Annotated in this window: 92 protein-coding genes, 1 other RNA gene and 2 pseudogenes (1 of these 95 only partly in view); 40 read left to right on the forward strand and 55 right to left on the reverse strand. The window is 41.8% G+C overall.

Annotated features, from left to right (window positions below; all coding sequences use genetic code 11):
* Positions 1-205: 205 nt before the first annotated feature.
* The 4 genes from SFRI_RS16160 to SFRI_RS16175 all read left to right on the forward strand — a co-directional run bounded on the left by SFRI_RS16160 (position 206) and on the right by SFRI_RS16175 (position 3,505).
* Entirely contained in the window at positions 206-640 is a 435-nt protein-coding gene (locus tag SFRI_RS16160; protein WP_011638574.1) for a DUF6795 domain-containing protein, read from the forward strand.
* A 16-nt stretch (positions 641-656) separates the two neighbouring features.
* A complete protein-coding gene (locus SFRI_RS16165) occupies positions 657-1,808 on the forward strand; it encodes a lipase family protein (RefSeq protein ID WP_011638575.1) in 1,152 nt (383 codons plus the stop codon).
* A gap of 334 nt (positions 1,809-2,142) precedes the next feature.
* A complete protein-coding gene (locus SFRI_RS21075) occupies positions 2,143-2,580 on the forward strand; it encodes a DUF6795 domain-containing protein (protein WP_011638576.1) in 438 nt (145 codons plus the stop codon).
* A 418-nt stretch (positions 2,581-2,998) separates the two neighbouring features.
* Positions 2,999-3,505, forward strand: a complete 507-nt coding sequence (locus SFRI_RS16175; RefSeq protein WP_150099390.1) for a hypothetical protein — start codon at positions 2,999-3,001, stop codon at positions 3,503-3,505.
* Positions 3,506-3,580: 75 nt separating this feature from the next.
* Here SFRI_RS16175 and SFRI_RS16180 read toward each other — a convergent pair whose 3' ends face one another.
* The 4 genes from SFRI_RS16180 to SFRI_RS16195 form a co-directional block, all read right to left on the reverse strand.
* Positions 3,581-4,006 carry a CBS domain-containing protein gene (locus tag SFRI_RS16180; RefSeq protein ID WP_011638578.1) on the reverse strand — a complete coding sequence of 142 codons (426 nt, stop codon included), beginning with the start codon at positions 4,004-4,006 and terminating at the stop codon, positions 3,581-3,583.
* 89 nt (positions 4,007-4,095) lie between these two features.
* On the reverse strand, positions 4,096-4,821 hold the full coding sequence (locus tag SFRI_RS16185) for a CBM9 family sugar-binding protein (RefSeq protein WP_041413190.1): 726 nt from the start codon (positions 4,819-4,821) through the stop codon (positions 4,096-4,098).
* Positions 4,822-5,097: 276 nt separating this feature from the next.
* Positions 5,098-7,293 carry a malate synthase G gene (locus tag SFRI_RS16190; RefSeq protein WP_011638580.1) on the reverse strand — a complete coding sequence of 732 codons (2,196 nt, stop codon included), beginning with the start codon at positions 7,291-7,293 and terminating at the stop codon, positions 5,098-5,100.
* Positions 7,294-7,564: 271 nt separating this feature from the next.
* The gene (locus tag SFRI_RS16195) at positions 7,565-8,515 is read right to left on the reverse strand and encodes a LysR family transcriptional regulator (RefSeq protein ID WP_011638581.1); all 951 of its coding nucleotides are present in this window, start codon (positions 8,513-8,515) and stop codon (positions 7,565-7,567) included.
* A gap of 109 nt (positions 8,516-8,624) precedes the next feature.
* Between SFRI_RS16195 and SFRI_RS16200 the strand changes: the two genes are divergently transcribed.
* The 7 genes from SFRI_RS16200 (at position 8,625) to SFRI_RS16235 (ending at position 16,249) form a co-directional block, all read left to right on the forward strand.
* Entirely contained in the window at positions 8,625-10,205 is a 1,581-nt protein-coding gene (locus tag SFRI_RS16200) for an isocitrate lyase (protein ID WP_011638582.1), read from the forward strand.
* A gap of 516 nt (positions 10,206-10,721) precedes the next feature.
* On the forward strand, positions 10,722-11,624 hold the full coding sequence (locus SFRI_RS16205; protein ID WP_011638583.1) for a nuclease-related domain-containing protein: 903 nt from the start codon (positions 10,722-10,724) through the stop codon (positions 11,622-11,624).
* 114 nt (positions 11,625-11,738) lie between these two features.
* Positions 11,739-12,437, forward strand: coding sequence for a hypothetical protein (locus SFRI_RS16210; RefSeq protein WP_011638584.1), 699 nt, complete (start codon positions 11,739-11,741; stop codon positions 12,435-12,437).
* The gene (locus SFRI_RS16215; protein ID WP_011638585.1) at positions 12,415-13,401 is read left to right on the forward strand and encodes a beta-ribofuranosylaminobenzene 5'-phosphate synthase family protein; all 987 of its coding nucleotides are present in this window, start codon (positions 12,415-12,417) and stop codon (positions 13,399-13,401) included. The genes SFRI_RS16210 and SFRI_RS16215 overlap by 23 nt, the downstream gene beginning before the upstream one ends.
* Entirely contained in the window at positions 13,394-14,545 is a 1,152-nt protein-coding gene (locus SFRI_RS16220) for a non-canonical purine NTP pyrophosphatase (RefSeq protein WP_011638586.1), read from the forward strand. The genes SFRI_RS16215 and SFRI_RS16220 overlap by 8 nt, the downstream gene beginning before the upstream one ends.
* 44 nt (positions 14,546-14,589) lie before the next feature.
* Positions 14,590-15,767, forward strand: a protein-coding gene (locus SFRI_RS16230; protein ID WP_086019740.1) for an IS3-like element ISShfr6 family transposase whose coding sequence is annotated in 2 segments (ribosomal slippage) — positions 14,590-14,848 and positions 14,848-15,767 — 1,179 coding nt in all. Because the reading frame shifts where the segments join, the coding sequence is not laid out codon by codon here.
* Positions 15,764-16,249, forward strand: a complete 486-nt coding sequence (locus SFRI_RS16235) for a hypothetical protein (RefSeq protein WP_167526099.1) — start codon at positions 15,764-15,766, stop codon at positions 16,247-16,249. The genes SFRI_RS16230 and SFRI_RS16235 overlap by 4 nt, the downstream gene beginning before the upstream one ends.
* Positions 16,250-16,320: 71 nt before the next feature.
* Here the strand turns inward: SFRI_RS16235 and SFRI_RS21575 are convergent.
* Positions 16,321-16,560, reverse strand: a pseudogene (locus SFRI_RS21575) (IS4 family transposase); the annotation flags it as partial.
* Between the two features lie 549 nt (positions 16,561-17,109).
* Between SFRI_RS21575 and SFRI_RS16240 the strand changes: the two are divergent.
* The gene (locus SFRI_RS16240; protein ID WP_011637310.1) at positions 17,110-18,303 is read left to right on the forward strand and encodes an IS4-like element ISShfr1 family transposase; all 1,194 of its coding nucleotides are present in this window, start codon (positions 17,110-17,112) and stop codon (positions 18,301-18,303) included.
* Between the two features lie 147 nt (positions 18,304-18,450).
* Positions 18,451-18,603: pseudogene (locus SFRI_RS21580) on the forward strand (IS4 family transposase); the annotation flags it as partial.
* A 638-nt stretch (positions 18,604-19,241) separates the two neighbouring features.
* Here SFRI_RS21580 and gcvP read toward each other — a convergent pair.
* From gcvP to SFRI_RS16270, 6 genes are all read right to left on the reverse strand, one after another.
* Positions 19,242-22,130: an aminomethyl-transferring glycine dehydrogenase gene (gene gcvP / locus SFRI_RS16245; protein ID WP_011638588.1), complete on the reverse strand. Its 2,889-nt coding sequence runs from the start codon at positions 22,128-22,130 to the stop codon at positions 19,242-19,244.
* A 239-nt stretch (positions 22,131-22,369) separates the two neighbouring features.
* Positions 22,370-22,759, reverse strand: coding sequence for a glycine cleavage system protein GcvH (gene gcvH, locus SFRI_RS16250; protein ID WP_011638589.1), 390 nt, complete (start codon positions 22,757-22,759; stop codon positions 22,370-22,372).
* Positions 22,760-22,841: 82 nt separating this feature from the next.
* Positions 22,842-23,936: a glycine cleavage system aminomethyltransferase GcvT gene (gene gcvT / locus SFRI_RS16255; RefSeq protein ID WP_011638590.1), complete on the reverse strand. Its 1,095-nt coding sequence runs from the start codon at positions 23,934-23,936 to the stop codon at positions 22,842-22,844.
* 219 nt (positions 23,937-24,155) lie between these two features.
* On the reverse strand, positions 24,156-25,379 hold the full coding sequence (locus tag SFRI_RS16260; protein ID WP_011638591.1) for an FAD-dependent oxidoreductase: 1,224 nt from the start codon (positions 25,377-25,379) through the stop codon (positions 24,156-24,158).
* A 24-nt stretch (positions 25,380-25,403) separates the two neighbouring features.
* A complete protein-coding gene (gene ubiH / locus SFRI_RS16265) occupies positions 25,404-26,678 on the reverse strand; it encodes a 2-octaprenyl-6-methoxyphenyl hydroxylase (RefSeq protein ID WP_011638592.1) in 1,275 nt (424 codons plus the stop codon).
* A 28-nt stretch (positions 26,679-26,706) separates the two neighbouring features.
* Complete coding sequence (locus tag SFRI_RS16270) at positions 26,707-27,282, reverse strand: UPF0149 family protein (protein ID WP_011638593.1); 576 nt, start codon at positions 27,280-27,282, stop codon at positions 26,707-26,709.
* A gap of 212 nt (positions 27,283-27,494) precedes the next feature.
* On the opposite strand from SFRI_RS16270, the gene SFRI_RS16275 reads away from it, so the two are divergent.
* From SFRI_RS16275 to SFRI_RS16295, 6 genes are all read left to right on the forward strand, one after another.
* Positions 27,495-27,794 carry a cell division protein ZapA gene (locus tag SFRI_RS16275; protein ID WP_011638594.1) on the forward strand — a complete coding sequence of 100 codons (300 nt, stop codon included), beginning with the start codon at positions 27,495-27,497 and terminating at the stop codon, positions 27,792-27,794.
* 52 nt (positions 27,795-27,846) lie between these two features.
* Positions 27,847-28,028: non-coding RNA, 6S RNA (gene ssrS, locus SFRI_RS21320), on the forward strand.
* 331 nt (positions 28,029-28,359) lie between these two features.
* On the forward strand, positions 28,360-29,817 hold the full coding sequence (locus SFRI_RS16280) for a glycerophosphodiester phosphodiesterase family protein (RefSeq protein ID WP_011638595.1): 1,458 nt from the start codon (positions 28,360-28,362) through the stop codon (positions 29,815-29,817).
* A gap of 50 nt (positions 29,818-29,867) precedes the next feature.
* Positions 29,868-32,330 (forward strand): peptidase associated/transthyretin-like domain-containing protein, encoded by a 2,463-nt coding sequence (locus SFRI_RS16285; RefSeq protein WP_011638596.1) that lies wholly within the window; start codon positions 29,868-29,870, stop codon positions 32,328-32,330.
* Positions 32,331-32,433: 103 nt separating this feature from the next.
* Complete coding sequence (locus SFRI_RS16290) at positions 32,434-34,326, forward strand: hypothetical protein (protein ID WP_011638597.1); 1,893 nt, start codon at positions 32,434-32,436, stop codon at positions 34,324-34,326.
* Positions 34,327-34,495: 169 nt separating this feature from the next.
* Entirely contained in the window at positions 34,496-35,191 is a 696-nt protein-coding gene (locus tag SFRI_RS16295) for a 5-formyltetrahydrofolate cyclo-ligase (RefSeq protein WP_011638598.1), read from the forward strand.
* Positions 35,192-35,558: 367 nt separating this feature from the next.
* Here the strand turns inward: SFRI_RS16295 and SFRI_RS16305 are convergent, their stop codons facing one another.
* The 4 genes from SFRI_RS16305 to folX all read right to left on the reverse strand — a co-directional run bounded on the left by SFRI_RS16305 (position 35,559) and on the right by folX (position 39,039).
* Complete coding sequence (locus SFRI_RS16305; protein ID WP_041413695.1) at positions 35,559-36,851, reverse strand: O-acetylhomoserine aminocarboxypropyltransferase/cysteine synthase family protein; 1,293 nt, start codon at positions 36,849-36,851, stop codon at positions 35,559-35,561.
* A 144-nt stretch (positions 36,852-36,995) separates the two neighbouring features.
* A complete protein-coding gene (folM, locus tag SFRI_RS16310; protein WP_041413195.1) occupies positions 36,996-37,724 on the reverse strand; it encodes a dihydromonapterin reductase in 729 nt (242 codons plus the stop codon).
* A 257-nt stretch (positions 37,725-37,981) separates the two neighbouring features.
* A complete protein-coding gene (gene folE / locus SFRI_RS16315) occupies positions 37,982-38,650 on the reverse strand; it encodes a GTP cyclohydrolase I FolE (protein WP_011638601.1) in 669 nt (222 codons plus the stop codon).
* A gap of 26 nt (positions 38,651-38,676) precedes the next feature.
* Positions 38,677-39,039, reverse strand: a complete 363-nt coding sequence (gene folX, locus SFRI_RS16320; protein WP_011638602.1) for a dihydroneopterin triphosphate 2'-epimerase — start codon at positions 39,037-39,039, stop codon at positions 38,677-38,679.
* A 189-nt stretch (positions 39,040-39,228) separates the two neighbouring features.
* On the opposite strand from folX, the gene SFRI_RS16325 reads away from it, so the two are divergent.
* From SFRI_RS16325 to SFRI_RS16335, 3 genes are all read left to right on the forward strand, one after another.
* Positions 39,229-39,618, forward strand: a complete 390-nt coding sequence (locus SFRI_RS16325; protein WP_011638603.1) for a thiol-disulfide oxidoreductase DCC family protein — start codon at positions 39,229-39,231, stop codon at positions 39,616-39,618.
* Between the two features lie 11 nt (positions 39,619-39,629).
* The gene (locus tag SFRI_RS16330; protein ID WP_011638604.1) at positions 39,630-40,514 is read left to right on the forward strand and encodes an SDR family NAD(P)-dependent oxidoreductase; all 885 of its coding nucleotides are present in this window, start codon (positions 39,630-39,632) and stop codon (positions 40,512-40,514) included.
* Between the two features lie 307 nt (positions 40,515-40,821).
* Positions 40,822-41,622: a 3-hydroxybutyrate dehydrogenase gene (locus SFRI_RS16335; protein ID WP_011638605.1), complete on the forward strand. Its 801-nt coding sequence runs from the start codon at positions 40,822-40,824 to the stop codon at positions 41,620-41,622.
* 114 nt (positions 41,623-41,736) lie between these two features.
* Here the strand turns inward: SFRI_RS16335 and SFRI_RS16340 are convergent, their stop codons facing one another.
* Positions 41,737-42,669 carry an alpha/beta hydrolase gene (locus SFRI_RS16340; RefSeq protein ID WP_011638606.1) on the reverse strand — a complete coding sequence of 311 codons (933 nt, stop codon included), beginning with the start codon at positions 42,667-42,669 and terminating at the stop codon, positions 41,737-41,739.
* On the reverse strand, positions 42,669-43,841 hold the full coding sequence (locus tag SFRI_RS16345) for an MFS transporter (RefSeq protein ID WP_011638607.1): 1,173 nt from the start codon (positions 43,839-43,841) through the stop codon (positions 42,669-42,671). The genes SFRI_RS16340 and SFRI_RS16345 overlap by 1 nt, the downstream gene beginning before the upstream one ends.
* A 168-nt stretch (positions 43,842-44,009) precedes the next feature.
* On the opposite strand from SFRI_RS16345, the gene SFRI_RS16350 reads away from it, so the two are divergent.
* Positions 44,010-47,516 (forward strand): hybrid sensor histidine kinase/response regulator, encoded by a 3,507-nt coding sequence (locus tag SFRI_RS16350; protein ID WP_011638608.1) that lies wholly within the window; start codon positions 44,010-44,012, stop codon positions 47,514-47,516.
* Between the two features lie 127 nt (positions 47,517-47,643).
* Here SFRI_RS16350 and SFRI_RS16355 read toward each other — a convergent pair whose 3' ends face one another.
* The 4 genes from SFRI_RS16355 to mdh form a co-directional block, all read right to left on the reverse strand.
* Positions 47,644-48,324, reverse strand: coding sequence for a response regulator transcription factor (locus SFRI_RS16355; protein ID WP_041413196.1), 681 nt, complete (start codon positions 48,322-48,324; stop codon positions 47,644-47,646).
* Positions 48,325-48,440: 116 nt separating this feature from the next.
* On the reverse strand, positions 48,441-50,720 hold the full coding sequence (locus SFRI_RS16360; protein ID WP_011638610.1) for a TonB-dependent receptor: 2,280 nt from the start codon (positions 50,718-50,720) through the stop codon (positions 48,441-48,443).
* Between the two features lie 217 nt (positions 50,721-50,937).
* On the reverse strand, positions 50,938-51,900 hold the full coding sequence (locus SFRI_RS16365) for an extracellular catalytic domain type 1 short-chain-length polyhydroxyalkanoate depolymerase (RefSeq protein WP_244262835.1): 963 nt from the start codon (positions 51,898-51,900) through the stop codon (positions 50,938-50,940).
* 304 nt (positions 51,901-52,204) lie between these two features.
* Positions 52,205-53,140 (reverse strand): malate dehydrogenase, encoded by a 936-nt coding sequence (gene mdh, locus SFRI_RS16370; RefSeq protein ID WP_011638612.1) that lies wholly within the window; start codon positions 53,138-53,140, stop codon positions 52,205-52,207.
* 530 nt (positions 53,141-53,670) lie between these two features.
* Here mdh and SFRI_RS16375 point away from each other — a divergent pair.
* Positions 53,671-54,120 (forward strand): GNAT family N-acetyltransferase, encoded by a 450-nt coding sequence (locus SFRI_RS16375; protein WP_011638613.1) that lies wholly within the window; start codon positions 53,671-53,673, stop codon positions 54,118-54,120.
* 117 nt (positions 54,121-54,237) lie between these two features.
* On the opposite strand, the gene SFRI_RS16380 is transcribed toward SFRI_RS16375, so the two are convergent.
* Together SFRI_RS16380 and SFRI_RS16385 are read right to left on the reverse strand one after the other, a co-directional pair.
* Positions 54,238-55,026 (reverse strand): ribonuclease H family protein, encoded by a 789-nt coding sequence (locus tag SFRI_RS16380; protein WP_011638614.1) that lies wholly within the window; start codon positions 55,024-55,026, stop codon positions 54,238-54,240.
* A 174-nt stretch (positions 55,027-55,200) separates the two neighbouring features.
* Positions 55,201-56,004, reverse strand: a complete 804-nt coding sequence (locus tag SFRI_RS16385; protein WP_011638615.1) for a DUF4097 family beta strand repeat-containing protein — start codon at positions 56,002-56,004, stop codon at positions 55,201-55,203.
* 277 nt (positions 56,005-56,281) lie between these two features.
* On the opposite strand from SFRI_RS16385, the gene yjjX reads away from it, so the two are divergent.
* On the forward strand, positions 56,282-56,854 hold the full coding sequence (gene yjjX / locus SFRI_RS16395) for an inosine/xanthosine triphosphatase (protein WP_011638616.1): 573 nt from the start codon (positions 56,282-56,284) through the stop codon (positions 56,852-56,854).
* A complete protein-coding gene (locus SFRI_RS16400; RefSeq protein ID WP_011638617.1) occupies positions 56,847-57,368 on the forward strand; it encodes a GNAT family N-acetyltransferase in 522 nt (173 codons plus the stop codon). The genes yjjX and SFRI_RS16400 overlap by 8 nt, the downstream gene beginning before the upstream one ends.
* A gap of 71 nt (positions 57,369-57,439) precedes the next feature.
* Here SFRI_RS16400 and SFRI_RS16405 read toward each other — a convergent pair whose 3' ends face one another.
* Positions 57,440-59,395: an ankyrin repeat domain-containing protein gene (locus SFRI_RS16405; protein ID WP_011638618.1), complete on the reverse strand. Its 1,956-nt coding sequence runs from the start codon at positions 59,393-59,395 to the stop codon at positions 57,440-57,442.
* A 180-nt stretch (positions 59,396-59,575) separates the two neighbouring features.
* On the opposite strand from SFRI_RS16405, the gene SFRI_RS16415 reads away from it, so the two are divergent.
* The 4 genes from SFRI_RS16415 (at position 59,576) to SFRI_RS16430 (ending at position 63,733) form a co-directional block, all read left to right on the forward strand.
* Positions 59,576-60,616, forward strand: a complete 1,041-nt coding sequence (locus tag SFRI_RS16415) for an NADP(H)-dependent aldo-keto reductase (RefSeq protein ID WP_011638619.1) — start codon at positions 59,576-59,578, stop codon at positions 60,614-60,616.
* A gap of 112 nt (positions 60,617-60,728) precedes the next feature.
* Positions 60,729-62,018: an aminotransferase class V-fold PLP-dependent enzyme gene (locus SFRI_RS16420; RefSeq protein ID WP_011638620.1), complete on the forward strand. Its 1,290-nt coding sequence runs from the start codon at positions 60,729-60,731 to the stop codon at positions 62,016-62,018.
* A 65-nt stretch (positions 62,019-62,083) separates the two neighbouring features.
* Positions 62,084-62,539, forward strand: coding sequence for a SufE family protein (locus SFRI_RS16425; protein WP_011638621.1), 456 nt, complete (start codon positions 62,084-62,086; stop codon positions 62,537-62,539).
* A 27-nt stretch (positions 62,540-62,566) separates the two neighbouring features.
* A complete protein-coding gene (locus tag SFRI_RS16430; RefSeq protein ID WP_011638622.1) occupies positions 62,567-63,733 on the forward strand; it encodes a membrane dipeptidase in 1,167 nt (388 codons plus the stop codon).
* Between the two features lie 149 nt (positions 63,734-63,882).
* Here the strand turns inward: SFRI_RS16430 and cysC are convergent, their stop codons facing one another.
* From cysC to cobA, 5 genes are read right to left on the reverse strand one after another with little or no spacing between them, the layout of a single operon-like run.
* Positions 63,883-64,506 (reverse strand): adenylyl-sulfate kinase, encoded by a 624-nt coding sequence (gene cysC, locus SFRI_RS16435; RefSeq protein WP_011638623.1) that lies wholly within the window; start codon positions 64,504-64,506, stop codon positions 63,883-63,885.
* 45 nt (positions 64,507-64,551) lie between these two features.
* Entirely contained in the window at positions 64,552-66,276 is a 1,725-nt protein-coding gene (locus tag SFRI_RS16440) for an SLC13 family permease (protein ID WP_011638624.1), read from the reverse strand.
* A 3-nt stretch (positions 66,277-66,279) separates the two neighbouring features.
* Positions 66,280-67,722, reverse strand: coding sequence for a sulfate adenylyltransferase subunit CysN (gene cysN, locus SFRI_RS16445; RefSeq protein ID WP_011638625.1), 1,443 nt, complete (start codon positions 67,720-67,722; stop codon positions 66,280-66,282).
* A 60-nt stretch (positions 67,723-67,782) separates the two neighbouring features.
* Positions 67,783-68,691: a sulfate adenylyltransferase subunit CysD gene (gene cysD, locus SFRI_RS16450; RefSeq protein WP_011638626.1), complete on the reverse strand. Its 909-nt coding sequence runs from the start codon at positions 68,689-68,691 to the stop codon at positions 67,783-67,785.
* A 53-nt stretch (positions 68,692-68,744) separates the two neighbouring features.
* Positions 68,745-69,563 (reverse strand): uroporphyrinogen-III C-methyltransferase, encoded by an 819-nt coding sequence (gene cobA, locus SFRI_RS16455; RefSeq protein ID WP_011638627.1) that lies wholly within the window; start codon positions 69,561-69,563, stop codon positions 68,745-68,747.
* 284 nt (positions 69,564-69,847) lie between these two features.
* Here cobA and SFRI_RS16460 point away from each other — a divergent pair, with 284 nt between their 5' ends.
* On the forward strand, positions 69,848-70,738 hold the full coding sequence (locus tag SFRI_RS16460; protein WP_041413199.1) for a phospholipase A: 891 nt from the start codon (positions 69,848-69,850) through the stop codon (positions 70,736-70,738).
* Between the two features lie 163 nt (positions 70,739-70,901).
* Here SFRI_RS16460 and SFRI_RS16465 read toward each other — a convergent pair whose 3' ends face one another.
* From SFRI_RS16465 to SFRI_RS16480, 4 genes are all read right to left on the reverse strand, one after another.
* A complete protein-coding gene (locus SFRI_RS16465) occupies positions 70,902-72,626 on the reverse strand; it encodes a hypothetical protein (protein ID WP_011638629.1) in 1,725 nt (574 codons plus the stop codon).
* An 880-nt stretch (positions 72,627-73,506) separates the two neighbouring features.
* A complete protein-coding gene (locus SFRI_RS16470) occupies positions 73,507-74,298 on the reverse strand; it encodes a phosphoadenylyl-sulfate reductase (RefSeq protein WP_011638630.1) in 792 nt (263 codons plus the stop codon).
* The gene (cysI, locus tag SFRI_RS16475; protein WP_011638631.1) at positions 74,291-75,982 is read right to left on the reverse strand and encodes an assimilatory sulfite reductase (NADPH) hemoprotein subunit; all 1,692 of its coding nucleotides are present in this window, start codon (positions 75,980-75,982) and stop codon (positions 74,291-74,293) included. The genes SFRI_RS16470 and cysI overlap by 8 nt, the downstream gene beginning before the upstream one ends.
* A 78-nt stretch (positions 75,983-76,060) precedes the next feature.
* Positions 76,061-77,851, reverse strand: coding sequence for an assimilatory sulfite reductase (NADPH) flavoprotein subunit (locus SFRI_RS16480; protein ID WP_011638632.1), 1,791 nt, complete (start codon positions 77,849-77,851; stop codon positions 76,061-76,063).
* Between the two features lie 466 nt (positions 77,852-78,317).
* On the opposite strand from SFRI_RS16480, the gene SFRI_RS16485 reads away from it, so the two are divergent.
* The 4 genes from SFRI_RS16485 (at position 78,318) to SFRI_RS16500 (ending at position 83,916) form a co-directional block, all read left to right on the forward strand.
* Entirely contained in the window at positions 78,318-79,847 is a 1,530-nt protein-coding gene (locus tag SFRI_RS16485) for a Re/Si-specific NAD(P)(+) transhydrogenase subunit alpha (protein WP_011638633.1), read from the forward strand.
* Between the two features lie 11 nt (positions 79,848-79,858).
* Positions 79,859-81,343, forward strand: a complete 1,485-nt coding sequence (gene pntB / locus SFRI_RS16490; protein ID WP_011638634.1) for a Re/Si-specific NAD(P)(+) transhydrogenase subunit beta — start codon at positions 79,859-79,861, stop codon at positions 81,341-81,343.
* Positions 81,344-81,446: 103 nt separating this feature from the next.
* Entirely contained in the window at positions 81,447-82,463 is a 1,017-nt protein-coding gene (locus SFRI_RS16495; protein WP_011638635.1) for a sensor domain-containing diguanylate cyclase, read from the forward strand.
* A 754-nt stretch (positions 82,464-83,217) separates the two neighbouring features.
* Positions 83,218-83,916, forward strand: a complete 699-nt coding sequence (locus SFRI_RS16500; RefSeq protein ID WP_011638636.1) for a DUF3581 domain-containing protein — start codon at positions 83,218-83,220, stop codon at positions 83,914-83,916.
* A gap of 223 nt (positions 83,917-84,139) precedes the next feature.
* On the opposite strand, the gene SFRI_RS16505 is transcribed toward SFRI_RS16500, so the two are convergent.
* From SFRI_RS16505 to hldE, 3 genes are all read right to left on the reverse strand, one after another.
* Positions 84,140-84,616: a TetR/AcrR family transcriptional regulator gene (locus tag SFRI_RS16505; protein ID WP_011638637.1), complete on the reverse strand. Its 477-nt coding sequence runs from the start codon at positions 84,614-84,616 to the stop codon at positions 84,140-84,142.
* A 234-nt stretch (positions 84,617-84,850) separates the two neighbouring features.
* Positions 84,851-85,831 carry a hypothetical protein gene (locus tag SFRI_RS16510; protein WP_049763555.1) on the reverse strand — a complete coding sequence of 327 codons (981 nt, stop codon included), beginning with the start codon at positions 85,829-85,831 and terminating at the stop codon, positions 84,851-84,853.
* A gap of 3 nt (positions 85,832-85,834) precedes the next feature.
* Positions 85,835-87,265 carry a bifunctional D-glycero-beta-D-manno-heptose-7-phosphate kinase/D-glycero-beta-D-manno-heptose 1-phosphate adenylyltransferase HldE gene (gene hldE / locus SFRI_RS16515; RefSeq protein ID WP_011638639.1) on the reverse strand — a complete coding sequence of 477 codons (1,431 nt, stop codon included), beginning with the start codon at positions 87,263-87,265 and terminating at the stop codon, positions 85,835-85,837.
* 105 nt (positions 87,266-87,370) lie between these two features.
* Between hldE and SFRI_RS16520 the strand changes: the two genes are divergently transcribed.
* Complete coding sequence (locus SFRI_RS16520) at positions 87,371-88,297, forward strand: LpxL/LpxP family Kdo(2)-lipid IV(A) lauroyl/palmitoleoyl acyltransferase (RefSeq protein WP_041413200.1); 927 nt, start codon at positions 87,371-87,373, stop codon at positions 88,295-88,297.
* 165 nt (positions 88,298-88,462) lie between these two features.
* Here the strand turns inward: SFRI_RS16520 and SFRI_RS16525 are convergent, their stop codons facing one another.
* Positions 88,463-88,843, reverse strand: coding sequence for a hypothetical protein (locus SFRI_RS16525; protein WP_011638641.1), 381 nt, complete (start codon positions 88,841-88,843; stop codon positions 88,463-88,465).
* Between the two features lie 131 nt (positions 88,844-88,974).
* The gene (locus SFRI_RS16530; RefSeq protein WP_011638642.1) at positions 88,975-89,646 is read right to left on the reverse strand and encodes a nitroreductase family protein; all 672 of its coding nucleotides are present in this window, start codon (positions 89,644-89,646) and stop codon (positions 88,975-88,977) included.
* 191 nt (positions 89,647-89,837) lie between these two features.
* Here SFRI_RS16530 and SFRI_RS16535 point away from each other — a divergent pair, with 191 nt between their 5' ends.
* Both SFRI_RS16535 and SFRI_RS16540 read left to right on the forward strand, forming a co-directional pair.
* Entirely contained in the window at positions 89,838-90,518 is a 681-nt protein-coding gene (locus tag SFRI_RS16535; RefSeq protein WP_011638643.1) for a Rossmann-fold NAD(P)-binding domain-containing protein, read from the forward strand.
* 111 nt (positions 90,519-90,629) lie between these two features.
* Entirely contained in the window at positions 90,630-90,803 is a 174-nt protein-coding gene (locus tag SFRI_RS16540) for a helix-turn-helix domain-containing protein (protein WP_011638644.1), read from the forward strand.
* Positions 90,804-90,979: 176 nt separating this feature from the next.
* Here the strand turns inward: SFRI_RS16540 and nqrF are convergent, their stop codons facing one another.
* The 9 genes from nqrF to SFRI_RS16585 all read right to left on the reverse strand — a co-directional run bounded on the left by nqrF (position 90,980) and on the right by SFRI_RS16585 (position 102,072).
* The gene (gene nqrF, locus SFRI_RS16545) at positions 90,980-92,197 is read right to left on the reverse strand and encodes an NADH:ubiquinone reductase (Na(+)-transporting) subunit F (RefSeq protein ID WP_011638645.1); all 1,218 of its coding nucleotides are present in this window, start codon (positions 92,195-92,197) and stop codon (positions 90,980-90,982) included.
* Positions 92,198-92,221: 24 nt separating this feature from the next.
* Complete coding sequence (gene nqrE / locus SFRI_RS16550) at positions 92,222-92,830, reverse strand: NADH:ubiquinone reductase (Na(+)-transporting) subunit E (RefSeq protein ID WP_011638646.1); 609 nt, start codon at positions 92,828-92,830, stop codon at positions 92,222-92,224.
* Between the two features lie 9 nt (positions 92,831-92,839).
* A complete protein-coding gene (locus SFRI_RS16555) occupies positions 92,840-93,460 on the reverse strand; it encodes an NADH:ubiquinone reductase (Na(+)-transporting) subunit D (RefSeq protein ID WP_011638647.1) in 621 nt (206 codons plus the stop codon).
* Positions 93,461-94,228, reverse strand: coding sequence for a Na(+)-translocating NADH-quinone reductase subunit C (locus tag SFRI_RS16560; protein WP_011638648.1), 768 nt, complete (start codon positions 94,226-94,228; stop codon positions 93,461-93,463). It abuts the gene before it with no gap.
* Positions 94,218-95,432: an NADH:ubiquinone reductase (Na(+)-transporting) subunit B gene (locus SFRI_RS16565; protein WP_011638649.1), complete on the reverse strand. Its 1,215-nt coding sequence runs from the start codon at positions 95,430-95,432 to the stop codon at positions 94,218-94,220. The genes SFRI_RS16560 and SFRI_RS16565 overlap by 11 nt, the downstream gene beginning before the upstream one ends.
* The gene (locus SFRI_RS16570) at positions 95,432-96,811 is read right to left on the reverse strand and encodes a Na(+)-translocating NADH-quinone reductase subunit A (RefSeq protein ID WP_011638650.1); all 1,380 of its coding nucleotides are present in this window, start codon (positions 96,809-96,811) and stop codon (positions 95,432-95,434) included. Before SFRI_RS16570 ends, SFRI_RS16565 begins: the two co-directional genes overlap by 1 nt.
* A 345-nt stretch (positions 96,812-97,156) precedes the next feature.
* On the reverse strand, positions 97,157-98,866 hold the full coding sequence (gene cydC, locus SFRI_RS16575) for a heme ABC transporter ATP-binding protein/permease CydC (RefSeq protein WP_049763604.1): 1,710 nt from the start codon (positions 98,864-98,866) through the stop codon (positions 97,157-97,159).
* Between the two features lie 35 nt (positions 98,867-98,901).
* Positions 98,902-100,692, reverse strand: a complete 1,791-nt coding sequence (gene cydD, locus SFRI_RS16580) for a heme ABC transporter permease/ATP-binding protein CydD (protein ID WP_011638652.1) — start codon at positions 100,690-100,692, stop codon at positions 98,902-98,904.
* A gap of 321 nt (positions 100,693-101,013) precedes the next feature.
* On the reverse strand, positions 101,014-102,072 hold the full coding sequence (locus SFRI_RS16585) for a DUF3626 domain-containing protein (protein ID WP_011638653.1): 1,059 nt from the start codon (positions 102,070-102,072) through the stop codon (positions 101,014-101,016).
* 336 nt (positions 102,073-102,408) lie between these two features.
* Here SFRI_RS16585 and SFRI_RS16590 point away from each other — a divergent pair, with 336 nt between their 5' ends.
* Complete coding sequence (locus SFRI_RS16590) at positions 102,409-103,842, forward strand: DEAD/DEAH box helicase (RefSeq protein WP_011638654.1); 1,434 nt, start codon at positions 102,409-102,411, stop codon at positions 103,840-103,842.
* A 114-nt stretch (positions 103,843-103,956) separates the two neighbouring features.
* Here the strand turns inward: SFRI_RS16590 and dbpA are convergent, their stop codons facing one another.
* Both dbpA and SFRI_RS16600 read right to left on the reverse strand, forming a co-directional pair.
* The gene (gene dbpA, locus SFRI_RS16595) at positions 103,957-105,360 is read right to left on the reverse strand and encodes an ATP-dependent RNA helicase DbpA (protein ID WP_011638655.1); all 1,404 of its coding nucleotides are present in this window, start codon (positions 105,358-105,360) and stop codon (positions 103,957-103,959) included.
* 325 nt (positions 105,361-105,685) lie between these two features.
* Positions 105,686-106,552 (reverse strand): pirin family protein, encoded by an 867-nt coding sequence (locus tag SFRI_RS16600; RefSeq protein WP_011638656.1) that lies wholly within the window; start codon positions 106,550-106,552, stop codon positions 105,686-105,688.
* Positions 106,553-106,773: 221 nt separating this feature from the next.
* Between SFRI_RS16600 and SFRI_RS16605 the strand changes: the two genes are divergently transcribed.
* Positions 106,774-107,670, forward strand: coding sequence for a hypothetical protein (locus tag SFRI_RS16605; RefSeq protein ID WP_011638657.1), 897 nt, complete (start codon positions 106,774-106,776; stop codon positions 107,668-107,670).
* A 185-nt stretch (positions 107,671-107,855) separates the two neighbouring features.
* Here the strand turns inward: SFRI_RS16605 and SFRI_RS16610 are convergent, their stop codons facing one another.
* The 6 genes from SFRI_RS16610 to SFRI_RS16640 form a co-directional block, all read right to left on the reverse strand.
* Complete coding sequence (locus SFRI_RS16610; RefSeq protein WP_011638658.1) at positions 107,856-109,406, reverse strand: methyl-accepting chemotaxis protein; 1,551 nt, start codon at positions 109,404-109,406, stop codon at positions 107,856-107,858.
* 460 nt (positions 109,407-109,866) lie between these two features.
* On the reverse strand, positions 109,867-110,349 hold the full coding sequence (locus tag SFRI_RS16615) for a hypothetical protein (RefSeq protein ID WP_011638659.1): 483 nt from the start codon (positions 110,347-110,349) through the stop codon (positions 109,867-109,869).
* Between the two features lie 24 nt (positions 110,350-110,373).
* Positions 110,374-110,622 (reverse strand): hypothetical protein, encoded by a 249-nt coding sequence (locus SFRI_RS16620; RefSeq protein WP_011638660.1) that lies wholly within the window; start codon positions 110,620-110,622, stop codon positions 110,374-110,376.
* A gap of 407 nt (positions 110,623-111,029) precedes the next feature.
* Entirely contained in the window at positions 111,030-112,619 is a 1,590-nt protein-coding gene (locus SFRI_RS16625) for a PepSY-associated TM helix domain-containing protein (protein ID WP_011638661.1), read from the reverse strand.
* Positions 112,616-112,915, reverse strand: a complete 300-nt coding sequence (locus SFRI_RS16630; RefSeq protein WP_041413202.1) for a hypothetical protein — start codon at positions 112,913-112,915, stop codon at positions 112,616-112,618. The genes SFRI_RS16625 and SFRI_RS16630 overlap by 4 nt, the downstream gene beginning before the upstream one ends.
* A gap of 459 nt (positions 112,916-113,374) precedes the next feature.
* On the reverse strand, positions 113,375-115,343 hold the 3' portion of the coding sequence (locus SFRI_RS16640; RefSeq protein ID WP_244262836.1) for a TonB-dependent siderophore receptor. Its footprint extends 167 nt past the window's final position; only the last 1,969 of its 2,136 coding nucleotides appear in the window; its start codon lies beyond the right edge, outside the window — the gene reads right to left on this strand; its stop codon occupies positions 113,375-113,377.

The raw sequence follows: 115,343 nt of genomic DNA on the forward strand, positions 1-115,343 counted from the left end.
GAAACGTCTGCTCAACCTCTACTAACTTCAGCAATCATCTGGCATGCATAACACGCCAGAATTAACTATTTAGAAGCCAAAAAACATCATTAAGGGTATATAAAGAAAGGAGTTTTAAATCTATTGTTTATTCTTTACCCGCAAATAGTTTACTTATTAAATACGGGGATTATAATCATTACCCTTATTTGCAAGGAGCAGAAATATGCTAGGAATGCTTAAGAAACATACTGTTGAATTATGCCCAGAAGTTAGCGGGAAAATAACACACAACAATGTACCACTGCAAAACCAAACAGTTATCCGAAGTCTCACATATAATGACGATGAAACCGTTGAAAAATGTGTAACTAACTCGGAAGGTATGTTTATGTTTCCAGAAAAATCAATTAAGTCTAGGCTTCCTGGAAACATATTGCATGAAACTGCTATAAGGCAAATTATATTTGTTGAGTTTCAGGATCAAGAGCTTCTTATATGGTTCGCAAATCAAAGAGAAATTATTTCTCCAGAATCATTCTCACGATTAATGAGCAATCTAAAAGCAGAGCTAACTAACGCTGAACAAGTTTATGAATTTGAAAACTCAGAATTTCCTGCTTCACCTTTTAGAGTAAGATCTCTATGTGTATTAAAATAATTTCAAGGATGATTTTATGAATAAATTAACGCCAAGTATGGTCGCAGAACTATCTTCGATTGCTTACGATGTACAAAAGCAGTCAGTCTTAAAAAGAAATATTATTAATGTCAGCATTAATCTAGAAAAACACTTCAATTTTAATGTATCACCGAAACCTGTAATGGGAACTTCTGGGGGTTATGTTGCAAAAGCAAGAAACCAACAGACCGGGTTTGCCTTAATAGGACAAGGGCAAAGCGAACAATATAAGGATGATATTGTCATTGCAGTACGCGGGACTAATTTTGCCAGTTTAAATGATTTATCAACCGATGCTCGCGCTTCCACAAGTTCTACCGAACTTGGTGCGTTAGTACATTCAGGTTTTAATTCCGTTTTTGAGTCAATGAAAAAAGAGCTATTGCCTTATATAAATATGCTTCCAGCAAATGCAACACTCCATTGCGTTGGACACAGTTTAGGCGGAGCTATAGCGACTTTGATTGCCGACTGGGCAAAGCAAAAACTTCTTAATGTTAAACTATATAGTATCGGTGCTCCTAAAGTTGGGTTTGCCGATTTTGCACTTAAGCACACAAATTCTCTGGGGCAGGAAAATATATTCCGCTGCACCAAAGGTTGCGATCCTGTCCCGATGGTTCCAGTCTGGCCTTTCGTTCATGCGCCATATAATGGTTATGAATATAGAGTTGATAACTCAGGCTTTGTAAACCCAATAAAACACAAAGTTAAATATTATATAGAGGATATGAAAAGCAGCGACTGGAATTCATATCAACGAAAAATCAGTTTTAATAGTCACAAAAGAGTAACGTTAGATGCTCGTTTAAGCCATCAAGTCAGTCGTGATTTATTTTGGATGAATCGCTTAAGCGAAGCATTATTAACACTATTACGTCAACTAGGTCATGGCATTGCTTCACGCTTACAAAGCGGTATCGCCAATGGTTTAAACTTTTATGACCAAATCGCCATGGTGTTATCTGATGTCACTTTGCATAATGCAACGTTTACTGGGCAATTAAATGGTCTATTAGCTCACATGTTAGTGTTTGCAGGTCATGCTACCCGTAAAGTAGAAACTCTAAGCTATGAGTTTATTAGTTGGGTGTTTAAAAAAACGATTCAAGTTGTTAATCGATTAGCGCGCGAAGCACTGAACTAATCTGTAATAAGTAGCAAATGTCGAAACTGGTGTTTAGCTTTACTTAATTATCTATCAGCTAACAAAAAAGCGACTCTCGAGTCGCTTTTTTGTTTTATATTGATTTAAATTTTATAGGCCGTCAGTGGGAGAAACGTCTGCTCAACCTCTACTAACTTCAGCCATCACCTGACATGCATAACACGCCAGAATTAACTATTTAGAAGCCAAAAAACATCATTAAGGGTATATAAAGAAAGGAGTTTTAATCTATTGTTTATTCTTTACTCGCAAAGATTTTACTTATTAAATACGAGGATTATAATCATTTCCCTTATTTGCAAGGAGCAGAAATATGCCAGGAATGCTTAAGAAACATACTGTTGAATTATGCCCAGAAGTTTCAGGAAAAATAACAAACAATGGCATCCCCATTAAAGAGCTACTCATAGAACGTAGCCTCACCTATGCAGATGAAGAATATTCAGATAACTGTATGACTAACGCTGTAGGTGAATTTAGTTTTACAGCAAAAGCGATCAAATCACGCTTACCAGGTAATATTTTACATGAACCTGTTGTTAGACAAGTTTTAGAGTTTACGTTGGATGGCAATGATAGCGAAACTTATATCTGGGCCACAAATCAACATAACATTACCTGTCCTGATGTTTGCAAGTCACACTTAAGTAATCTAAATCCTGATATATGCAATGACGAAGAGGTGTTTGAATTAGTCAATGTGGAGGCTCCTGAATACCCCCTAATTGTTAGATCTATTTGTTCACTTTAAATTTTAAGGATGAAATTATGCTAGGAATGCTTAATAAGTCTACTGTAGAACTCAGCCCCATAATTCATGGAAAACTATCAAATAACAAAAACCTATCACCAGCTAAAATATCATACATTGTCTAATATTCGGTGACGAAGAGTATGTTGATGAAACAATCACGGATTCAGAAGGCAACTTTAGTTTTACCGAAAAAAATCACGGCTGCCAGGTAATATTTTTTCATGAATCTAAAGTGCTGCTTTCATCACTGCCGACATTAATGATACAACTTATTTATTTTGGTTTTCAAACCAAGATGGAATTAGTCTAAATTCAATCCATTTGTAGATAGTAACCTGAATCTTAAAACTACAAAATATTGGCTAATAGAAATAATTAATTAAACTTACAGTATTGTAAATATGAGGTAACCCTTTTGAAATACAGTCATTACTTTAAAGCTGAATATGGATATTACTCATTAATATTCATGGCAGCCTGCCTTCTGCTTTTTGGTTTTAGTATTTGGCTTGATAACAAACGTTCAAAGCAACATCTTGCCAGAAGAGCTAAAGAAATGAAGCTGACAGGTCTTACACTAAATGAACAGATTAAGCTTGAAGTAGAAAGATATGAAAGCCAACCTTTACGACATTGGGTTGCTAGTACTTCTAATTTAGTGCTAGGTCTATGCTCCTTTTTTATTCCCGGCCTTGTAGCTATATACTGTGTATTAAACATATTTACGATAGATTATTATGTCCTCCATTTCATCGGTTATTCCGTAACGTTTTACGGAATCATACATTTTGCATCACTTAAAGCAAATGAAGGGATTTTAGGTTATCTTCCTATATTTATTTTAGTATTTTCTACATTTATTATTGGTTTAGTCACCATTTTATTCCGGCTAGCTGTAGAGCTATATTTCACTTATACATAAATGTAAAACTGAGAGTCAACTCAGGCTGCACATGTCAATGTTCTGCTTAGCTCGAGCAGAAAAAGACCAATATCGTTACTTTTGCGTTAGCAGTAGGCGCTGGCAGAGTTTGACAAAATCTGACGATGTCACAATTCCTAGTACCTTATTGTGTTCATCAACCACAGGTAAACAACCCAGTTTATTGTCGATAAAATATTGCACTACAACCGTCAGCGGCTCGTCCAAACCGAGCTTCTGCACTTGGGTATCCATAACCTCGGCAATAGGCGTAAAGCGCTCCTTTCTATCTAACGCCCCTTGGCCATATTTATTGAGCATGGTTAATACAACAGCAATCATCTTTTTATGGGTTAGCATCCCAATGAATTGCCCTGTCGTTTCCGAAATCACCGGCAAATGGCGCACATTGCGAGTTTGCATCAATTGATGAGCATCTTTAAGGCTAGCTTCATTGCTAATACAAAAAGGATTCGGGGTCATGATATCGCGCACTTCCATGGTATTACTCCTTTTACCGATTTATGCTTAAAGACTAGCCAAATCAAAAATAAATAGCCAGCAATCATGTTAATCGCCGTAGAGGCAAACTAACGTTTAAGGGTCATACGCCCAAAGACACTGGCGTCGATAAAGCCTCTGTTTTTATCACCATTAACCGGGGGGATCTCATGAGAACCCATAAAATGCTCTCTTACTGGGCTGCCATCATTATCGCAATAGGCGAGCATAAAACCGATCACTTTATTCGGTGTTAATAATAAAGGCTTATCTTGTTGGTCTTCTTTAAAATCATTAGGATACAGCTTAATCGCCACCTCCCAAATCACGTTGTAAGGCGCCTCGCTACTGCGCTGCCAACGACTTTTTAAATGCGACGTATACAAGTGAGCTTGTTTATCTGGGCCATAATCGGCGGCTTGATTGTCTAGGCCAATATGGTACGCAAATGCACTGTGATTAAACTGATGATCGCCGCCTGAGGCATCGCTATCAATAAAAATCTCTAAGGTGTCATCATCCCAATAATTCACCGCTGGGTCGGCATGGGTATCAAGCAACACATCGTCGGTAATTTCAGCTTGCAGATACAAATAGTGCTCATCCCACAGTAATTTATATTTACCGCTAAAATCACTCGCAGAATCAGGCAATGCTCCATCCATTAAATACGGCATAGTCTGCCATTTAGCTTGCTGCCATGCTGCGTCGGCAACCCCATCAATCTTGATAGGCGTTGCAGTATATTCAACATCCATAGCAAACAGTGTCTGGCTACTAAACAGTAACCCCAAAGCGAATAACGAATATTTCATAAAGCTCATTTCTAGTCGGTTTTATATAGACTCGCTTAATCTGACAGCGAAAACAATCATAAATGTGACCAGCGATTAAACGCTCTGCATCTGAAATAAATCGACCCAACAATCTGGTCAAAACCCCGCAGGCTAGCGGGTACGTTAAAAGCTTACTCTAACACCACTCTTACACCAATTAAAAAGTGGCCACAAAAAAAAGCCCTAATCTTTGCAAGATCAGGGCTTATTTATTGAGTGACTACATAAACTCAGAGCCGGTATTAACGCTAAAAATTAACCTGCTTTAGCTTTAGCTTTAACTTGAATTCGATAAGCATGTAGCAAAGGCTCTGTGTAACCAGAAGGCTGAGATTTTCCTTTAAAAATCAGATCGCATGCCGCTTTAAAGGCGATGCCGTCAAAGTTAGGCGCCATATTAGTGTATAGCGGATCACCTGCATTTTGAGTATCGACCACAGCGGCCATTTTTTTCAACGCGGCCATCACTTGTGCTTCACTGCATATGCCATGTTCAAGCCAATTAGCTAAATATTGCGATGAAATTCGTAAGGTTGCTCTGTCTTCCATCAAGCCGACATTATTAATATCAGGCACTTTTGAACAACCCACACCTTGATCAATCCAGCGCACAACATAGCCCAAAATACCCTGGGCATTATTTTCTAGTTCAAAAGTAATTTGCTCATTGGTGAGTGTTACCCCTTCAGCAAGTAAAGGAATGGTCAACAAACTGTCAATGCTAGCACGTGGGCGTTGTTTAATTTTTTGCTGAACGTCTGCCACATTAATTTGGTGATAATGAGTAGAATGCAACACGGCACCATTTGGCGACGGCACCCACGCTGTATTTGCGCCCGCTTTAGGATGAGCCGATTTTTGTTCAAGCATTGCTGCCATTTCATCAGGCATTGGCCACATGCCTTTACCGATTTGAGCGCGACCTTGTAAGCCACATTCAAGCCCAATATCGACATTCCAATCTTCGTAAGCACTAATCCATTTTTGCTGTTTCATCACCGATTTAGGCACAAACGGGCCCGCGAGCATTGAGGTATGCAGCTCATCACCTGTGCGATCAAGAAAGCCAGTATTAATAAACACCACGCGCTCTTTCGCAGCCCTAATGCACTCTTTTAAATTCAGTGTCGTTCTGCGTTCTTCATCCATAATGCCGACCTTAATCGTATTACGCGGCAGCTTGAGCGCATCTTCTATCTTAGTAAACAGGTCACAGGTAAATTGCACTTCTTCAGGGCCATGCATTTTAGGTTTTACAATATTCACCGAACCTTTGCGGCTATTACTACGACCATTATTGTTACCTTTAAGGTCGTGCATCGCAGCAAGCACAGTGATCATGCCATCAAGTATCCCTTCTGGTATTTCGTTGCCATTTTTATCCAGCACGGCATCAATGGTCATCAAGTGACCCACATTACGCACAAATAACAAACTTCTGCCGGGTAAAGTAACTGTTTTGGCACTCTGGTTAGCATTAGCTGCGGTATAGACGCGATCGTCATTGAGATCTCTAACGATCTCTTTGCCATTTTTAGTCAGCGAGGCAGATAAATTACCTTGCATCAAACCTAACCAATTGCGATAAACTTCAACCTTGTCTTCAGCATCCACTGCGGCGACAGAGTCTTCACAGTCCATAATGGTGGTCACAGCGGCTTCAACCAGTAAGTCTTTAACGCCAGCGCGATCGCTGCCACCAATAACACTGCTTGGATCTATTTGAATTTCGATATGCAGACCATTATTAACTAATAAAATAGCACTGGGTGCATCGGCACTACCTTGGTAACCCACACATTTATCGGTTTGGGCTAAGGTTGTGGTAGAGCCGTCAGTTAATTGCACCCGTAACACACCCGCGTCGAGGTAATAACGGGTCACATCGGCATGGCTGCCTTGTGCTAAGGGCGCAGCTGTATCTAAGTGTTGTTTGGCAAAAGCGATAACTTTATTGCCGCGTACCGGGTTGTATTGTTTAGTGAGCTCCGCGCCACCGTCTTCAGATATCGCGTCAGTGCCATATAGCGCATCATACAAGCTGCCCCAACGAGCATTGGCAGCGTTAAGCGCAAAGCGAGCATTTTTAACCGGCACTACAAGTTGTGGTCCCGCTTGCGCGGCAATTTCATGGTCGACATTTTCAGTGCTAATTTGAAAAGCCTCCCCCTCAGGCACCAAGTAACCTATTTCAAATAGAAAAGCTTTATATGTTGCAGGGTCAAAATCTTTGGTGGGATGGTCAATATGCCATTGATCAATTTGCTGTTGTAGTTGTTGTCTTTTTTCTAACAGCTTCACATTAACGGGAGAAAATTCGCTAATAATGTCCTCAAATTTTGCCCAAAAGGTTGCTGAGTCAATGCCAGTACCTGGGCAAATGTCACTGTCGACCAGTTGCCACAATGCTTGCGCTATGTGTAATCCACCTACTTGAATACGTGCTGTCATTTTATATCCCTACCTTAATTTCTGTGCGTTGACCGTAAACTTAGCCTTAAATCATTGGCCCTAAATCATTAGCCATAAATAACTCGCGCAAACTCATTCCACTGTTAACAGCTTACTGTTCATACGCAGTAATACTTTACTCTATATCAAAGTTATCTTATTTATCCAATTTATGCTTATTATCACCACTATTCACCAAAGATATGGCAAAATGGTGTTTTTTGGTTAATTTGCAACATATACGTAACTAAAAATCACAATAACAATAAGGTTAAACATCCCCTCTATTTATCTCTTCTGCGGTTTTAGTGATCAGTTGTCGCATCCATTGATGCGCGGGATTATGCTGAAGCAAAGGGCTCCAGGCCATAGTCAAGGCGATGGGTTGAATAATAAAAGGCGGCGGAACAATGCTCACCCGTTCATTATTGATGTGATGACGAGCCATCTTACTTGGTATGGTTGCGATCAAATCTTGTTGCTCAGCCAACAAACAGGCGGCTTGATAATGGCGTGTAAAAACGGTGATCTGGCGTTTCACACCCATTCGAGTTAATGCTTCATCTACCCAGCCCAAACGCTGAACATCATCAGGGTTCATCCCTACCCCAACACCCATCCCTGTTTTACTCACCCACACATGCTTAGCTTTTAAATAACTGTCTAAAGAAAACTTCTTTAAAACAGGATTACCCTTACTAATCAAGCAGCTAAAATCATCACTCCACAATATTTTTTGATGGAATGATTGCGGAATACTGTCGAAACGGTTGATCACCATATCGACTCTTCCTTGTTCTACATCAGGGAAACTGACATCACTTGGGGTCATGATATCTAAAATAATGTTGGGTGCTTGAGTACGAAGCTTAGCAATGAGCGGTGGAATTAACGTCGCTTCAGCATAATCACTTGCCATAACACGGAAGACTTTATCACTTTCCAGTGGATCAAAATTGGCACGCGGTTGTACGGCTTTTTCCAGCCCAATAATCAGTTCACTGATAATGGGTTGTAATTCATTTGCACGTTCGGTGGGTGTCATGCCCTGACTCGTGCGAATAAGTAAGGGATCGTCAAACAAGTTTCGTAAGCGTTTTAGGCCGTTACTCATTGCAGGCTGGCTGATCCCAAGCTGGTCTGCAGCTTTAGTCACGTTTCTTTCACGCAGTAAAACATCTAAATAAACAAGGAGGTTCAAGTCGATACGAGATACATTCATATGGTGAATACCGAAGATAGTAAGTATAAATTAGGTTTATTTAACCAAATCTAGCTATTATTTTCAACGTAATCAATTGCCGCTAATCTATTTGTTAAGGAATAAACACATGACTCACTACAAAAATAATATCGATGAAGCTGCCACCTTGATTAATTCAGAAGGTAGTGCATGGAATGCCATCAACCCAGAGTCAGTCGCTCGTATGCGTCTACAAAATCGCTTTAAAACTGGGTTAGATATCGCAAAATACACTGCCAAGATCATGCGTGAAGACATGGACAACTACGACAAGGACACATCGCAGTACACTCAGTCTTTAGGTTGCTGGCATGGTTTTATCGCCCAACAAAAAATGATTTCGATTAAAAAACACCTTTTAACCACCAAGCGTCGTTACTTATATCTTTCAGGTTGGATGGTAGCTGCACTACGTAGTGAGTTTGGTCCATTACCAGACCAATCTATGCATGAAAAAACCTCTGTTGCTGCGTTGATTAAAGAGCTATACACCTTCCTACGTCAAGCTGATGCTCGTGAACTAGGTGGTCTATTCCGCGAATTAGATAGTGCCAAAGAGTCAGATAAAGCCGCAATTCAACACAAAATTGAAAACTTCGAAACCCACGTTGTACCTATTATTGCCGACATTGATGCCGGTTTTGGTAACGAAGAAGCCACTTACTTAATGGCAAAACAGATGATTGAAGCCGGTGCTTGTTGTATTCAATTAGAAAACCAAGTATCAGATGTAAAACAGTGTGGCCACCAAGACGGTAAAGTCACCGTGCCACATGTTGAATTTTTAGCAAAAATTAATGCGGTTCGTTATGCATTTTTAGAACTCGGTATCGATGACGGTGTGATTGTTGCGCGTACCGATTCATTAGGTGCAGGCTTAACTCAAAAAATTGCTGTCACTAAAGAAGCTGGCGATCTAGGCGATTTATACAATAGCTTCCTTGAAGTTGAAGCCGTTGATGCAGCAAAACTTGAAAATGGTGATGTGGTATTCAAGCAAGGTGGCAAACTGGTGAAACCGGCTCGTCTACCAAATGGCTTATTTAAGTTCCGTGCTGGTACGGGTGAAGAACGTTGTGTACTTGATTGTATTACTTCATTGCAAAATGGCGCTGATTTATTGTGGATTGAAACTGAAAAGCCTCATGTATCTCAAATCGGTGGCATGGTTAACGAAATCCGTAAAGTTGTTCCTAATGCCAAGCTTGTGTATAACAACTCGCCATCGTTTAACTGGACGCTTAACTTCCGTCAGCAAGTATTTGATGCGATGCAAAAAGCAGGACAAGACGTTTCAGCTTACGACCGCGCGCAATTAATGAGTGTTGATTACGATGGCACTGAGCTTGCTATCCAAGCTGATGAAAAAATTCGTACATTCCAATCTGACTCGGCCCGTGAAGCAGGTATTTTCCATCACCTTATTACACTACCGACTTACCATACTGCAGCATTATCTACCGATAACTTGGCTAAAGAATACTTCGGTGACCAAGGCATGTTGGGTTATGTTGCCAATGTTCAACGTAAGGAAATCCGTCAAGGTATCGCCTGTGTTAAACATCAAAACATGGCTGGTTCAGATATCGGTGATGCACATAAAGAGTACTTCTCTGGTGACCAAGCGCTTAAAGCGTCTGGTAAAGACAACACAATGAACCAGTTCTAAGACCGCTTTTACAGTCTGATTTTATAACTGCTTTTATAAACAGATTTATAGACTGATTTTGTAAACGGCTTGTGTAGAAAGTGACTTACCCAAATAGTGACTAGCTTAAGCGATGTTTTTGAAGTGAACATAACTAACAGCGAAAACTAAACCCAAAAGGCCTGCTTAAAATAAGCAGGCCTTTTTATGTGTCACACTCAGGTAAAATGGTCACAGTGACGATAACGCTAACCCTTATCGCAACAGACTAGCGCTACTCACTAACGAAGCTGGCTAACACAACTGATTCTGCGCTTCCTTTACCGCACCCCATTAAGATACACACTGATACAAACCATTATTCTGCAATGATATTTTTGACTACAGCAACAGCCCATTTCGCTCAATTGCGACGCTTAACGATTGATGAAAATTTCCACTTACAATATTGCCAAACTCGGAGTATATTAATCCAGCAGATTCATGGATTTAGAATTGCGACCGATTGTTTAGGTCACATCACGATCAAGGACGACAATGACAAGCTTCATCTCCAGTTTATTATCAGTAGGCATTCTTCTTTCTAGTATGTTTGTCACCCTTGGGGTGATGTTTGTCTTACTGAAACACCGCGACAGAACAGTTAAATTACCCGTCGATCGCGAACAACTTCAACGAATTCCCGCTTTTGGCTTACAGCAAGAGATACAAGACCTCCAAATCAATTTAATCGCCAGTATGCTAATGGGCGTATTGGTTGTGTGTCTGCCATTTGCCATTAACAGCATTCAAGCACACATTACCGTCGGCAAATTCCCTTGGATGTTTGCCATAACCTCAATGATCGGATTATCTTATTGTGGTTATAAAACGTGGAAAAACTTTTCCAAACTCACCAAATTACGCCTAGGCCACACCGCAGAAATCGCCACTGCCAATGAGCTAATCGGCTTACAAGCTTTGGGCTACCAAGTGTTTCACGACATCCAAGCCGACGGCTTTAACATCAACCATTTAGCCATAGGTAAAAATGGCGTATTCGCCATCGAAACCAAAGGCCGCCACAAGCGCAAACGCGACAGTAAATCGACTAGCGCAACCCAAGGTAAAGAATACCAACTATTTTATAAAGACGGCCGCTTATGCTTCCCATCGTGGACTGAAACCAAGCCAATAGAACAAGCAACCCGACAAGCAACGTGGGTCAGCCAGTGGCTCACCAAAGCTACCGGCCAGCCAGTGTTTTCCAGCCCAGTACTGGTATTCCCCGGCTGGTACGTCACCAGCCAAACTCGACCACCGTTCCCCATTTTAAATCATAAGCAGTTGGTCAAAACCATACCAGCCGTCCGCACTCAAACACTCAGCCAACAACAAGTCGACGCGATCGTCTATCAAGTCGCACAGCGGTGTTTGAGTAAGAGTGAAGTGGGGAAATGATGGAGATCAAAAATTTGACTCTAAATCTATTTATTACATACTTAACAGAAATTTCATACATTAATTCTATTTGAGTTAAGTGACCACCATATTTTCCTAGGAAATAAATTAATTATGGATATTCTAAAAAAAAGAATAACAATACCTACATCGATCATCGTACTTTCAGTTTTTGTTGTTATATCAATATTTCTAATATACTTTTATGCAAATTCTGATATCAATAACAAATGGGCACCGCTTATTGGCGGTGCATTAGTAGCATCAATATCTTCATTGATACACTATTCACTGACAATATTCGACCTTAGGAAAAATGAGAAACTAAATGATAGTGGAGTCATTAAATTTTTAGAAAGCCGAGATGATAGAGATTATTATGGAAAGCTAATAAAAAATACTAAAAACGAGCTAAATTTACTTTTTTATACATCAAAACGATTTTGTGAAGACTTCTGCACCAATGGCGGGAAAGATAACCTACTAATATCAACAATGGAAAATAATCCGAATTTAATAGTCAAACTTTTGATTTTGGATAAATCACACATCAATGGAGGAGATCAACATAACTTTGAAATTGCAGATGTTAAATTAAAAGTTATGCAGGATAAATTTGGAGACAGATTCCAAGTAAAATATTATGACCACATACCTACCCATAATATATTTCTATCTGAAAAAGATGCAATTGTTGGACCTTATTTTTATAATGCCAATGGTAAATTCAGTCACTCAATTCATTTCAGGGCTTCAGCAAAATTCATAAAGGAATATAAGGAGTACTTTGATGCAGAATGGGCTAAATACTAAAGTAAAGATAAAAATCCCATTTAGACTACACTTTAATCTCATAGCAATGCATGAGTGCAATTTTAGAAAGAATGGTGGAGTTGGACTTAGTGTTGATACTGAGTGTCAAGCTGAATTCATACCTAACAATGAGTTAGAAATAGTAATTCATGATTTTTGTAACAAACAGGGTAAAATAGAAAAAATAAAAAATAAACTTTTAGATTTTATGAAAAGCACTCCTAAAATAAAAATATACCCTACAATAAATATTAGCGGAAATATATTTTTCAACTCGGGATTAGGGGCTGGAACGTCTATATTACTGACATGTATAGAAGGAATTCTATTAATAAATAACATTCCATATACTGAAACGGACATACAATCGATTTCAGGTAGAGGGGGCACCTCAGGTGTAGGGATAAACTCTTATTTTAGAGGTGGTTTTATTTTTGATTCTGGTACAGTGAATGATAACAAAAAGCATAAACCCTCGGGCGACAACACTCCTAAATCATTGCCACTCCTCATTAACTCCAATAAATTTCCTAGTTGGAATTTAGGGCTAATTATTCCAAAACTTAATCATAATAATTATGGTAAGTTTGAGGAAAATTTTTTTGATGTTAACTGTCCTATAGCTAAAAATGATGCATATGAAGCATGCTATATTTCTGTATTCGGCATTTTATCAAGCGTTATTTCAGAAAACTACAAGAGCTTTTGTATGAGCATTAATAATACTCAAAATACTAAATGGAAAAAATTAGAAATTGAATTCGCAGGTGAGCCTGTAATTAAACTAATAGAAAACCTAAAAAAATCAGGAGCGGATGCTGTAGGAATGAGTAGTTTAGGACCAGGAGTCTACTTTTTTTCAAAAGAACCTGAATTAGTATTCGACAAAATCAAGAGTCTTGGTGATTATCTCTATATAAATATACACCCATGTAATTCTGGGAGAGAAATATATTGTGTTTGAACTTATATTTTTCACATCTAATCGAGTTAAAACTCAGCATGCAAAATATTTATGCCGAGATTTCAATATAAAAGTAATTAACTTTAGTGAAAAAACAAAAAGAGCTAATTACGATGAACCTAGAATAGATAATCGAGAGCAGTTGCTTAAAATAAGTATTGAAAATGCTATAAAACAAGCTAATCTATCCGGCCTAGGAAAAAACAAACCTTTCATTATTGAAGATACGTCTGTTGATATTCACGCTTTATCTAGAAAATATAAAAAAGAATACCCTGGTGTAGATATTAAATATTGGATGCAACAGATTAAGTTTATAGATCTAGATCTAGAACTTGAACTGCTTGGAAATAACCGTTCTGTAACGATTAGATCAGATTTGGTTTTATACTTCCCCGAACTCTCTGACCTTCCATTATATTTTACAGGCACAACTGATGGAAAAATCACTGCTACTGATAATCAGTTTGACACTAATGTAATTTACCCTTGGTTAGATAATAAAACTTTTAACAGATGGTTTATTCCTAAAAATGAAACAGTAGTAATAAGTAAATTACCTATAGAAAAAGCAGACTTACACGACTTTAGAGGTCTAGCATTTAAGAAGCTTTTAGATTTTTTAGAGTCTAAAAATGTTATTAAAAAAAAGTCGCCTGAGACCCCGTCAATAGATAGCAATGAGTTATTTGATGGTGAATTTCAATGCCATATTATTGTCGGTCTAACCTGTGCGGGAAAGACTACGATAGCTCAGTTTCTAGTAAATGAAAGTAATTATCTTCACATTGAAGCTTCAGATTTTATGCATGAAATTTATAGAGAAAATCATGGTGTCGGTAGTGATGTTCCCATAGGTTTATTTGCAAAAGAACTATTAAAAAAACAACCACAAGCGGTCGCAGAAAGAGTTATTAATTACCTAAGCAAATTTAAACCACAAAACATTGTAATTACAGGGTTTAGACTTGAGGAGGAAGTAGCCTACATTGAGAGTAAACTAAGCTCACTAACATCAAAACATAGGATCGTTGTTAATGCAGAAAGAAAAGAAAGAGAGCGGCGAAAAGCTGATCGAAATAGAGTCGGTGATTCTCATTCAATAGAGTCCCTCTGTAGTGGCATAGTTATTTTGGCCACCTAAATAGAGGTGATATTATTACCTCGTACATGACTTTAGGTGAACACATGAGATCGATAACCAGAAAAACATTTAGTGCTGAATTCAAACTTGAAGCAGCCCAATTAGTCCTCGATAAAAACCATAGCATCATCGAAGCAGCAAAGGCGATGAACGTGGGTAAATCAACCATGGATAAATGGGTGAGACAGTTAAAACTAGAACGCCAGGGTGGCACGCCAAAAGCCTCTCCCATTACCCCTGAACAAATTGAAATCCGTGAACTGAAGAAACAGGTAGCCCGTCTTGAGGAGCATAATCTTATTCTAAAAAAGGCTACCGCTCTCTTGATGTCAGACTCGATGAACAATTTACGCTGATCAGCGCACTCAAGCAGAGCCACTCTATTCTCACAATTTGTAATGCATTCAAAGTGCATCGAAGTAGCTATAAATATTGGCTAAAAAGAAAAGAACATATCGATGCTGACTTTACTATTTTATGCAGTGAAGTGAAGGCCGCGCATCGTATTAGTAATGGCTCTGCCGGTGCTAGAACGATAGCGCAATTAGTGACTAACAAAGGGATTAATCTCAGTCGTTATCGAGCCCGTAATCTAATGAGAAAGCTTGGATTATTAAGCTGTCAGCAGCCTAAGCATTCTTATAGGAAAGCTGCACAAGAGCATGTAGCGATCCCAAACACGCTTAATCGACAGTTTGCAGTAACTCAACCAGATCAAGTGTGGTGTGGCGATGTGACGTATGTTTGGGTCGGTAATCGTTGGGCATATTTAGCCGTTGTTTTAGACTTATTTTCCCGCAAACCTGTTGGGTGGGCTTTGTCATTATCGCCTGACAGCGAGCTGACCTCTAAAGCCTTGAAAATGGCATTTGAGTTAAGGGGGAAACCTGAGAATGTGATATATCACAGCGACCAAGGTTCACATTACACAAGCTTGAAATTCAGACAGTTATTATGGCGTCTTCAGATTGAGCAAAGCATGAGTCGTCGCGGGAATTGTTGGGATAACGCACCAATGGAGCGTTTCTTTAGAAGTTTGAAATCTGAATGGGTACCCGCAAGTGGCTATGGGAATTTTACAGAAGCAGACAAAGCGATCACAAATTACATCACTGGATATTACAGTGAAACTAGACCCCATCAATATAATGGTGGGTTAACTCCAAATGAGTCAGAACGTTTATATTGGAATGACTCTAAAACCGTGGCCAATATTACTTGACCACTACACTCGTTGATAGAGATACGAGAGAGCTTGACATGGGTGTAGCCAAATTGTTGGAGTGTAAGCAAAACATAGTAATTAATAACAACTCGGATTTCGACAGTTTATTTTCAAATTATATCAAGGTCTTAAAAGTAACTGAAATATCCATGATAACAAAAATAAAGAATAAAAATCCTAATATGTTAAGCCTTAGAAAACTAATTGTTCTATCTTTATATGCAGCTAGACATAATGGAGAAAAAAGTAATTTTTATTCAACCACAGATATTTGTAGGATGATTAATACATTTGATTTATCCAAATCTAAATATGTAAACAATGTAGGCAGGTTTTTTAGTAAAAGCGTGGATGCCTTATTTGAAGTGGAACAGTACAAAAGAGGGAAAAAATATCGACTATCAAATACTGGTGCAGGTTACGCCAAATTTTTATTAAGAGATTTTCAGTACTCTGACCGAGAGGAAACCCCAGAATAGCATAAAGAATAAATGGGGCCATAAATGGGGTCAACAATAAATAGGTCTGAATCTGAGGGGGCCCTATGAATTTAATAGGATGCTTGTGGTTCCCTTACTAAATTTTGAAGCATCTTAATTGCTGACATCCAATGCCATTTCAACAGCTTCAAATTCTTATCCTTGTAGGCTCTCAAGCCAATAAATTGGTTTGAGAGCACTATTGAGTTAGCTTGATATTGCCTGTGCTTATCAGTTGCTTTGACAGCCAAACCAAGCAGGTAAAGTATAAATAGTGATAAAAAAGCTATGAATAGAAGTACGCTTAATTTACTTGGCTTGAGCTTAAACTACATTAGATAAAAAAAATCCCCTACGCGGAGGGGATTGATGCCATTAGCCAGTAACAAAACTAAATTTTAGTTATTTAAATGAATTTAAAACTTATCAAAAAATTCCATCAAAATTAAAATAAGCCTTAAAGTTAATATTACATTTGTTAGAAAATTACAATATTTTACACTCTTTAATTTAACCCAAATCTTATGTATAAATACTTTATCTTGGTGCATAAATCCTCCAATTTGCTCGGAGTTATCCAGCTAATGAATTGATTTATTTTTCTTAAATTGATTATTTAAGCACCAAGAGGGGCGGTAAAGATTTAGAATAATTGAAAATCTTATACGTTTATAAAAACACATCCGAATTTTTTATTCAAACACTAATTTGATCATATGCTGAAATAATTGGGGTCAGAGTCTGACGAATCCCCACAAAAGAATGAATAAAAATAATGAGATAGGTTAAAAACTGAGGAACATTCATGGCATTTGGTGATCAAATTTATCGCCAAACAAAAATTACCACGAGTAAATGCCATGAATGCAAAACAAGTTTTATCAAAATGCCTCTCACTTGTCACCCCGTTAATGCACAAAACTCGCCGACAAAGTCTGTTCTCTGCAATTGAAAGCTCAATGAATGGTGGAGCATTATCAATCACAGGGCTTGGCCGTGATATTGAAAGTAAAGCCAAGGAAAAACATAAGATTAAGCGGGTTGATAGGCTTTGTAGTAATCCTTATCTTCATCGTGATATTGAGTTCATTTATACCCGTATGACCTGCTTGCTCGTCGGGAAAATGAAGCAACCCATTATTCATATCGATTGGTCAGATCTTGATGACCGTAAGCAGCATTTTCTCATTCGAGCATCTTTGGCGGCTCAAGGGCGCTCATTGACACTTTATGAAGAAATACATCCGCTAAACAAAAAAGAGAAGCCTAAAACTCATCTATCCTTTTTGACCAAACTTAAGGCGATGCTACCTAATGACTGCAAGCCTATCATCGTGACTGATGCTGGATTTCGAATACCATGGTTTAAACAAATACTGTCACTTGATTGGGATTATGTGGGGCGATTCAGAAACAGAACACATTGTAGAAAAACGATTGTTCATCATTGGTATCCAGTCAAAAGGCTATACATACAAGCAAGTGCAAGAGCTAAGAATCTTGGGGTATATTTTTTAGGTGAGCAGGCGTCTTTCTGTTCACGCTTAGTGATCTTCAAACGTACAGATAAAGGAAGAAAAGATAGAACTGCAACGGGTGATAGAACCAGACGGAGCAAACAATCTCGGTCAAGTGCAGAGCGTGAAAAAGAGCCTTGGTTACTTGCTACATCACTTTGTCATTCAAGTGCTACAGCCAAACGAGTCGTAAAAATTTATGCGACTAGAATGCAGATAGAAGAAAGCTTTAGAGATGTTAAAACGGGTCTAAAAATGAATGATAGTGGCAGTAGAATTAAGGATAAATTAAGCGTTCTACTGCTCATTGCCTGTCTATCTCAATTTATGTTGAACCTGCTAGGTTTGGCAGTTAAAGCAGCGGATAAGCATAGACAATACCAAGCGAATTCAATCAAACATCGTAATGTTTTATCAAGCCAATTTATAGGATTAAGAGCCTACAGAGATAAGTATTTGAGGTTGTTGAAGTCTCACTGGCTAGCAGGAATAAAGACGTTACAAAGTTTAATCAAGGACCCACAAGCATGCTATTAAATTCGTGGGGATCCCTCAGGGTCAGAGTTTGACGAATCCCCACAAAAGAATGAATAAAAATAATGAGATAGGTAAAAAACTGAGGAACATTCATGGCATTTGGTGATCAAATTTATCGCCAAACAAAAATTACCACGAGTCAATGCCATGAATGCGAAGCACGTTTTGTCAAAATGCCTATCGCTTGTCCCCTCCCCTCCGTTAACGCAAAAAGCGCACAAAACACTCCGCTTTAGTTTGTTTGCTGCAATTGAAAGCTCAATGAATGGTGGCTCGCTTTCTATAACAGGACTTGGCCGATGCAGACCACAAACGACGTTAGTGGCCGCAGGTCGTAAATAAGTACACAGCAAAAAGAAAACACCTGGATTCCGGCTCAAAAGCATTACCGGAATGACGTAAATATAAACATAATCGGAATGACGAATATTTACACATGACTGGAATGACGGAAACAAAAAGCGAACCAACCTGTTCGCTTTTTTAATGCTTTAGATATTATATCTGCAGGCTCCATTTTACTTGAGGCCGTTGAAGAAAATAGCGTGAGCCTGACAGGACGTCAGGCTAGCTTTCGCGGTACAGGATGTACCATCGGAAGCGTTAGCATTTTCGAGTAAGGCCGAAGCAGGATTCAAATGTTGGCCAAAGCTGGATCAATCCCCATGGCGACCTTTTCGCTGTTTGAAAATGTTGCGGGGCGGCTGGGAGTTCCAAGAGGGAACAGCCGTTGGTTTCCTCTTGGTCTGGTGTGGGCGACGCGCCACGACGTTAGTGGCCGCAGGCCATAGCTAAGATTAAAACAAAAGAAACAAGCTGGATTCCGGCTCAAAAGCATTACCGGAATGACGTAAAAATGGGAACGACAGGCATAAAAAAGCGACCTTTCAGTCGCTTTCAAATTAAAGTTCCTATTCAGGAACCACTATCAATAATGATTACTCATAATCACTTAAAGGAACACACGAACACATAAGATTTCGATCCCCATATACATCATCAATACGGTTTACCGTTGGCCAAAACTTATTCGCCTTAACCGCAGCCGTTGGGAACACGGCCACTTCACGACTGTACGGACGTGAATCAAATTCTGGGTCCATAATATCCGCTAGGGTGTGAGGTGCGTTATGCAGTGGATTATTGTCCACTGGCCACTCGCCTGCTTCTACCTTGGTAATTTCACCGCGAATAGAAATCATCGCTTCGATGAAACGGTCCAGCTCAACCTTAGACTCAGATTCTGTTGGCTCAATCATCAAGGTTCCCGCTACTGGGAAGCTCATGGTTGGTGAGTGGAAACCATAGTCGTTTAGACGCTTAGCGATATCCATTTCGGTCACGCCTGAGGTTTCTTTTAATGGACGCAAATCGATAATACATTCATGAGCAACACGGTCGTTACGGCCGGTGAACAACACAGGATAATGTGCTGACAGCTTTTTCATGATGTAGTTAGCGTTTAATAGCGCAGTTTGGGTTGATTGCTTAACCCCTTTAGTGCCCAACAACTTAATGTACATCCAGCTGATTGGCAAAATGCTGGCGCTACCATAAGGTGCAGCAGATACCGCGCCGTTATGGTCGCTTTCGCGGCCTGGCTTAATCACTGTGTGGCCTGCTACAAATGGCGCAAGGTGTGATTTAACACCGATTGGGCCCATACCAGGACCACCGCCACCGTGCGGGATAGCAAAGGTTTTGTGTAAGTTAAGGTGCGATACGTCTGCGCCGATAAAGCCTGGTGATGTTAAACCAACCTGTGCGTTCATATTTGCGCCGTCTAGGTACACTTGACCGCCATATTGATGGACGATTTCGCATACTTCGCGGATTGATTCTTCGTAAACACCGTGAGTCGATGGGTACGTGATCATGATGCACGATAGGCTGTCTGCAAGCTCCGCTGCTTTAGTGCGTAAGTCTTCTAAATCAACGTTACCTTGCTTGTCGCAAGCTGTAACCACTACCTTCATACCAGCAAGTTGTGCCGATGCAGGGTTGGTACCGTGAGCTGATTGTGGGATTAAGCAAATGTTACGGTGCGCGTCGCCGCGAGACTCGTGGTATTTCTTAATCGCTAATAAGCCAGCGTACTCGCCTTGCGCACCTGAGTTTGGCTGAATACACACAGAGTCGTAACCGGTGATTTTAACTAAAAACTCAGACAGTTCGTTAATTAACTGGGTGTAACCTTGTGCCTGATCTAGCGGGCAGAATGGGTGCATGTTAGCAAATTCTGGCCAGCTTACTGGTAGCATTTCCACTGCTGCGTTGAGTTTCATGGTGCATGAACCTAACGAGATCATTGAGTGGTTTAAGGCTAAATCTTTGTTTTCGAGACGCTTGATATAACGCATCATCTCGGTTTCGCTTTGGTAGCGATTAAACGTTGGATGAGTTAATACCGCATCTTGACGTACTAGCGCGTCTGGAATTGACTGGCTGCCATTAGCAACGATGTCGGCATCAAACGTGGCAACATCTAAACCGTGGCCTGCGCCTAGGATAACGTCAAATAAGTCTGCGATATCTGTACGGATAGTGGTTTCATCTAAGCTGATACCAAACACGCCGTCTGCATCTATACGTAAGTTAACTTGCGCTGCTATGGCGCGGGCATTAATGGCGGCAACGTCGGCACCTTTAACACTGATGGTGTCGAACCAAGTGGTGTTAGCTAAGGTTAAGCCTTTTGCTGTTAAGCCTGCCGCTAATATGTCGGCTAAACGGTTAATGCGTGATGCTATGGTTTTTAAGCCTTGTGGGCCGTGGAATACCGCATAAAACGACGCCATGTTGGCTAATAAAATTTGCGCGGTACAAATGTTTGAGTTGGCTTTTTCGCGGCGAATATGTTGCTCGCGCGTTTGCATGGCCATACGTAATGCGCTGTTGCCGCGGGTGTCTTTTGACACACCAATAATACGGCCTGGCATTGAACGTTTATGTTCGTCACGGGCAACGAAGAATGCTGCGTGTGGTCCGCCGTATCCCATTGGTACGCCAAAACGTTGCGCGCTACCAAATACTACATCTGCACCCATCGCGCCCGGTGATTTAAGTAACATTAACGACATGATGTCGGCTGCTACTGTAACAATAACTTTGTTGTCACGAAGCGTAGCAAATAGCTCAGTGTAATCGGTAATTTGGCCAATACGGTTGGTGTACTGGAACAAGGCACCAAATAATTCGTAATTTACCGCTTCACTCGCTGGGCCAACGACCACTTCAAAACCAAAACATTCTGCGCGGGTTTTCACTACGTCTAATGTTTGTGGGAATACGTCATCGGCAACAAAGAAGATGTTGGCTTTTTTAGCTTTAGACACGCGCTTGGCAAGGGCCATGGCTTCTGCCGCTGCGGTTGCTTCGTCCAGCAATGAGGCTGACGCAAGGTCAAGGCCGGTTAGGTCCATTGACACTTGTTGGAAGTTTAAGATTGCTTCTAAACGGCCTTGAGCGATTTCTGGCTGATATGGAGTATAAGCAGTGTACCAACCTGGATTTTCGAACACGTTACGCAAAATAACATTTGGCACTTGCACGCCGTAGTAACCCATACCGATATAGCTTTTAAAGACTTTGTTTTTGTCAGCTATGTTGCGGATATAGGCAATACCTTCGGCTTCGCCACACGAGTCACCGATGGTGAGGTCTTGTGGTAAACGAATTTTGCCAGGAACGGTTTGCGCGGTTAAGTCTTCTAACGACTCTGCACCAATGAAGTTGAGCATTTCTTGTTGCTGCTCAGCATTGGGGCCAATGTGGCGGGTTAGAAATAACTCGTGTTGTTCTAGTTGTGTCAGGGTTTGCTTGGTCATGTTAAACCTTGTTCCAAATCGACCAGTTATGGCGGTAGGGCACAGAACTGGATTAGGGTGAAAACGTGTAATACGTGACTAACCCGTAAAGGGTTTATTAATGCAACGCGCTTACGTCGTGAGTGGCTTTATGTGTGCCACTTCCTTTATGAAGCTGAAACGACAATACTGCAGGGCGCAACACTTTTATCGTTAGATAACAAAGAAGCTCCCGAGGGAGCTTCCTGCGTCATTGGCGCTTATTCTTCGTCAATCACTTCTTGGTAACCGTCTGCATCTAATAATGCATCCACTTCTGATTCGTCAGAAGGCATAACACGGAAGAACCAACCGTCACCAAATGCGTCGCTGTTAACAAGCTCTGGCGAATCTTCTAAAGATTCGTTTACGGCAATCACTTCACCAGAAATAGGTGCATAGATGTCTGATGCCGCTTTAACTGATTCAGCTACTGCGCAGTCTTCACCGGCAGTTACTGTGTCGCCAACTTCTGGTAATTCTACAAATACCATGTCGCCTAATAGCTCTTGAGCATGCTCAGTGATACCTACTGTGTAGCTACCGTCTGATTCTTTACGGATCCATTCGTGCGAAGATGCATATTTCAAGTCTGCTGGAATAGTGCTCATTATCGTTGTTCCTTAATCTGATGTTCTAATACTTAACAAATAAATTCTTTTTGGGTAAAGCGCAACTCATTTTATTGAGCTGTTAGAAAGCTTGCTTACCGTTACGTACAAAACTTGGAGCGATGACTTTTACGTTAACACGCTTTTTACGCATTTCAACTTCAGCGATGGCACCAATACCACTAGGCACACGGGCCATGGCAATAGAATAGCCTAATGTTGGCGAAAACGAACCGCTGGTGATCACACCTTGGTGCTCAACACCGTCTGCGTCGGTAAAAAATACTGCCATATCGTGGCGTAAGACGCCCTTTTCTTCCATGACTAAGCCGACTAATTTGTCTGTGCCAGCCGCTTTAATAGCGGTAAGTGCATCACGGCCAATAAAGTCACGCTCGCTTGGCTCCCACGCTACAGTCCAGCCCATGTTAGCGGCTAATGGATTAATTGACTCGTCCATGTCTTGACCGTATAGGTTCATGCCCGCTTCTAAGCGTAATGTGTCACGTGCACCTAAACCACATGGCTTAACGCCTGCATCTAGTAGTGCTTGCCATAAGGCTTCTGCTTCGGTTTCTGGAACAATGATTTCGTAGCCCGCTTCGCCGGTGTAACCGGTTGTGGCAATAAATAAGCTGGCTGATTGCACACCAAAGAATGGCTTCATGCCTTCAACGGCAGCGTTTTGCTCAGCAGAAAATACAGTAGCGGCTTTGGCTTTAGCATTAGGGCCTTGCACGGCAATCATCGCAAGCTCTGGACGTTCAGTCACAACAACATCAAATGCTGCGGCTTGTTTGTTGATCCAGGCGAGGTCTTTGTCGCGAGTAGCGGAGTTAACCACTACGCGGTAATGGGTGTCGGTTAAGTAGTAGGTAATAAGGTCGTCGATGATGCCAGCGTTTTCGTCTAGCATTCCGCCGTAAAGGGCTTTACCAGGTACGGTAAGCTTGGCGACATCGTTAGCAAGTAACTTACGTAAGAAGGCACAAGCATCGCTGCCAGTAACGTCAACTACGGTCATGTGCGACACGTCGAACATGCCTGCGTCTTGACGTACTGCGTGATGTTCTTCGATTTGAGAGCCGTAGTTAATCGGCATTTCCCAACCGTGGAAATCAACCATCTTGGCTTTAGATTCTAAATGCTTGTTAAAAAGTACTGTTTTGCTAGCCATTATTATCCCTTTTTTTGAGGCCTTTCTTATGTAGGTTTTTGATAAAATGCGGCCAAAATTATACTCCGCAGACCCACTTTGTATACAAAAAATTTTTCTAATCCGAGTCCGGTCGCATTAGTTTAGCTAATCTATTGTTGTAATTTTTTTACATAATTTTTTACAATAAAAACGCCGATTTAACTGTATAGACTGATATTAAACAAGTTTCTATATTGGCTATGATGAAATTGGCTCGCGACAAAGTTTAGGTAATGTCATTTTGTTACCCATAGCCTGTTTGATGAACACTGTTTTCAGCCCAGCGACATTATCAACTAGGGTTAGGCCTATGTCGCGCATGGCTTTTTTAAGCGGATTGCTGCCGGCAAACAGTCTTTTAAAGCCTTCCATGGTGGCAATCATCTCCATCGCCTCTGCTTTACGCCAACGTTCAAGGGCGCGTAAATGGCTGTATTCGCCTAAATCTTTGCCTTGCTGGTGCAGTTCGGTAAAGGTGTCGATGATGCTAGCTGCGTCTAAAAAGCCTAGGTTAACCCCCTGGCCAGCTAACGGATGAATGGTGTGAGCAGCGTCGCCAGCCAGTACTAATCGATGGCGGGCAAAGTGGCGCGCATAACGCATACGAAGCGAGAATGATTGACGCTCGCTAACCACCTGGCACATGCCTAAACGGCCATCGAGCGCGGCAGTTAATGCTTTGCCAAATTCGATATCGTCTAATGCCAACAATTGCTCGGCTTGGTCGGGCGATACTGACCAGACGATGGAGCATAAATTGTCGTCGTACAGTGGCAACATAGCTAATGGACCGCCAGGTAAAAAGGCTTGTCTGGCGGTGGCGTCGTGGGCAAGTTCGGTGCGCACTGTCGCGACAATGGCATGGTGGCCGTAGTCCCAGAAGGTTAGCGGAATACTGCATTGCTGACGCACCCAAGAATTAGCTCCGTCGGCGGCAACCACCACGGCGGCACTGACGTTATCACCATTGGCTAGGGTTAGCCAAGCTTCGCGCTCGCCAAAGGCTACACGCTCAAGGCGTTGGTTTTCAATATGGGTAATGTTGCTTATTTCGCTGGCGCGTTTGGCAAGGGCGTAACTGATGGCGTCGTTTTCAATGATCGAACCTAAATAGGCTTCGCTGATACTGTGGGCGTCGAACTCAATTTTACCTAGGCCGTCTTTGTCCCATACCGACATTTTTTGGTAAGGGCTAACACGGTTGTCGTCGAGGTATTGCCAAGCACCGAGGTTTTCCAGCAGTTGTTGGCTGGCTTTGTTAATAGCACTGACGCGCAATTTAGGCTCACCGCTGACAGCTTGGGTTGTGCCAGCATCGATAACCACCACATTAAGGTCGGCATTGGCTAAACCGATTGCGGTTGCAAGCCCGACCATACCACCGCCGACGATGGCAACATCATAAGTTTTAGTTGAAAACATGGTCAATCCTTACCTTAAAATGAGTTAACGCCAGCCCATGGCGGTTTGCGCTACGGGGCGCTTTAACGGCGGTAGCCAAGACAATAAACGCAAACCGATATTGCGTCCGGCAACTAACGGCCAATATTGATTGGAAAAGCCACGCACTAAAAATTCGATGTTGTTGAGTGTGCTGTCGCGATCGGCTTGGCGAGCGGCTAAATATTGATGCACGATAGCGCTGCTGCCGAGGTCGATTTCGGTTGCCGTGTTACTGCTAAAGGCATGTTCAAGCACCTTGAGTAGCCCGACTACATCACGTAAACCCAGGTTAAAACCTTGTCCGGCAATAGGGTGTAGCGTTTGCGCGGCGTTACCGACAAATATACAACGATGGTAAATCGGCCGAGGCATGTACGATAACGTGAGTGGATAACTGACCCGCTGACCCACATCGATAAAGCGGCCGACACGATGGCCAAATGCTTGTTGCAATGCCGCTAAAAACTCAGCTTTATCCGCATTTTTTAATTCATCAGCTTTGGCTGGCGGTAATGCCCATACCAATGAGTATCGCGCTTGAGTGGAAGGTGTTGATGGCACTGACGTCATCGGTAACAGTGCTAATGGACCTGTTTGGGTGAAGCGCTCATAAGCCCAGTGTTGATGCGGTTGGTCGGTAATGACATTGGCAACGACCGCCGTTTGATCAAAATTGACTTGCTCAGTAGGCTGCTGTAAATGTTGACGCACAACCGAGTTAGCGCCATCTGCGGCCACCAGCAACTGACAATGCAGCTGAGTGCCATTATCTAATGTTAATAAGTGACCGTCTGTTTGGGCTTGTAAATCAGTGACTTTGGCAGGACAAAACACGCTGACAGATGACTTTTGTAATTCGTCGAATAACACATTACCCACACGAGCCAATTCAACCACCTGCCCTAACGCGTCTAAGCCTAATGGTTTAGCGTTGAGTTCGGTCATGCCAAAGTGGCCGCGATCAGACACATGAATATTTTCGATCGCGGTGCCAAGATGCTGCAACTTAGGCCAAATGCCTAAACGAGTCAGTTCGAAAATAGAACCATGCGCAATGGCGATAGAACGGGCATCAAAACCGGGATGATTGTTGTTGGCAACATGAGCTTCGATGAGTGCAATACGCAGCGGACGCGCTAAAGTGGCAGATGATAAAGTAGCAGATAATGTGGCAGATAACTTAGCTAACCCTAGAGCTAACGTGGCACCTGCCATGGCGCCACCCACTATGGCAATATCAACGACGAGTGGCTCGGTAGATGTGTGTGCTGTGGTCATACGCTGCGCTGCTACCTATACCAAAATGTTAGTGAAAAGTAGAATGCTCATCGGTGTCATTCAAAGGCATGTCTAAGCCAAATTCTGAATAACATAAAATAGCAGACATTCTGACAAACTCTTGCAGCTCTTCGTAGGCAACTTCTGATTCTTCGTCATCACCAACATCAAATTCTACCTGGGCAATATCGGCAAGGTCTTTAATCACTTCTCGCACATCGGCTGACGCTTTATTTAGCTCAGGTTGAATGATGGCAATACCCGTTAAAAAACTTTGGGTCCACAAGGCTAACGCTTCAACGCGATCGCTCAGTGACGCTTCTTCTTCTGGTAATAAAAGAGTAAAGCCAAATTCGAAATCGACTAAGCGTGCCACAGTGTCTTGATACAAATCGCTGATCAGCTGTTGTAAGTTTGGCTCTAACGGTTGGCCGTCGTTCATTAATTCAACTAACGGCTTGAGCCAAGCTAAATTTTCTTGCTTTACACCACCACAAATAATCCCAACAAGCGCCCCATGCACTTCTACTGGATGCTGGCCGACTTCAGCGTAATCTAAGGCCTGTTTTAGTTTTTCAATACATAATGAAGGTGGGATTGCCATGGTAAATTCCTAATAACGCAATATCTGCTTCAATGCTAGCAGAGTTAGTATGATGCTCCAAATGCTAGTGTGTATTGTGCCCAAATTATGCCTAGACTGAAGCGGATTTGTTCACACAAACAGCAAATAGTTAAAAAGGGATGCTGTTGCCTTGCGCTTTTAAATTCAGCCCTATATAGTTCGCGAACTGACAAAGGATCTGAGGCAACATAATGAGTAACAGTGCAGTTGATATTACCCTATTAGGGCGCACCTACTCTATCGCATGTCCAAAAGGACGCGAAGATGCCTTGCGCACTGTTGCCAGAGAAGTTGAAAACCAACTGACAACCTTGAAGTCGCGTACTAATAATTTAAGCCGTGAAGAGTTAGCCATTATGGCAGCACTGAACATTGGCAATGAATTGTTTGAAGAAAAACAAAAAAATAAACAATATATGGCGCAAATGGATGAGCGTATTTCGTTATTACAGTCAACGTTGGAAACATCGTTGGTTGAACGAAGCCGCTAGGAAGGCTAAACTAAGATTTCAGAACTAAGCATTGCTTAATTCTACCCTGTTTTGCTCCCTGGGATATTTGCTCGTTGGTTAAGTCCCTGTGCCGATAATTACAAACCCAGGGTGAATGCTTTCGTTAACATTGTGCATGCTCGGATTATACCGAGAAGCCTTAGGAGATGAACATTTACCCGCCTTGAACCTACGGTTCAAGGGCTGCGCCGGCAGCGGTATTTTGGGGAGCATTCTAATTTTATGATGAACACTCTTTAAGAAGTGTTCATCATACCTCTGCAATATTCCATTATTTGTTACCTTGATTTAGCCATAAACATTTATGTCTGCCCATATATCAGTCACATTGATATAAAAGATAACAACCATTTGCTGCATTAATGTGCCTTGAATTGAAAAATCTGAATGGTGCTGGACCGGATCTGAAATTAATCAGGTTTTGATAAGTCATCCTCGTTCACATTTTGATGTTTGAAACAGGTTTACTTTAATCCATAAGGTTGTTTTACCGGGTTCATTAATGTATAAAACATTAAATATTAATAACTTGTAAATATGGATTATGACAAGTCGTGTCGTCGCCCGCTATTTTTACAGCATCATTATGGCTGTACTACTGCTTACTTTAGCAGGCTGTAAATCCACCCCAACGCCTTCACCTAAGCCTGTTAATATTGTTCCCACTGAGTTATCTCATTTACCAACTGATGCTGCTACCCAAGGCTTGAATATTATTGATACTCAGCTGAGCTTGGGCGACCGTAATTTATATCTGGCCAATAATGGCAATATCAAAATGCTGTCAACTGCCGAGTGTCGATTAGACATATCTGCTCATCGGGGCGATTTTCGACAACCAGAAAGTAGCGCGAATGCCATCGCGTCGGCGTTAAATGATAACTTTAATAGTGTTGAAATTGACGTAATGCTGCTTAAAGATGGCACTTGGGTTAATCATCACGACAGTCAAACGGGTCGCGCGACAGTGTATTACACCGGTGAGCGCTTCAAACTAAACCGTATGAATTTTCAAGAGTTTGCTAATCTCAAACTACGCGATAAACACACTAACAATTTACTCGATCAACGCCCTATTGCCGCAGTTGAAGCCTTTAAAACCTTTGCTGCATTGCGCAATAACAATCAACAACTCAATGTAGAAATTAAGTCTGACACCAACGGCCAAAAACTCGTTGAGCTTGATAATATGCTCATAAAATATATCGGTTTAGGTGGTTTTTATTATTCAGCCGCAGACCAAGACACACTCTATAAACTGCGAGGTATTAACTCTTCAGTTTATTTAGGCTTTATTCAAGGTGGACACCCAACAAGCATTGAAAAATTAACGGCTGATTTGCGTAAAGGTGCCAAAAATGATGCTTATTACTTAGATAATCAAAGCAAGCTTGAACTCGTAGGGCGATACGGCACTAAGCGTTATCGTTCACGCTATAAAGATTACACAGCAAAATCGTCTCTGTCTAAGTTACAAAAAAAACTGGGTAGGCACTCTGGACTCCACTTGGATATACGCAGCTTTATGCAGCATCCAAGCGTTAAATATTACGCTCACCAACTGGGCATGAAGGTCTACACCTACTCACTTAATGGCAGCGAGTATCATCAGTCACAATTAATTAAATTACCAACCGCACAATTACCTGATGGCGCCATTGTTGATGCAACGCCTTATAAAATTTGCCAACGTTTATTTAATGCGGCAGTTCCTACTAAGCGCTATGAACCATCAAGCCATCTTGGCCGTTATATAGCGTCTTTACCGCAAGATGCTGACTTTGATCGTTTTAACGAAATGCGTGGATATCAAACTGAAGGTTACTATTTGTCATTAGGTTCTGGTCTTGCACCGATTAACCGTACACCAGTAAAAGTGGTGCCTAATAATATTCCTACTCCATTGTTAGAACATGGTTTTCCAACGATCACTGATGAAAAAATTGATAATGATACCGGTGAGACAATTATTTTAAGGTTACCCCAGCGCCAAGCTAAATAGCAGTAAACCACTACATAAATATAAAAAGACGATGGTTGATAAAGATTAATATGACTGAAGATAACAAAAGTCCATTTGCAACAAATCTGCTAAACAGCGCCCCGACACAAAAGAAAATGGAATTCGCAGTAAAACAGCTGGAAAAAGTACAAAAAAGTCAGCAATCAACCGCTAAAAAAGTAGAAAAGCAACAAGCCGTTGAAGCCCAAATAAGTAAAACGGGCCAACCCTTCTGGTGGATGTTGCTGATGTTTATTTGTTCGTTAGTGTATTTGTTCCCGGAAGCGGTATTTAATGCGGCATTAACCGATGTAGCTGGAGGACGAAACTCCAGTATGGAAGACTTACGCTTGGTTGAAATCTTTGGCCGATCCATCAGCGGTATTGGTGTAACGTTACTGCTAGCAGATTTATTATTAAAGGGTAAAAGAGTTGCTAAAGTCTCACGCGCTTTAGGTTACTTTGCACTCATTGCGGTACTTGTATGGCCCACTGTGTTTTTTGGACAAAAATGGTTAGTTGATCATTTTATTATTGACGCTTCAACGCCTGAAGAACGCCAACAAGCTTATTTGTCGCAATTACTCCGTAGTGCGTTAATTGAAAACTCAATCACATTCGAAGGTATTGAGTACGATCCCAATAAAGAACACAGCGCTATCGAAAAAACCTTTTTATCCGTATTTGGTGGGCTTGTTTACGCTGACGATAAATTAGTCGACGATTTAAAGGACAAAAAGCGTTTGATAATGGAAAAGTTTGTTCGCGATCGAGCGATGTCTCGGTTTGATGAACACTATGGCCATTATGATAATTTCCGCCAAACACTGCGCAATAAATACACTGAGTATGCCTCGGGTTCAAATCAATATAACCAAGCCTTAGCCAGCGTACAAACGCGGTCAGATTCGTACTGGTTAGACACCCAAAATCAAATTAAACAAGGCTGGGAGCAATACCAAAAAGGTACCAAAGCTTATGAAGCTCGGGTGGAGTCGCGAGCTCAAAAAATGGCTCCAAAACTGTATGACTATTTTGAGCGTCGTAATAAATGCTCAGAAAAGAAAAGTGGTAGCAGTAAGGATAGATGTTTCGAGCGATTACAAAAAGGCTACGACAAAGAAATAGCCAAATACAGTATTTCTTATATTCCTCCTAATGATTGGCTCATCCGCGAAGAGATTTCAACTTCAGAAAACGTCGGCAATTCTATTATTTCAGGCATTATGAGCTTAGGCTTATTCACGGCGATGCAGGCTGCAGATGCTATAACTGGTGGCGATGCTGGCTTTAAAGATCATCGCATGGTGTATACCAACGATGTGAATCATTACAAACGCGTGTTGATGGTAAAAATGGCGCCTGATTTTGCTAAGGAGTCAGGGGGTTACCCATTAGGGATTAACTCAATCCATGAGTTTAGAGTACATGAGCTGACCAGCATCAAAGTCAATAAGAAGCTAAAGCAAAAAGGCTTAACCTTATCCCCTTCTTGGTCAATAACCGACCGTAATAGTTTTGATATCGCTGTCGCTAAAAAAGTGCGTCAACAGGCTGATGCCGAGTGGCGCTCAAAAATGAAAGCTAAGGGTAGCGATATGCCACCGAATTTGAGCTGGCAAACCTTTCAGCAGCAAGGCGTTATTCAACAACGTATTAAACGAGAAATGAAAGAGTTATACGTTAACCCTACGCTGGCCGATTGGAATAATCGCGAGTTCAAACAACACATCATTGAACCTAATATTAAACGTAAAACCACAGAGTATCTGAATGTACTCGAAGCGCAGCAAGCAGAGTTTGCCGATGGCGGTTCGTTTGAATCAACGGGTAAATCGGCATTACGTTCAACGATTATTCCGCCAATTTCTATGGCGATTAGCTTAGCATTAGTGTTACTTACCGTATTAAAGCTACCGATGAAAGCGGTCGAACTAGTACAAGCTAAACGTGCGTCCTCTGCGCCAAGAGTTAAGCCTAATCGCTTGATAAAACCGGTGATATCAACGGTGTTATTAGCGTCAATATTTGTGGTTCCGTTATCGATGGGCGGCAACCAATACACTATGCCAGGCTCATCACTGCATTACTTTTTTGATCAAATGGAAAAGAACGATTCCGCCACGGTGTCATATACACTTAAATGGTTATTAGTGACCCTGCCTATGGTGCAACCTGTCGGTTCATCTATTGATCAACGCTTGTTTATTACTGAAGGATTTAATGCCATCAGCGACCCGATTAATCGCTTTGATTTAGCGGTGATGCCAACACACGATTCAACGAAAACCGTTACCTCATCACCTAAAAGCTCAGCCTTATTGCCACTCACTATTAACAGCAATATCGCCAGAGCCAAGGTTTCAGTGATGAACATAAAACCCAAGTATCAAGCAGGCATGATGCTTCCTGCAGGCAGTTATGACATAAAAATCTCTGCGCCAGGACAAGAGCCGATAAGACAGTGGGTTTATTTGAAGGCCGATGAAACGAGTTTTGAAATCAATTTTTAATACGCTGCGGTCAGCTATTTAACTCAATAGCAAAATAACGACAAATAGCAAAATAACGACAAATAGCAAAAATGTATCACACATTGTTTATAGGAAGTATTACGTGAGTAAATTAGAACAATTCCAACGATTTATCCGTAATAACGGTAAAGACCTCACCGGTGTCGATGTCCCTGTAATATTGAGTAACGAACAAACAAAGCAACCTCAGCTTAAGTTTACTTTTGGGTGGACAATTGAAGTTGGGGTGAGTCAGCACGAACATGGATCTTATTGTCCTAATGGCATCCAATCTGGTAGTGCATCAAATGCGAGGGATTACGCCCACGACAAAGCAAAAGAGTATGCTAGCGGACAAAACTCGTTATTTAATGACCGCTTTTTAAATATTCTTGGGCCTGATATTGCTAGCAATTTTTTGATACGAAATAGAGACTTAAAATCTGCACCAGAAACCTATGTAGGCAGCAAAGTGTGTTACAACTGCAGTGGCTCTGGGTCACAAAGCTGTTCTAATTGCCATGGCTCTGGCAAGAATTCTTGTACCGGTTGTAGTGGCAGCGGCCGCATTAGTGTGTCACGTTTCGACAGCCATAATAATCGCACTGTTTATACTACAGAATCATGCTCATCTTGCTGGGGAAGTGGTAAAAAAACCTGTTATACCTGCAACGGCTCAGGTTCAGTAACCTGCAATACTTGTAATGGTGGTGGATATCTCTATTACAGTTACACCATTGATGGTGATGCCAAACGCAGCACTAAATGGGCTTATAACAGTAACGACTATCACGAGTGGACCTCTGAGTTCGTTAAAAATAATGGTTTAGACTTAGTTTATCATTTGACCGAGATAGCTGAAGTTGACGTTGAAGGCACCCTTGATGGTTGTACTTTTATTTATGCTTTTACCGCTAAACTGCCGACGTTACAATTTACCGCTACCATAGATAAAGTCGATACAACAATGTGTTTTGCAGGTAAGAATGACACCACACATAATGCCGGTGGAGTTTACGATCCTGCGGTATGGTTTGTAGCGCAAGAAATGACCGGTAATGACCAAGAAACCGACAAAGATATATTAGCAACACCTGCCATAAAAGACATTATTGAAGCGCACACCACCAATACTCAAATTGCGTTATTAACAGAAAATTGGGTTTCAAAAGAGATTAACGATGCTGTTATCTCTAACTATCAACACTTAGTCACTACGTTAAAAAAGCAGAGTGTTAAGGGCATTGCCCCAAACATGTTTTTAAGCTTAATAAAGTACACTTATTTGTTCTTCACGTTAGGGATGTTAATCGCGCTGTTATTTCCTTCATTTGCCGCAGAAACAAGTCATCGCATGAGCGTGTCACAAGTGCCTGAATGGATAATGGCGTTACTGATGATGAAATTTGGTTTATTTGGGCTCCCCGCTTATGTGAACTATGTGTTTGTCTTTGGACTACTGTGGTTAAGCTATAAGAGTGTGAAGAAGTGGTACTGGAAAAATATCGGTAAAACTAAAATATGGCTGTTAGCGATAAGCATCACACTATTATTACCACATATCGGCTTTTCATCTTATTACAATACGTTAGAACTACTTAGACATTCACCCACCATAGCAAGCTCCTTAGTGAGTGGATCGTTATTAGTCGGTGTTTACTTACTTATTTTTGGGGTGAAAAAACCTAAAAGATGGTATGGGAAATTGTTTGGTTTATTGGCTGGGCTGGGTATTTACTGCGCCATTCAATATGGGCTTTACGTGATAAATCCAACGTATGGTTTTGTGGTAGATCATACTCATTATGCCCGTGAGGTGACAAAACTATTAACATCGGCCTTGGATTTTATGAAGCACAATGTCTTTGAGTGGGGCTTGTTATCGATTAGCTTTACTTATTTTTTAACCCGTAGACGTTTTTGGTTAAAAGCAAAAACAATGGTGGCGGATTACGATAGCCCAGTGCTACTAAAATCAATGAATATGGATAAATAGTGTTACGTATTTAGGTTCGATATGCAGAGCAGAGGCTAAATTTTGTAGCAACATTAGCAGAAGATTAACCTGTGCTTTCATATCGACTCAGAAAGCGATAACCTACTTTCATATTGTGTTATTAGCTGTTTTTTAATTTCATTTGTTAGTGATGGAGTACTCCAAACACATGAGTATCACTCGTTTTATGACGAACTCAAGCAATCGTCCGCTTACGTCAACCTCTTCGGCACGCATCAGCTACTTTGCCACGCCTTCTGAGTTTCAAGAACCACTGTTTGATAGCACAGACATGAGCCGCGAGAACATTCGTCGCCATGTACGCCAAGAGCGTAATAGCCTTAGCCCTGAAGAACAATCCCAATTAGCCTTGATTGCCAGCCGCCATATGCTTGCTGAAATTCAAGCACAGTCGGCTAAGCATGTTGCCTTGTATGTCACTCACGATGGTGAACTTGCTACTCAAAAACTGATTGAAGCATTGTGGGAATTGGATATCACGCTCTATTTGCCGCGTATTCATCCGTTTAGTAAGGGGAATTTGTTGTTTGTGCGTTACGATCGCGATTCTGTGATGGTTAACAACCAATATGGAATTAGCGAGCCACAACTCAATGTGCAGCATGTCATTACCGTCGATAAGCTTGATATGATCATTACTCCGCTAGTCGCCTTTGATGAACACGGCAATCGCATGGGCATGGGCGGCGGATATTACGACCGCACCTTGGCACAAGTGGTTGATAACAAGCCGTTAGCCGTAGGCTTTGCCCACGACTGCCAGCAAGTCAGCCAGGTTCCAACTGACTTTTGGGATATCCCTTTGCCCGTGATTATTACGCCAACGAGACGATTAGCTATTTAAAATAGCTACCGATTCGTAATAAAAAGCCTCATCAATAAACGCTATTGATGAGGCTTTTTAGTTAGCTGATTTATTGCCGCTATTAATGACCGATATGTGAAAAAACCTGCAGACTTAACTATTCTCCGTCCAAAGTGTCCGAAATAGCATGATAAAAATGCCGAAGTGACATCAAGGATGATGGCACAGGCTCTGGGGTACAGGGATGTACCATCTGAGCCGTTAGGCGATTTTTATTATGCTATGAGGATCAACACTTTGCCGGAGCTGCCGGGGAGATCCAAGAGGGGAAAGCAGTTTTTCCCTTCTTGGTCGGGTGTGGACGAAGTGCCACGATTTTTGTTATATGCAACAAAAGCAATTGTGACTACACAATTGCTTTCTCTAATGCTTGGCTAACATCAGCAATGATGTCGTCGATGTGCTCAATACCCACCGATATGCGCACTAGATCTTCTGATACTCCGGCTTTAGCTAATTCGACACTGTCTAACTGGCGATGGGTGGTACTGGCTGGATGACAAGCTAACGATTTAGCATCACCGATATTGACCAAACGTAGCACCATTTGCAGTGCATCAATAAACTTACCACCAGCAATTTTACCGGCTTCTGCGTTATCGGCTTTAATGCCAAAACTAATAATACCTGAAGCTTTACCACCAGTGATTTTTTTGCAGGTTGCATGGTGCGGGCTGTCTGGAAGTGCTGCGTAATTTACCCAACTAATGCTTGGGTGCTGCTGTAGATATTCTGCTAGCGTAAGCGCATTACTGCAATGACGTTCCATACGTAAACTTAAAGTTTCTAAGCCTTGAAGTAACAAAAATGAACTGTGTGGTGACAAGGCTGCGCCAGTATTACGCAGTGGCACTACGCGGCATCGGCCAATATAAGCGGCGGGTCCAAATGCGTCGGTATACACCACACCGTGATAAGACGGATCAGGTTCGTTAAGTATCGCAAAACGTTTTTTGTTGGCAACCCAGTCAAATTTACCCGAGTCAATAATCACCCCGCCAATGGTTGTGCCGTGGCCGCCAATGTATTTAGTGAGCGAATGAATAACAATGTCGGCACCATGATCAAATGCGCGGCACAACACTGGCGTCGCTACAGTGTTATCTACAATTAATGGCACTCCGTGTTTATGGGCAATATCGGCCAAACGTTGTAAGTCGACAATATTACCTGCTGGGTTACCAATCGATTCGCAAAATAGCGCTTTAGTGTTGTCATCAATTAATGCGTCGAGACCATCAAAGTCATCAAACGCCGCCATACGGACTTCAACGCCCTGGCGTGGCAGCGTATGGGCAAATAAGTTATATGTGCCGCCGTACAACTGGCTGGTACTGACAATATTGTCGCCCACTTGGGTTAATGCTTGAATCGCGTAAGTAATCGCAGCCATGCCAGATGCCACTGCAAGCGCACCGATGCCACCTTCAATGGCGGCTAAGCGTTGCTCTAACACACTAGTAGTAGGATTCATGATGCGGGTATAGATGTTGCCTGCCACTTTTAAATCAAACAGGTCGGCACCGTGCTGGGTATCATCGAAGGTATATGAGGTGGTTTGGTATATCGGCACCGCAGCGGCTTTAGTTGTAGCTTCAGACTCGTAGCCATAATGTAGCGCCAATGATTCCAGCTTCATGTTTTCTGCAGACATAGTGACTTCCTTTCGATAATAGCGAGTGTGGATACTGATTAATATCCACACTACCAATTAGCCATCTAGAAGTCTATAGCAAATTAACGTCAACATTGCCCCGCACATTAGCGCTTGGCGTTGTATGGATTATTTTAAATGCCTGCCGCCATCAACGGCGTAGCTGCGGCCGGTAACATAATGGCTGGTGTGCAAGTAGTCGACTAAAACAATAATCTCCGCATTACCAGCTTCTTTGGGCAATATGGCTTTAGCCAATGCCTTGGCTTTGTATGTCTCGCCGTCATCTTCATTAAATAAAATCATCGCAGGAGCAATGGAGTTCACTTTGACATGTGGGGCTAATAAACTGGCAAATGACAGTGTCATATTATGCAATGCTGCTTTACTGGCGGCGTAGGCGATGTGCTTTTTACTGCCCTTTTCGGCAACGTAATCGGTAATGTGAATAATGTTACTGGCACCAATACTGTCGTCATTGCTTTTAGCGGCGCTAATCAGTAATGGCGCTAAGGCGAGATTGATTTGATACGGTGCTGATACGTGAATTTGCATCATCCGCATCATCGTATCGGCAGGGCTTAAGCCGCTGTTATCGGGTAACCAGTCTGACGCATTATGAATAATGGTATCGACGCGAGCATGATGCTCATTGATGTGAATAATTAATCCATCAATAGATGCTGGATCGGTTAAGTCGCATGAATGTAAACTCGCGCCCAACTTACCGAGCTGTTCAATGCTGTCATAATGAGTGCGATAAGTGCCAATGACATGATGACCTTGAGCCAAATAATATTTGGCCAGTGCATAACCTATGCGTTTACCTACGCCAGTGATCAGTATTGTACGTTCCATAATGCTCTCTTTATTTAAGCTCAGATACATTGAGCTTTTATCATAATTAAATTAGATGGTTATCTCAAAGCAAACCATTCGAATCTGACTAAAAGCCATCCTAGCGCGTAATAATGACATTCGATAGTGTTTATAAAAAATGACCTCACGATGTGAAGTCATTATTAAAAATCATGCTGTGGCGCTAGCGATCCCGAGTTTAGGCGAGCTATGCCTAAACATTATGCTAAACGTTATGCTAAAAGTTATGCTAAAAGTTATGCTAAAAACTCGGCTCGGCTAGCAGGATTGGCCTTAAAGCAGCCGCCAAGTGCAGTGGTTTGTGTGCTTGACGAGGTGTCCATAATGCCACGAGATTTTACGCAGTAATGGATGGCGTTAATGCTCACTGCAACATCATCGGTCGCCAACAACGTTTGCAGCGCGACTAAAATCTGCTGAGTTAAGCGCTCTTGCACTTGTGGACGCTGAGCAAAAAATCGCACGATGCGGTTAATTTTCGATAAGCCGATAATGTTATCTTTGGGAATATATGCCACTTTGGCGAAACCATCGATAGTAATAAAATGATGCTCGCAAGTGCTCACAACACTGATATTGCTAATTTTTACCATCTCTTCAACACCCATCTTATTATCGATTTGAGTGATTTTTGGAAAATTAGCATAATCGAGACCCGAGAAAATTTCGTTAACGTACATTTTGGCAATGCGGTGCGGAGTTTCGGCTAAGCTGTCATCGGTTAAATCTAGCCCTAGCGTCGACACAACTTCGGTCATTAAGCCTTTAATGCGCTGGTATTTTTGCTCGCTGGTCATGTCACTTGGCACTAACGGTGTTTCAAGGCCATGGGCGACTAACGCTTGTTGTACTTTTAATGCTTCTGCAGACAACTCTGCGCGAGTTATGTCATTAATGGTCGTCATAATAACATCCTTAAATAATAGGTTGGCTAGCTTTGGTATTCTAAAGATAACGACACTGAATCAGCGAAACGCAATGCATGAGGCTTATCAATGGTGACTCTGGCCAGGGTAACGGTTGGGTGCTCACGACAAATATCTAATACGTCGGCAACCAATTTTTCCAGTAATAAAAAACGGCCTTCTTCGACATGCTGAATCACTTTTTTGGTGATTACTTTGTAGTTTAGCGCATCGGCAACATCGTCGGTTTGAAACGATCGATCGGCTGGATAATGGATCTCGATATTGATCACCACGTCTTGCTGCTTTTCGCGTTCGTCTTGGTTAAACCCAATAAACGTACGTAAGCGTAAATTGGTGACCTTAATAATGGCTTGGCTTAATGGCATTATTGAGCCCTTGTGAATTGTTTTGAAGATATACGCCAGGGTGAAATAAAAAGATCATAAACCTAAACGATTTGACTAAAATTTTGATCGTATAACTAAAGTAAACTGGCTTGGTGTTTGGGGCGTACAATAGTCAATATAAGCATTCAAAATGTGTGTTTAGTAAGCATTGGCATAAAGAGGTAAATGATGGAACTGACTGTTTTTTACGATGGCACTTGCCCGCTGTGCCTCAATGAAATGAAGCAATTAAAGCGTTATGACAATTTAAACCGCATCGGCCTTGAAGACATTAACGCTGCAGATATTAATCTGCGTTTTCCTGATTTAGATGTAGTGCACGCCAATACGGTACTACATGGCTTACAAGCTGATGGTAGTTGGCTGTATGGTTTAGATGTTACAGCCAAAGCTTGGGGATTAACCGGTAAACATGGTTGGATAAAGTTATTACGTTTACCGCTGATTAAACCTGTTGCTGACCTCGCGTATTTGGCCTTTGCCCGTAATCGTTACCGTATATCTTATTTGCTGACAGGTCAAAAACGCTGTGACAATGGCAACTGTAAAATAAAGTAAGGGCAAATAGTATGAGCGATTCTACGACACCAGAAACCATTATTGTGATTGGCGCTTCATCGCTTATGGCACAAGCTTTTATTGCCAAAACCTTTACTCAACAAGCCTATACTGATCAAACCGTTATTCAGCAAGCATCAAGCCAGCAGTCAAAAAGGCATGATACTTCGCCGCTACAAATCATTACGGTTAGCCGCCAAAATAAATTGATACTACATGATCTTACGGACAATATTAGCCATCATCATTTTAGCTGTGATTATCAGCAAGCCTCAATAGAACAATGTGTTACTAATATAGCGGCCATTGCAGGCAAAGTGACACGAATAGTGATGTGTAATGGTATTTTGCACAGTAAAAACCCGCAAAGCGCTGATTCAATTTTAGGGCCTCATTCGGCTAATGATTCAACATTAATGCCAGAGAAACGCATTGAGGATATTGATGCACTATCGTTAGAACAGTTGTTTTATGCCAACAGTATTGTGCCTATGTTATGGCTAAGCGCCCTCACCTCATTATTGTCACTACCGCGTCATAAAGTCGCTGGAGAACAGAAATGTGTCATCAGTATTTTGAGCGCCCGAGTTGGTAGTATTTCAGACAACCGACTTGGCGGCTGGTATGGCTATCGCGCGTCAAAAGCTGCGTTAAATATGCTGATCAAAACCACTGCAGTGGAATATGCCAGACGACTTAAACGAGTCAAACTCATTGCGTTTCATCCTGGCACTACTGACACACCATTATCAAAACCCTTTCAGGCTAACGTCCCCGCAGGCAAGCTTTTTACCCCAGAATTTGTCGCCAGCCAGCTGTATAACATCATGGCCGATATTGAGCCCAACGGCGAAGCCAGTTACTTAGATTGGCAAGGCAAAGAGATTAGTTGGTAATGTTCCCGCCTATTCACTAAGCATTTTTTGACCAAGAACTCAATAATCAAAAAATGTAGATCCTGTCGATTACCCTGTCGATGTTGTTTAATAAACCATCGACTCCCCTTCAATGTATCGGCAACTATTTCCCTGTTCTTATGGTACTAAGGTGCCAATTAAATAGTGCTGTAATTGCTTTATTCTGAAAGTACTAAATCAGATGTTAGTGAGAATATGCACTAGACATGATCTCGCAATGAAACATGACACATAGGTTGATGGCATACCTTGTCATTGCCGCTATTGAATTAAGGGAACCGATACTATGTCGACGTTACAAACTGGACTAAAAGGGAAAGTGGCACTTATTACCGGCTCCACTAGCGGTATAGGCTTAGCGACAGCGCATGTACTTGCCGAACAAGGTTGTCATATCGTATTGCATGGCTTAATGGCGCAAGATGAAGGGCAGACTTTAGCGGCTGAGTTTGCAACCCAATACCAAATAAAGACCTTTTTCAGCAATGCAGACTTGAGAGACGCTAACTGCATACATGCGTTTATGGACTGTGCGATGAGTGCATTAGGCAGTATTGATATTTTGGTTAACAATGCTGGGATTCAGCACACCCAAGATGTGGCAAACTTTCCGGTCGAAAAGTGGAATGACATCATTGCGATTAACTTGTCTTCCGCTTTCCATACGATTCAACAAGTCGTACCTGCAATGACTGAAAAAAAGTGGGGACGAATTATCAATATTGCCTCAGTACATGGCTTAGTCGCCTCGGCCAATAAGGTAGCCTATTGTGCAGCAAAACATGGAATTATTGGCTTAACCAAGGTGGTCGCGATTGAATGCGCTGAACAAGGAATTACCGTCAACGCGATTTGCCCTGGATGGGTGGATACCCCGCTTATCGGCAAACAAATTGACAGCATAGCAAGCGATAAAAATTTGAGTTATGAAGACGCTAAATATCAACTCGTGACAGCCAAGCAGCCGTTACCAGAAATGCTGGCACCGAGACAAATCGGTGAGTTTGTTTTATTTCTTTGTGGTGGTGCCGCAAGAGGCATTACCGGTGCAGCTTTACCAATGGATGGTGCGTGGACAGCGCAATAAGCTTGGAGTTATTGTTCTATAAAATGGTAGCGTTATATTCAATGTTAGCCCTTATTCACATCGATAAGGGCTTTTTAATGCCTAACAGGCAAGGCTTCAATTAATGATGACAAACTAGGCCATGAATTTAGCAATGTGTTGATAGGTTGCCATGCATTCATCTTTCACTAAATCGTGCAGCAACATATAGGCGTGGATCATGCCGTCGAACGAATGATGTTCAACATCAACACCAGCAGCAGTTAAGGCCTTCGCATAGGCTATGCCCTCATCCCGAAGCGGATCGCAACCTGCCGTAAAAATAAGGGTTTTAGGCAATTTAACAGACATAGCCCCAAACAAAGGTGAAGCCTGTTTAATGACATCTAAATCGGTAGATTGAAAGTACTGCTCGAAATACCACTTTATACGAGTGGTTTCGAGTAAGAATCCAGTGCCATTACTGTCTAATGATGGGCTGTTTAAGGTGTAATCGACACTCGGGTAAATAAGAATTTGTTGGTCAATGTTAATCCGCTTATCGGTCAAACTTTTCATGCTTAAACTGGTGCAAATGGCGCCACCAGCACTGTCACCAATAATAGTGACATTGTGTTGATGGTTAACATCACCCAGTAACTCAGCGTAACGTATTAATACCTGTTCGCAGTCATCAATCCCTGCAGGATATGGATATTCAGGCGCGAGCCGGTATTCGACAGATATCACTACACACTGCGCTACGCTAGCAAGGTGACGACAAATAGGATCGTAAAGCACCACACTGCCACACATGTGCCCACCACCATGAAAATGCAATAACACTGGCAAAGGTTTATCTGGCGCAGGGCTATAAATCCTAACGGGAATAGTACGGTCGGGTAACGTTAGCATTTTATCTGCAATGTAGCTCATCGCTGGCGAATCACTCATTAGTGCGCCGAGTTTATCTAGATTTTGGCGCAAAATTGTCGGTGTAAATTGGACATTATTCTGTTTAGCCAAGGCGATATTGCTGTTGGCTAAAGCCAGAAAATCAGTGAATTTTGGGGAAACGGTTCCTCGCATTAGGTTAACTCCTTTGGTTTTCCTGTTTCAGGTAGAAAATAGCTGCCAACAAACACTGTGCCGCTGAGTATCGTGATCATCACAAATGAACTGACATAACTGCCATCGTTTAAATCAACCAATTTACCAAACACCCACAACACAATAGTCGAAACCAGATAGCTGATTGACCAAAACAGGCTAAACACCACGGTGATTTTTTGCCCCGTCATGTCAGGGAGTTCGTGAGGAATAGACACTAATGCAGTCACAGGGAAAAAGATAAAAAAGCCCAATATGATAGCGCATGTTATTTGCAGCCAAGGCTCGGTACTAAAAGATAAGCCTAAAACGGTAATAAAAATAATCAAACCACTTAAGCGAAGAATAGGAAGACGTAACGGATTTTTGCGGCTATACAACATTCCCGCAATTGTGCCGACAATACCAAAACCAATCACCCATTTACTTTGGCTTATGCCCGCTTGAGGATAGAAAGTAAATAGGCAAATATAAAACGAAAGCAGTCCAGAATAAGTAAAAGCATAAGCCCAATTAAATGTATCTTTTAAGCCCTCAAGATAACCGTAAATGGCAGGCTCTACCCCAGAGGCATTATTTGCAGATTGTGGAGCATCAAACTTAACCAGTAACCACACAATGGCCAGTATCAAGCTCGCGCCTGAAAACAACACTAAGCTATTTTGCCAGCTGCCTGTAAGTGAATTAATACTGGTCATGCCCCATAAAATAATCGCTGTGCCTACGTTAAATGCTACCGCATTCAAACCATTAACTACCGGACGGTCTTCAGGTGCAAACCACAGCATCACAATAGGGTTAAAGTACACAATCATAAAGGCTCCGCCCAAGCCCATTAAAAATCGGCTCACCAGCAGTAACTCATAACTCGTCGCTAAAGGCGTTACTATCCCGACAACAATTAATAACGCAGCTAACAAAAAGGCGTACTTTATTCCAAACTTTACCGCCACATATGCAGCACTAAAAGTTCCGACTATTTTAGCTAGCGTGACTGCACCACTGATAAAACTTGCCGACGCTAAACTCTCAATGTGCATCGATGCCATGATGTTGTTCATGCTGGCGGTGCCGCCAACCCATGCCATGGCAAAAAGCACATAACTCGTAAAGACTAAACCTTCGACCAAATATCTATGGGTTATTTTCATAGGCGTTATCGGTACCTTAAATGACACTAATGGAGTTAATTCATGTTATCTGATGGATATGGATAAATAAGTACTACCTTAGTGCACCGCATCATTAAAAATCTTTATCAAACAGGGCGTCTAGTGTAGTTTCGCAAGGATAAACAATAAAAATAATTGGGGAATAACTTGCAGGCTTGGTTATCTATCGATACTTGGTTGATCAGTTCAATTTCGATTACTTATCTTGCAATGCTGTTTGTGGTTGCACAGTGGGGGCAAAATCGTTCCATAAAAAAATTAACCCAAAAGCCGTGGGTCTATAGCCTGTCGTTAGGGGTATGCTGCACATCATGGGCGTTTTATGGCACCGTTGGACAAGCTGCAACAACCGGAGCCTGGCTGGCCCCCATTTATATTGGTTCGATCATTTGCTTAGTACTAGCATGGCCGATGCTAATGCGCACGTTGCAAATAATCAAAAGCCAAAACCTCACGTCTATTGCCGACTTTATTGCGTGCCGTTTTGACCGTTCGCCTAAAATTGCCGCCAGCGTTGCCATAGTGTCACTACTGGGAACCATTCCTTATATTGCCTTGCAGTTAAGGGCCATCAGTACCAGCTTTGATTTACTAACAGGCACGTTTCAGTCCGGTATTAGCACCGCATTTGTGGTGACCATTGTATTAATTATCTTTAGTATTTTGTTCGGCACCCGCCAACTGTCTGCCAGTAAACACAATCAAGGCTTAGTACTGGCTATTGCGTTTAGCTCTATAGTGAAGTTATTTGCCCTGACTGCCGTCGGTATTTTTGCCACTTTCTTTATATTCGATGGCTTTGGTGATTTACTGACTCAAGGCCAACATATTAAACAAACCAGCCAATCAGACTCGACTTACCTTGTGATTTCTCAAGTTATTTTGGGTGCTATTACTATCTATGCGTTACCGCAACAATTTCATATGATGATGATTGAAAACAATCATGACGAAGAGCTCAAATCAGCACGTTGGATGGTGCCGTTATACCTGTTATTGATTAATATTTTTGTATTGCCGATTGCATTAGCCGGACAGCTTAGCTTCCCAGGTGGCAGTGTCGGCGCAGATACCTATGTGCTGACATTACCGCTTTTTTATCAACAAGCATGGCTAGGGATATTGGTTTATGTCGGTGGACTCGCGGCGGCAACGGCAATGGTTATTGTGGCGGCGATTGTATTGAGCACGATGATTTCGACAGAAATTTTAACGCCATTACTATTACGACTACCAAAATTTAGCTCTCAACAAACCCCGCAGTTATCAGGTATTTTATTAAATTTACGCCGTATCTCTATCGCGGTCATTTTATTATCCGCTTTTGCATTTGAACGCTTTATCGATCAACAAAATCATTTAGCCAGTATTGGCTTGTTGTCATTTGTGTTGTTATCTCAATTTGCGCCCGCTGCGGTAGGCGCCTTATATTGGCGAAATGCCACCACCCAAGGTGCCTTTGTGGGGCTCATAATGGGCAGTATTGTTTGGCTTTATACTCTACTATTGCCGGCTACTTTCCCCGATGCCCATTGGGTTAAATTTGGATTATTTGATATTGCGTGGTTAACGCCGACAGCCTTATTTGGCTTAAGCGGTTTGGATAATATTAGCCACGGCGTATTTTACAGTTTAGTGGCTAACATTGGCTGCTTTGTGGTGATTTCACTGCTTAAAGAACAAAGCGTTGGCGAGGTTTTACAAGCTGACTTATTTGTAAACAGAAAACAGATTCAACTAGAACGGCACTTATCCGTAGAGGATTTAGCCAGTTTATTAAATCGTTTTATTAACAAAGACGAAGCCGATGCGCTTATTGCAGAATCTAAAAAACTCGCAGGCAAAGATCAGCAGCAACAGCTCGTTGATTACACTCGCTTAAAACTGTCTGGCGTACTCGGTTCAGCGTCTACCAGAATGGTGATGAGCGCCGCATCGCGCAGCCAGCAAATGCCATTAGAAGATGTAGTGAGCATTGTTGATGAAGCTAGCCAGATATTTGAATTTAACCGTGAACTCTTGCAATCTGGCGTAGAGAATATTGAGCAAGGGATCAGTGTTGTCGACGCCGATATGCGCTTAGTGGCTTGGAATCAACGTTATATTGAACTGTTAGGTTACCCTAAAGATTACGTCAGAGCGGGTCTGCACATTGAGCAGCTCATTAGATTTAATATCGACAGAGGCATTATTGTCGGTAACGAGGCACATGAGCTAGTGGAAAAACGCTTAGCTCATATGCGCAGTGGTAGCCCTCATCATTTTCAGCGCACTATGCTAGATGGAAAAGTGCTGGAAATTCGCGGGCAAGCCATGCCAGGCGGAGGCTTTGTCAGTACGTTTGCTGATATTACTGCACATATTGAAGCAGAAAAAGCCTTACAACTGGCCAATGAAACCCTTGAAAAACGGGTTGAAAGCCGCACCCAAGAACTGGAAAAAGCCAAAGCTGAAGCGGAAGCTGCTAATAGCAGTAAAACCCGCTTTTTGGCCGCGGCCAGCCATGACTTAATGCAACCTTTTAATGCCTTAACCTTATTTACTGAGATGCTAAAGCAAAGGGTTAAATCAACTGAACTGCATGACCTCGCAACCAATATTGAAGACTCATTAAACGTGGTGGAGAGTTTACTATCCGATCTGGTTGAGATATCTCGCTTAGACAGTAACTCGTTAAAAACTGAAAAAAGCCAATTTGCGATTGATGATTTATTGTCAACGTTAGTCAATGAATTTAATGCATTATCGGTTCAACAAGGTATTGATTTTAACTACCAAATCTCTTCTTGTTTTGTAGAAAGCGACCAAAGACTGCTGCGCCGTATTATTCAGAACTTTTTATCTAATGCGTTTCATTACTCCCCTTCGGGCAAACGCAATCAGCAAATAACATCCCAAACCTCTTCGCCTGACAATAAAGTAAATGGGCAGACTAGCAATACCGAGTTTGTCCCAAAAGTGTTATTAGGCGTTAGGCGGCTTGAGCACGCTTTATTAATACAAGTTTGGGACAATGGCCCAGGTATTCCGCTTGATAAACAGCAAGCCATTTTTTGTGAATTTGAACGCTTAGAGCTCACTCGTGAAATTCCGGGATTAGGACTAGGCTTGGCGATATGCGATCGAATTGCCAAGTTGTTGGATATCAACATATCGCTGCATTCTGAAGTGGGTAAAGGCACGTGTTTTAGTGTTGAAATACCCCGTGTATTACAGCAGAAAAAGCCAGTTAAAGTGACTGAAACGGCCGAAGATGACATAAGCAGTGACAGCACTAATATTACCGTGATGGTGATCGACAATGACGACCTGATGCTAAAAGCGATCTCCACATTGCTCAGCGATTGGGGATGTAATGTCATTACCGCAAAAGACCAACCCAGTGCCATACTGCAATTGGCCAATAACCCACAACCCAAACTGATTATTGCTGACTATCACTTAGAAGATGATAAAAATGGTGTGGATTTAGTACAGTATTTATTAGCCCATCACCTGACGATAAACCGTACCCCACCCACCTGTGTTATCTGCTCTGCCGACCCTTCTGAAGCAGTTAGACAACACACCAGCAGTGCGCAATTTAGCTTTGTGCGTAAACCGCTTAAGGCAATAGCCTTAAAACGGTTCATTAAACAACTGACGCCTGAATAACTAATATTTTCAATAATTTATTGATCACAAAAAATGCCTCACATGGAGGCATTTTGGGGTTGACTCTTTAGTCGCTATATCAATATTTAACCAAAATCAGTGGTCATAACGATTCGTTGATACAACATCATGAGGCTGCTACATCCACCTGCAGGTTTTCAGTTGAAGTAATCATTAATTGTTGAAACACCAGCCCAGCTTGAGTGCGATTGTTGATTTCAAGTTTAAGTAAAATCGCTGAGACATGTTTTTTTACTGTGGTTTCTTTAATGTTTAAGTCATAAGCGATTTGTTTGTTTAACCGACCATTGGCAATATTGGCTAGCACGGTGTACTGCTGCGGCGTAAGTTGAGCTAATTGCTTTGCTAAACGTTGATGTTCGGCAGCGGTGTGTTGATCGGCACTAATATTGGTGTGCTCTGGTAGCCAAATACCCCCTTCAAGCACAATATCAATCGCCGTTGATATTTGGGTTAAATTGGCTGATTTTGGAATAAAAGCACTGGCGCCAAAATTGATCGCCTTGCGGATAATCTCCGGCTGATCGTCAGATGACACCATGATAACCACAATGTCGGGGAAATGATTTTGCAATAACGTCAGCCCAGTAAAGCCATCGTTTCCCGGCATATGCAAATCAATAAAGATAAGCTCAATATCTGGGTGCTGCTCCACTATCGCAATTAACTCTTGAAAGTTTTCCGCCTCTAGCACTTGTGCATTATTGACACTTTTTTGCACGGCTTGGGTTAACGCGGCACGAAATAGTGGATGGTCATCTGCAATGGCCACTTTAATTTGAGACATCATTGGCTCCCTAACATTGCGTTGATATTGTTATGGTTCACTCTTTATAAGCAATAAAAAGAATAACCGGTTCTGATGAGACCGGCTATTTTTATCTACATCAATTAAACAAGGTTTTAGAAGACATAGCCAACCGTTAATGAAATGGTCTCTGGGTCGCCATAATATCCAATTAGGGTGTTATCGCCGCCTAGCCCTGGTGTAAAGTCACCATTGCCTGTTGGCGTGACAAAGGCATAGTTACCCACTAAATACTCTTCATCGGTGACGTTTTTCCAATGTAATCCAGCATTCCAATGGCCATCATTGCTATACCAATTCACGCCAAAGTTGAGCAAGCCATAGCCATCTTGGCTCAATAGGTTGTCTACTACAGCGAGGTCATAATCGCTACGGTAATAGTAATTACCATTAATGATAAAGCTGCCAACGTCGGCTTCAATACTGTAACTAAACCCTAGGTTTGCCGTGGTGTCTGGAGTATTAGTAATGGTGTATGTATCACTAATATCGATTTTAGTCCCGAGGTCGTCATATGAAATCACTTCGTCAAAAGTGGCGTCAATTAAGCCGACATTAGCAAATAAGTTGAGTGAGTCTGTCGCAGCGTATTCAACTTCAAGCTCTAGGCCTGTCGCGGTAGATTTACCGATGTTTCCTAAACGCTGATTAAGGTCTGAACTGTCCTCGCCGGGTAGCACTGTGACAAACTGTCGGTCTTTATGATCAAGGTAAAATAGCGTGGCATTAACACGAAGATTATCGTTCCATTCGCTCTTCATGCCAATTTCATATGAGTTAACCGTTTCAGGATCAACCGCGGGTTCAGCACCTGTCGCCCTTGGGTTAAACGTACCCGACTTGAACCCCTGTGAGTAGCTGGTAAACACCATCATGTCTTCATTTACTTGGTATTCTAAACCGATCCGCGGATTGAATTTAGACCATGTTTCTTCATCATCGAGCACTTTAGGTATTTGAGATTCAATTAATGCGTCATCGCGTACAAACCCAGGATACCAGTCAGTTTCTGGATAAATGCTATCGAATATCACGCCATTATAAACCGTGGCTTCTTTAGATTCGCGGGTGTAACGGCCACCTAATGTCATCGATAGCTTTTCAGTGAAATCGTATGAACCTTGCACATAAGCGGCATAGCTTTCGCTATTATTACAGCCACTCACCTCACGGGTTAGCCCACCATATGCTTTAAAGGCTTCTTCTAAAATAGCATCGAAAACACCACAAGAATCACCGTCAAAATAGTAAATCCCCGACACTAAGTTGAGATTATCACCCACATAGTTCACTTGAAACTCTTGGCTAAATTGCTCATCTTCGTAGATAGCTGGCACATCGAAAATACGTAAGCTGGTATTATCAAAGTCGATGTTAGTCAGTGACTCGCCTTCACGCTTGGCAGTGACCGACTTTACGCTCCAGTTTTCATTGAGGTTGTATTCGACCGTCGCGCTCCACCCTTCTGTTTCGACTTTGTTCCATGTAGGCATACTGGTGTAGGAGTCATATTTGCTATCGGGTACTGGTGCATCAGTTAATAAGCTAGGAAGTAGGCGATAGCCGCCTTTTGAGTTGGAGTCATCTTGGGTTTTATCATACGTAAAACGCATAAACAGATCGTCAGTCGGTGTATATTCAACACTTAAACGGCCCGCCATCACATCTTTGTTATAGTTTTCGGTATCTTGACCATCTAATGCCGAGGTTTTAAATTCACCAAAACCGTCACGGTTTAAACTCGCAAAGGCAAAACCGACATAGAGCTTGTCATCAACAATGGGTAACTGCCCTGCAATTTTGGCATCCTTTTGGCCATAACTGCCGACGGTACCTTTAAGGCTTAATTCTCCATCACCAGACATTTTTTTGGTTACATACTTAATTGCGCCACCAATAGTGTTTTTGCCGTATAACGTGCCTTGTGGTCCACGAAGTACTTCAATACGTTGTACATCAAGAATGTCTAACACCGCACCTTGCGGACGGGCAATATAGACATCATCAATGTAAATACCGACACCAGGCTCGTAGCCCCAAAGGGGATCTTCTTGACCCACGCCACGAATAAAAGCGGTAAGCGTAGAGTTTGTGCCTCGGCTAGATTGCAATGTGGTATTGGGCGAAAACTGCTGAATTTCAGTCATCACGCTGATGCCGTTTTCTGCCAACTCTGTAGCACTAACTGATGTCACTGCCACAGGCACATTTTGCAAGCTTTCGACTGTTTTACGAGCAGTCACTTCAATGCGCTCTAATACAGGTTGTTTGTCGCCGCTGTTATTTTGTTCTTCTGCGGCAACGGCATACTGCGCGCTTAACACTGACGAAATGGCTAAAGCAATACAGCTCATTTTAATAGTATTCTGTTTCATACAGATCCCCGTTGTAATATTTATTATTAATGGTTTTGCTTACTACTAATTCTGGTTTACGACTGATTTTGATTTATAACTATTTGTTTACATATTGACTGTATCGCATTTTCAACAGCATTGAATCGGTACTATAGTAGTATGTGTTTTGGTCTAGGTATTAAAAAAAAAACAATTAATATATAACAAAAACAGAATGTTATATATTTTACTTTGATTAAAGCCCCCAAAGCTTAATCACTTCTATCACACTGCTTATTGGTGCCCTAAGCAGATAATCACTTTCTTCACCTCCATGTTTTATGTCTGGATTGACGGCAATGCCGTGACCAAAATCTTTAATAGTAACGAGTTCAATTGACTGCTTATTCTGAGGATCTTTCCAGCGTGAAATACTGTATCCAGATTCATTTGTTACCGTTGGCTTAGCGTTAGATTGAGTTAACACTTGCCATTGAGATGCGAGCATTTGCGCATTGTTAGCATTGACGACATTGTCACTGTCACCTGTCCAGATACTTAATGAAGGCCAACGTGTTTGTTGAGGGTGTATTGCTTTAGCAAATTGGGCTAATTCTTCAACCGACTGCGCTGGCCCTTGCTTCATACAAGAGATGGCTTTGATCAAATTGTCGGCACAGGGATATGGCAACCCAGCGATGACTGCTCCGCTTTGAAATAGATTTGGATAATTGACGATTGCAGCGCTCGCCATGGCGCCACCCGCTGATAACCCGATGACATAAACATGCTTGGCAGCTAGTTTTTCTTGAGTGGTGACTATCATGTTTTTTATCGATAACATTTCACCACTGTCTATCTTCGTATCTTGACTTGCAAACCAGTTGAAACAACCCTTTACGTTATTGTCATAGCTTTGTTGTGGCACTAAAACCGCAAAATGATTATCTAACGCCAATGACGTTAGGCCACTTTTATCCGCCAATTCGACACCGTCTTGAATACAACCATGCAGTAACACGACTAAAGATAAATCCCCAGCATGAGAAGCATTTGAGGCTTGCGTCACAGGAAGATAAAAGCTTGTCAGCGCACCAGGATTATCACCAAAATCGGTGAGTGGGATATAAGGGGTTTCTGTTGCTTGAGCCGGTAGCATCGAAAAAATCCAACCCAGTAAAACAAGCGGCATGGTTAAGCTGTATTTTTTATTTCTCATTTCAGCGGTTTCCAAATTTAACATATTCATAACTTGCTGATTTTTGCTCCAAACTGCAATGGCACTTTAGATCCACATGGAAAACTTATACCTGTATGGCGAAGAAAGATTAAAGGGTAAGCCTGTAGCAATGCTGGATTGTGGGGGTAGACGATGTGAATAATGAAAGAGGAATAAATCGAGATGTTAGATGCAAGATGCAAGATGCAAGATGCAAGATGCAAGATGCAAGATGCAAGGCATTTTAAAACCAAAAAAAACGCGAAGCCTTGGCTTCGCGTTTTTTAGTGCATCGACTTGTTAATTACTTAACAAATTCAACGCCTAATTTGATGTCACCTTTAAGGGTGTCTAACATTGCATCGCGAGCGTTAGCTTCGAATGCGCTGATTTCACCGTAAGGTAATACTTTTTCTACGCCGTTTTTGCCAAGTAGAATTGGCTGTGCGAAGAATGTAGCGTGCTCACTGCCGCCGTCAACATAGGCACACTCAACAACGTTAGCTTCGCCTTGTAGACCACGTACCAATGATAAACCAAAGCGACATGCAGCTTGGCCCATTGATAATGTTGCGCTACCGCCACCGGCTTTAGCTTCAACAACTTCAGTACCCGCGTTTTGAATGCGAGTTGTCATTGCTGCAACTTCTTCATCAGTGAAAGTAACACCTTCAACTTGAGAAAGTAGTGGAAGAATAGTCACACCGCTGTGTCCGCCGATGACGTTAACTTTAACGTCAGCAACGTTTAAGCCTTTAAGCTCAGCGATGAAGGTTTCGCTACGGATAACGTCAAGTGTTGTGATACCGAATAAACGGTTTTTGTCATAAACACCGGCATTTTTTAATACTTCAGCAGCAATCGCTACAGTCGTGTTAACTGGGTTAGTAATAATACCCACTAGTGCTTTAGGGCAAGTTACAGCCACTTTTTCCATTAGGTTACGCACGATACCAGCGTTGATGTTGAATAGATCTGAACGATCCATACCAGGCTTACGCGCAACACCAGCAGACATTAACACTACGTCTGCGCCAACTAATGCATCAGTAGGATCTTGACCAGCAAAACCTTTTACTTCTACATCTGTTGGGATGTGACTTAAGTCAACCGCTACACCAGGAGTAACAGGAGCGATGTCATATAGAGACAACTTTGAGCCCGCAGGCAGTTGAGTTTTTAACAGTAAAGCTAGAGCCTGGCCAATACCACCAGCGGCACCCAATACAGCAACTTTCATAATTATCTCCATCAATTTATGCAGTTTGTGACATAGATCTAAATTGTCGTGGCGTCACATTACTGCATCGTCACAATAATTTCAATTATACGTTAGTGGAGGACCGTAAATAAGTAAGCCCTGATCCACGCACAGACTGGCGTAACGCCAAGTGTTAGCAGTGTTAATCCGTATAAAAACACGGCAAACAACATCGACAATATGATTATTTTTCGCCTTTTTTATACTGAAAAAACCAACATTTGAGAGTTTTTATATTGAACAAATATAACTCAGCTGTTTTATTGTGGAGTTGTAATCACCCTATCAAGCGGGTTAAGCAATATTGATATGTTTGTTTTTGGCATTAAAATGTTGATTTTGTATTGATGAGTTTGACCGTTATAGAACTTGATCTTTCATCTCGTTTAAAGCCATAAATATTGGAGCATTAACTCATTTCGTACACATTTTCTGACGCAACAAGCCAATACTTTTATTGAGTGTCGCGTTATGATAACTGCAGATCATCCTATAAAAACGAGAAAACCATGACAATAAGAATTGGCCAACATGCCGACCTACAAGCCCTAGTTCAGTTTAACCAAGCTATGGCAATGGAAACTGAAAATCTATCATTAGACACTGAGCAATTGACTCGCGGTGTTGAAGGACTACTTACTCATCCTGAACGTGGGGTATATTTAGTCGCCGAAGTTGATGGAGAAATTACCGGTTCGTTAATGGTCACCTATGAGTGGAGTGACTGGCGCGCGAGTAATTATTATTGGATCCAGAGTGTGTATATCCGTCCACAGAATCGTCGTCAGGGTATTTATGGCAAGCTTTATCAAGCGGTAAAAGACTTAGCAGCAGAAAACGGTGGCACCGCTAGTTTCCGTTTATATGTTGAGCATGACAATAAAGTTGCCCAAAAAACCTATGAGTCTTTAGGGATGGAGCAAAGCCATTATTTAATGTACGAAGAAAATACTAAGTAATTAATCGTAAGTGACGTAAGTGGTCGTAAATCACGCACAAAAAAGCCGGAAAAATCCGGCTTTTTTGTGTTTATTGACCAAGGAATCTAACGCGTTCAGGGAGGATTTGGCCAATAACTAGCCTGTTCGCAACGCGAGAATTTTACTGATATCCAGTGGCGCAGTAAATTGACTAAACCCTTTGTGCTGCAGATCAATCGCATGAATCGACATTCTGTCTGCCAATTCGTTACCTTCAATACCAATATGGGCGGCGACATGCTGAAGCACTAAATCGTCTTTCATTGCATCGTATAACTCATGTGCTTGCTTGATGATCTCCAGATTGGCGATTTCACCGGTTTTTCGGGTCCAGTTTTTAGCTTTCCAACCATATGCCCACTCACAAACACATTTAATCGAATACTGTGAGTCACTCATAATTTGCACGGTTTCACCGGCATCAAGCACTTTTTTTGCCTTAATGAGTGCCTGATGTAGCGCATTGAGCTCGGCAGTATTATTGGTGCCATTAGGATTAAACAAACCAAACCATAATTCGGCTAACTCGCCTTTGCGGTATATCGCCATCCCTGAACCCGCTTTACCTGGGTTGGGTTCGCAACCTCCGTCGGTGTAAATAACCACATCAAATTGGCTTAACACAGCTTGATTCGCGCTAAGAGTCTTGGTTGATGTTCCAGCCCCTGCAGCCTTTGTCGATGAACGACCAGCCGCTTTAGCTGGCACACTTTTGCCTATGCTGCTTGCAGGAGATTTAGCAAATGCAACTTTGGCTTCTGCTTCTGTAGCAAAGGATTTGTACTTGGCTTGCGGATATTTATCAACTGAACGCTTGGTAACATCCCAGCTGGTAAAAATACCCGTTTCTCGACCGGCCCATACTACGTAAAACTTCTTTGCCATGATTAACTCTTACTTCAACAATGCTAACTTCACTAATAACGTGCCTGCATCATGCCATGATTAAACTTGGCTTTGAAACAAAAAAGCATGTTGCGTGCCGCAGTTGCAGTTAACTTGAACATCTTGACCAAATAAGCTTAAGTTTGATTTACCTGAGCTTAATGTGGCTGAGCATCAGTCTAGGGTTAGTGGGCCATCGATATTTTGATAATCGACACTACCAGACCCAGAATTAACAATGGTCAAACCTTTGGTGTTAGCCACATCAATGCCACCGGAACCATCATTTATCTTAACCAATCCGGAGACTTGATTAACCTTGATTGAACCCGAACCATCTTCAATACTCACATCACCAATAACATGGTTAATGCGAATGGAGCCCGAGCCATCTTGCAACTCAATCGCGCCTTTAGCCTCGCTAATATTAATAGAGCCTGAACCATCAACTAATACCAATTTGCCAATGTGGTTCATCACAATACTGCCAGAGCCATCGATCAACTCAATATCCGCACTAACATCATCTATTTGGATGGGCCCTGAACCGTCTTTAATATTCAATGCGAGCGCCGCTGGTACTTCTACCAATAAATCAATATAAGGTGATTCACCGAAATAGTGATCACTGTGTATTTTTGATAATAAATAGCCCTTATCACCTTTTCGGGTCAAGCTGAGCTTAATTTCGATGTCATCTTGATCCAATGATTGGGTGTAAATATCGGCATGTACGCTAACTTCTTTTAAGCCTTCAACCCCGACAATTGTTAACTTGCCGGCGCCAGTATTGGCGACTAACTCAGTTAATGATCCAGCATCAAGATTTAATTGCTGTTTTACTAAGTTAAGATTTGTATTGTTTTGCTCTGACGATGACGTAAATACAGACTCGGCTTCGCTTTGCGAAGCACCAAATAGGGTGGCACCTAGAATAAGCCCGACCGTGACACTAATGGTTGCGATACGAATAGACATAAGATTAATTCCTTTTATGAGGATAAAAATAAGCTTAGCCCACTAAACAGATGTTATTAATAAAGTTAACTGATGTTTGTATGAGTTAGCGGCAATTAACAATCATTTAGCAGGTTTCATACCAACTAAACAAAATCATTATTTACAACAAGTTACAATTATCAGTACTAAAATTAACTACGTCATCAAACCCCAAATGGTTAAAATCCCTTACAATGTGGTTAACTTCACTACTGTGCCCAACATGGTTAACTCAAACAAATAAGAACATAACCCTATGCCAACTTTTACTGCGATACCACAAACGTTAACTATCATTGTTGGTTCAACCAACCCAGTTAAAATCAATGCTGCAAAACAGGCTATTGGACAATATTTCCCTGATGTTCATATTGATTGTACTGGCATGCATGCACCATCACTGGTGGCAGACCAACCCATGACCGAAGCAGAAACTAAATTGGGTGCCATCAACCGAGCTCAATTTTGCCAAGCCAATGCAAAAGTAGTCGATCAACATGCTGACTTTTATGTGGCAATGGAAGGCGGAGTCGATCAGTTTGATCACAGCCCAGCCACCTTTGCTTACATGGCCATTATCCATAACGGCACATTATCTGTAGGTCGTAGCGCTAACTTGCCGTTGCCACAGTCAATTTTTAACGCTTTACAAGCAGGTGAAGAACTTGGCAAAGTAATGGACCGAGTATTTAACACTCATAATATTAAACAAAAAGGTGGCGCGATTGGCTTGCTCACTCGAGGTTTAGCCACCCGCGAAAGCATTTATACCCAAGCATTAGTGCTGGCAATGGCTCCTTTTATCAATGCGGAATTATTTAATGACTGAAAATCAGCAAGCAAATGCAACCAAAGACAACTTGCAGGCACCCTTGATTAGAACATTACAAGCACATGACGATGCCGCATTAGCAGCGGTTATTCGTGAAGTGTCTGCAGAATATGGGTTAACCCCAGATAAAGGCTTTAGCGTAGCCGATAAAACCCTCGACTGTTTAAGTGAGGTGTATCAAGCTGAAGGTTCACAATACTGGGTGATTGAGTATCAAGGCAAAGTGGTTGGCGGCGCTGGAATTGCGCCATTAGCAAAAAATGACGGCGTATGTGAATTACAAAAAATGTATTTTTCTCGCGCTATACGTGGTCAAGGTATGGCGAAGCCATTAACCCGTCAGTGTATTGAGTTCGCCAAGCAACAAGGCTATCAATCAATGTATTTAGAAACCACGGCAGTGCTAGTTGAAGCACTAGCACTCTATGAAAAACTGGGCTTTAGTCACTGTCAGCATTTAGGCGAAACCGGCCACGATGCCTGTGAAATCGCGATGATAAAAGCGCTGTAGTGTTACAACCTGAGTAAGAGGAGGAGCTTAGCTCTCCTTCTCATCTCGTTCAATGCTTGATTAACTTTTGATTAACTATATCCACATATACTCAGAGGTAACGCGTTGTCATCAACAACCTTGAGCTGCGGATAGGCACTGATAATTTGTTGATAAACATCGGGGTATTTTAACTTTATCAAACCCATTCGACGTAAATGAAACTCATCGATTTTAGGTTGGTAGCGCATTAACAAATCCACTTTTTCAACGGCATCTTCTGGCTTAAATTGCCAAGGTTCAATACTTAATGCGACATGTAAGGGATCGAGCCCTTTACTTAACTGTGGGTCTGTATCATTAATGATAAAGGGAAACTTATCATCAACTAATCGCTTGATAATATCTACATTACCTTTAACTACTGCATAAAAAAGTAAGGTTTTCCCTCTATAATCATGCCCGTGTAAATCATAACTAGACTCTTCTAACCCTGTTAGAAAGTCAACAGAAAACATTCGGTCATTAAAGTCAAAATATTGTATTGGATCAACAAACAACTCACTGTTAAATAAGTCATCGTAAAAATGGCTATCGAATTCTAGTGCCTGACTAAAAACCCAATTTTTATTCGCGTCATTTAATGGTTTAGCCAATATCGAGTCGATAAAATCAATGACTTTACCTTCACTCAATAAACGAAATATAGGATCTAGATTGGAGATAAATTGTTGTCTACGCTGATAATCACCAACCCGTTTTAGCATACAATCCACTAGACTAGGGTCAACCTTAGCAAGCTGCTCAATAGTTTTATCAGGGTTATCAGTGTAAGTTTTATCAGCCTGCCCAATAAGAAGATATGCATCTTTAGGTTGCCACTTTGCATTAACCTTATCTATTGTATTACGGCACTGTGGCAGTACCTTTGCTAAATCCGACACCTTCAAGGCTTTTTCTGTATAGGCTTGTTGTTGCGCGAGTAATTCAAGTAACAATGGATGCTCATCGCTTATGCTAAGTTCATCTCGTGCGCCAATTTGGAGTAAATCGAGCCCATATTGTTGCTGTATTAATGCTATCTCAGCAGGCTCAAACCGATAATATTGTCTAGGAAAGAAACCTTCAACTAAACTACTGTCTTGCTGATTAAAGCGTGCATTGGCTTGTTTGCCTTGTAATTGCTGCACTATAGCTGCCGCATCGGCCTTATTGGCATCGCCCACCATTAAACGGCTAAGAGCCCATTCCATTGACGAGCCCATATAGGCATCTTTGCTAGGCTCTACACCTCGTTTAAATAAATAACTAACAACCTCAGCTCGCGAAGCATCAATAGCATAATCGAGTACTGAAATCGTATCGAGTTTATCAAATCCGACGGAAGCATTAAGATTATCAATATGTGCAAGGAGCGAAATGATAGTTTGGTTCGAGACGTGTTCATCGAGCATCAACGCAGCAGCATCATCAATAGAGGGTGGGGTTGTGATAAAAACGGATTGTTGCTCTGTAGCTGATAAGCTCGATAGATTTTCAAACTCGGGGGCCGGCACTTTCTTTGACATTTTGATTCCAGCAAAAAAACCGCTTAGTTCATGCCCTTGTTTAATCAGTTCTTGTTTAACATCCTTGGTAGCCTTTTGATTAAATTGAGCTAACGTAGAATCTTTTCGTAACTGCTCTACCCTAAACATCACGGCAAAATTAGAATTTAATAGTTTGTCAGTCACCATGGTGACGTCATCTAAACTGTAATCATTGAGATATTTGTCCCAGCTAAGGTAATGATCACGAGCCCAATTACCACTGTGTTTATCATTATTTTGCAGCAGTGTTTTACAGACGGCAAAATTGGTAACCGCAATAGCTGTAGCATCGGTTTCTTGGACGGGCTCAGAAGGAGTTTGAATTTGATTATCTAGTGTTTTACTGGCCGGAGATGGCGTCGATGCAATCGGATCGGCTAACTGTTGGTTAAAATACAACCCGCCGGTCAAAGCCACAAATAAAATGGCCACTAATACAATCCACAATCGAAACTTCATAACAATCCTTTGATAACAACTCCCATTAGCGAAAACATATCACAGTTATATGAGATAACCTCATGAACAAGTGATTTTGAATACTTTTCAAGCAGTCTTACGGCAAGTGTCTTATAGCGCTTTGCAACGATGCAAAAGCTTGGTAGCCTCAGATTAAGCACATTCCATAGGAGGATGATCATGGAATATCAACGTATCGCGCATTCTAACCTTGAGGTGAGTAAAATCTGCCTCGGCACCATGACTTGGGGAGAACAAAATACTCAAGCCGACGCTTTTGCTCAACTCGATTATGCTATTGGTCAAGGCGTTAACTTTATTGATACCGCTGAAATGTACCCGGTTCCACCTAAAGCTGAAACCCAGGGTGAAACCGAACGTATCATTGGTAACTACCTCAAAGCGCAAGGTAATCGCGACAATTTAGTGATTGCCACTAAAGTGGCTGCGCCTGGTGGTAAAGGTGATTACATCCGTAAAGATATGGCTCTGGATTGGCGCAACATCCATCAAGCTGTTGATGACTCATTAGCGCGCTTACAAATCGATACTATCGATTTGTATCAAGTACATTGGCCAGATAGAAACACCAATTTCTTCGGCGAAATGATGTATGAACACGATGAAGAAGAGCACTACACGCCTATTTTAGATACCCTTGAAGCCTTAGCAGAAATCATTAAGCAAGGTAAAGTGCGTTATATCGGCATTTCTAATGAAACCCCTTGGGGCTTTATGAAATACCTTAAATTAGCTGAAAAGCATGATTTACCACGTATTATTAGTGTGCAAAATCCTTACAACTTGCTTAATCGCAGCTACGAAATCGCCATGTCTGAAATCAGTTATCGTGAAGAAGTGCCATTATTAGCTTATTCGCCGTTAGCCTTTGGTGCCTTAACCGGTAAATACGAAAATAATCAGTGGCCTGAAGGCGCACGTTTAACGGTATTTAAACGCTTTGCCCGCTACAACAGTACCCCTATGGCTCTGGAAGCGACGCAAGCTTATATCGATTTGGCCCGTGAATTTGGTTTGTCGCCCACCGAAATGGCCTTAGCATTTGTAAATAGCCGCAAATTTGTTGCTGCTAATATTATTGGTGCAACGGATTTACATCAGTTAAAGCAAAACATCGACAGCCACAAAGTCAGCTTATCTGACGAGCTGATGATAAGAATTAACGAATTATCGGCGTTATACCGTTTCCCTTGTCCGTAGGAAAACAATAACCGCCTGACTAATTGAGCTTATCGCCACAAAACCTTGCAATGGGCATCAAGATCACTGAAGATCTTGATGCCTTTTATTTTCAATACAGAAACCCTTATTTATGAAGCCTGCATCGTCATTATCGTCTGCCGTTTTATTTGATCACCAAGCACTACGCGATCAATTCCCGGCGCTTAAACAGACCATTGGCGATCATCCTTTGTGTTACTTAGACACCGCAGCAACGAGCCAAAAACCGCAAGCGGTCATTGATGCTATGACCGAGTACTACCAACTCAACAACGCCAATGTGCACCGTGCGGCGCATCAATTGTCTGCACGGGCAACTCAACAATATGAAGCGGTTCGTCAACAAGTGGCTGAATTTATCCACGCCCAGCGTCAAGACGAAATCATTTTTACCCACGGCACCACAGAATCGATCAATATGGTGGCCTACGGACTGACGTCACAGATCAAGCCAAATGATGTGATATTAGTTGATACCGCAGCCCACCACGCCAATATTGTTCCTTGGCAGGAACTGGCAAAGCGCACCGGTGCGGTGATCAAACCGATCCCGCTGACAACAGACGCGCAACTGGATATAACCGCTTTTGATCAATTATTAGCCCTAAAACCTAAAGTGGTTACCCTATGCCATGTGTCAAATGCCTTGGGCACATTAAACCCAGTCAATGAGCTAGTCGCAAAAGCCAAAGCCGTCGGCGCACTAACCTTGGTTGATGGCGCTCAGGCCATTGCCCATTTATCCGTTGATGTACAACTAATTGATTGTGACTTTTATGTGTTTTCAGGCCATAAAATGTATGGGCCAACAGGGGTGGGAGTTTTATATGGTCGATATACAGAGCTCGATAAATTAACCCCAATGCTCACTGGCGGCGAGATGATCAAAACCGTGAGTTTTGAACAGACTGAGTTTGGTGCGTTACCAAATCGCCTTGAAGCTGGCACGCCCGCAATCGCAGAAGTGATTGGCCTAGGGGCTGCAATTCATTTTTTACAGCAATTGCCACGCGAGCAAATACTTGCACATGAACAACAATTGCTGCGCTATTTACAGCAGCAACTGCAACAACTTGGCGCTATCGAATTGTATGGTATTACCAATGATAAGCACTCCGGTGATAAGCACTGCGCTGATGGTCAACGCCATAATATTGGTGCTGTGGCTTTTAATCTGCAAGGTGAACATCACCAAGATGTGGGGATTTTACTCGACCAACAAGCTGTGGCCGTTCGTTGTGGTCATCATTGCGCTATGCCGCTAATGACCAGCCTTAATTTAGGCGGCTGTTGCCGTGCATCAATAGGCATCTATACTAATAAGCAAGATGTTGATCAATTTATTCATGCACTTAATACTGTAAAAGAGTTATTGTTATAGTGTTAAAGTACTACACGCTGATCCAGATACATCTATTATCTACAGCCGAGGCTAATTGAACTACCATGTTAAACCCAAGCACCGCACCTTCACCGCAGTTATTTTCGCCTTTATCGGATGAATTAGTTGAAGCAGTTAACCTCATTGAGCAAGCCAATAACTGGCAAGATAAATACCGCCAGATAATGTTATTGGGAAAATTATTACCGCCTCTCGCGCCGGAATTTAAACAAGCGGATGCACAAGTTAAAGGCTGTGAAAGCCAAGCATGGTTGTACCATTACACGCTAAATGGCCGACATTTTTATCTGGCCGATAGCGATGCACGTATTGTAAAAGGCTTAATTGGATTGTTACTGGTCGCCTGCCAAGGTAAAACCACCGAGCAAATACAGCAATTTGATGTAAAACAGTATTTTGACCGTCTCGGATTAAGCGGCCAATTAAGTCCATCTCGTACCAATGGTTTAACTGCGTTAGCGCAAGCCATCGTTGCCTATACACAAGATGTTGGTACCTGAAATACTTGCCAACACTAAGGAATAATAATGACCCAAAAAGTCTGTAACCAAGCTCGCCGTCATATGTTAAAAGGCCTTGGAGCAGCCACATTATTAAGCCCTTTAAGCTCATTTCCTGCATGGGCCGCTAAACCACGTCGTTTATACATTGATGGTTTATCATTTTTACCGACCGACATCAATGATGTTAAAGCCTCAAAACTCGACGCCTTTATCGCCGATGTCTCGGCGATTGAAACCATTGAACAAGCTGATGGCACTAAAAATTACAAACGCACTTATGAAGCCTGCATCAACAGTATTACCCAAGCGGCTAATTCGGTAAAAGCCAATCCAGACGTGTACCTGCAAGGGCTTACAGGTACTGACATTAGTAAAGCTAAAACACAGCAACAAACCGCGGTGTTTTTTCAAATTCAAGGCGCTGATTGTGTTGAAAATGACGGTTTAAGTAATGAATGGCAACAACTAGATAATTTGCATCAACAGGGTTTACGGGTACTGCAGCTGACACACCATTATGGTAATCGTTATGCCGGTGGTGCATTAGATAATAATGGCTTAAATAGTTTAAATACCCCATTAACCGGCGCTGGGCGTGAGCTCATAACAGAGCTTAATCGGAAAAATATTCTTATCGATGTGAGTCACTCAAGCGCCCAAACGGCCCTTGATGCAATAAAAGCCAGCCAGTCTCCTGTAATGCAAAGCCATGGTGCTGCGCGCGCTATTGTCAACAATGCCCGTTGCTCACCCGATGAAGTTATCCGTGCCATTGGCGATAACGGCGGAGTATTTGGGGTGTTCATGATGAGCTTTTGGCTCACCAACAAGCCAATTCCAACGATAGAAGACTACATAAAGCAACTTGCTTATATTGCTAAAGTGGGCGGCTTTGATTGCGTAGCCATCGCCAATGATTTCCCACTGCGTGGTCAAGAAAACCTATTAGCGTTAGATAACAATAATAGCGAAGGGATAAAAGAGTACCTTGAGTGGTGGCACAGCTTAGAAGACAAAAATGTATTAGGTTTTGACGTTGAACCCAAGCATGTAGTGATTCCAGAGCTCAACAGTATCGACCGCATGAGCCGCATCGACGATGCCTTGAAAAAAGCTCGTTTCAAATCTACCGATCGCGATCGTTTTATGGGTGAAAACTGGCAAAGAGTGCTCAAACAAGTATTGGTATAATCGATCTCAAATGCTCAGTGTTTAAGCGCTTGCAGCAACAGAGACTCAATAATAAAAAAGGGCTGATGTTATATAACACATCAGCCCTTTTATTCTTCTCGATTTAGATATCGATTTGGTTATCAATTTAATTGCCGATTTAGTGCCGTTTAAATCCCTGCACCAGCAATTTCTCTTGGTGGATTAAGCACATCAATCGCTTTTAAGTAGGCCAGTAAACCATGTACCTGAGTATCAAGATCACCTTTGCTGGTATCAATGGTTAACTCCGCAGACTCTGGCACTTCGTAAGGTGATGAAATACCGGTAAAGTTAGTAATTTCTCCCTTGCGAGCTTTAGCGTACAAGCCTTTCGGGTCTCGCGATTCACACACACTCAATGGTGTAGACACATGGACTTCAACAAACTGACCTTGTGGAAATAATGCTCGGACGCGATCACGTTCTTCACGTGTTGGTGAGATAAATGCCGACAGCACCACTAAACCTGAATCAACCATTAACTTAGCCACTTCACCAACACGACGTAAGTTTTCATCGCGATCTTCAATGCTAAAGCCTAAGTCTTTACACAGACCATGACGAACATTATCACCATCAAGTAAATAGGTATGGAAACCATGCTCAAATAACGCCCGTTCTAATGCGCCTGCGAGGGTTGATTTACCCGAGCCAGATAATCCCGTAAACCATAACAATACTGGGTTTTGGCCTTTTTGGGCGCCACGGGCAGCTTGGTCAATGGCATGTTGATGCCAAACAATATTACTCATCACTACTCCTATCGAATGGTTGTTACACCACACTAAAATTCTTTGTTAAAACGGGAAGAAATACGGGATCGAAAAAATAACCACTAATGAATATACGATGGATAACGGTAAACCTAAGCGCACAAAATCGCTGAATTTATAATTACCGGCATTAAATACCATGAGATTAGTTTGATAGCCGTAAGGCGAAATAAAACTCGCGCTTGCACCAAATACCACCGCCATAATAAACGGCCGAGGATCGACACCAAAACTGGTCGCGACCGCATAAGCCACCGGGAACGCCAGTGCTGCAGCAGCGTTGTTAGTTATCAACTCGGTGACAATTAACGTAATCAGATAAATCCCAACAAAGGCGGCAAACACACCATAGCCATTAAACACACTCAATAAAGTTTGCGCCATGACGTCTGCTAGGCCGGTTGTGACCATTAAGTTAGCTAAGCCTAAGGCACTGCCTACAATCACCACCAGTTCTAACGGGAAGCGACGTTTAAGCTCACTTAAGGTTATCGCGCCAATCGCCACGTAGCTGAGTAATAATAAAACTAAGCCTTTGGCTAAAGGTAATACATCAAAAATGCTGGCCAAAATGGTTAATGCAAATCCAACAAGCACCCAGTTACCGCGTTTTTCATCTAAACGAACGCTTAAATCTAAGCCGCTAACTGCAGCAAAGTCGCTGGTTAAATTAGGGCTCTTAGAAAAACGATCGCCAGGCGTGAGCAGTAACACATCACCGGGTTGTAGCACCACATCGCCTAGTCCGCCTTTTAACGGAATATGACCACGACGAATAGCCATTACGGCTGCATCAAAGACTTCACGAAAACGCGAATCTTTTAAGGTTGTACCAACTAAACTTGATGATGGCGCTAAAACCGCTTCAACCAAATTTTGGCCTTTAGCATGCTGCTTACCAAACCACTCTAAACCATCAAACTGATGCAATAGCTCAACCGACTCAACCGCGCCACTAAAACGCAAAACGTCATCGGCTTGCAGCACCATTTGTGGTGGCACAGGGCAAATACGTATACCGCTGCGTTCTAATTCAACTAAGTAGAGTTTTTTAAGTGCGCGCAAACGGTTATCAATGACACTTTTACCCACTAAAGTAGAGGTTTTAGCAACATGGGCTTCCAATAGATAAGGCAATGCTTCATCTTCGGACTCTTCACGTCTATCGGGTAAAAAGTTAGCCATTATGGTCAACACGACTAAACCACTTATGACAACTAATGCGCCAACTTGTGAAAACTCAAAAAATCCCAGAGGTTCAAGGCCAGCATTTTCAACAAATGAGTTAACAATCAAATTGGTAGAAGTACCAATGAGCGTAAGCGTACCACCGAGGATTGCAGCATAGTTTAATGGCAACAATAACTTAGAAGGAGCATGCGCTTGATTACGACGCACAACGCCAATTAACGATGCTACAACAGCTGTATTATTGGTAAACGACGACAACAACGCCGTCGATATACCTAACTTAGCCAGGGTAGAAAATAACGAGCCTTTCCCTATCACTTGGCTTAATTTGCCCAGTAATGAGGTTTTCTCGAGAGCTGTGGCAGCCAGCACCAACAGCACCAAAGTGATTAGTCCGTTATTAGTAAAGCTGCCAAGGGCTACATTTAAATCAACTAGCCCGAGGATATAACAAAGTAATGAAGCGAAGAAAAACATGGCGGCCGGTGTTGCAAGCCCAGCAAGAAGTCCACCGACCAGTGCTAACAAGATAATCGCTAACAACCATATTTCGCTCATTATTTATTTTCCAAGCACGCTAATATCGCGAGCATTCCAATGCGGGAAATGCTTACGCACTAACGTATTAAACTCGACTTCAAATGCACTAAACTCAGTGTTGGTTTGCTTATCGCCTTGATGTCCACTGACAACCATGGCCGCTGCAACGGTAGCATTAGATAATCTGTCGATTAAAATCATCCCGCCAGTATCACGTACCAAGCTGTAAGCGTCTAACACAATCGATTCAGTTAAATCTAACTTTACTCGGGCAATGGTATTTAAACTTAATGAGCTTGCAGCACTGCGCTCAAGCGTGTTCACATCAGTAATATATTCAATTTCGCTCACGACGGCTTGAGTTTTCTTACCCGCGACTTTCACATCATATAATTGACCGATCTGTAATGGTTTTTCATCCATCCACACCATATCAGCAACAATATGGTTAGCAACTTCTGGTGCAGTAGCTGGGTGAGCCAATAAATCACCGCGTGAAATATCAATCTCATCTTCAAGGGTTATGGTAATGGCTTGGCCTGCTACGGCTTCTTGCAAATCACCATCAAAAGTCACAATACGCTCGATTTTACTGCGTTTTCCTGATGGCAATGCAACTAATTCATCGCCCACTTTAATGATTCCTGACGCTAATGTGCCAGAGAAACCACGAAAATCTAAGTTAGGACGTAATACGTATTGCACAGGGAATCGCACCGGTAGATCGCTCAGTTCGCGCTGGGTATCGATAGTTTCAAGTAGCTCAAGTAATGTGCCACCTTTATACCAATCACACTGCGTACTGCGGTTAACCACGTTGTCGCCATTTAAGGCAGATAACGGCACATAGTGAATATCTAAATCGCCAAAATCTTTAACGAATTCAGTAAAGTCTGTTTGAATTTTTTCAAATACAGTTTGGTCAAAACCGACCAAATCCATCTTATTCACGGCAACAACAAAGTGACGTAAACCTAATAATGATGCAATAAAGGCATGGCGTTTAGTTTGGGTTTGGACACCATAACGTGCATCAACCAAAATAACCGCTAAGTCACAGGTAGATGCGCCCGTTGCCATGTTACGAGTATATTGTTCATGACCAGGAGTATCAGCAATGATGAACTTACGTTTTTCACTAGAGAAATAACGATAAGCCACGTCAATAGTAATACCTTGCTCACGCTCAGCTTGTAAACCATCGACCAATAACGCAAGGTCAATGGCTTCACCTGTAGTGCCCATCTTCGCGCTGTCACTTTTTAGACTCGCTAACTGATCTTCATAGATTTGCGCACTGTCATGCAGTAAACGTCCAATTAAGGTACTTTTACCATCATCGACACTGCCACAAGTTAAAAAACGCAGTAAGCCTTTGTTTTGTTGTAAGGCTAAATATTCTTTTACACCGTGCAGCTGGATCTCTGCTGCCATACGGTCGGTATTGTTTTTTGCTTGGTCCATAATCTTTCTCACTCAAATTCGTTCGCATGCTGGGTTGATAAAACAACCATGTTCAATTGTTTAGAAATAGCCTTGACGCTTTTTCTGCTCCATTGACGCACTTTGGTCAGAATCAATTAAGCGACCTTGACGTTCACTTGAACGAGTTAACAGCATCTCTTCAATAATTTTTTCTAAGGTGTCGGCTTCTGAAGGCATCGCCGCCGTTAGCGGATAACAACCTAGGGTTCTAAAACGAACCCGTTCAACCGATTCAACATCACCTTCTTCTAACGGCATACGGTCATCATCTTTCATGATGAGCTGACCACCCTTGTTTACTACAGCACGAGGGGCTGCAAAATATAACGGTACGATTTCAATATTTTCTTGATAGATGTACTGCCAAATATCGAGCTCAGTCCAGTTAGATAAAGGGAACACTCGAATGCTCTCGCCTTTATTGACCGCGCCATTATAGGTGCGCCATAACTCTGGACGTTGGTTTTTAGGGTCCCAACGATGGTGCTTATCACGGAACGAGTATACCCGCTCTTTGGCACGAGACTTTTCTTCGTCACGTCGTGCGCCACCAAAAGCCGCATCAAAACCATATTTATTCAATGCTTGTTTTAACCCTTGGGTTTTCATAATGTCAGTGTGCTTGGCACTGCCATGAGTAAATGGGCCAACACCTTGTTCAACACCTTCCTGATTAGTATGAGTCAGTAACTCAAAACCAAACGCCTTGGCTTGTGCATCACGAAAGGCAATCATTTCTTTGAATTTCCAACCCGTATCGACATGTAATAACGGAAATGGAATTTTACCCGGGTAAAAAGCTTTGCGCGCAAGATGCAGCATCACCGATGAATCTTTACCTATCGAATACATCATGACAGGATTACCAAACTCAGCTGCTACTTCACGGATAATCTGGATGCTTTCGGCTTCCAGTTGTTGTAAATGGCTTAACGAACGGCCTGCCATGATGATTCTCCATTACCTAATATTGCTGCAGAGCAGCGGGTTAAATTATTCGACTACAGCGCTTTAGCGACTGTGTCTAAATCTGTTTTTTGTTGCGCATTGACGGGATCAAACCAATTTAAGATGTCAGCTAATTCAACAACCTCACCAATAATCATCAGCGCAGGCATCTGTAAAGCAGGATCTGCGGCTAATTGAGCCAGCTCGCCTAATTTACCAATAAACCGCTGTTGTGATGACGTGGTCGCGTTAGACACAATGGCCACTGGCGTATCAGCACTGCGGCCTGCGTTGATTAAACCATCACTAATAATATTGGCATTTAATATGCCCATATACACTACTAAAGTATTGTTAGTGTTAGCATAACCCTGCCAATCCATAGGGCGACTCGCTAACTGACAATGACCAGTGATAAAGGTGACACCCTGGGCATAATCACGATGCGTTAGCGGGATACCTGCATAAGCGGAAGTACCACTGGCAGCGGTAATACCTGGGACTACTTCAAAAGCAATACCGGCAGCCACTAAAGTTTGTAGCTCTTCGCCGCCGCGGCCAAAAATAAACGGGTCGCCGCCTTTTAAACGCACAACATTTTTACGGGTATATGCTTTAGTCACCAATAGCTGATTAATTTCATCTTGAGCTGCGCTGTGTTTACCTGCGCGCTTACCCACAGCAATTTTTTCAGCGTTACTGGGGATCAAATCTAAAATGTCTTGGCTGACTAATGCGTCATATAACACTGCATCGGCTTGTTTAAGAATGCGATAGGCTTTTAGTGTTAGTAGTTCAACGTCGCCAGGACCGGCGCCGACTAACCACACTTTGCCTTTGGCTTGTTGCCCTGGCATAGATACTAACTCCATCACATTTACCTCAAGATATTTGACCATGTTCAAATATAGCGTTTTCTATATTCCATATACAATAGTTAATAGTTAGTTTTTATAACTAAATAGCATATAAAAAAATTTGTTCGCGATTTAATCTATTTGACATGCCAATACGTATAGAATGCCGCATTGAAATGAAAAGAATTGTTAACTTAATTCGACAAAGCTCTGGCAATTGATAACAATGAACACCGTAAAATGCTGATACTAAGAATTACACTAAAATTAAACCTATAATTATGCTTATGGATGATGCAATGATAAAAAGCACTCAATATCTTGGACTCTCGCTATTATTACTTGGCTTTAGCACCCTCGCCCTTGCAGAAGACTCATTAGTTGATCAGCGGGTCAAAAGAGAATTAGCCACATCAGAAAAACCCTTTGTTCTGACTCCACACAAAGCCAATTACTTATTGCCTGTTACTTATCAAACAAGAACAAACTCGTTGCCATTTGAGGTTAAATATCCAGATGAAGACGTCAATATCGACAAGCTAGAAGCAAAGTTTCAAATCAGTTTTAAATTCCCGGTTTGGTATAACGTGTTTGGCGATAATGGCCATTTGTTTTTTGCTTATACCAATCAATCGTATTGGCAAGTTTATAATAAAGATGCGTCATCTCCCTTCCGTGAAACCAATCACGAACCTGAAGTGTTCATGCTATTTAATAACGACTGGAAAATTGGTGGATTTACTAACTCGTTTTTAGGTTTTGGGGCTGTGCACCAATCTAACGGGCAAACTACACAATTATCAAGAAGTTGGAATCGAATATACGGCAGTGCGGTATTTGACAAAGGTCCATTCGCATTAGGACTTAAAGTCTGGTGGCGTATTCCTGAAGATGAAAAAGAAGATATTAATTCACCAGATGGCGATGATAATCCAGATATTAATCGCTACATGGGTAACTTTGAATTAACAGGCGTGTATGGCTTAGATGAGCACCGTTTTACAATGCTGTTACGCAATAACTTAAGCAGCACAAATCGTGGGGCGGTTGAATTCACCTGGAGTTACCCTATCATCGGTAATCTACGTATATATACTCAGTATTTTAACGGGTATGGTGAAAGCTTAATTGATTATAACCATCATAATCAACGTATTGGTATTGGTATTGCGTTAAATGACATCCTGTAAGTAGGGCAATTAGTGTCTTTAATTTGCGTAAAGAATTAGCGTCAAGAATTAACATCAACAATTAGCTGTTAACGCTTAAACGTCATGCGTGAGACATAAAAAAGGTGACCATTTGGTCACCTTTTTTAGTTTCGTTAACGTCGTACTAGTAGCGTTAATGAAATTATTTAGCACTCGCTTTAGAATTTACTTTAGAACCAATTACTAAGCCCTTATCCGTAAAGTCTACCGACATCTGTAAACGCATGTCGTAGTCTTTTAACATCAGTAATTCTTCTGGCATTGGTTCGCCACTCATTTCTGCCATATCGACTAACGGAGCAAACATTTTTTGGTAATCAACAGACAAGTCAAAGAAACCATTAGATTCAAGTGATTGCTTATACATCAAATCAGCTAACTCTGTACCTCTGTCGCCAGTATAAGCAACTAAATGGCTACCTTTAATGGCTAACTTTGCACTAACCCCAAATTCAGGTGGCAACATTAACATAGGGGTAATATCGACTGGATCGCCATTATCTTTCAAGTCCACTTCTGCAAGCGGCGGGTAAAACGGCTTCATCATATCAACTAACATCATCGGTTTTTCAGCCGACACACTAATTAATGCGTCTAGTTTTTCAAAACTAGCTTGGCCATTTTTCTCAGTTAGCTTGTAATCAGCTAATGTCACGCTAATGCCTTTAACACCATTAGCCATACCCGTCATCATGCCAAGCATAGCTGGATTTAACTCACTTAACTCTGATTGCATTTGAGCCAATGCAGCACATTGATATTGCGGTGTTTGTAAATCTTTCCACACTTCGTTCAGTGCTGGTGCGAGTTGATTAACATCAATGCCTAATGAAAATGACAAGATATTGTCGTGACCGTTACTGGCAAATGATGGCACAAAACCACGCATTTTATTCAATGCAGACAAAATCACTTGGTTGTTACTTTCAAGCACAACAGCGGCATCAATAGTACTTTCGTCGCGAGTAATAGAGTATGAATTTAACCCCATTACACTGCGCGGCCAATTAGCAGCAATAGCATTTAATTCAGTTTGACACACTGGTGTTTTCATTTCTGCAAATGGATCTTCACCCTGAATTTCAATCATTTTGGTCATTTGCTTGGCCAGCATATTACCGTCTGTCGATGTTAACCCTTTAACCAATTCAACATGATTAATAAAGCTAATACTGTCTTGCATAAAACCATGAGTCTTAGCGATGTCTTGCAACATGGTGGTTTCGCTAATTGGATGGTCAACTTTCTTTTCACCCAATGCGGTTTCAAGCAACTCAGGTTGATTAAATGACGTATTCAATGTCACGGTTAACCAGCCATCTTTAACAGAAAATACAATCTCAGCGTGCTCTTTCTCATCAACATCAGTCAATGTATAACCGCGATATTCAACAGAACCAGATTTGCCCATTGTATGAGTTAAGCCACTTTCCTGCTCAGCGCGATCTAATTCCGCCCAAAATGCTGCAGGATTGCTGATCTCAACTTTCATTACCGGCAATGCACCTAAGGTATAAAAATAACTCTTAATTGAATCAGGTAAGCCGTATGTTGATAGTAAGGTTTCAGGCTCTGGCAACACGGTCATGTATTGCTTATATAAACTGATAAAAAAGCGCTCTTGAGCTGAAGAGCTATCATCTAGCGACAGCATTTTATCCAGATCATAAGCTTGGTAATTACCTGCAATGCTATACAGATAATCTTTTAACGGAAATGGAACTAACTGCCCAGAAAACGCTAATGTATCAGCTGGGACATAGTCCAACATAGGATCGTTCTTAACGACTGACGTCCCTTGTTGCGACAGAAAGTATCCACCAGCACCAACAGCCAATACCACAGCAGCAATTGCCATTTTATTCATCTATAAACTCCAATTTATATTATTGTTAACTCTTCCTTGAAATGAGTTAGCGTTTAAACATTTATTATCTTTTTGGGATAAGCATTATCGATTTCACCGATAAACTGCGGATTAATTTAGCATTAAATGTTAATCAGCGCATTAGATGTTGCCTTTTGGGGTGATATTTATGCAGAAAACGGCACCAATAAAAAACCAATAACATCAAAAAGGCAGCTTATTATCCAACGAGCTTAGAAAGGGAATTTGATGAGCGTAGAGATGAGATGCAAAAAGGATTAAGCAGGAAATAAATCAAACATTTGATTCCCGATAACTCGAACTACTGAGTTATCGGGAACAACCTGATAGATTGCTTATACGCTAACAAGTCAATCAATGTGCTCGAGGATGCGAGCGAAGCTTTTGAAGGTACGTGGATTGCAAAAACAATCCCAAAGCGTCCACAAAAACCGTCTACGGGAATTTCTAAATCTAGACTATTATCGGCACTGATGCATGAAAATTTAAATAAAATTTAATTATTTTCTATCCACACATAAAACCAGTAGCTCAATTCAATGCACAACTAATTATTTAGGAGGACAAACCAACCTCAACCTGTCCTTTTTAATTATAACGTTGCAATGTCTGACAACATGCTAACAAACATGCTTGGTGATAATTTGGCTGCATGATATTACAAACCGATGAGATAAAAGCCGTTTATCTCATAATTCAAACTTATGAATGACAACAATAAAACAAATTAATTAACAAGAATAACGTCGAATTTAAGACAAAATAGAAGGGGATACGGTAGATAATTAAAGCCTTAAAATGCATTCATCCGCAATAAATTGCGGATGAATGGAGTACGTTATCTAACACCACTTCACAACTAGATATCGAAGTGCAGACCACATTCTCGCTGTAAGCCATTAAAACGAGTTTCTTCTTCGCTCATGCCCAACTCAAGAGGTTTACTTGAGTGAGTATCGCCTACCGACACATAGCCTTGTTCCCATAATGGGTGATATGGCAAGTCATGTTCAGTTAAGTACATATGCACGTCTTTGTTGCTCCACTCAATGATGGGTAACAACTTAAAACGTTTGCCACTAATGGCTAAAATCGGCAATGCTTCACGGGTGCTAGACTGGCTACGACGCAAGCCTGCGAACCAGGTACCGACATTTAATTCAGCTAATGCACGTTGCATAGGCTCAACTTTATTGATCCGGTTATACTTTTCTAAGCCGTCAATACCCTGCTCCCATAGCTTACCAAAACGGGCTTCTTGCCACGCTTGGGTTTGACCCGCTTGGTACACTTTAAGATTGAGGTTTAAGCGCTCAGTTAACTGATCAATAAATTGATAGGTTTCCGCAAACAAATAGCCAGTGTCGGTTAAAATCACCGGAATATCACTTTGCGCTTGAGTCACCATGTGCAACATCACCGCGCCTTGAATACCAAAGCTAGACGATAACGCATGATCGCCCGGTAAATATGCCAGGCCCCAAGCCACTCGTTGTTGCGCCGTTAAACCTGCTAAAAACAGGTTAATGTTTTCAAGCGCTGCAGTTTGCTCTGCTTTAGGCGCTAATAATAACGCCTGCAGTTGAGCCGGAGTCACAGAATGATCGACGGCCGCGCCAGTTGGCGCAGTCGTTACCACTTCATTAGGCATGAAAATCCTTAGCGGCGTCATTAACCGCCTTCACTACGCCAATGCGCACAGTGAAGTTACCAAAGGTTTCGCCCGCATCGCGCTCTGTGGCGTAGCGGCCAAACAAGGTATCCAATTCAGCTAAAATTTCAGCTTCTTGAATGTTTTCTTTATGCATTTTATTTAAACGCGTGCCTTCAAAGCTGGCGCCTAAATACAAATTGTAACGCCCAGGAGCTTTACCCACTAAACCAATTTCAGCCGCAAATGGACGGGCACAACCGTTTGGACAACCGGTCATACGCACCACAATTGATTGCTCGCTAATACCATGCTTAGCCTGTAGTGCATCAATGTGATCAATAAACTCAGGGAAGTAACGTTCAGCTTCTGCCATCGCTAATGGGCAAGTTGGCAATGCCACACAGGCAATTGAATGACCGCGAGTACCACTTAGCACTTGGCCTAATAAACCATGTTTACGCGCTAACCCTTCAATTTCAGCTTTATCTTGTGCAGCGACACCGGCAATAATCATGTTCTGATTAGATGTCATGCGGAAATCGCCTTTATGGATTTTGGCTATTTCACGTAGACCGGTTTGCAAGGTTTGACCTGGCATATCTTTAATACGGCCACTTTCAATAAACAGCGTTAAATGGAACTTATTGTCGATACCTTCAACCCAACCATAACGGTCGCCGCGATCGCCAATGATCACATCACGCTTAGGCTCAAACTTAACCCCAGCACGTTTCTCTACTTCTGCTTTAAATGCATCATAACCGTGGTCAACAATGGTGTACTTTAAACGCGCACGTTTACGTACAACACGGTTACCCCAGTCACGTTGAACGGTCATTACCGCTTCGGCAAACTTGGTAACGTCGTCAGTTTTAATAAACCCAAAGTCGTCAGCTAAACGTGGGAAGGTTTCTACTTCACCGTGGGTAGACCCCATACCGCCACCCGCAACCAAGTTAAAGCCAATTAACTCGCCGGCTTCTGATACCGCAATAAAACCAAGGTCGTTGGTGTATACGTCGACATCATTATGTGGTGGAACTGCAACCGCCATTTTAAATTTACGTGGCAAATAGGTTTTACCGTAAACCGGTTCAACCGTTTCGGTGCCTAATAGCTTTTCTTCATCTAACCAAATCTCAGCGTAAGCGCGAGTGTGCGGTAATAGATGATCAGATAAATGCTTGGCAACCGCATACGCCTGAGCATGTAACTTAGATTCAACCGGGTTTGGGTTACACATCACGTTACGGTTTACGTCACCACAAGCGGCAATAGAATCGAGTGCGGCACGATCAAGACCTTGGATCAAGGTTTTCAGATTACGCTTAGGAATGCCGTGGTACTGAAACGTTTGACGCGTGGTTAAACGAATGCTGTTTGAGGTGGTTAGCGTAGATGAAATTTTATCCACTTCTAACCACTGCGCTGGAGTACAAATACCACCAGGTACACGAGCACGTAGCATAAAGCTATGTAATGGTTCTAACTTTTGCTCTTTACGTTCGTTACGTAAATCGCGATCGTCTTGCTGATAAAAACCGTGGAATTTGATCAACTGCTGATCGCCATCACTAAACGATCCAGTCACTTGAGTATCTAAACCCTCTTGGATGTCGCCGCGTAAATAATCACTGTCGATTTTTAAGTATTCGTTTAACGCTAACTTTTGCTCACTCATGGCCTGGGCCTCTCTTAATTCTGTTCAATTCATTAGTGCGATTGGGTTGCTAGATTTGACTAGCAACCGAGGTCGAATTTAGTACACGTCTTTTTGGTAGCGTTTTTCGCTACGAAGTGTTTCAAAGTAAGCTTCTGCGTCATCAGCGCTTAAGCCACCTTGTTCAACCGCTATATTCACTAATGCTTGGTGTACATCTTTTGCCATGCGTTCTGCATCACCACAGATATACACATGCGCGCCATTTTGTAGCCACTGCCACAACGCTTCAGCTTGTTCGGCAATGCGATGCTGAACATACACTTTATGAGCTTGATCACGCGAGAAAGCCACATCTAAACGCGATAAATTGCCATTTTTAAGATACTGCTGCCACTCAACTTGGTATAAGAAATCTTGTTCAAAATGTGGGTTACCAAAGAATAACCAGCTGTCACCCGACACACCGTCAACGGCACGTTGCTGCATAAAGGCGCGGAATGGCGCAACACCAGTACCAGGACCCACCATAATTACCGGTGTTTCTGGGTTTTCTGGTAAGCGGAAATGGTTATTAGGCTCAACATATACATTAACCTGCTGGCCTTCTTCAGCTGAGGCTAAGAAATGCGATGCACCACCAAAACGAGCTTGGCCTTGACGCTCATCTTCAACCAATGCCACTGTTAAGTGTACTTCGGCTTCAACTTCGGCCTGGCTAGAGGCTATTGAATATAAGCGTGGCGTTAATGGACGTAACATATCAACTAACTGCACGGCGCTAACCTTGGCAGGATATATTGCAACTAAATCGGCTAACTGATGCTTAAGAATAAACTGTCTGGTTTGTTCTTTGTCTTCACTAATGGCAGCTAGTTCAGCATTACCACTCAACTCAGCCCATGTTTTAACTAGGCCTGGGTATAACTGAGTTAATTCTTTCTTGTCAGTTAACGCAGCCTTTAATGATAATGACTGTTTCGATACGGTAACATCGTCGTCTGCAGCTAAACCGAGCGCGGCGATAACTTCATCGACAAGCACTTCGTTATTACTAAACCATACACCTAACGCATCACCGACTTGATAAGTTAATCCTGACTCGCCTAAATCAATTTCAACATGGCGGACATCACGATCAGAATCTCGACCGGTAATTTTTTGGCTGACGAGTACTTCTGCTGTATAGGGGTTTTGCTTAGTATATTCACTTTCACCAGCAATCGATGCAGTACCAATAGAGACCACACTTGCACTTGATGCTTGAATATACGGCTTAACAGCTTCTACAACGCTGTCCTGCCATTGTTGTGAAATATCTTCATAATCAACATCACATTCTACCAACGGCAATAAAGATGTTGCCCCTAGTGCACTTAAACGCGCATCAAAGTCTTTACCGGTTTGGCAGAAAAACTCATAACTTGAATCACCTAGCGCTAACACAGAATAATGAAGCTTATCTAATTTAGGTGCACGCTTTGAGGATAAAAATTTGTGTAGTTCAATCGCATCGTCAGGCGCTTCGCCTTCACCATGAGTACTAACAACCAATAACAAGATGGTTTCTTGTTTTAGTTGACGGACATTGTATTCGCCCATAGAAGCTAAATTAACCGCGTAACCTTGCGCCTGCGCTTTAGCCGCTAGCTCTTTAGCTACACCACGGCCATTGCCCGTTTGGCTACCGTATAAAATCGTAACTGTTGGTGCGGCACTTGTCTCTGCTGTCGTCTCGACGCTGCCTTGACCTTGGTTAGCACTCGCAGCGAGATAACCACTGACCCATGCAAGTTGAACTGAAGATAATTCAGATGTGAGTTGCTTTAGCTTATCGACTTGTCCTTGAGACAATGGTGATGCTAAAGCTGAAAGTTCTTTTAACAACATAAGACGGCCTTATAACAGTGTAATGTGAACTAGCTTACTCCTAAGGACAAAAACCAAAAAAGAATAAAAGATGATTTTTTATTCCATTTAGGAATATGCAAAGATGTTTTTTTAAGCTACAAAAGTGTGGCGCAGTTAAAAGTTTTTAAATTACCTTAATTTAAAACCCTTTAATTAACCTAAAGGCACTTGTACCGAACATGCCTCATGTCGCAAGCTAGGAGCGCCAATTAACTGATGAATAATTATCAGGTTGATTGTTCTCTGAGTAAAACGACATGCAAATACAATGTAACTGTGTCAACGTAATGCCATTGGTTAAATAGTTTACCCGACTTCAATGGTCATATGCTGCTCTTTTTCTATCTTCAAAGTGCAGCATGTGAGGCAGAAATACTCAAACGGAATGGTCTATTGATGGGGAACAACAATAGACGGTCTTTTTATTAACCATCAGGAAACAGTCATGCAGATTGGAATACCGAGAGAAAGTATCAAAGGTGAAACTCGAGTCGCCGCGACTCCAGCCACTGTGGTACAACTAATAAAACTCGGCTTTAGTGTGGCAATTGAAGCACAGGCAGGTGTGAAGTCGAGCTTTGATAATGCTGCATTTGAAGCCGCTGGGGCGGATGTGGTCGACAATGTGTACGACGCTGACTTTATTTTTAAAGTGAATGCACCGTCCGATGACGAAATCGCCAAAATGAAACCAGGTACGACGTTGGTGAGTTTTATTTGGCCAGCCCAAAACCCTGAACTTGTTGAAAAACTGTCAAGTCACAATATTACTGTGATGGCGATGGACATGGTGCCACGCATCTCACGCGCCCAATCACTCGATGCCTTATCATCGATGGCCAACATTGGTGGTTATCGCGCGGTGATCGAAGCCGCCCACGAATTTGGTCGTTTCTTTACCGGACAAATTACCGCAGCAGGTAAAGTGCCACCAGCCAAAGTGTTGGTAATTGGCGCTGGTGTAGCTGGACTTGCCGCTATTGGTACAGCGGGCTCGCTAGGCGCCATAGTGCGCGCATTTGATACTCGTCTTGAAGTGGCTGAGCAAATTGAGTCAATGGGCGGTAGCTTCTTAAAGCTTGAATTTGAAAACAATGAAGGCGGCTCGTCTGACGGCTACGCTAAAACCATGTCAGAAGAGTTTATTGCTGCTGAAATGGCGCTCTTTGCTGAACAAGCCAAAGACGTCGATATCATCATTACCACCGCATTAATTCCTGGTCGTCCTGCGCCAAAGCTGATCACCAAAGACATGGTCGATACCATGAAACCGGGCTCTGTGATTGTCGATTTAGCGGCAGCAACTGGCGGTAACTGTGAATACACCGTCACTGGCGAACGCTTTATTACCGATAACGGCGTCAAAGTGTTGGGTTATACCGACTTACCGGGTCGTTTACCGGCGCAATCGTCACAACTTTATGGCACTAACCTAGTTAACTTGATGAAGTTAATGTGTAAAGCCAAAGACGGTAATGCAGTGCTCGATTTTGACGATGTAGTGATGCGCAACATGACCGTGACTCGTGGCGGCGAAATAACTTTCCCACCTCCAGCCATTTCAGTGTCTGCGGCACCGCAAAAACCAGCAGCGAGTATCGAGCCTAAAGCAGCCAAAGTTGACAAAGCACCGTCAAAACTTAAATACATTTTAGGTGTGTTAGGGCTTGCTGGTTTTGCTGCAGTCGCTTCTGTTGCTCCCGCTGAGTTCTTATCGCATTTCACCGTGTTTATCCTATCGTGTGTGGTGGGTTATTACGTGGTGTGGAATGTGTCGCACTCATTGCATACGCCGTTAATGTCGGTCACTAATGCTATTTCAGGCATTATTGTGGTTGGGGCGTTATTGCAAATAGGCCAAGGTTCAGCATTAGTCACGGCGCTTGCGTTTGTCGCGGTGCTTATTGCCAGTATCAACATCTTTGGCGGGTTTACCGTCACTCAGCGCATGCTGAAGATGTTCCGTAAAGATTAAGGAGTCATATCGTGTCTCAAGGACTGGTTACAGCATCTTATATCATTGCCGCGGTGTTTTTTATTCTCAGCTTAGCTGGATTATCAAAACAAGAAACCGCTAAAAATGGTAATTTATTTGGCATTATTGGTATGGCGATTGCGCTTATTGCAACCATACTCAACCCTGCCACAAGCGGCGTAGAATGGATTATTCTCGCCATGGTCATTGGTGGATCAATTGGTATTCGCTTAGCATTAAAAGTCGAAATGACTGAAATGCCAGAGCTAGTCGCGATTTTGCACAGTTTTGTGGGTCTCGCAGCGGTATTAGTGGGCTTTAATAGCTTTATTGATATCCAACCACACGAAGTGTCTGAAATTGTTGTGGTATTGGGGCAAGACCTCAACACAACACTAGAAACCGCCAGAGCGGCATTTGCAGAAGCAAGCAAAGCCCAACAAACTGAGCACCTAACCGGTGCAATGCTTAACATTCACTTAGTGGAAGTATTTTTAGGCATCTTTATTGGTGCAGTCACCTTCACAGGTTCGATTGTTGCGTTTGCTAAGTTACGTGGTTTGGTTTCATCAAAAGCATTAATGCTACCTCATCGTCATAAATTAAATTTATTGGCCGTTGTGGTGTCGTTTATTCTAATGGTGATATTCGTTCAGGCTGGTGGTGCAGTGACACCAATCATCTTGATGACCCTAATCGCGTTCGCATTTGGTTGGCATTTAGTGGCTTCAATTGGCGGTGCAGATATGCCAGTTGTGGTTTCCATGCTGAACTCATATTCGGGTTGGGCAGCGGCAGCAGCAGGTTTCATGTTATCTAATGACTTACTGATTGTTGTTGGTGCGCTTGTGGGCTCGTCGGGTGCGATTCTGTCTTACATTATGTGTAAAGCCATGAACCGCTCGTTCATTTCTGTTATTGCCGGTGGTTTTGGTAATGATGCCGTTGCAGCATCAGGCGATGATACCGTCGGTGAATACCGTGAAACAACCGCTGAAGATGTCGCTGATATGCTAAAAGCGTCTGATTCAGTCATCATCACTCCAGGTTATGGTATGGCGGTGGCTCAAGCACAATATCCGGTGGCTGAAATTACTAGAAAGCTACGTGATATGGGCATTAAAGTTCGCTTTGGTATTCACCCTGTTGCTGGACGTTTGCCAGGCCACATGAACGTACTGTTGGCTGAAGCTAAAGTGCCTTACGATATCGTGTTAGAAATGGACGAAATCAACGAAGACTTTAGCAGTACCGATACCGTGCTAGTGATTGGTGCTAACGATACGGTTAACCCAGCGGCGATGGAAGATCCAACTAGCCCTATTGCTGGCATGCCAGTATTAGAAGTGTGGAAAGCGCAAAACGTGATTGGCTTTAAACGTTCAATGAACACCGGTTATGCCGGTGTACAAAATCCATTGTTCTTTAAAGACAATACCCAAATGTTGTTTGGCGATGCGAAGGACAGTGTAGAAGCAATCCTTAAAGCCTTATAAATCAACTTTGTGACGAACAAAACACCAGCAACTAATGCTGGTGTTTTTTGTTTAATAACCAGCTAAACTGGGTAAATTGGACTCAAAGGATTATCAGCTATCCATGGCACAGCAGGACATCATTACTCAATTACAGCTTGAACTAGAGCAGCATAAGCAGACAATCAAGCAACTAGAGAATGAGAACAATCGACTTACTCTATTAAATAAACGAGTAAACGAGCAACTCAACGCTACGCTTGATGGCACTGGTTTATGTCTATGGGAACAACATATTCCCACCGGGAACCTGACTATTTTTAATCAGCAGTGGGGCCATCTGCTCGGGTTTACTCGTGAAGAGTTACCTGCTCATATCAGCAGCTGGAAAAACAATCTACACCCGGAAGACAAAGACTGGGTGATACAAGCCTTTGAAAGCCATGTAGCCGGTAACGCTGAAATTTATCAAGCCGTGCATCGCATGGTGCACAAAGATGGCACTGTTGCATGGGTGTCTGACCGTGGGCGTATTATTGAATATGGTATTAACGGTGAACCGCTTCGTATTATGGGCACTCATATTGATGTCACTCAAGAAAAGCGCTACGAACAAGATTTAGCCAAACTCGCTCATCGTGATCCGTTAACTAATTTACTCAATCGAAATGCACTCATTGCTGCCTTTGAACAAGGAAAAAGCACTCACAGTACACATCAAGGCGCGCTGTGCTTTATCGATTTGGACGGTTTTAAGATAATTAATGACCACTTAGGCCATCGATATGGCGATAGTTTATTAATCCATATTGCCAACGATATAGCTCAAATATGCGATCAACTCTTTAGTACGCCAGACACAACACAAACCCCACTACATCATGTGGCACGTTTTGGTGGTGATGAGTTTGTCATTTTAGCCCATTGTAATGATGTGGAACGACTAACAACCTTGGCTAAAACCTTACTGTCGCACTATCAACACCCTATCGAATTAGAGGGTGAAAGCATTAAAGTAGGCCTCAGTATTGGGATCAGTTTATTTGATGAATTAGATGAGTTTACCAATGTTTGCGAGCAAGCAGATAAAGCCATGTACAGCATTAAAAAACACGGTAAACATAACTTCTTATTTTGGTAAGAGGATTAAAAAACTAGAAAATTTACTTTTACTCGCTTAAAAATTCCAACATAAGCTCTCATATAAGCCTTAAATCATAACCAACTGTGCCAAGGTCTTTGAAAAAATGCCCATTGCCAGGTTCAAACCAATATACCCTCTCACCAGTATTTTTACTTATGCTCAACTCCAGATAAAACTTGGGATAAATCCATACAATGAGTTTATTCAAAGCTGTAATGTCAGAGCTGTTATCTCGTTTGCTAACAAGGTGAAAGACGGATAAATATCTGACCTATTGCCATTCAATACCAAGCAGAACGCTAACAAAGAACGGTTTGATATTCATTAAGTCGATGTAAATGACACTGAAATTTGATATGAATAACACTGAAAATATAATTTATATCACTTTATATTCGTTTTCAGGATATGCTGCCAACTAAGTTGATTTGTTAATCAAAACAAAATCTCGAGTAAAGGCACCAAATAATATTGGTATACTGTTGTAATACAAAGAGCATGTTCGACTTATTTCGTCGTTGATGACAGCGGCGAAACAGAATTAGTACACTAAAGACACCTTGTCGTTAATCTCAACATAGGATGTTTATAGTCATCGGGTGAGTTTATTTGCCATCATGCAGTAAACTCTCGCTCATTAATGGATTTTATCACTAACCTAGTCTCGCATTAGCCTACATTGTTATCGCGTTATCATTAACAATCATGCCTTGTGATATGGCTTACTACTGACTAATAAGAATTATTCTTTATGTTTTTATCACCTTATTTTACTAAGCAAGATCAAAGTGTGTTTATTTCGGCTCAACAAGCCAGTGACTTCGCCAAAAAAATCGCTGGAGATTTCAACCCTATTCATGATGTGGGCGCTAAACGCTTTTGTGTCCCTGGCGATTTATTATTTGCACTAGTGTTGACCCAATACGGCCTAAGCCAAAACATGCAGTTTAAGTTTGCCGGCATGGTTGGTGACAACGTTGAGCTTCACGTCGATAAAAATGTGGCCAATAAATTCAGCATTAGCGACACCAAAGGCAAAGAATATCTGCATATCGAACGTCAGGGTGAAGTGTGCCAATGTGATATACAAACAGCGGCATTTATTAAAAGCTATGTCGCTTTTTCAGGATTGAACTTTACCCATGTACTTGTGCCAATGATGAAGCAATACAAGGTCATGATTAATCCTGATCGCCCATTAGTAATTTATGAAAGCATGTCATTTCATTTAGATCATTTTGATTTCAGCACCATTAGTTTGCACCTTATCAAACAAGACTTAGCCATTGATGGTAAGCGTGGCGATGTCACCCTCACCTTTGAACTGCAAAGCGAAGGCAAAGTGATAGGTAGCGGAATCAAAACATTAGTATTAAGCGGTTTGCGTGCTTTTGATGACGAGCAAGCGCAGCAAATGTGTGACAGATATGAAAGCAGAAAGTTAGCGTAAACCATAATACGTGAGCGATGTTCAATCGCTCACAATATACCATTCCATAATGATATCTAAGCAGTCCAACATGTTGAATGCTCAGATACCAATATGGAATGTTCAGTTCGATATCGTATTGATCATAATGTCAATTTTAATATCAATTTGTTACTTACAGGGTAAAACTTAAATAGCCAAAATTTTTGGTGCTTGTAGCAAGCTAGTGAATTTAAATCAGTGACTACTCTTGCTGTAATGGCACATCTTGTAATAATGCCAATGCACTATTGCCGATAAGTTGCTCAACACATTTACGCCCAACATCAGCAAAATGACTCACAGCAGCTTCGATGACAATATTAAGCGACTTGAGTATTTTCATGCTTTCGTCACTACTACCACATAAACTGAAAAACAGTTGTAAAACGGCTTTACGTTCAGGTTGTTTCATAACTTCAGCCCATGATTGCTCTAGCGCTGCTATCGAAGAAAAATCTAATCCTTCAATAAAAAACTGCCCAATACGTTGATCTAAACGCACTAAGAATTCTGTTTTACGCGGGAAGTGATGGCTGATACCCGTTCGGCTGACACCAGTAGCAGCAGACAGCGTAGTATAAGACATCGCCTCAAAACCAATCGTGAGGATTTGTTTAAAGGCTTCATCTAAAATTTGGTTAACGGTTAACTCAGTTTCAACTCGTGAACGCTTGGCCATAAACTTGGTCTCTCTAATTATTTTGGTGCAAGAGCTTACCAGACCAAACCAGAAAATTCTGCTAAGAATTAGCAAATTTACAACATTTTTAACCGTACATTATCCAGAAAGGCAGGATAAAACAGAACATTATCGCGATAACTATTTATTTACCCTTTAAAATCAAAGGTTATAAAAAACCACCATTTAATGAGCAGTAAGAAGTGATAAAAACACGTAACAAAAATTTACATATTATTTTTCGGTTAAGAATTGATTTGTCAGCCAACGCTGTGTTTCTGCCTTACCCATTAACCTTTCCAAGGTCGGAGACAACACTTCAATTAGCTCCGGTTGACGCCAAAACATATACCCTGGCAAAGATTGAACCGCGCTAAAAGTGCGTTGAACTAAGCTAGAAAACTCTGCCATATCACGCGGCGACCACGTCGGCATTAATGGATAAACCGCCGTTAAAAAATCCTCATAGTGAGTAAAACCCTGCAATTGCTGGGCATCATAATGACTGAGCACTATTTGAAGTTGAGGCGCACTCCAATGCGACAAATTACCACTGTCGTTGATAAGCGCCAGATTTCGGCGATGGAACTGTTGCCACCCCAAATCGAGCTGCTGATAATGCTGCGCAATACACCATAACAGATACAAATCCGCTAGCCATTCATGCTGATATTCTGTTAAAGAGGAGGGTAAAATGCTGCCTTGTAGTGCAATGTTATATAAATGACCTATTTCGTGCCACAAGGTTAATTGTATTTGGTTGGCTAATGGTAACTGATAAGTTTTTAAGCCAATAGCGCCACTTTGCTCAGCCATATTGTTAGCTGGATTAATAACAATAACCCCTGCTATTTTTTGATGCTCAGCAACCAGCACCATCGCACTTTTACGTCCAACTGCGCGGCGAATATTGGCAGCTGAAAAAGCCGTTTGTTGTTGTAATGAAGCAGGGAGTAACGCAATACACCTTACCAGTGTAGATAAAGAACATATTAGCGCTTGTTTGGTTGCTATTGGGATAAAATAAGCTTGGGGAATGTTATCACTCGCCAAGCCATCTTCAACCATAACCGCTGTGGTTTTTAGTTGATTTTTAACCACAGACTGAGACGTAATAAGCTGGCTGGCATTAACAAAGTGACAAACGAATAACGTTGCGCAAACAACGCTACAGCTTAATAACTTGAGTAATGACCGTTGCCAGTATCTAAACATCAACTATTTTTGTGACATAATATTTTGAATAATCGCAGTTGTTGATACACCGTCCTCAAATCCGAGCACTTCAACCTTGCCACCTGCCGCTATCACTTCAGCACCACCAGCAATATCTTCCACTTTGTAATCGCCGCCTTTAACTAAGGAGTCTGGCAATAATCGGGTAATAATACGTTGTGGTGTGTCTTCAGTGAAAGGCACCACCCAATCTACCGATGCTAAGCCCGCTAAAACAGCCATACGACGGTCGACAGGATTAACAGGACGTCCAGGGCCTTTTAAGCGCGTCACCGAGCTATCATCATTTACAGCAACAATAAGACGATCACCTAATGCTTTGGCTTGTTGTAAATAGCTCACATGGCCAGCATGCAAAATATCAAAACAACCGTTAGTCATTACAATACGCTCACCGCGTAAACGTGCCTGATCCATCGCATAAGCTAATTGATCTTCTGTCATTACCCCAAAACCAGACTCGCCATGGTTAAGGGCTAACGCTTGGATAAGTTCAATGCGGCTAACCGTTGAAGTGCCTAGTTTACCCACAACCACACCCGCGGCAGTATTGGCTATCGCACAAGCTTGCGCTAACGAAGCACCCGCAGCAATTGAGGTCGCTAAAGCAGAAATCACCGTATCACCAGCTCCCGTAACATCATGAACTTCACGTGCAACGGTTGGAATATGCAATTCTGGTTGGTTTTGCGACACTAACGTCATGCCCTTTTCTGAGCGAGTTACTAAAATAGCTTCAAAGTCGTGCAACTTGATCAGTTTCTGGGCTTTTTCGATTAAATCATCTTCGCTGGTTACCGTACCGACAACCGCTTCAAATTCACTCATATTTGGGGTGATTAATGACGCGCCGTGATAACGAGCAAAATCATGCCCTTTTGGATCAACTAAAACCTTTACCCCTTTGGCTCGCGCTTTAGCAATAAAGTCCTTAGGTTCATCAATGGCGCCTTTGGCATAATCTGACAATACCAATACATCGACATTATCTAAAATGGCTTCGCTTTGCGCGAATAATGCTTGGCTAGTCGCTTTATCAAATTGCTCTTCAAAATCTAAGCGGATTAACTGTTGATTACGCGACAATACCCGTAATTTAGTAATTGTCGGCTTGTCTGCTACCGTTAACCATTGCGGTTCAACGCCAAACACTTTTACACCTTGGGTTAATGCTTGTGCGGTTTCATCTTGGCCTACTATGCCCGCTAACTGGACATGTCCACCTAATGTCGCAATGTTTAATGCCACGTTGGCGGCGCCGCCGGGCCTGTCTTCAATTTGATTAATTTTAACAACAGGTACAGGGGCTTCGGGTGAAATGCGTCCCGTAGGGCCTACCCAATAGCGATCTAACATCACATCGCCAATCACTAAAACGCGCGCATTTTCAAAAGCTGGGAGAGAAACCTTCATAGTGTATTCGCTGTCTTGTAAAAATTTAACCGTGATTGTACCTAATTTTCATCTAAATATGAGTTAGAATAACAAATAATTTTTTGTGAACTAGACGAGTTGTCCGTGGTCGAGAAAGCCGAATTTTCTTCTGATTTATATCATCCTAAACATTGGCCTATGTGGTTTGGCGTCGGTTTAATGCGTTTAAGCTTGCTATTACCTCTGTCTTGGCAAATGAAAATTGGCCGTGGCATTGGTCGATTAGTCATGAAAGTTGCGGGCGGAAGAACCCACACCGCTAAGCGTAACATCGATTTATGCTTTCCTGATATGAGTCATGCAGACAAGCAACAACTGCTTGAGCGTACTTTTGAAGAAACCGGAAAAGCAGTATTTGACACCATTAACGCATGGTGGTGGTCAAACGAGCGCGTGCAACAGCACATGACCATTAAAGGCACTGAGCATGTTAGTCAGAGTTTAGACAATGGCAAAGGGGTGATTTTATTTGCGGTGCATTGCTTACCGCTTGAAATGGGCGCGCGTATATTTGGCCAGTTTGCTCCAGGAATTGGCGTGTATCGTCCCCATAACAATCCGGTGATGGAATACTTACAAGTTAAAGGTCGCTTGCGTTCAAACAAAGGCTTAGTGCCTAAGCGTGACGTGCGCCAAATGATCCGCAGTTTGCGCAGTCCTGACGTGATTTGGTATACCGCCGATCAAGACTTTGGTCGTTCGAGCGCAGTGTTTATTCCCTTTTTTGGCGTACCCGATGCTGCCACCATTACTGGCGCAACCTCATTGGCGAGGCTAGGTAAAGCCAATGTGGTACCTTTTTTTGTTGAGCGTAATAGCGATGATAAAGGCTACACCCTTGAAATCATGCCGCCTTTAGAGAATTTCCCCGGCGACAATGAAACTGATGACGCTATTCGTGGTAACCAGATTGTAGAACAACTGATTAACCGCAACAAAGCTCAATACATGTGGCTTCATCGTCGTTTTAAAACACGTCCCACTGAAGACACACCATCGTTATATGACTGATTTTAGTTAATCGTTTAGGTTATATAAATGATGACAGTTGCTACCGATTAACTACCAATGACCAATGACCAATACATAATTAACCCGCTATAGCGTTATTACAGCTATAGCGGGTTAATTATGTATTCAGCAAAATAGGCAAAATAGACACCTTGAAAGAGGCGGTTAGGTTTTCTTATGTGTAAACTCAAATTCTTGCGAAATATTGACCGCCTTAAATCCTGATGGATCCGTCATCAAGGTTTTCGCCATAAAATCGGCAGCCATACCAAAAGGCTTTTCATTCACTTGGCGATTAAACTCAATACCTTCGCCAGTTTTGCTGATTAAATATTGATAAGCCAAACGGTTACACTCAATCACCCAATCAGCTGTTTCGCCAGCGGCTTCAGTCCTCGGCAAGCAACTTAACCCAATAGAGTTATCATTGTGTGTTATCGATAATTCGACTAAGTGGCCTAAGGTTGACTGAGCATCGTCAGCTTCTGCCAGCATTGAGACTATCCCGCCTAGAGTGCAAACCAACAACGAACTTAACAATTTCATATTAACTCCTTTTAATACGTTTCTAACGGCGATCATTCAGATCAACAATATTCATACCAACAATATTCTTACCAACCATCATTTTATCAGTGGTCGTTTTATAAACGCACATAGACTAACAGTGAATACCATTAAATAAAATCACAAATCTCATTAAGGGATTTTTTATCAATAGCATGCTGTGGAATGGTCGCGTCATCGGCAGGATACCCAGCAATGATAAGCATATACGGACGTTCATTATCATTGTCGCGCCCGCACACTTTACTTAAAAAACTCATCGGTTTTGGCGTATGCGTTAATGTGCCGAGGCCCGCGTGATGTAATGCTTGAATTAAAAAGCCAGTCGCAATCCCCACTGACTCATGTACATAATAATTACTCTTCTGTTCACCAGACTCTTCAGTACGTTTTTTGCTGAACACCGCAATCAGCCAAGGCGCATGTTCTAAGTACGGTTTATCGGCATTGGTGCCTAACGGTTTTAATGCATCTAACCATTCTTCTCCAGCGCGACCTGCATAAAATGCTTGCTCTAATGCCTCAGCTTGTTGACGAATTTGCGCTTTTATCTGCGGACTATTAATCGCCACAAAATGCCACGGCTGATGGTTAGCACCATTGGGTGCTGTGCCCGCAGCTAATATACACTGTTCAATAATGGCTTGCGGTACAGCTCTATCAGAAAATGCCCGTATTGAATGTCGTCGTTTAACTTGCTGGTAATTATCTTGTGCCCGCTTGAGCATTTCATCTGGGGAATATTCAATAAAATCAGTTAACGGTAAATGCGCTTGGGTCATAATCCATCCTAATTATTGGTATTGGCTATGTTGTAGTGATAATTGAAAACGCATTTTTCAATTATCACTATTTTTTGTAATAACTCTAAGCTAACAAACAGGATAATAATTGCTATTAAAATATTCTTATTGAAACCGTTCGAGCGACAGATTAGAGTCTAGCGAGTCGGTTTAGCTTTCTAAAGGATTATATGATTGCAGCAATAATAGGTGCGACGGGTTTAGTGGGGAATACCTTACTTACTCGCATCATTGAAAGTGAACATTATAGTAAAGTATTGGTTATTGGCCGTTCAGCACCTAATTTGGTCGAACATCAATTTGGTGCTGAAAAAGTGCAGTTCATTTGCTGTCAACTTGACGAAATACATGAGCTGACATTAGCAGAAAAAGTGGATCATGCGTTTTGCTGTTTAGGCACCACAATCAAACAGGCGGGCAGTGAAGAAGCTTTTATTCAAGTCGATAAATTAGCCGTATTGGCTTTTGCTAAACTGATCCAAGCTCAAGCAAATCCTTCTCTTAAATTTATGGTGGTGACTGCATTAGGTGCGGATGCTAAATCAACGGTGTTTTATAACCGGATCAAAGGCGAAGTAGAGCTATCACTTAAGGCGCTATCGTTACCGGTACTTAATATTTTTCAACCGAGTTTATTATTAGGACCACGAGATAATGGCCGTTTTATGGAAGATATTGGTCAAACCCTTTTTGGTGGTTTATCGTTTCTATTTATCGGTCCGCTACGAAAATATCAGCCCATTAACGCACAAACGGTAGCGGAGTCGATGTACCAAGTGGCTTTGAAGCCTCAGGTTGCTCCCACGCATCAAATTATCACTAATGCCATGATGCATCGCTGTCATTATTAATAATACTACTCTCGACAACTATGCTGCTTTATGACAAGTTAATACACCTCTAATGTTCAATGCTAACGACATAAGACGAGTCAAAGTAACCATAACGTAAGGAGAATAGGAATGAGTGATGATAATGATTTAACCTTAAATGAAGTCTGTGAAATACTCGACAAAAGCCCTACTACGATTAAGCGTTATGCTCGCGAAAACTTACTGTTTACTGAACAAAACGGTAATGTGCTTAGTTTTAACAAAGCTGAAGTAATGCGTTATCGAGCGTGTTCTGAACATTAATATAGACTTAGGCTTATTTGCTAAAAAATCCCCAACCGTCAATGACAGTATGGGGATTTTTTATTGATACGCTCAGTTCATATTCTTATTTACAGGTGCTAAGCAGCACTTTGATGAGTAAATATGAATGACCAAGCATGGGCTAGCAAACCTAAATTAGCCAATGATCAGCAGCTTTAGTCACCAAAATCATCTAGCAAGATGTTTTCAGACTCGACACCCAAACTTTCTAGCATGGCTATCACTGACGCATTCATGATCGGAGGACCACACATATAAAACTCACAGTCTTCCGGCGCTTTATGTTGTTTCAAGTAATTCTCATACAGCACGGTATGAATAAAGCCGGTATAACCCGTCCAATTATCTTCAGGTAGTGGATCAGACAAAGCAACATGCCAAACAAAGTTGTCGTTTTCAGCGGCTAGTTGATCAAAATCTTGCTGATAGAACACTTCACGAGTTGAGCGAGCACCATACCAAAAACTCATTTTACGTTTGGTTTTAACACTTTTTAATTGGTTAAATATGTGCGATCGCATCGGTGCCATACCCGCACCACCACCAACAAACACCATTTCAGCATCGGTTTCTTTGACAAAAAACTCACCAAATGGTCCTGAAATCGTTACCTTATCACCGGCTTTTAAATTAAAAATATACGACGACATTTTTCCTGGCGGTAAACCAGCTTTAGGCGGCGTTGCAATACGCACGTTTAGCATAATCGTACCCTTTTCATCAGGGTAGTTTGCCATTGAATAAGCACGTAATACGTCTTCATCAACGGTAGACACTAAATCGAATAAACCGTATTTAACCCAATCGCCACGATACTCTTCAGGAATATCAAAATCGGCATAACGCACTTTATGCGCAGGCGCTTCAATTTGAATGTAACCACCGGCTTTAAACAACACATCTTCACCGTCGGGAATTTTTAATAACAGCTCTTTAATAAATGTCGCTTGGTTATTATTTGAAATAACCTCACATTGCCATTTTTTAACCCCAAAAATTTCTTCATCAATCTCAAGTTCCATGTCGGTTCGCACGGTAACTTGGCATGCCAAACGGCAACCTTCTTTGGCTTCTTTTTTTGAAATATGATCAAGTTCGGTCGCTAAAATATCACCGCCACCGGCTTTCACTTTTACGCGACATTGGCCACATGTACCACCACCGCCACACGCCGATGGTATAAAAATATGTTGCCCAGACAAGGCGCCCAATAACTTATCACCAGCAGGAGTTTGCACGCTTTTACTAGCGTCATCATTAATGCTAATAGTGACATCATTGGTGTTCACTAACTTACGTTTGGCAGCTAAAATCACCACCACTAGCAAACTTACCACTATGGTAAACATGCCAATACCTATTGCCATTTCCATTAAATAACCCTTTTCTTCAATGCGTTATAACGTAATGCCCGCAAATGACATAAAGCCCAGAGCCATTAAGCCGGTGGTGATAAAGGTAATCCCAATGCCTTGCAACCCATCAGGAATAGCATGAAACTTCATTCGTTCACGAAGTCCCGCTAATAACACAATAGCCATCGCCCAACCCACGGCAGAACCTGACGCAAACACCACAGACTCAGTAAAGTTATAGTCACGGTTGGCCATAAAAATGACCCCAGCAAAAATGGCACAGTTCACCGTTAATAATGGTAAAAAGATCCCTAATGACTGATATAAAGTTGGAATATAACGGTCTAAAAACATTTCTAAGATTTGCACCAACGCAGCAATGACCCCAATAAAGGTAATCAACTGTAAATAGCTTAAATTCAGCTCAGGAAACCCAGCCCAAGCTAATGCGCCTGGCGCTAAGATATTGACGTAGATAATTTGGTTTAATGGCACAGCCAGCACCATGACCACAATCACCGCAATGCCTAAGCCAAATGCAGTAGAGACCTTTTTCGACACAGCTAAAAAGGTGCACATACCCAAGAAAAATGACAGCGCCATGTTGTCGATAAACGCCGCTTGGATAAATAAATTAATATAGTGTTCCATGCTGTTTCCTTATCCGCGCTTACGCTGAATGATTTTAATGACCCAAATCATCACGCCAATTAAAAAGAACGCGCTGGGTGGTAAAGTGAACATTTCATTAGCAAGATACCAACCGCCATTTTCAATAGTGGTAAATATGTTGTGACCAAACAAAGTACCACGCCCCAGCAGCTCACGAATAAACGCCACGCCCATTAAAATTAAGCCATAACCTAAAGCATTGCCCAAGGCATCAAATACGGCTAAATGAGGCGGATGTTTCATCGCAAAGGCTTCAGCTCGGCCCATAATGATACAGTTAGTGATGATCAAACTGACAAACACAGATAACTGTTTTGACAATTCATACGCCACGTCTTGTAACACCATGTCGACAATAATCACCAACGAGGCAATCACCGTCATTTGCGCAATAATCCGCACACTATTAGGAATAAAATTGCGGATACTTGAAATAATCAAGTTAGAAAAGACCAACACAAAGGTCACAGCAAGTGTCATGACGAATGCAGTTTGCATCGAATTACTGACCGCTAATGCCGAACACACACCTAATACCTGTATTGCTACAGGGTTATTAGCCATAATTGGCGATGTTAGGATCTCACGAGTTGAAATAGCACGACTCATTTACTTACCCTCCGCAGCTAACGTGTGTAGATAGGTTTGATACCCTTCGACGCCAAACCAAAACTCGACTAAGCGTTGAATACCTACGCCCGTGCGCGTCGCACCACTAACACCATCGATGCCGTGAATGTCGCCGTCTTTAGCGCCGCCTTTAATAACCTTAATGGCAATTTTGCCTTTTTCATTAAATAGCTTTTTGCCTTTCCATAGTGCTAACCATTGTGGGTCGGTAACAAAGTCAGCAATACCAGGGGTTTCGCCATGCTCATAAAACACGATGTTTTCAATAGTGTTTAAGTCTGGTTTTATCGCCATGTAACCGTAAATAATCGACCACAAACCTTTGCCATAAATCGGCATAACAATGCTGGCAAGTTGGCCATTGGTGTCATACACCTCAAAAATACGAATGTCGTTCGCCATGGTTTTAATTTTGGCGGTGTCTTTTTTCGGTTTAGAAGATGTTTCTGGGTTAATCGATGCCATGCGCTCATCAAAATCAAGTAAATTGGCTTTTTCAGTTACCTTGCCTGTCGCTAAGTTAACCATCTTAGGCTTTACTCGTTGGGCAAATAACTCGCTAAAGTCACCTTGACTGATGTCGATGTCCGCAGCTTTTAACACAAACTGCTGCACTTCTTCGCGCTTTTTAGCCAGCTTACGTTCTTTTAAAATCTCCACGGTACCGGTGATCATAAATGAGCAAACTAGACTTAAAATGATGATAAAAACCATTGTTCCAGCGACTGAATCTTTCTTAAAGGCCATGACGTTTTAGTCTCCGTTTGATATTAGCTTGAGCGACTAGGTAGTCGAACAACGGTGCCCATAAATTAGTAAACAAAATGGCTAGCATAATGCCCTCTGGCATTTTGGCATTCAGTAAACGAATAATAATGGTCATAAAACCAATCATAAAACCGAACGCAAATTTAGCCTTGCGGGTATATGACGCCGTTACCGGATCGGTGGCCATAAACATCATCCCCAGTGCAAAACCACCAGTGACTAAATGCCATGTCCACGGCATTGCCGACATAGGATTTCTGCTAGAACCGAAATAGTTAAACAACAAAACGGTAATGATCATACCTAGCATCACACCGGCTACCACACGCCAATCAGCTACGCGGGTAAGCAGTAAAATACCACCACCAATAAGAATGGCTAAGGTACTGGTTTCACCAACGGCACCAGGGGTAAAGCCTAAAAAGGCATCCCACCAAGTACTGTCGCTTAATACGCTAAACCAGCTCACATCGATAAAGCTTAATTTTTTAGCCACGGTAAGGGTTAGCGTCGTTGCACCAGAAAAGCCATCAACCGCTACAAACTGGCTTAATGACACCACCTCTGTTGGGTATGCAAAATAAATAAATGCATATCCCGCCAGTGCAGGGTTTAAAAAGTTGTAACCCATACCACCAAACATCTCTTTTGCCACGACCACACCAAAACTAAGGCCCAAGGCCACAATCCATAACGGCGTAGAGATAGGTAAAATGAGTGAGAACAATAACGCGGTGATAAAGAAGCCTTCGTGCAGTTCTTGGTGACGCACTTTGGCAAACACCACTTCCCACACCAAACTGACCACCAACGCAGTTAAGTAAAATGGCACATAAAAACTGGCACCATAGGCAAACAAACTGATTAAACCAGCGCTTTGCGTAAGTGGGCCAAACAGTAAGTTATAAAAGGCAAGTTGCCATACATCCGGCTGTGTTGCCCCGGCAATAATGGCTATTTGAGCCTGCAGGCCAATGTTGTACATGCCCAATAACATTGCAGGAAATAAGCACATGCCCACAATGTGCATGGTGCGCTTAACATCAATCGCATCACGAATATGCACATCACCTTTGGTGCTACGACCATTGGCTATCCACAACGAACGTAAATAGCTGCGCATCGAGTCGCCATGAGCGTAATAGCTGTCTTGTTTGCTGGGCTTTTTCTGTTGCTGACTCATTAACCTTCCCTCTCGATAATATCTAGGCAAGCACGAAGTTCTTTACCAAAGTCATACTTTCCTGGGCACACAAAAGTGCACAACGCTAAATCTTCTTCATCTAGCTCTAATGCACCAAGTAGTTGTGCCTCATCGGTATCACGCACCACTAAATCACGTACTAACAAGATGGGTAAAATATCAAGCGGCATAACGCGGGCCAGTTGACCAAACGCCATCATGGCGCGCGGAGACCCACCAGCATTAGTGGTGAAATCAAACAGTTTTTTGGTGCGACTAAAACCTGACATCATGATGCCGGTAAGTGAGAATTTGCTGCTGTCATGACGCACCCAAGGCAACAACTCTTGACGTTCATTTTCAGTCAATACACTTATTTGATTATGGAATCGACCTAGGAAGTCGTACACATCTGCAGCGGTATGGCCTGACAATAATGACCCAGACACAATGCGCGACTGTCGCTGGTCAATTTCACCATTTACCCATTCGCTTAACTTTGCGCCTAACTGGGTACGCACTAAACGAGGCTTTAATACATTAGGCCCGCCTAGCGCGACGATACGGTCGGTATACAATTCACCGGTTAAAAACAGTTTGCCGAAGGCAATCACGTCTTGATAACCCACATGCCACACCTGGCGTTCAATACTGGCTGGTAATAGGAAATGAATGTGAGTACCGACTAATCCAGCTGGGTGCACGCCGTTAAAGCGCTGCACACTGACTTTCGATAAGTCGTACTCACTGCTAGCATCTGCCAATAACGAAGCGCCATCATCTTGGCATAAATACACTTTTTCGGTGGTCAAAAACGTTAGGGCAAATAATCCGGCTTGGAAAGCCTGTGGTTGAGTGGCAATAATGACACGCGGATCGGGCGCAAGAGGATTAGTATCAATAGCAGTAACAAATATCCCTGCAGGCGCTGCATCTAATTGGGGTACGCGAGAAAAAGGACGCGTACGCAGCGCAGTCCATAAGCCACTGCGGACTAAACCGTCTTTAACTGCTTGATGTGATAGCGCATGAATATCCACTGATTCGAGAATAATGGCAGGTTCTTGCGTGGCATCACAATCAATCACTACCGACTGCAGTACACGACGCTCTCCGCGATTAATCGCGCAAACAACTCCGCTTGCTGGCGCAGTAAACAACACGCCAGGGGTTTTCTTGTCTTCAAACAGCACTTGGCCTTTGACGACATGATCACCTACTTCAACCGACATTGTTGGCTTTAAGCCGACATATTCTTCACCAATTAACGCCACTTGGGTCGTTTTAGGTGCGTCATCTATTTGCTGCAGTGGTTCTCCAGCAATCGGGATATCAAGTCCGCGCTTAATAGTTATTACTGGATTGTTAGCACCAGCCATCACATTCACCATCTAAAAAAATTCGATAGCTAATGTTATATGTTTGCAACTACTAATATAGTAACTAAGATCACACTCCGAGTGAGGACTGTAATTTTGGAACACAACCGAATGCCAGATTTGTGAAGCAGGTCAATATATTGTCTCGAGATAAAACTATTTATGTAATTTACGTGTCAAAAGGGTTGTTACATTCCGGCAGTATTAGCGGTACATGTTATAACCAATAATCGATAAAAAAAGCCACGACTAGATTGATTAACACCTACCGATTAAGCTTGATTACACCGCACCAAAAACAGCCATAACTTATGTTTTATCGCGCTAGGCTAAGAGTTTAATCCGTTAATGGCTTATTTTATCCGCTAACTGTTGAATTAGTCGACCTTGCTGAAAAAGGTACACGCAATCCATTTGCTCTAACGCGGTCAAACGATGACTTATCATTAACAGGGTTTTATGCTCAGCAAAATCGAGCAACACGTTAAGGATTTCACGCTCGGTACGTTTATCTAATCCTTCAGTCGGTTCATCGAGCAATAACAAAGGAGCGTCACGCAATAATGCCCTTGCGACCCCAATTCTGCGCTGCTCACCACCCGATAATTGTCGGCCGCCCTCACCTATCCAGCAATCTAATGGTTTATCGCCCTGCAACAAGGTTTGTAAGCCAACACGCTGTAATACTTCTATTAAACGGTGATCATGAGCTTTTTTGGCTTCATCTGGCAAATAGGCCAGCGCCAAGGCTAAATTGTCACGCAAGGTGCCAGAAAACAGATAAACTCGCTGGCTCACCACTGTCATCGACGCACGAAGATTGGCATCGCTGTAGGCATTTATTGGTTCGCCATCAAGCGTAATAGACCCTTGTTGCGGCGCCCAATCACGAGTAATGAGCCCCAACAAGCTTGATTTCCCACAACCTGTGGGGCCTAAAATAGCCACTTTGTCACCAGCTTTAAGAGTCAAATCTACACCTTGTAACACTGGTGAATGGCTATGATAACCAAAGTGAACACCACTGAGCAGCAAGGCGCCGTGGTTTGCTTGCAAGTGACTGTTAGCATTAAATTTAACACTCGGTGTTTGTTCAGTTATTTCAGTCACCCTTCGGGCGGCAAGTACAGTGCTAGACAAATGTTGAAATGCACCCGCTATTGGCATCATCATTTCAAGACTGGCCATAGTGGCAAACACCATTAAGGCCATTAACGGCCCCGGAGGCGAGGCATCTCCAACGCTTTGACCTGCTAAATACAACATAAACACCACCGCACAGCCATTGATTAGTATCAATAAGGCTTGGCTCAGCCCAGTAATATTAGCCATGGTGGTTTGCTGACTAAATAAAGCCCGCTGTGCTTGTTCCAGTTGCGCTAAATAACGTTTATTAGCACCAAATAAACTTAATTCGGCTTGCCCCTGAATAACATCAAGCAACTCAACTCGATATTGCCTTTGCGCTTGCATCAATGCTTGCCCAGGAGACTTACCTAAATAATAAAATACTAACGGTAAAATAAACCAAGCTGCTAATAATAATGCACATAAACTCAAGGCTAAATGGTTATCAAACCACCCGAGAAACACCAACAATACCCCAATCATCATCAAAGATGCGGCCATTGGCGTGAGTAAGCGTAAGTAGAGATGATCTAACGTATCAATGTCGGCAACTAAACGATTGAGTAAGTCGCCTCTACGCAGACCTTGTAAGTTAGCGGCACTCAACGGCAGCAACTTATTCCATGCCCAAACACGCAGTTGAGTCAGCAATTTAAAGGTCGCTTCATGCGTTGCTAAGCGCTCGCCGTAACGACTTGCCGTTCTGGCGATGGAGAAAAATCGAACGCCTCCTGCTGGAGTAAAAAAGTTGAACGTTTGGGCCGTCACCACGGCTAAGCCTGCTACCGCACTGGCAGATAAGAACCAGCCAGATAAAGACAACAGACCAATACCGGTGAGTAACGTGGTAAACGTAAGCAATAAACCGACTAACATCATCAGCCACTGGCGGCGGAACAAAGCAACAAACGGCCGTAGCACCTGAATAATATTACGCGGCGCGGCATCAACGGGTTGCGACATCAGCTCACCTCCTGTTGTAGATTCTGTTGTTGATTGAGCATTTGTGCTAATAATCCATCAGCCTGCCGTAAATCATTTACATGACCGTGTTGTACCACCATTCCGTTATCCATCACCAATATGTAATTCATGTTGTGTAGATCATCTAATTTATGGGTAACAGTTAATGCTGTTGTCGACTGCATCGCACGGTACAACGAAGTCAGCACTGATTGCTCGCTTTGGGCATCTAAGCTAGCGGTAGGTTCATCTAATAAAAACAATTTTGCGGGTTGAGCCAATGCACGTGCTAAAGCAAAACGTTGTGCCTGGCCCACTGACACACCTGCACTTTGGTCGCTTATCACTAAATCGAGGCCTAATGGTTGTTGTTTTACAAACTCACTGATATCAGCTTGTTCTAGCAACGTCATAATCTGCGCATCGTTTAATTGCGGATTGGCCAACGCGACATTTTCTCGCACCGTGCCATGAAACAATTGCGGATCTTGTCCTAACCAAGCCAAATGTTGACGCCACTGGGCCACATTAAGTTGTGACAATTCCTGACCATTAATGAGCAACGATCCCTGATAAGGTAAAAAACCTAGCAACGCATTCAGTAAACTGGTTTTACCCGCGCCACTCGGGCCCACAATAGCCCAATGCTCACCAGCGGGTAATGTAAATGAAATAGGCCCAGCTAAACGCTGTCCATCTAAGCTAAACACTTCAACCCCAATCGCTTGAATGTTTATACTTTCGGCTGTAAACGCCATATTTAATGATGTTGAATGGATTTTAGCGGGTGTATTAACTTGATAATCAAGCAGCTCAACCAGCGCTTCTGCAGCACCAATTGCTTGAGCTTTGGCGTGGTAATGAGTGCCTAAGTCTCGCAGGGGTTGGTAAAATTCTGGCGCTAAAATCAACACAAACATGCCGGTAAACAAACTTACCTGTACGCCATAGTGACCAAAATCTAAATGACCTAAGTAACTAAAGCCAAAGTACACCGCCAATACGGCAATCGATACCGCGGCAAAAAACTCTAATACCGCGGAGCTAAGAAAGGCTAAGCGTAATACCGACATCGTCCGGGCACGAAAATCTTCTGAAGCATGTTCAATATTCACTAACTCTGCTTCGCCGCGATTAAACAACTTTAACGTTTGCAGGCCTTTTAGGCGATCCATAAAGTGGCCGCTTAAACGCGACAACGCCTGCATATTTTTACGATTAGCATCTGCGGCGCCCATACCCACTAAAATCATAAATAACGGAATCAATGGTGCCGTTGTCATTAAAATGATCCCAGCGGCCCAATTAAGCGGAAATACACAGGCTAATATCAGTAAAGGAATAAACCCCGCCAACATCATCTGCGGTAGGTATTTAGCATAAAAGTCATGCAAATCTTCAACTTGCTCAAAGACTAAGGTTGCCCATGCCCCTGCAGGTTTGCCTTTAATAAATACCGGCCCTAATGCGACTAATTTATTGAGTACCGCTTGGCGTATATCGGTGCGTAAACGTTTGCCCGCCTCAAAGCTTATCCGTTCACGTACTTGCGCCAATAAGGCTCGGACAAATAACAAACCAATAAGGGCAAAAAATTGAAGGCTTAATGCTGCGGGAACAAGGTTATCAATAATGACACCCTGTAAAATCTGGGCAATAAAATAGGCCTGCGCCACGATGGCGATGCCATTGAGCACACCACATAACACCGATAGTTTGAGGAAAATACCACAAGAAGATTGTTGGCTTTTAAGCCATTTGGCTAATGACTTTTCTAACGACTTGTCCATGAAGCTCCGGCAGAGTTATCGATGACCACTTTAATCACGCAGTATCGCAGTACTGGCATCGAGTTAACACCTAAAACAGTGTAAATGTTATCTGATTCACATTTTGCTAATAAAGCCTTATTTAAAGATTAAATTTAGCCACTATCAGCTTGAAACTTATCAGATTCAATAAAGTGCATCTCTTACAAATAACATTGTTAATTGCAACACAATATTACAGTGTTCAGCGCAAACATGTTGAGCGACTAAACCAAACTAATGTGTGAAAAGAACCAAAAGGAGGCAATACAAGTGAAGGTAATTTACTGTGGATAATAACATTTATTGACCAGTACTCTCCCCGTATTTTACCAATACGTGCCAGAGTAGCTTTAAGTCTTGTCGTTTTTTAGAATGTGCGCCACGCTCACTCCATGAAGCGGGTTGTTTTTGCAATTGATAGGCCGCTCGGCCAATAATCTCTGCATTAATCAACTCATTTTCGGCAAGGCTTTGCGCCAAAATAGGCATCGCTGCACCACGAAAATCATCTGGTATTTGTGCCACATTAATCTGGCGTCCTTGATGCCAATGCAACTCAATTCCGTACTCGTGACACAAGGCGATTAATGAATCGCCAATAGCAGTGCCCATATAGGATGGATCTGCCACTAATATAGCAATATCTTGGTCCAGCGACACATCGCCATGAATTTGGGCTTCAATATAATGATCTAAATTACCGCTAGGGACCAAATCAAAACGGCGACTAATATCATCGGTTAAATGCTGACTAAAATGTTCAATCAACTTACTCGGTTTAAGCCCAGAAACCCCCAAGGCATATTGACGCTCAAAACTTTCACTGAGTAATGCCGCTAAAATCGCATCAAAACACTTTATGGTACCCTTTTCTTTGGGCAATCGATGTGAGTCCATGTAACTAAAAGTACATCGAGACAATATTTGAGGGTGTGTGACTAAATAACAACTGCCAAAACGAGGTGCGGGGCCTAAGGGGCACAAACCAAAATCTAACGCTCCGTATTTAGGCCGATGTTTAATCCCAGAATAGCTGTGACCAAATAATTGGTTTTCCCAATGATCTCGTGAACCGCCTAGCTCGGGTGATAAATGACCATTAGAAACATGGGTTTCAAACTGGCTTTTATACACCCCATCACGCAATAAACCATCAACGACGGTGAGGCCTCGGTTATCAATTTGATCGGGATGAAAATGCAACGCCACTCGGCTATGTTGAGCGAGTTCACGCATAGCGAGCTGAAGAGATAAGGTTGAAATATTAGACATTAACAGCACATTTTTGATCACGGCATGAGCATGATCACGCAGCTCATACGCCATTTTCTCAATATGTATTTGTGCCGTTAATTTCATCAGTAAGAGACACCTTAAGTTAAGTAACCTCAGCTAAGTCGCTGAATATTTAGATAGAAAACGAGTTACCATTTTATTGTATGTAATAAGTCGACTTTTAGCACTGATTCTGGTCTTTAGATTAACACGATTTCATTAAATCGCTGTATTTGGCGATCATAAGCGATACATTTCCACCATTAAATAGCCCATTATTAATCACAATCACAGAGTATATATCGTTGCCCACACAGGGATTTGATAGCACTCAAAGAGGTTTTCAGGTAAGCTTCACGGCCGCCGTTACTGGCTACCTTTTATTCAAAGCAACAATGCGTTGCCCAAAGAGATTTTTCTATGAGTTTTTCCTCACTTGGTCTGAATGCTGCTATTTTAAAAGCGGTTGAAAAACAAGGTTATGACACCCCATCTCCAATTCAAGCACAAGCAATTCCAGCTGTTTTAGCCGGTCAAGATGTAATGGCAGCAGCACAAACTGGGACAGGAAAAACAGCTGGTTTTACCCTGCCAATTTTAGAATTATTATCTAAAGGTGAACGAGCGCAACGTGGTCAAGTCCGTGCGCTAGTATTAACACCAACACGCGAGCTTGCCGCGCAAGTACAAGAAAGCGTCGCAACTTACGGTGTAAACTTACCGTTAAAATCAGCTGTAGTATTTGGTGGTGTGTCCATCGTGCCACAACTAGCTGCACTCAGAAATGGTGTCGACATTTTAGTCGCAACACCAGGCCGTTTACTCGACTTATGCCAGCAAAAAGCCATTAGCTTTAGCAAATTAGAAATTCTAGTGTTGGACGAAGCAGACCGCATGCTAGACATGGGCTTTATTCGCGACATTAAAAAAGTATTAGCATTATTACCCGCTAAGCGTCAAAACTTAATGTTTTCAGCAACATTCTCGAATGAAATTCGTGAACTTGCGAAAGGATTAGTTAACAATCCGGTAGAAATTTCAGTTACACCGCGTAACGCAACAGCAAACACTGTGACCCAGTGTGTGTATCCAGTGGATAAAACCCGCAAGTCAATGGCGCTAATCGAACTGATTAAAACCAATGATTGGAAACAGGTGTTAGTGTTTTCTCGTACTAAACATGGTGCTAACCGTTTAGCGAAAAGCCTAGAAGCTGCTGGCATCAAAGCCGCTGCCATTCATGGTAATAAAAGCCAAACAGCACGTACTAAAGCATTGGCAGATTTTAAAGCCGGTGCAGTACAAGTCATGGTTGCAACAGATATTGCCGCACGTGGTATCGACATCGATCAACTGCCATTTGTGGTTAACTTTGACTTACCTAACGTACCTGAAGATTACGTGCATCGTATTGGCCGTACCGGCCGTGCTGGTTCAACAGGTCAAGCAGTATCATTAGTGGGTCTTGAAGAAGTTAAATTACTGCATGATATCGAGCGTTTAATCAATCGCGTTATTGAGCGTAAGCAACTTGCTGGTTTTGAAGCACCATTCACGATCCCTGAAGCGAGTAGCAGATCTGGCGGTAATAGCGCTAAAAAGCCAAACCCGAATCGCAGTAAACATGCTCAACAGCATGCAAATGATGGCGCTCATGGTGATAAGCCAGCGCGTAAACCTGACTCTCGCCAACCATCACGCAGTCACGATAAGCCTGTAGATCCTAAAGCAGAAGCTAGAGCGAATGGTAATAAACCACCACAGCGTAATCGTCCACCACGTCGCAGTGGCACTGCACCAGTAGTTTCAAGTAATAGCAGTAATCCTTATGCCAACGCTAAAGTTAAAAGCTAACTAGCGCTAGAGCATAAAAAAGCCGATGAACATTGTTCAGCGGCTTTTTTATTATTCAGGCATAACCAATCGATTATCAATCGATGGCTACCCTGCAGATAGCAAAAGATTCAGTTACATGAACCAAGCACGATAGCTACGGCCTTTTAACTTACCTTTACTGATGATATTCATCGCTTGTTTAGACACATTGCTTTTTACGGCAAAGTAAGCGCGAAAATCAGTCACTTTAATTTTACCAATATCGTTAAAATCTAAACCATTGCCACCTGTTAATGCCCCAACAATGTCACCTGGACGGATTTTTTGCTTTTTACCAGCTTCAATCTGAATCGTGATCATTTCAGCAGCAAGCGGTTGTTTGTTTAGCGCACTCATTGGCGGTAAAGGCTCACTGACGACATCTTTGTTCATGGCTTCTTCAATCATCGCCATTTTGTAACCGTCTTCTTCACCAAAGAAAGTATATGCGGCTCCAGAACTGCCAGCACGGCCAGTACGGCCGATACGGTGAATATGCACTTCAGTATCGTAAGCAATATGGTAGTTAAATACTGCGTCTAACTCATCAATATCCAAACCACGTGCTGCTACGTCGGTAGCAACTAAAATACGCGCACTACGGTTAGCAAACTGCAATAACATTTGATCGCGATCGCGCTGCTCTAAATCGCCATGTAATGCTAGTACGCTAAAGCCAAACTCATGTAATGAGTCAGCCACTTGTTGGGTTTCACGCTTGGTATTGCAAAACACGACTGCGCTTTCAGGCTGCTTATCTAATAACAATAAACGCAATGCCTCAAGACGGCCCTGATTATCTTCAATACGATAAAAATGCTGATCGATAGTGAGGTTATCGTGTTTAGCTTCGACTTTAACCATTACCGGTTTATACAGAATTTGATCGGCAATCGCTTGGATTTGATCTGGGAACGTGGCACTAAACAACAATGTTTGACGCTCACGAGGAGCCGCAGCAATGATTTGATCAATATGCTGTTGAAAGCCCATTTCTAACATGCGGTCGGCTTCATCTAAAATCAGCATATTCATGTTACTTAAATCTAAACGGTTGCGATCTAAATGATCAACAATACGACCTGGTGTACCGACAATAATGTGTGCACCGTGCTCTAATGAACCAACTTGCGGTCCCATTGGTACGCCACCACAAAGTGTCAGTACTTTAACGTTATGAATACCACGGGCCAAGGTACGAATGTCTTTCGCTACCTGGTCGGCTAGCTCACGCGTTGGGCATAGCACCATGGTTTGGATGCGAAAACGTTTTACATCCAGTTTATTGAGCAGTCCTAAACCAAAGGCAGCTGTTTTACCTGAACCCGTCATCGCTTGACCGATAACATCTTCACCGGCCAAAATAGGCGGTAAGCTCTCAGCTTGGATCTGAGTCATCGATTCAAAACCCATAGTTTGGAGGTTTTCAAGCAATTCAGGTTTTAATTTAAGTGATGTAAAAGCCGTGTTAACGACCGGTTCTGTAGACTGACTCAAGGCAAATATCCTCTGATATCGAAAGGTAAAAAGCAGGCAAAAGCTGCAAAAATATATACCAATGCCATTACATAAATGAGCCAATAACGTGCAAAATTATCATTAAATAGCGGAACAAAATTAGCATATACAATAATGTTATATGAAAAATGCTTACCGCTATTTGCGAACGATTTATCTTGCCTGAAGGAACAGATAATAAATAAGATTGGTGTGAGCAAAGGCCTTAAAACAAACCTAAGCCAGATGTCAGCTATTGTAGCAATTTTATTCCTAGTTCGCTGACAAATATTTATCGATAATTCAGCTTATTTTGAGGTTAACGTTAAGCAATTTGGCCAAAGTGACCTTGTTGATAATCGCGTACAGCTTGTTCGATCTCTGCCTGGGTATTCATAACAAACGGCCCCATGTGAACAATTTTTTCGTTAATCGGCTTGCCTGCTAATATTAACAATCCAGCTCCAGTGGCCTCGGTTTGAAAATGACAGACTTCAAGTGCATCTAAAGCTAAAAACTGCCCTGCTCTTGCGGTTTCTCGCAAACCTTGTGCATCAATATAGTTAAGCTCACCTTGATACACATAAACGCAAACGGTTTGATGTTCGGCAAGATTCAGCGTGCCATGACCATATTCAGTTAACGTTAAATCCGCAATAGCACCATGGCCAGCTAAACCTTGAATCGTTGAGGTAATCTTATGTGGCTCATGATTAAAACCCCAATCCCCCGCCAAGGCAACTAGTGTTGCGCCGTGTTCGTTTTCTACACGTGGGTTAGCCTGTTTGCTAGTGTCTTGATAAATAGGTGGACGCATTTTGTGTTTTGCAGGCATATTGATCCAAATTTGAAACCCATGCAGCCCTTCTTTGGCATCTGCTAATGGCATTTCAGAATGCACCACGCCACTGCCAGTACTCATCCACTGCACATCACCCGCACGAATAGGTTTAACATTGCCCATTTGATCGCGATGTTCAAATCCGCCTTTACGAATATAAGTAAAAGTTTCTACACCTCTATGTGGGTGCGGCGGAAAACCACCAATAAAATCTTGTTCATCATCAGACTTAATCTCATCGATCATTAAATATGGATCAAAACGAAGCTTATCAAAGTCGGCAACACGATTGATGTTCACGCCATCACCGTCAATTGCGGGTAAGGCGCTAAAACGCTGTAATACTTTCATAAAAACCTCGGCGATAAAAATAATGATGTAATCATAGCAGTCAGTTAACTGAATAAATATTGCATAATAGTGTGATTTTCTTTCGATAAAATCGACCAATTAACATAATTTTTGCCTTTTTCTCAAGCAAGATACATTTATCCACATCAATTTATGAACTTTACGTTCTGTTAACAATCAAAAAAAGGACTGATAATACTGCGATAAAGTGATTGATATAAATGGAAGTAATAACGGTTGGCTGGGAGCCACATCACTCTCGATCTTCAACACACTCCTCTAAAGAAGTATATTGGCTTAAGCCTGTACTCACGGCATTCATCATCCATGTATTATTGATTTATGTGCTGATTGCGTTTTGGTACCAAGACACGACGCAACGAGTGTCAGCTTTAGTGGTTAAACCTTCGACAACCGCAATAAAAAGCTATCTCATAACTTCAACGCAATACGAATCAATGACCCAAACAAGTTTACCACCCAAGCTTAATGACCTAGAAAGTGCCCAACACATAAAGAATTTTCCGCCCATTATTGATACGAATGTTGATGTTAGCCAATCGACGTCTATAAACGCGAAAGAGACACCAATCTCCTTAGATGAAGACAACAACACCCTCGATAAAGTGATGCCATCAAGCAATAAGCGCAACAACATACAATCGACTGCGAGAGCAAAAATTCCTAATGCATTGCCTAATCAAATAAAACCAGACACGACCACTAACGTAAACAAATCCGCACCTTCATTAGCGTCAATACAACAAGCCACTAGCCATTTTATACAACAAAATAATATTGCAGCATTAGACACTCTCATAGGTTCTCAAACTGCATTACAAAATCAGCCAACAGGCACCATGAGTGAAATGGACCCTAACCTTGATTTTATAGAACTAACACCAGAAATTGATATCAACCAACCACATACCTTTAACCATAGGTTGGACCCTAACAGAATCGTAAAACAGGGTGATTATTGTTACCGAGTGGTTGAATTGCCAACTCAAGTGAATCCACATGGATGGGGACTCGGATTTGCAGAATTTTGTGGTGAGGACCAAGTAAAAAAACAATTAACAGAAGCAATTTACAATAGAGTTAATCGCATAAAATAACAGCGCTAACTCAATAGATAATAATACTTCTTGTGTGACTCATTGTGTTAATGATGGCACGCTTGAAGATTTGTATTTCCTCATCACGACACTATTTTGAATGGCTACAGTACAAATGAGCAACATTACCTTTGTTAGAACCATAGTGAATGATTCACTTTTACTGCTATGGCGATTCGAAAAGGTTAATTAAATTGATTTACCAACTCTGTTTGACGTATACCCTGACCACTAATTTCTTGACTATGTATTGCTGCATTTTGGCAATTTTGTTCGAATTGATTTATGCCATTTTGTAATATCATCGCATTGCTATAAATTTGATTAACAACAGCGGCTTGCTCTTCTGCCGCTACGGAAATCTGTTCGCCATTACTTTCGATAATACTCATCACTTCACTAACCGAAATCAGGCTTTTCTCGAGCATTTTGCCAGAATCAATACTCTTATCTGTTAACGCATGGCTTTGTTCCATTTGTGCAACGGCTTCTGCAGTTGTGCGGCTAAGTGAATTTATAATAGCGTGTATTTCATGAGCAGAAGTTGCCGAGCGACTTGCCAAGTTACGCACTTCATCCGCGACCACCGCAAACCCTCTACCAGCCTCTCCAGCCCTAGCGGCTTCAATGGCGGCATTGAGCGAAAGCAAGTTAGTTTGCAGTGCAATACTCTCGATCACCTCAACAACTTGGTTTACATTTTGACATTGCTTATTCAGCGAAGAAATAGCAATACGGGATTTTTCCAATAAGTGATTAATTTCCGTAGTCGCAATTTGACTGTTGGCTAATGCCACCTTAGTTGACTCTATTTGTTCAACTAAGTGATGAATTTCTGTGGTTGAATTTGTCGTGTTTTTAGCTATATCAGTAACAGACGTGCTCATTTGGCCGATGGCAGTGACAACTTGTTCAAGGTTTTGTGACTGGGTTACCAACTGATTTTGATTGGCCTGATTTTGTTGTTGATGCTCTTCTAAACCTTGCTGTAATTCCTCACCACTGTCTTTTATACGTCCAACCACAGCCAGCGTTTCAGCTTTTTGCATCCGTAAACTTAATTCGATGTGAGAAAGCTCATCGGTATAACCGGTGTAAACAAATTGATTTAGTGGATTATCATGTATTTTTTCACTTAACATCAGCATGTTACTAAAACGCTGTTTAAGAACATAAAGAGGTCGACAAAAACAGATAATGGCAACAATAAATGCGACTACGGTGAAAAAACCACTTGAGTAAGGTAAGGACATCAGTAAACCAACAGATAGCAACCAAGCCAAAAAAAGTTTAGTAATAATACTTGCACCAAACTTAGGCTTAGCAGCTTTGCCAGCATTAATGGCATCGTAACAGGCTTGAGCACGTTCAGTGAGCTCTGCTTCTGGCTGAGTTCTTACCGACTGGTACTCGCAAATAATACCGTTACGTTTAATCGGGGTCACATAAGCGTTAACCCAATAATACTGACCATTCTTGCAGCGATTTTTCACCAATCCCATCCAGCTTTTCCCTTGCTTAATGGTGTCCCATAGGTCACTAAATGCAGCTTTAGGCATATCTGGGTGGCGTACAATATTATGGGGTTTATTAATTAGCTCATCTTCTTTATAACCACTGACTGCCATGAAGTCATCGTTAACATGAGTAATAATACTGTCTAAATCGGTTGTTGAAAGGATCATATAATCCGACGGATAAGTGACTTCTTCATCGATGAGATCTTTTGTGGTCATGTTGATATATTAAACGTCGTTGAGATAAATAATTAAGCTGATTATTAAACAATCAGCATTGTTTGTATGTGATGACTCACGACTTTAATCAGTAAATAATTAACATCTTTGAAATATTTGCGATTGGTCACACTGACACTTATTCAGACTCACAACAGTTCAAAGTATTGACTCGATCATATAATAGGCAAGAAAATGGCTATCATCATGATTTATTGATTGGTTTTATTCTTGAGGTTTTGAATTGCGATATTGTTTCGCATAATTAAAGCTTAAAGAAGCTAAAGGATAAAGAGATCTAATGTTTTTCCTAAACCTGGCAAAGATAAAAGTGGCTATGGTGACACCAACAGTGACCCCAAAAGGATGTTTTCGAGTCTGCTTTTTAACAGAATGGAGTAATAAATTAAGTGTTAACTCGCACTGCCTAACAGAGTCTTTCCCCTGCATGCGTGTTAACTTAATCGAATGATTTAGATGCTTTAGAGATGACATCGATACCCTCCTTTAATTGGGAGACTGTCTCTTTGAAGCCAAAAAAACGAATCAGCCGTTTTTGCCAATAAAGTAAACCGACTAAAACCAACATCATTGCGAGCAAAAATCCCCCTACCCCAATAAGTATGTTGAGAGTAATGCTGTAAAGCACAATCCCGGTGCAAACACATAAACTGAAGATAAAGAGAACTAATAACGGAATAAATAAAAGTTGGCAAACAAAAAACTGTTTTGCTGCGGCAACATTTCGTAATACTTCCATAAAGAAAAGTTGGACTGTAGACTCTGACCACTGTCCAACCTCTTGAGCTAATTTCGATACTTTATTAAAAATATCTTTAATTTCTTCAACGTTAACGTTCATTTCATCTGAGTTAACATGAGGCTCGCTCTGCGTGCCATCGGAGATTTTATCTTTGCTGCACACATCATCTGTGTTTTCCATAATAAAACCCCTCCGGCCGCTGTGTTATTTTATCAGTTTCGAAATTGCCCACCCGGCTAAAAAAGCACATCCGACACTTAATAAAGGATGCTCCTTAATCATATTTTCCGTTTGAGTTGTTGCCGATTTAACTTTTTCAGAGCCTTCATTTAATGATTCTTTAGCTTTATCTTTCAAAGAATTAACAGCCTCTGATGTCGCTTCTTCAGCTAAATGATAAGCATCTTCAATTTTCTGCTGTGGATCTTGATTTTTTGCCTTTGTTGTAGCCATTTCTAATCTCCTTAAATACAAAATTTATAGAGTGATATCACGCTGAAATAAATAGGGGCAATAAAAACTGTCCAATTAACACATTATTACGATAAATAGATTGGGTCAATTTATATAACATTAATAAAAAAATACGCCTAAATATTTGTTATCCTATTTTATAAAGCGAAAAGCATGCCACATTTAAACTAAATCAACAAAAATTCAAGTAGCTGATAAAAGTAAGATTTATATTTAATGGTGAAAAGTTAAGATATGTTTACATAATTATTTTTGTAGTTTTTACAGATGATGATGTTTTACCGTGTAAAAGTTACTTATGAAAAAATTACTAAGTTCTCGTTATTAGCGGCACCAATAGTATTGGTTATCCACTTGATAACGAGTGACTTAGTTTATTCTTTATTTTACTCAGTAGCGGTTGTTAACGGTAAAGCCCATATGCTATTACGTTCACCATAATAAACACGCTGTTTAGTTTTAATCGCACCATAATAAAATACACCCGCAAAAACTAACGCAATAAACTCAACGACCATGCTGGGAAAGTAAATGGGTCCCCACAACCCTATGCTCGGCATAATAAAAGACACAACAGAAGTGATTGGTATTAATAAACAGGCCACAAATAATAGGTATTGTAAGTAAATAGCACTTTTAGCTGCACCAACAACAAAACTATAAATTAATGCGCTAAAAAATACTACGTAATAACAAATAAGGTAATTGTTATTAACCTGATCACTAATGAGATACAACCATTTACTTGAAAGCATCGTTATCATTACGGCTAATATTGAGCCTAAACACATACCCACGGTCAAAGATGCCATAAAACGGCTGGATTTATTTTGTAATGGTTGTTTTTGTCGACGCTTTTCTAACCATAATAAATTACCACTATAGAATAAAAATGCCCCAAGTAAGCCCAAAGAAAAATAAACCCACCGACCTAAATCTCCAGCATAGCCGCCAAAATGTAGCGAAAAAAAGCTAGCAACCAGTGGAGTATAAATATCATTATCTTTCAACGGAATACTACTGTAGCCAACATCAAAGGTATAAGGGTTCATGTAAATAAAATCGCCAGAATTGACACGCATCATTTCACGTTCGTTAATAATGGTAATGCCAACCATTGGATTTGTTGTTGATAAATCAGAGAAAGCCATTGATTCCACATGGTAACCGTCGGTCATTTCATTAACTTTCTGAAGATAGCTTGAAATAGGCGGAAGCTGTTCAATTGAGTACTCTATTGTTGATCTCTCACCACGATCGAACATGGGTTCATCGCCATATACTAGGCTTAAACCACCATAAAGAACATCATGAAAAGCAAACACAATCACAGTCCAAGCAATAATCAAATGGAACGGTAAGCTAATAATACCGACTAAATTATGGCTATCGAGCCAAAAACGATTTACGCCTTTGTTCTTTCTTATCGCTAAAAAGCTATTAACTAACGTCGGTAATAAAAAAATAACACCAGACACTAATGCTAAAAAATATAGCACTGATGCCCCCCCTAAAACGAGAACACCAATATCTTCATGCCCGGCTTTTCCTGCTATGCCAGCCGTGCGATGAAGCATATCAATCAACTCTCCGAGTTCATTCGTGGGGTTAACTTGGGTAACTAACGCCCCTTCATCTGACAAGGTCGCGTGTCTCATGACATTATTTAAATGTAAACCACGGCCACCGCCCTGTTCAAACCATGTAAGCGGCGATAATTGTTGATTAAAGTTAACCGTAAAACTTTGCTGGGCTTTATCAAAATTTGTTGATGCTTGTAAGATTAATTGATCAAACTGATCTTTTGGTACTTGTGGTAATTGATGGCTTGGCGGTGTCGCCCATTGAGTAATTTCTTCCTTAAACATCGTCAATGAACCAGCATAAAAACCAATAAAGAGTACTAAACCGGCAATAATACCTGTCCATGTATGGATGGATTGATATGTACGTAGAATATCTCCGCGAACTCTCATGCTAACCACCTTAGTAAAAAGAACACGTTACACACCACAACATTCGCTAATGTTAAATAAACGATGGCATGTAAACCCGTTTTAAATAAATAACTAAACGCCAACACTAATAACCAAATGGGACTCACCATCCACATGTTAAATTGCACTTTTACAGGAGCATTAATACCGCCATAACCATACCAAGCAAAAATACCAACACAGGCATACGCCAATGTTAGTCCCAATATTGAGCTGGCTAATGTTTTTAGCCACCAATGAGGCTGTATTTTTTCATCCGCTGTAAGCCTAGTCATCAATCATTCCTTTTAGGTTTGACTAAATATCCATTTATACTCAATAAAGGAATACAAATAACAAATATGATAATGGTGAATAACCAAATAAAAACTGCGGCACTCATGGTGTATAGTTTCAACCAGATCAACAATGCTAATAACCAATATATTAAGGTTCCAAATCGCCAAGCCTTAACCAATGGTTTTTGTATAAACTGTTGATTTTTGTTAGTGAGATAAATAAGCATTGCGCCGATAACAGTTAATAATAATGCCAACAAAGGCCACATTTAATAAATCCTCGCAATAGATGTAAAACTAACTCATTTCAGTAGCCGATATCGCATTACAGCAATATGTTAACGGTTAACGATTAATCAATATTAGTTTACATAGCGTTATTTTAGGCCGATAAAAGTAGTCAATTAACGGCCATTGATATGTTAATAATGAAGTGATTAACATTTTGTGTAATGCTTAAAAACTCATCTTTACTTTAACAGCAAAACTACGAGGTTCACCGATACGCAATGCACCATAAGCATCACCAGCTGCCCAAAACTCTTCGTCGAATAAATTATCAACGGTACCAATAACGGTTAGCGTTTTGTAGTCAATCATCGTGCTATAGCTAACACCGGTGTAAAACAAAGTATAAGCAGGTAATTCCCAGGTATTATTAGAATCTAATGTTGTTTCACCAAAGTATTTGGCGCCTAAATTAACAGCTAAACCAGGCACTGCATCGACCTCATAGTTAGTCTGCAAGCTAAACTGTTGATTTGGTGTACCAGCAACGTCATTACCTTCCACCGCTGAATTTGTCTTGTCATAAGTGGCATCCAATAACATCAAGTCACCGTATAGAGATAAATTATCAGTGACTTCCCATGCTCCACTAAATTCCAAACCTTGATAAATGCTAAGTCCATCCTGTACTAAATAATTATCACCAGTAACCAGTGTGGCGCCTCGTTCGATGCGAAATAGTGCCGACGTTAAAGACCAACCGTCACCAGCTGTTTTAACACCCAATTCATATTGCTTACTTTCTAATGGTTCTAGTAGCTCATCAGCGTTTGCGTAAGTCTCGCCAACATACGACGTTGTCCCCTCAAACGATTCAACATAGCTGACATAATATGTTGTTTTATCATCAGGTTTAAACATCAATGCAGCAGTAGGACTTAGGGCGCGGTCTTCATTGTAAGCTTGGTATGAAGAGAAATATTCGCTTGGCGTATGTTCAATTTGATTAGATCGAATACCGAGTAAGACTTCCCATTGATCGGTTAGCGAAATAAAGTCACTGAGATAAACCGATTGTTGTTTATCAATCCAAGCCATAGATAGATTATCTTCTAAGGTTGAATTATAGGTTGGAATCTCAACAGGATTAAACAGATTATCGGTTCCATAACCCCACATTACTACGCGATGCGGATCATTCCGATACGTTGTAGACTTCTGATATGACGCACCTAACAACAGGTTGTGTCGAATGCTACCGGTTTCAAACTCACCGTTAATCACAGCCTGAATTTGATCATAATTAACATCAAAATACTGGTCATATAAGGAAATATTAACATCACCATCACTATTGAGTAAGTAGGCTAAGCTTTTTACCCAACGAGTCTCATTCTTAGAATAATCATACTCAAGACGAGCACTCCAGTTATCATTAATGTCCCAATTTAGGCTGGTTAACGCTACGATATTTTTGTAATCATCGAAGGTACCGTCAGCTCCAATACTGCGAGTACCGCTAACAGTATCAGGAAGCAAATCAGTACTGCCTAACGAATTATTCATTGTAGTCCATGAATTTTCAGTTAAGCGATCGTTATAAATAACATCAACAGTCCAATAAAGTGAATCGGTTAATTGTGCGTCAAATGCTAAAGCTGCAGTATTACGATCAATTGTGCCATCTTCTAAATACGTGTCCCCCGACTCTTTAACAAGGTTAACCCTAACACCATACTCATCGTTATCACCTAAACGCTTACTGGCATCAATATGACCACTAAATACACTGTCACTGCGCATGCCAACATCAACAATAAATTTATCGCCTGTTGCTTTTTTAGTCACATAGTTAACGACGCCACCAGGTGCAGCCATCCCATACATGAAGCCAGAGGCTCCTTTTAGTAAGGTAACTTGCTCGAAGGCTTCATAAGGGAGTTCACCACTAAAATTATTGATAGACATACCATTAATTTTAAAACTATTGGTATAGTCTAAAGGTAAGCCACGAACACGAATAGTTGAGCCAAAGGTACTGTAAGCACTACCATCAACCGATACAGATGCTTCTCTACTAAAAAGACTATCCAGAGTATTAACCTGACGAATTTCTATATCTTCAAGCGAAATAACATCTACTGAAAAGGGGGTTTCTAATAAAGTTTTATTACCCAAGGCTCCACCATTATTATTA

Origin of the sequence: Shewanella frigidimarina NCIMB 400 (assembly GCF_000014705.1) — a bacterium.
GTDB classification, from domain to species: Bacteria; Pseudomonadota; Gammaproteobacteria; order Enterobacterales; family Shewanellaceae; genus Shewanella; species Shewanella frigidimarina.

Excerpts from the sequence above, each read along its gene's own strand:
- nqrF (WP_011638645.1), bottom strand. The coding sequence starts at position 92,197 with ATGGAAATGGCAATAGGTATTGGCATGTTTACCATAGTGGTAAGTTTG.
- SFRI_RS16215 (WP_011638585.1), top strand. The coding sequence starts at position 12,415 with ATGCAGAATGGGCTAAATACTAAAGTAAAGATAAAAATCCCATTTAGA.
- SFRI_RS16185 (WP_041413190.1), bottom strand. The coding sequence starts at position 4,821 with ATGAAATATTCGTTATTCGCTTTGGGGTTACTGTTTAGTAGCCAGACA.
- SFRI_RS16260 (WP_011638591.1), bottom strand. The coding sequence starts at position 25,379 with ATGTTTTCAACTAAAACTTATGATGTTGCCATCGTCGGCGGTGGTATG.
- SFRI_RS16295 (WP_011638598.1), top strand. The coding sequence starts at position 34,496 with ATGAGTATCACTCGTTTTATGACGAACTCAAGCAATCGTCCGCTTACG.
- SFRI_RS16570 (WP_011638650.1), bottom strand. The coding sequence starts at position 96,811 with ATGGCTGGTGCTAACAATCCAGTAATAACTATTAAGCGCGGACTTGAT.
- SFRI_RS16535 (WP_011638643.1), top strand. The coding sequence starts at position 89,838 with ATGATTGCAGCAATAATAGGTGCGACGGGTTTAGTGGGGAATACCTTA.
- SFRI_RS16625 (WP_011638661.1), bottom strand. The coding sequence starts at position 112,619 with ATGAGAGTTCGCGGAGATATTCTACGTACATATCAATCCATCCATACA.
- SFRI_RS21075 (WP_011638576.1), top strand. The coding sequence starts at position 2,143 with ATGCCAGGAATGCTTAAGAAACATACTGTTGAATTATGCCCAGAAGTT.
- SFRI_RS16610 (WP_011638658.1), bottom strand. The coding sequence starts at position 109,406 with ATGACCACAAAAGATCTCATCGATGAAGAAGTCACTTATCCGTCGGAT.
- SFRI_RS16615 (WP_011638659.1), bottom strand. The coding sequence starts at position 110,349 with ATGGAAAACACAGATGATGTGTGCAGCAAAGATAAAATCTCCGATGGC.
- cydD (WP_011638652.1), bottom strand. The coding sequence starts at position 100,692 with ATGGACAAGTCGTTAGAAAAGTCATTAGCCAAATGGCTTAAAAGCCAA.
- SFRI_RS16190 (WP_011638580.1), bottom strand. The coding sequence starts at position 7,293 with ATGACAGCACGTATTCAAGTAGGTGGATTACACATAGCGCAAGCATTG.
- SFRI_RS16400 (WP_011638617.1), top strand. The coding sequence starts at position 56,847 with ATGACTGAAAATCAGCAAGCAAATGCAACCAAAGACAACTTGCAGGCA.
- SFRI_RS16620 (WP_011638660.1), bottom strand. The coding sequence starts at position 110,622 with ATGGCTACAACAAAGGCAAAAAATCAAGATCCACAGCAGAAAATTGAA.
- mdh (WP_011638612.1), bottom strand. The coding sequence starts at position 53,140 with ATGAAAGTTGCTGTATTGGGTGCCGCTGGTGGTATTGGCCAGGCTCTA.
- SFRI_RS16200 (WP_011638582.1), top strand. The coding sequence starts at position 8,625 with ATGACTCACTACAAAAATAATATCGATGAAGCTGCCACCTTGATTAAT.
- SFRI_RS16355 (WP_041413196.1), bottom strand. The coding sequence starts at position 48,324 with ATGTCTCAAATTAAAGTGGCCATTGCAGATGACCATCCACTATTTCGT.
- SFRI_RS16195 (WP_011638581.1), bottom strand. The coding sequence starts at position 8,515 with ATGAATGTATCTCGTATCGACTTGAACCTCCTTGTTTATTTAGATGTT.
- SFRI_RS16275 (WP_011638594.1), top strand. The coding sequence starts at position 27,495 with ATGAGTAACAGTGCAGTTGATATTACCCTATTAGGGCGCACCTACTCT.
- SFRI_RS16335 (WP_011638605.1), top strand. The coding sequence starts at position 40,822 with ATGTCGACGTTACAAACTGGACTAAAAGGGAAAGTGGCACTTATTACC.
- folM (WP_041413195.1), bottom strand. The coding sequence starts at position 37,724 with ATGGAACGTACAATACTGATCACTGGCGTAGGTAAACGCATAGGTTAT.
- SFRI_RS16340 (WP_011638606.1), bottom strand. The coding sequence starts at position 42,669 with ATGCGAGGAACCGTTTCCCCAAAATTCACTGATTTTCTGGCTTTAGCC.
- SFRI_RS16630 (WP_041413202.1), bottom strand. The coding sequence starts at position 112,915 with ATGACTAGGCTTACAGCGGATGAAAAAATACAGCCTCATTGGTGGCTA.
- SFRI_RS16375 (WP_011638613.1), top strand. The coding sequence starts at position 53,671 with ATGACAATAAGAATTGGCCAACATGCCGACCTACAAGCCCTAGTTCAG.
- cysD (WP_011638626.1), bottom strand. The coding sequence starts at position 68,691 with ATGGCAGGCCGTTCGTTAAGCCATTTACAACAACTGGAAGCCGAAAGC.
- SFRI_RS16420 (WP_011638620.1), top strand. The coding sequence starts at position 60,729 with ATGAAGCCTGCATCGTCATTATCGTCTGCCGTTTTATTTGATCACCAA.
- SFRI_RS16605 (WP_011638657.1), top strand. The coding sequence starts at position 106,774 with ATGGAAGTAATAACGGTTGGCTGGGAGCCACATCACTCTCGATCTTCA.
- SFRI_RS16180 (WP_011638578.1), bottom strand. The coding sequence starts at position 4,006 with ATGGAAGTGCGCGATATCATGACCCCGAATCCTTTTTGTATTAGCAAT.
- SFRI_RS16365 (WP_244262835.1), bottom strand. The coding sequence starts at position 51,900 with ATGAGAAATAAAAAATACAGCTTAACCATGCCGCTTGTTTTACTGGGT.
- SFRI_RS16470 (WP_011638630.1), bottom strand. The coding sequence starts at position 74,298 with ATGCCTAATGAAGTGGTAACGACTGCGCCAACTGGCGCGGCCGTCGAT.
- SFRI_RS16460 (WP_041413199.1), top strand. The coding sequence starts at position 69,848 with ATGATAAAAAGCACTCAATATCTTGGACTCTCGCTATTATTACTTGGC.
- cobA (WP_011638627.1), bottom strand. The coding sequence starts at position 69,563 with ATGGAGTTAGTATCTATGCCAGGGCAACAAGCCAAAGGCAAAGTGTGG.
- SFRI_RS16565 (WP_011638649.1), bottom strand. The coding sequence starts at position 95,432 with ATGAGTCAGCAACAGAAAAAGCCCAGCAAACAAGACAGCTATTACGCT.
- cysC (WP_011638623.1), bottom strand. The coding sequence starts at position 64,506 with ATGAGTAATATTGTTTGGCATCAACATGCCATTGACCAAGCTGCCCGT.
- SFRI_RS16405 (WP_011638618.1), bottom strand. The coding sequence starts at position 59,395 with ATGAAGTTTCGATTGTGGATTGTATTAGTGGCCATTTTATTTGTGGCT.
- SFRI_RS16425 (WP_011638621.1), top strand. The coding sequence starts at position 62,084 with ATGTTAAACCCAAGCACCGCACCTTCACCGCAGTTATTTTCGCCTTTA.
- SFRI_RS16485 (WP_011638633.1), top strand. The coding sequence starts at position 78,318 with ATGCAGATTGGAATACCGAGAGAAAGTATCAAAGGTGAAACTCGAGTC.
- SFRI_RS16600 (WP_011638656.1), bottom strand. The coding sequence starts at position 106,552 with ATGAAAGTATTACAGCGTTTTAGCGCCTTACCCGCAATTGACGGTGAT.
- gcvP (WP_011638588.1), bottom strand. The coding sequence starts at position 22,130 with ATGACCAAGCAAACCCTGACACAACTAGAACAACACGAGTTATTTCTA.
- cysI (WP_011638631.1), bottom strand. The coding sequence starts at position 75,982 with ATGAGTGAGCAAAAGTTAGCGTTAAACGAATACTTAAAAATCGACAGT.
- SFRI_RS16440 (WP_011638624.1), bottom strand. The coding sequence starts at position 66,276 with ATGAGCGAAATATGGTTGTTAGCGATTATCTTGTTAGCACTGGTCGGT.
- SFRI_RS16415 (WP_011638619.1), top strand. The coding sequence starts at position 59,576 with ATGGAATATCAACGTATCGCGCATTCTAACCTTGAGGTGAGTAAAATC.
- SFRI_RS16210 (WP_011638584.1), top strand. The coding sequence starts at position 11,739 with ATGGATATTCTAAAAAAAAGAATAACAATACCTACATCGATCATCGTA.
- SFRI_RS16525 (WP_011638641.1), bottom strand. The coding sequence starts at position 88,843 with ATGAAATTGTTAAGTTCGTTGTTGGTTTGCACTCTAGGCGGGATAGTC.
- gcvH (WP_011638589.1), bottom strand. The coding sequence starts at position 22,759 with ATGAGCACTATTCCAGCAGACTTGAAATATGCATCTTCGCACGAATGG.
- hldE (WP_011638639.1), bottom strand. The coding sequence starts at position 87,265 with ATGAAGGTTTCTCTCCCAGCTTTTGAAAATGCGCGCGTTTTAGTGATT.
- SFRI_RS16560 (WP_011638648.1), bottom strand. The coding sequence starts at position 94,228 with ATGGCCTTTAAGAAAGATTCAGTCGCTGGAACAATGGTTTTTATCATC.
- SFRI_RS16510 (WP_049763555.1), bottom strand. The coding sequence starts at position 85,831 with ATGTTTAGATACTGGCAACGGTCATTACTCAAGTTATTAAGCTGTAGC.
- SFRI_RS16165 (WP_011638575.1), top strand. The coding sequence starts at position 657 with ATGAATAAATTAACGCCAAGTATGGTCGCAGAACTATCTTCGATTGCT.
- nqrE (WP_011638646.1), bottom strand. The coding sequence starts at position 92,830 with ATGGAACACTATATTAATTTATTTATCCAAGCGGCGTTTATCGACAAC.
- SFRI_RS16305 (WP_041413695.1), bottom strand. The coding sequence starts at position 36,851 with ATGAAGCTGGAATCATTGGCGCTACATTATGGCTACGAGTCTGAAGCT.
- SFRI_RS16205 (WP_011638583.1), top strand. The coding sequence starts at position 10,722 with ATGACAAGCTTCATCTCCAGTTTATTATCAGTAGGCATTCTTCTTTCT.
- SFRI_RS16285 (WP_011638596.1), top strand. The coding sequence starts at position 29,868 with ATGACTGAAGATAACAAAAGTCCATTTGCAACAAATCTGCTAAACAGC.
- SFRI_RS16270 (WP_011638593.1), bottom strand. The coding sequence starts at position 27,282 with ATGGCAATCCCACCTTCATTATGTATTGAAAAACTAAAACAGGCCTTA.
- SFRI_RS16530 (WP_011638642.1), bottom strand. The coding sequence starts at position 89,646 with ATGACCCAAGCGCATTTACCGTTAACTGATTTTATTGAATATTCCCCA.
- yjjX (WP_011638616.1), top strand. The coding sequence starts at position 56,282 with ATGCCAACTTTTACTGCGATACCACAAACGTTAACTATCATTGTTGGT.
- SFRI_RS16280 (WP_011638595.1), top strand. The coding sequence starts at position 28,360 with ATGACAAGTCGTGTCGTCGCCCGCTATTTTTACAGCATCATTATGGCT.
- SFRI_RS16240 (WP_011637310.1), top strand. The coding sequence starts at position 17,110 with ATGAATGCAAAACAAGTTTTATCAAAATGCCTCTCACTTGTCACCCCG.
- SFRI_RS16330 (WP_011638604.1), top strand. The coding sequence starts at position 39,630 with ATGAGCGATTCTACGACACCAGAAACCATTATTGTGATTGGCGCTTCA.
- SFRI_RS16555 (WP_011638647.1), bottom strand. The coding sequence starts at position 93,460 with ATGAGTCGTGCTATTTCAACTCGTGAGATCCTAACATCGCCAATTATG.
- SFRI_RS16385 (WP_011638615.1), bottom strand. The coding sequence starts at position 56,004 with ATGTCTATTCGTATCGCAACCATTAGTGTCACGGTCGGGCTTATTCTA.
- SFRI_RS16590 (WP_011638654.1), top strand. The coding sequence starts at position 102,409 with ATGAGTTTTTCCTCACTTGGTCTGAATGCTGCTATTTTAAAAGCGGTT.
- cysN (WP_011638625.1), bottom strand. The coding sequence starts at position 67,722 with ATGGACCAAGCAAAAAACAATACCGACCGTATGGCAGCAGAGATCCAG.
- SFRI_RS16380 (WP_011638614.1), bottom strand. The coding sequence starts at position 55,026 with ATGGCAAAGAAGTTTTACGTAGTATGGGCCGGTCGAGAAACGGGTATT.
- ubiH (WP_011638592.1), bottom strand. The coding sequence starts at position 26,678 with ATGACCACAGCACACACATCTACCGAGCCACTCGTCGTTGATATTGCC.
- SFRI_RS16495 (WP_011638635.1), top strand. The coding sequence starts at position 81,447 with ATGGCACAGCAGGACATCATTACTCAATTACAGCTTGAACTAGAGCAG.
- SFRI_RS16465 (WP_011638629.1), bottom strand. The coding sequence starts at position 72,626 with ATGAATAAAATGGCAATTGCTGCTGTGGTATTGGCTGTTGGTGCTGGT.
- SFRI_RS16585 (WP_011638653.1), bottom strand. The coding sequence starts at position 102,072 with ATGAAATTAACGGCACAAATACATATTGAGAAAATGGCGTATGAGCTG.
- folE (WP_011638601.1), bottom strand. The coding sequence starts at position 38,650 with ATGACGACCATTAATGACATAACTCGCGCAGAGTTGTCTGCAGAAGCA.
- SFRI_RS16325 (WP_011638603.1), top strand. The coding sequence starts at position 39,229 with ATGGAACTGACTGTTTTTTACGATGGCACTTGCCCGCTGTGCCTCAAT.
- SFRI_RS16160 (WP_011638574.1), top strand. The coding sequence starts at position 206 with ATGCTAGGAATGCTTAAGAAACATACTGTTGAATTATGCCCAGAAGTT.
- SFRI_RS16505 (WP_011638637.1), bottom strand. The coding sequence starts at position 84,616 with ATGGCCAAGCGTTCACGAGTTGAAACTGAGTTAACCGTTAACCAAATT.
- SFRI_RS16500 (WP_011638636.1), top strand. The coding sequence starts at position 83,218 with ATGTTTTTATCACCTTATTTTACTAAGCAAGATCAAAGTGTGTTTATT.
- folX (WP_011638602.1), bottom strand. The coding sequence starts at position 39,039 with ATGCCATTAAGCCAAGCCATTATTAAGGTCACCAATTTACGCTTACGT.
- gcvT (WP_011638590.1), bottom strand. The coding sequence starts at position 23,936 with ATGGCTAGCAAAACAGTACTTTTTAACAAGCATTTAGAATCTAAAGCC.
- SFRI_RS16480 (WP_011638632.1), bottom strand. The coding sequence starts at position 77,851 with ATGTTGTTAAAAGAACTTTCAGCTTTAGCATCACCATTGTCTCAAGGA.
- SFRI_RS16345 (WP_011638607.1), bottom strand. The coding sequence starts at position 43,841 with ATGAAAATAACCCATAGATATTTGGTCGAAGGTTTAGTCTTTACGAGT.
- SFRI_RS16360 (WP_011638610.1), bottom strand. The coding sequence starts at position 50,720 with ATGAAACAGAATACTATTAAAATGAGCTGTATTGCTTTAGCCATTTCG.
- SFRI_RS16430 (WP_011638622.1), top strand. The coding sequence starts at position 62,567 with ATGACCCAAAAAGTCTGTAACCAAGCTCGCCGTCATATGTTAAAAGGC.
- SFRI_RS16540 (WP_011638644.1), top strand. The coding sequence starts at position 90,630 with ATGAGTGATGATAATGATTTAACCTTAAATGAAGTCTGTGAAATACTC.